This window comes from Erwinia sp. QL-Z3 (assembly GCF_004551645.1).
GTDB classification, from domain to species: Bacteria; Pseudomonadota; Gammaproteobacteria; order Enterobacterales; family Enterobacteriaceae; genus Erwinia; species Erwinia billingiae.
This window is the reverse complement of record NZ_CP037950.1, coordinates 4082746-4197432: the sequence shown is the minus strand read 5'-3', so window position 1 is coordinate 4197432 and position 114687 is coordinate 4082746. Positions and strand designations below refer to the sequence as shown.

Below are 114687 nucleotides of genomic sequence, written 5' to 3'. Positions count from 1 at the left end.
AACCGGCAATCAGGCCATCTGGATCGTGCTGGCGGCGGTGGTGATGGCCTGGCTGTTCCTGGTTTGCCAGTATGAGAGCTGGACGTTGCCCGGCAGCGTGATGCTTTCGGTGCTGTTTGCTCTCGGCGGTGCGCTGCTGTGGCTGTGGTGGGCCGGGTTTGCCAATGATGTTTATGTGCAAATTGGCCTGGTGCTGCTGATCGCCTTAGCCGCCAAAAACGCCATCCTGATTGTCGAATTTTCGCGAACGCTGCGTGAGCAGGGCGCGTCTGTTGCGGATGCCGCGCTGCAGGGTGCGACGCGGCGTTTTCGGGCGGTGATGATGACGGCAATCTCTTTTATACTCGGCGTGCTGCCGTTAATGCTGGCCTCCGGCGCGGGTGCCCAGAGTCGTCGGATCATCGGCACCACGGTATTCAGCGGCATGCTGGTGGCTACCGTGGTGGGCATTGTATTTATCCCGGCGCTGTTTGTGCTGTTCCAGCGTATGCGTGAATGGGCGCACCGGCGGGTTGGCTAAGCGGCCTGCAATTCAGTGACGATCGGGGGAGAATGAGGCGCGTGTCGCGATGCTTCATTATCCCCAGAGGGCTCAGGAAGTATGGCGGTAAAGGGCATAATCCGAGCGAAGATAACGACAGGTGGCAAAAAGGCACAAACTGTAGCCGAGCAGCTCAGAGCACTCTTCCGCCATATTCTTGACCGTATGGCTATATCCCTCAGGCATAAGCGTCCGCCAAAGATCCTGCATACCGAACAGCCGGGAGAATACCAGTACAGTGAGCAGACCCGCGCTCATCATTCCCCATGAGGGATGACGGAGGAAACTCACCAGACCGGCGAGCGTACGTTGTGGAGATCTTAAGGCAAAAGTTAGACAAATCCCCGTCACGGCGAGGGCGAACCAGACCCAACACCCATGTTTTATTTCATCAAATAAAAAGTCCATTTCCCTGATTAACATGCAGGAAAAAAATCCCCCAATCAGCATCAGTGACGGACGCGCAGAGGAGTGCTTCATTGCGCGATAAAAATACAGTAGTGCAATCACCAGCAGCATCAGCTCCTGAGTTATCTCTGTTAAAGATGACTCATGAACAGCATCATGCATCCAGTGAACATCAATAAATACCAGACCCATCATCAGACAAAGAAACAGTGCACTGGTGAAAAATAAAACCAATTTGTTGCGTATAAAGATTAAATCAGAAAGCATTTTTTATAACCATTGCTCGACAAGCGGTAGACATTAAGTACGAAAAAAAGCCGGTTACAACGGAGTGAGTCACCGGCAAGATGCTGCAGGATAGCGTTTTTTTTATAGAAAAATGGTCCTTATGTGCCCTATGTTATTGCTGGCAGGTGCTGGCCTGTTGGGCACGGTACCGCGCAGCATGCCACGAGGGCATGCTGGGAATGATCCTGGATTAAGAGGTATAGGGTTCTGACAGTGCCTGTCCTTCAACGCCGGCATAAGTAATGATCACCTCGGCCGGTTCGTCAGTGGTATAACCGCGATGAACATCATCAATTGATTCGTTAAACGCTTCACCCGCGCTAAATTTTCGACTTTCGCCCGTCTCTTTATCTTCAATCGTTAGCGACCCAGAAATAATATAGGCAACATTAGGCATCGGGTGAGTGTGCCAGGGCAAAGTGGTATTTGCGTCAAAGTGCATTTTCATTACGGTTAAATGCGGTTTGCCTTCCGGATATTTTTCGTACGCTTTACCGTTCCATGCGCTACCACTACTTACCAGCTCTTCCGATTTAACCCCGTCGGATTCAAACTCAGAGGTTTGGTCAGTTTGTTCTTTAGAATGAGTAGACATAAATCGCTCCCTGGTTGTGATGAACGTGATGACATATTACAAAACGGGACATGCCAGGCAAATCGCGACCAGGCTCCCGCTGATAAATTCTCTGCGCTGCATGATTTACGCCTGTTTCGATGATGGGGCGGGGATCCACCTCGTCGCAGTGGCCTGCGGGTCATAACTCAGGGGGGTTGGCAGAGAGATCAGCTCAATAAGCAGTCCAAAGGGCGTCATGCAAAACCAGGTCTGGTTACCTTTCCCTTGTTCCTGGCCAAAACAGTCTGACGGGCCGTCAAACATTTTTGCGCCATGTACCCGCATCCTCTCACCAGCCTCTTGAATATCGTCAACATAGAGAGAGAAATGGTTAATGCCTGACTGGGATGGATTGGCTTGATGATCCTTTGCGGCAGGTTGAGTCTGAAACAGTTCCACATTACACCCATTCGCCAGACGTAACATCGCAAGGCCAGTCACCTTCAATTCACTGGGAAAACCATTCAAGGGCGCCATATTATCCCCAGCGATACTGTCTTCCTTATCATCTGGAGAAACCAACTGATAGAGAACGGATGCGCCCAGCGCATTAATGAAAAATTGTTTAGCCTGTTCAATATCTGCAACCGTAATTCCAATGTGCTCGATACCACGAATTGTCATTTATCCTCCAGTAGTTTTGTCCATATCAAATCTGCCTTCGAGGATTAAGCCTGGCAGAAATGAGCGAGATGTCACATGGATATTGTCACTGACTGGAATCACGGTTAAGCGGGTGAACGTTCGGGATAAGTGCATTTTTGTCCATGAGGCCGCTGAATCGAACCTCTGTTAATGCACTCTATGAAGCGGTAGAGGCTTTCTCCCGCTTACAACACCCGATATACAGATTACCCGTGGCGAGGTGAAATTAACCAGGCAAGCGACGAGGGAACGAAACCGCTTCTGATGAATGCCATTCACGTTCACCACGTTCACGAAAATCAGTGATAGCATCTTCGATGACTTGCTGACTTAAATAAGGCGCATCAACAATTATTCTCAACCCTAATCCATAAGCGTAATCAGGTAAAAACTCATAACCACAGTGAATAGCAGGAGGATCGTTACTCACTATTTCAAGCTCGCGTTTTTCAACAAACTCAAAAAAGGTGAGTCCACCGAAAAAATCATATTTGCTTGCTTCACGGGGGACGAATGTATGACTGATTATCTTTCCCCGCGCATTGTAGTTGGGGACTGTGTTTATTTTAAATTCATTTTCCCGTTGTTGCTCACTTAACATTTCGCAGGCCTGGTCGAATGCACGAGAGTGATACGCATCCCTGAAGGCGACCTGTGCGGTGATAATTTCCGCATTCCAAAAGTCAGCGGGATCTAATCCGGTGAACCAGATATCGCTCCACTCCCAGATACGATCAGATTCACCGTCAACCTGAGTGAACTCACACTCATCATAAAACAGGCCACCACAGCGATGACGCTCATTATGGATAAGGTTTTTTATCTGTATCACTTTCTGTCGGCGACGACGTCGTGAAAGGGAAGAAAAAATACGGTGTTTACGATGATAAGACATAAAGGCCCTCAGCTAGCCGGGGAAAGCCCAGCCGGTCAGAATATCAAAATCAGATATTCATTCCTACCGTCTTTCGTTTTTCACGACATAGCGTTGCGTTGACAGTGCTGTTCCAGCGCATGTGTGAATGGGCGCACCGGCGGGTTGGCTAAGCGGCCTGAAGCTCAGTGACCCTCAGCGGATAACCGGCAGATCCCGGAAGCGGGTGGTGTAGCTGGGCGACAGCATCTCACGCTTCATCGACCAGTCGCGCTGGATCCCCTGACCGGCGAACCAGACGCGGCTGCCGCTCTGTTTATTGAGCGTATCCAGCACGGCCATTAACGCCTCGCTGTTGGCTTTGGGCTGAAAATCATCAAACAGATTCAGCTGTGCCACGCCCTGATTGAAGAAGTCGCCGAGCATGATGCCGCCTTTCATATAGCGATGGCCCGGCCGCCAGATTTTGTCCAGACACTGAATGGCGGCGTTAATAATATCGCGGCTGTCCTGGGTCGGCGTCAGCAGCTTAACGCTGGCGGCATTGGTGTAATAAGGATGTTTGGGATCGTGCGGGCTGGTACGGATAAAGGTGCCGATTTCGCGGCAGTACTGGCGCTCGTGGCGCAGTTTTTCCGCGCCCCGGACAGCATAGCTACAGATGGCTTCATGCATCTCCTGATACTCGGTAATGCGGTGGCCGAACGAGCGTGAGCAGAGGATATGCTGCTTGGTCGGCACCTCTTCCAGCTCCAGGCAGGCTTCCCCGCGTAACTCCCGCACCGTGCGCTCCAGCACTACGCCAAAATGCTTGCGGATCAACGCCACCGGCGTATCGGCCAGCTGCAGCGCGGTTTCAATCCCCAATCCTTCCAGCTTTTTCGACAGGCGTCGGCCTACGCCCCAGACTTCTTCTACCGGCAGCAGTCCCATCAGCTTACGCTGGCGGGCAGGCGAGGAGAGATCGAGAACGTGCCCGGTTTGGGTCCATTTTTTGGCGGCAAAATTCGCCAGCTTGGCGAGGGTTTTGGTCTGCGCAATCCCCACGCCGACTCTCAGGTGAGTATCCTGCCAGATTTTATCGCGCACCTGGCGGCCAAAGGTATCCAGCGGCAGACAGTTGCTGATGCCGCTGACATCGAGAAACGCCTCATCAATCGAGTAAATTTCAATTGCCGGCGCCAGCTCTTCCAGCGTGCTCATCACCCGCTGCGACATGTCGGCATACAGCGCATAGTTTGACGAGAACACCGCCACGTTATGTCGCTGAATTTCGTCACGCATCTTAAAGTAGGGCGCGCCCATCTTGATCTGCAGCCGCTTGGCTTCGGCGTTGCGCGCAATCACGCAGCCATCGTTATTGGAAAGAACTATCACCGGGCGGCCTGCAAGATCAGGGCGGAACACCGTCTCACAGGAGGCATAAAAGCTGTTGACGTCTACCAGGGCAAACATAGCGATTTGCCTGGTGGGTGAGGGATGAGCGACATAAAGTGGGCCTCCAAATGTACTGTGTATATGTACAGTATATTTGAATGTCTGGAACGATCAAGAAGGTTTCCAGAAGACTTTGTTCCACCTTCATGACGTCGGGGGATAGGCTCATCATCGGATCACAGGATCTGCGTAACGGATGCTACGCTAAACACCCGTGTTCAGGACAAGAGGAATAAGATGATCTGGCTGATTGTGAAGTATGCGATAACCGCTGGGATGATAGTGCTTATCTCCGAGGCGGCAAAACGAAGCGACCGGTTGGGCGGTCTGTTGGCGGCATTGCCACTGGTGACCGTTTTGGTGCTGATATGGATGAAGCTTGAGGGGCAAACCCAAGAGAAAATAGCGAATCATGCATGGTACACATTTTGGTATGTCGTCCCGACATTGCCCATGTTTCTTTGCTTTCCCTTCATTTTTCAGCGGTGGGGATTCTGGGTCGCGCTGCTGGCCTCCTGCTTTATGACCGTGCTGCTTTTTTGGGGGTATGCGCTGTTACTTCGCCGCTTTGGCATTGAGCTGATGTGAACCTCGTGTGGGGTGTTCCTGTTATTTATGTGTGATTTTACCTGCTATCGCCTCTGGCAGGCTGCTGCGCTGTCGGAACCATGCTGCAAAAAAGCCAGTGATGATGCATAACTCGGCGATATCTCCGCCATAATACATCCACAGTGCGGCCGCCTGAATTTCCTCATGAGATGCTGAGGTCCCAAGAGGGTACCCGTATCCGTACATTAATTTTCCCAGAACACCATGAGCCGCCGTGGCCAGGAAAATGACTATCAGCCTTACGGACCTCGGCGGGCGATGGGGAGCAGGATCGGGCCCTGCGACAGACCAGGTAAAAAGATACCCGGAGAGAACAAAATGCAGATGGATAAAAACAAACAGGAAAGGGCTGGTCATCGTCAGCCCAAAAAGCGGGGTGAGATAAAGAAGATACATACCGCCAATATCCAGGAAAGCAGCGGTTATCGGGTGGATTAAAAAACGTATCGGGCGCGTGCGGAGAATATTCATAATGACGCGTGTCATTTTCGCGGGAGCACAGCGCATCAAAAGCGATCCGGGCGCACCAAAAACCAGGCCCAGAGGGCCAAACATTCCCAGAAAAAGATGCTGTATCATGTGACCACGCAAATCGTGATGAGCCCAATCAGCCACAGGCGGCAATACGGATACCACGATTAACACTATGCCGGCCGTGAAGCTGGCTGTACGCCACGTGCTCCAGCGGGCGGTGCCACGTATTCTGACGGCGGCCAGAAGATAAAGGCAGAGCAGTACGGCAGGCAAAATGACCAAAAGAACGAACAACATCGGGGAGTGGGGCACACCTGCGTGGTGCATTGCTGGCTCCACGGGTTAAGTTCCCGTCTGCAGTTCAGCCGTGCGCGCCCGGCGATAGATAATGAAACCCGCCCGCAATAAAAGCAGACCAGCCGCGTTCCAGATAAGGTCGTAGAGGAGAACATTGTCCACGTAACGGATCTGATGAATCCTGAGCAGCTTGTGATCCACAATCCCGTCAAAAAGCTGAAACGCTCCCATACCCAAAAAGAAGCCTGCCCATGCGGCTGTCCGGTTAAGCTTTCTGCGGCTACGCAGATCGGCAAACATAAAAAAGCCGAGGACAAACAAAATCAGTTCAGCTGAATGCAATAACCCATCTGAAAACAGGCCAAAAGCGGGTGTTTCCCAGTCAAAAAAGTGATGCCAGGCCAGAATCTGATGAAATATCACTTCGTCTATCGCTGCCATCAACCCAATGCCAAGCGGAAGCGTGGCGGTCAATGAACGTTTCAGATCGGATTGAATTGCTGGGGTCAACGTTGGCACTACTCACTCCTGAATAAAGAAAAATTTTACTTAAGAAGCGTAGCTGAAAATGAGGGTGTTCCGATGGCTCTCCGGCACAGGCCTTTCCGACCCTGCATCTGCCCAGCAAACAATTTTTATGCTTTTCATCCGGCAGGAGACGGCATCAGCCCGGCTGACGAAGCCTGCCCCAGAGTGACATGGGGCGGGCAGCCCGCTTACAGGCGGTTACCGGCCTCGACCAGTCCGTTATAGGATTTTAAAACGCGCATCGGTGAACCTGACACCATCCAGCCCGAATTGCCACTTGCTTTCAGCAGACTCTGCTCACCCGTGCTGTAAGGTGTTTTATCGCGAATCCGACGCATGCGATCCTTGCAGTCTTTCAGGAAGGTTCCGGCATTATCCTGGAAGATGGACCAGGTTAATGGCTTGCCCGCTTCGCTGGCCGTTGCCTTTTCTGCCTCAGTCAGCAACGTGCTGTAAGCATCAATCGCTTTTGTCATCTGTGCCACGTCGGGAGCGGGGGAGGTAAACAGGGTTGCCAGCGCCTTGGCCTGCGTGACTAATGCCAGGCGGTAGTAGCGACTATGCCGGCCCTCAGACTTCTCAATTTCAACCAGTTGCGCAGCCACGACCTCATTGTTCTCTTTTTCAACTTCGGCACCGAACTGGTCACTGGATTTCATAAAGCGGTCAAACGCCTTCATGAGTGGCGGATGCATTTGCTTGCCTTTCGCGAAGCCATCATCCTTGTAATCTTCCTGACTGTAGTAAAGGTGAGCCTGCGAAACCAGCGGCTGCAATGTCGTTAAATCCGCCAGATACTGTGTTGCTGCAGCATCCAGCGCCGGTAACGCCGGTTTCGCCTTCGATGCCTGGTTGATGGCTTTAGTGCAGCTCTCCAGTTCGTAAGGCGTGACCTCGCCCAGTACGTTGACGTTGCGCTCTTTGCCGGTTGGCCCCTTTTCAGCATTCGCCATCCAGCTCACATAGCGCAGGGCACTGTCGCGAACCGATCCATCCGTAGTGTTAAAGCAACCCACATAGGCGTTTAATTTTGTGGTGAGTTGCGCAGCGGTATCCTCCGCAACAGCCTGGGGTTGACTCTGCGGGGCTGGCTTTGCATCTGCTTTGTCACTGTTGTCGCATGCTGTCAGCGGCAGCACAAGGGCAGTCACCAGCATCCCGGGTATCATGGCCCTGCTTGCTCTTTTAAACACAATCGTTCCTTTATTTATGCGGTTAGAAATACAGGTTGGGAATTGATGTCCGCATCGGCTCCCTTATCAGCTGCGATGAGGGAGACGATGACAAACGGGTTATGCGCTTTGCGTCGCTGCCGACGATTCTTCTTTCAGTATCGCCCTGACTGTCTGATGACGATGCCAGTAATAGCCGAGGGTGTTTTTAAAGGCTTCAATCTCCTTTTTCAGGCCCGGCAGACGGATCTCACTGCGTTTTTTGCCCTGCGAGTTTGGCTGCACATGTTGCACGTAGAGCTTATCCCGGCCGAAGCTACGAATAACGTTGATGTTTTTAACGTTATCCCACTCCAGCACTTCGCCGGTTTTCGGCGCCACGATGCCCTGCCAGGTGATGACGATCTGCGAGCCATCTTTCAGGGTATAAGGAACATTGGGGAAATGCTTCAGCACCAGCGCGGTTTCCATTTCACCGTCAGGCTGATACCGCCAGGCCAGGCTCTCTTCATGCACTGAGGAGAAGTCGCGTTCATATTTCTGCCACAACTGCTGTTCCATCTCGTCGGCAACCGGCATCAGATCGACCCAGCTCTGTGCCGGGAAATCGGCGGCGATCGCTGCATAGTCAGCTTCGTTAATCTCATACCCTACGTTGCGCATCCTTTCCGCCAGCGGCGGGTGTGAATCAAACGGGTGCGGCACATTCTGCTCACGGATGACGCTGATAAAGTCCGGAGAGGCGACATGTTCAGGCAGACCTGCAGCAATAGCGTTACTGATCCCCAGTTCGTTTTCGTGCAGCGTTTGGTTATTAAAGAAGTTTCGCTCAACTTCATTCCGGTAGCTGGCATACGCAGACACTTTGATCAGTGATTCGATAATCGCGGCAGGGGAGACCAGCGTTGATGCATTGCGATCCGCGACAAACTCACGTTCACGGCTGTTACGCTGCCACGCCAGCTCAAACAGCATGCGATAAAGATAGAGCGGATAGAAGACGATCAGCGTGGCCAGATTCTGACCCATCAGTTGCATATAGAGATCAAACCGGTGCAGCTTAGGTCCCAGTAATGCGCCTGAGGCGGTGTCGCCTTCATGGAGGTGAGTCAGTTCATGGACCATCACACCATCAGCCTGCGCAACGGTGAGCTGACGCAGGAGTGGAATACTGACATAGAGCTTACGGCCGGTGAGCGGATTCCCATTCACGTTCAGCGGGGCTTCGGTCACGTAGAAGTTGGTGTCGATACCCGCAACAATATGATCGGGTGGCGTGGTGCCCACTCTGGCGGCCAGCATATCAATCTGTGACCAGAGTGCCGGGGCCGCTTGGCGGGTCACGACTTCGCCTTCAATACTCTCTTCCGGTGGGAGTTTTTTGAAGATGCCTTTAATCATGTAATACATACCGGCCAGCACCAGCAGTCCTACCGCCATTACCAGTTTTGGATAGTAGGTTTGTGTGAAGAAGGCGGTGCCCCAGAATGAGAGCCATACCAGCATGCCGCCCTGCACCATAACTTCCAGCGAACAGGCCAGCATCAGGAACTTGCGGGCCAGCGCCAGACTGATTACCTGTCCCTGGCGGCTTTTAAAGGCCAGCGCACTGAACAGCAGCACCATCAGCAGGACAACGCCGCTACCGATCAGTGTCCAGAATGCCACTTTATCCATCATGTAGAACTGCCACAGTTCGGATTGCGGTGCGCAGACGGCGTTTTTGTAATCCTGCAGATTTTCATCTACCGGGCCGCAGACACTGGAAGGCGGGTTCTGCTGCAAAAACGCCTGGAGTTTGCCCGTATCCTGATGTTGTTCCCGCGCATCGTTCATGAAGATTTGCGTGTATTGCTGATCAAGTTGCGTGTTGCCATATTCAGCAAAAAACAGGGTAATGACGGGGACGAGAAACAGTGTGAATAGCAGCCAGAAAAATACCTTTAGATAACCCTTTTTCAATTCCGTTAATGTATTCAAAATAATAACTTCCTGCATGTCTGTGAAAGGGAGAAGCTGCTGCTATCAGGAAATTCCGAAAAGAATAGCCTGGCCCCGATTAAACGGTGCGGAAGCATTTATGCGAGCTTCACGATATTATAATTATTGCAGAGCGATTATAAGCCAGATTGGTGCTGATGCCATACAGGGCGTTAAAACCCTGGCCCAGACCAATATCGAGATGTTTTGGATAAGCTATAGCCATTGTCGAAAAAAAAACCTGATAGTGCAGAATAAACAACTGCCATAATTAAAATCAGTGTAATATCTCTCTTCCAGAGGCCGAGCACAAACAAATAAATCGGGCCGAAAAATAGTCGTGTAAAATAAATCCATCAAATCAGTAAGGGAAAATTGCCCTGTCCGGACATCTCCTGCGCTGGATGGCATTTATATTAGCACCAAAGAAAATATCGCCACAATGATAAAAATATGTTAATTTTCAAAAAATTATTCCTCGTTCCTCACACCTTAGAAGGATATAAAGATGATCGCATGGAGCGTAGTGGGTTTTTTCGTCGCAGTATTAATTTCTGCCGCCTATCTCCTGTGTAAATGGCTGTTAGATATTTATTACTACGACGGTTTCTTTGTCGCGCATTTATGGGCGACAGGGGCTACGCTGATAGTTTCTGCCCTTTTCTGTGCGGCCTTTGTCTGGGTGCTCCGGCAGGAAAAATGGCTGGACTCCATTGCACAGGCAACGAAAAGCCAGCCAATGATGGCCCCCGAAAAAACCCATAACTTCTTTTTTATTCCCGTTCTCTACTGGCCGATTATTCTGTTTCTGCTCGGCTCAGGGATCTGTCTCTACGATCTGACCCGATAACCCCCTTATATCACTGATACAGGCCATACTGATGCTGTATCAGCGAAATGGAAATATCATCAATACGCAGGAGTTCATCGTGAAATTAAGAAAATCATTAAATATCGTGGGTGCAATCTGCCTGGCAACTGCCATCGGCGGAACCTCCCTGATGGCATCCGCAGCTGAGACAGCACCAGCCGCAGCCACGCAGACTGAGACGCTTGCTTTGCTGGATGGAAAGCAGACGTTCAAACTGCAGGGCTATGTAAAGCAGCCTGTTCCGGGCGGCGGACCGGGAACAATGTATGTTAACAAGCCGGAAAAACGCGTGTTGATCATTGGCGAAGAAGATATCCCGGTAATTGCTCGCGGTGGCAGTGACGCTGATTTTCTCAACGGCATGAAGTCAATTAAAGACAAGCAGAAGCAGGCTTCACCTTCTTATAAGGTGATCAGTGAGAAAACTGAAAATGCCAACGGTTTGCCGGTCTACCATATCGAAGCCACTGACAATATGGGGGGTAACGATGTGCAGCAGGCGACTCTGCTGGCGGTCGCTGACAATAAATTCACCGTCATTCAGGTGGTCTCAAACCACAAAGATAAGGCTGGTCACCTGAAAGCGGTTAACAATATTCTCGGTAAATAAGGCGTGAGTAGATTAGGCTGCATCAGCCCCATCACCCAACCGTCACCGCAGCGACATAAATCCTTCATTCCTATCCGCTAGCGTACTGCCATTCAGATTCTCGGATTGCGGATGCATGAGCCACCTCTCGCTTCACCATATTCATAAAGCCTGGGGCGAAAAAATCGCCCTTAATGACATCAGTTTTGAGGCGGAACAGGGCAGTTTTGTTGCGCTGCTGGGGCCATCGGGCTGCGGAAAATCGACCTTATTGCGTACCATCGCCGGACTGGAAACCGCCGATCGCGGCGCCATCCAGTTTAATCATGCCGACATCACCCCTCTGCCACCGTCGCAGCGCAAGCTGTCGATGGTGTTTCAATCCTACGCGCTGTTTCCTCACCTTAACGTGCGCGAAAACCTGCTATTTGGCTTAAAAGCGCGGGGCGAAGAGAAACAGTCGTTTGCTCAGCGCCTGGCGGATGTCAGTAAGTTAATGGAGCTGGATACGCTGCTGGATCGCCTGCCTTCGCAGCTTTCCGGCGGCCAGCAGCAGCGCGTGGCGTTGGGCAGGGCGGTGATCGCTAACAACACGCTGTGCCTGATGGATGAGCCACTGTCGAATCTGGATGCCAAGCTGCGGCAAAGCATGCGCCGTGAAATCCGCGCGCTGCAGAAGAAACTCGGCCTGACCATGCTCTACGTCACCCACGATCAAACCGAAGCCATGAGCATGGCCGACAGCATTATTCTGCTTAACGATGGCTATATTGAGCAGCACGGCACGCCGGACGAACTTTATAACCATCCCGCCAGCGTGTTCGCCGCGCAGTTTATTGGCGCGCCGCCGATGAATATCCTGCCGCTGCAACGCAACGGTAGCCATCATTACCTCCTGCCTCTCACGCAGCCGGTGGTCGAATACCCCGAGGCCACGCTCAGTCTGGGATTACGTGCCGAAGATATCCAGCTTATCCCCGCTGCACAGGCGGCCCTGACCGCGCGCGTAGAGAGCGCCGAATATATGGGTGCCGATACCTTACTGGTGTGCAGGCTGGCGGGCCTCGACGTGTCGCTGACGGTCAAAGTTCCCGGCATGCAGCGCTTCGCCGAGGGCAGCAACGTCGGCTTGCAGTGGTCCGCCGCACGGCAATACCTCTTTCACCGCGAAAGCGGTAAGCGCTGCGAACACGCCGAACAACAGATGTTTGCCTCTCAGAAAAAATACGCCATTTAACCGTTGTCATTTGCCCAAGGGAAAATCATGTTTGCAACTCGTTACTCACGCCTGTCCTCTGTTGTCTTGCTCGCGATGGCCACCTCAGCGTTCGCTGCCGATCCGGTCAAGCTGCAAATGTATTATCCGATCGCGGTGGGTGGCAAAGTCAGCCACACCGTCGATACGCTGGTGGCGGACTTCGAAAAAACGCACCCGGATGTGAGTATTCAGCCGGTGTATACCGGTGACTATGCGACGACCGTGACCAAAGCGCTGACCGCCTTTCGCGGCGGTAACGCGCCACAGATGGCGGTGATTGGCGATATTGAGGCGTATTCACTGATTGATGCCGGGGCGATTGTCGCGGCCAGCGATCTGGCGCAGGGCGAGGAAGGCAAAAAATGGATCGACGGTTTCTATCCCGCCTTTCTGCGCCACATCGACGGTAAGGTGTGGGGCGTGCCGTTCCAGCGTTCAACCGTGGTGATGTACTGGAACAAACAGGCGTTTGAAAAAGCCGGTTTGAACGCCGATACGCCGCCCGCTAACTGGCAGCAGGTGGTGGAATTCAGTAAGAAACTGACCCTCAAAGATGCCAACGGCGTCAGCCAGTGGGGTATCGAGATCCCGTCCACGCCAAACGGTTACTGGAACTTCCAGGGCCTGTCGGCCACCAACGGCGGACGTCTGGATAACGGCAAGGGCACTGCGGTTCACTTCAATACGCCGGGCAACGTTGAAACGCTGCAATGGCTGACCGATCTGGGGCAGAAAGAACAGGTTTCTCCGAAGGGAGCGATTGCATGGGGCACGACGCCGCAGGACTTTATCAGCGGCAAAACCGCGATGATGGTGACCACCACCGGCAACCTGACCAACGTGCGTGATAATGCGAAGTTCCCGTTTGGCGTAGCGATGCTGCCTGAGAAAACCCAGCGCGGCAGCCCAACCGGCGGCGGCAATCTGTATGTCTTTAAAAACACCTCACCAGAACAGCAAAAAGCCGCAATGGAATTCATCCGCTGGGTAACGTCGCCAGAGCAGGCCGCACGCTGGAGTATCGCCACCGGTTATGTCGCCACCTCAGCAGCGGCGTGGGATACCCAGGTGATGAAGGATTACGTCAAGGCGGTCCCGCAGGCCTTAGTGGCGCGTGAACAGCTGAAGTATGCCCAGCCAGAACTGTCGACTTATAACAGCGTGCAGATTCAGGATGCGCTGAATCACGCGGTGGAAGCGGCGGTGACGCAGGCGAAAACGCCAGCCGACGCGCTGGCCGGCGCGCAGAAGCAAGCCGATCGTCTGCTGAAGTCATACCAATAACGATGAGCATCATTCTCACCGTCGCACCGGTTCACCGTCCCCGGTTATGGACGATGCAGCTGTATGGCTATCTGCTGATCTTGCCAGCACTCAGCTTTTTGCTGCTGTTTACCCATTATCCGGCGGTCGCGACCGTGTGGGAAAGCCTGTTCAGCGCGGCGCGCAACGGTCATCCGGCCCAGTTTGTCGGGCTGGATAACTACCTTGCGCTGCTGGATGACGACATCTTTATCCAGTCGCTGCGCAATAACCTGCTGTATGCGCTGATTACCATTCCGCTGGCGGTCACGCTGGCGCTGTTAATGGCGCTGGCGGTCAACCGGCAGATGCGCGCCACTGCGCTGGTTCGTACCGCCTTCTTTATTCCCTCGCTGCTGCCGATGATCGCCATCGCCAACCTGTGGCTGTTTTTCTACACGCCGCAGCTCGGCTTGCTGAATAAGCTGCTGGCGCTGTTTTCGCTACCGGCGGTTAACTGGCTCGGCGAACCGCAAAGCGCGCTCTACTGCCTGATGGCGGTTTCGGTGTGGCGCGAAGCGGGTTTCTTTATGATTTTTTATCTTGCCGCGCTGCAGCAAATCGATCCGCGACTCGGTGAAGCTGCGGCGATAGAAGGCGCCTCGCGTCGCTATTTCTTCCGTCGGGTACAGTGGCCGCTGCTGATGCCGACCACGCTGTTTGTGCTGATCAATGCCTCGATGAATGCGTTCCGCATTGTGGATCAGGTGATCGCCATGACCAACGGTGGCCCGAATAACAGCAGTAGTTTGCTGCTGTTTTACATCTATCGCACCGCCTTCAGCTTCTGGGATATGCCTGCCGCCGCCGCGATGACGGTGGTGCTGCTGGTGATCCTGGCCGCCATTGCGCTGCTGAAATTCAACCTGCTGGACAAGCGAGCCCATTACCAATGACGCCGACACTCTCATTTGGTCGTTTATGCCTGAATACGGTCATAGTCCTCGCGGCGTTGCTGTGGTTTTTACCGATTCTGGTGGCGTTTTGGGTGGCGATTCATCCGGCGTCGGAACAGGGCAGTTTCTCATTACTCTCTCCGTTGACGCTGCAGAACTTCGTGGATGCCTGGCACGCCGCGCCGTTTGCCCGCTACTTCCTCAATACCGGCCTGCTGGTGCTGATGATTGTGGTGGTGCAGCTGGTGCTGGCAACGATGGCGGCTTACGCGCTGGTGCGTTTTCGCCTGAAATTCGCCGGGGTGATCTTTGCGCTGATCCTGCTGCAGTTGATGATCAGTCCGGATGTGCTGATCCTGAATAACTATAAAACCATCGGCGCGCTGGGACTGCGTGACACGCTGACCGGCATCGCGCTGCCGTATTTCTCCTCGGCGTTCGCCATCTTTTTACTGCGACAAACCTTTAAAAGTATTCCGCTGGTGCTGGAAGAGGCGGCAATTGTTGAAGGTGCCAGCCGCTTTTATATTCTGCGGAAGATTTACATCCCGCTGGCGAGGCCGATTTATGTCGCCTTTACGCTGGTGTCGATCAGCTTCCACTGGAACGATTTCCTTTGGCCGCTGGTGATCACCGACTCGGTAAACGTGCGGCCGCTGACCGTCGGCCTGCAGCTGTTTTCCGCGCCAGAGCAGGGTGTGCAATGGGCGCTGGTCAGTGCGGCCACCCTGATGACCACCTTACCGCTGCTGGTGCTGTTCCTGATTTTTCAGCGTCAGTTTATTCAATCGTTTATGCGTGCTGGAATTCGCTAAGGAGTGCTTGTTGTGTCTTATCCGCATTCACTGAACCCGTTGCAGCGAGAGCTGTTAGGGGATGTCGCCAGGCTATATGCTTTGCCCAACGTGCGTTCAGCCCCGCTCAACAGCACCTTACGGTTTGGGTTGATTGCCGATCCGCAATATGCCGACATTGACGCCGATGTCGCCAAGAATCTGTACTATCGCCATGCGCTACAAAAGTTGCCGCAGGCGATTGAGGCACTCAACCGGCAGCCGCTGGATTTTGTCGTCACGCTGGGGGATTTGGTCGACCGTGATTGGGAAAGTTTCGCGGCGATCCTGCCGGTTTATGAACGCCTTCACCATCCGCATGCGGTGGTGTTGGGCAATCACGATGCGCAGACCCTCACCCAACACCTCAACGACGCCGCCGCGCTGCCGAAAAGCTATTACGCCTTTGGGCTGCAAGGCTGGCGTTTTATTGTTTATGACGGCAACGATATCAGCCTCTATTGCAACGCGCTGAACGGCGACGATCGCGCGCAGGCGGAGGCGATGCTTGCCGACCTCAGCGAACGGCAACAGCCGCAGGCCAAACCCTGGAATGGTGCGGTAGGGCAGCAGCAGCTCAAATGGATTGAGCAGCAGTTGCAGTATGCCCAGCGGCAAGGGGAAAACGTGGTGGTATTTGGCCACTATCCGCTGGCTCCGCACAACAGCCATAATTTGCTGAACGGAGGGGAACTGGCCGAGTTATTTGCTGCTTACCGTGTAAAAGCCTGTTTCTCCGGGCACGATCATCGCGGCGGCTATGCCCGTATTGGCGAAACCGGCTTTTACACCCTGAAAGGCATGCTGGATGGCGCCGACACGGTGCCCTTTGCGGTGGTGGAAATCGAAGGGGATACGTTGCGCGTCACCGGTTACGGCGGTGAAACCAGCCATCTGTTTCCTCCGGGCTGATGAGCAAGCTATCAGTTTTTATATCTTACGGCTTCAATAAGCTTCGAAAATGCGGCCGTATGTTGTTTTCGGCTGGGATAATACAGGTAATAGCCGCTAAAAGGTTCGCACCATTCATCCAGCAGACTTTCCAGTCGACCTTCATTAATATGATGCTGAACGGTGTCCTCCGGCACACAGGCAATGCCCATACCCGATAACGCCGCATCAATTCGTGAGGCAAGATTATTGAAAATAAGCTGTCCTTCAACTTTAACCCGGATCTCTTTTCCATCTTTGCTGAACTCCCAGCTATACAGACCGCCCAGCGTTGGAAGCCGCATATTCATGCAGTTGTGATCCTGAAGCTGATAGGGTGTTTCAGGCCGGCCATATTTCGCCAGATAGTCCGGCGAGGCAACAACCGCCATGCGCCAGTTGGGACCTATTCTTACCGCCACCATATCTTTTTCAATCGACTCGCCCAACCTGACGCCTGCATCGAAGCGGCCACTGACAATATCTGTCAGCGTGTTATCGACCGATAATTCAACTTTGACCTCGGGATACGCCTGTAAAAATGGCTTTAATAGCGGCCAGAGTGTCGATGACAGTGCATGTTCACCTGCGGTGATACGAATGTTTCCCGAGACAGAACCGACATTATCGGTGATGTGCAGTAAGGCTTTTTCAATATCCGCAATCAGCGGACCCACGCTATCGATTAATCTTTCGCCTGCTTCTGTCGCTGCCACGCTACGCGTCGTACGCGTCAGCAATCGGGTTTGCAATCGCTCTTCCAGGCCGCGAATGGAATGACTTAGCGCCGATTGAGAAACGCCTAATTTCGCGGCTGCGCGCGTAAAGCTTTTCTCTTTGGAGACCATCACTAAGTAAATGAGATCGTTGAAATTTTCTTTGAGCATAGTCAGCCTTGTGCAAGCGTGGGTGGGACCCGGTCAGTATCCTCTATTTTGTCGGGTGGTTTTTATGAATTTTACTCATAGGTGCTTTTCGATTATTGACTCTAATCGTCACGCCACAGGTTTGCTAAAGTCATTGCACGCAATACACATTGAATAAGGAACGTCGCATGTTGAAAATTATCCCTAACGGCTCAGTGCCGTCTAACAAAGGCCCGGAGCAGTATTTTACCGGCACGGTTCGCATTGATGCGCCGTTCAGTGGCACCGAATCCGCGCGCGTTGGCGGTGCAACCGTGACCTTTGAACCGGGTGCACGCACTGCCTGGCACACGCATCCACTCGGTCAAACGCTGATCGTCACCCACGGTCAGGGCTGGATCCAGTGTGAAGGGGAAGACACCGTGGTGATGAATCAGGGTGACATCATTTTCATTCCCGAAGGCGTGAAACACTGGCATGGCGCCACGCCAGATAACGCCATGACGCACATTGCGATTGCCGAATCACTGAATGGCAGCCCGGTAGAATGGCTGGAAAAAGTGACCGACGAGCAATATAAAAAATAACGATTTAAGCACAGCGCGCCGGCAGAATATTGCCGGCAGGCAGTTTGAGAAACTTATATGGATGACGCAGCTCAGCGTTTGAAGTCCTTTACCGTAAAGTCGTCCGGCATGACGTTTGTATTTATTCTTAGTGCCTTAATGGCCTTTACCTCGTTATCTACCGATATCTATCTGCCCGCCATGCCGATAATGGCAAATGAACTGCACGGCGACGCTGAACTGACCATTACCGGTTTTTTAATCGGTTTTTGTATTGCTCAGCTGATCTGGGGGCCGTTAAGCGATCATTTTGGCCGTAAAAAACCACTGTTTGTCGGTCTGGTGCTGTTTATTATTGGCTCGATCGGCTGTGCGCTCTCTACCGACATCACGCAGATCGTTTTCTGGCGCGTGTTCCAGGCGCTGGGGGCCTGCACCGGTCCGATGCTGGCTCGCGCCATGATCCGCGACCTGTTTGGTCGTACCCGTGCCGCGCAAATGCTGTCGACGCTGATGGTGATGATGGCTATCGCGCCGATTGCCGGGCCGCTGATCGGCGGGCAGATGATCAGGGTCACCTCGTGGCACAGTATTTTTTGGCTGCTGGCGGTGATTGGCTGCGTCATGCTGATAGTTATTTGCTGGCTGCCTGAAACCTTACCGGAAGATAAAAGGGTCAAAGCCTCTTTACCGGGCGCCTTCAGCAATTATTATCTGCTGCTGAAGAATACCCAACTTATGCGTTTTACCTTATGCGTGACGTTTTATTATGTCGCTGCCTATGCGTTTATTACCGGTTCTCCGTTTGTCTATATCACTTACTTCCACGTCGATCCGCAGCACTATGGCTGGCTATTTGCCGTTAACGTTGTCGGGCTAATGGGGGTAAGTATGCTTAACCGAAAGTGGGTTCACCGCTATCCGTTAGCGTTACTGCTTAAAATTGCGACCGTAATTGCTGCGTTGGCCGCTGTGCTTCTCGCCGTCTGTGCCCGCTTTGAAGTCGGCGGGATCGTGATGGTTATTCTGCCGGTGTTCGTCTTCTTTTCCATGAACGGCATTATTGCCGCCACCTCCACCGCGTCGGCGATGGATATCGTGCCCAACGTTGCCGGTTCCGCATCAGCCCTGATTGGATCGCTTCAGTATGGCAGCGGCATTATCTCGTCAATACTGCTGGCCTTACTCAGCGACGGCACGTCCTGGACCATGGGCTGGATAATTGCAGCTTTCACCCTGGCGGCGGCGGTCATGGCGCTATCCGTCAAGGCAGATAAATAGTCTGCCCATTAGCTGCGCGCAATGATTAATGCACGCAGCTAATAACCCCTTGCTGATTACGCCCTCTAATCGAATCAATCCCATCAGGTTATGCTGACTCCTGAACGCACTCAAGCAGAGCGGCATGGCGCGTGAGGGAATGGCTTGCCGGCCGCAAACTCGACGTCTAATCACACAGAATGAAACCTGAGGAGAGAGAAATGCAAAAACGTTATTTGGGCAACTCAAAACTTGACGTTTCCGCACTGGGGCTGGGCTGCATGGGCCTCAGCCATGGCTATGGTCCGGCGACCGAGTCGCGTCAGGCTGTGGAACTTATTCGCGCGGCGGTCGAGCGTGGCGTCACCTTTTTCGACACCGCCGAGGTCTATGGACCCTACCTCAATGAAGAGGTGGTTGGCGAGGCGTTAAAGCCTTATCGCGATCGGGTGGTCATCGCCACTAAATTTGGCTTTACCTTTGGCAACGATAATAAGCAGCAGATCCTCAACAGCCGCCCGGAACATATCCGCGAAGCCGTTGAAGGCTCGCTGCGCCGTCTGAAAACCGACGTCATCGATCTGCTTTATCAGCACCGTGTCGATCCCGACGTGCCGATTGAAGATGTGGCGGGAACGGTCAAGGATCTGATCGCCGAAGGTAAGATAAAACACTTTGGCCTGTCAGAGGCTGGCGCAAAAACCATCCGTCGTGCGCATGCCGTACAGCCGGTCACCGCGCTGCAAAGCGAATACTCCATGTGGTGGCGTGAGCCGGAGCAGGAAATTCTGCCGCTGCTGGAGGAGCTGGGGATTGGCTTTGTGCCGTTCAGCCCGTTAGGAAAAGGTTTCTTAACCGGCGCGATTAAACCGGGCACCACCTTTGGCGAAGATGATTTCCGCAGCAAAGTGCCGCGTTTTACTGCCGAAGCGATGGCCGCCAATGAAAAGCTGGTGACGCTGCTGGGCCATCTTGCCGCAGAGAAGGGCGTGTCCTCGGCGCAGATTGCGCTGGCATGGCTGCTGGCCCAAAAGCCGTGGATTGTGCCTATTCCGGGGACCACCAAGCTCCATCGCCTGGAGGAGAATCTGGCCGCGGCGGATATTGTTCTGTCGGGTGAGGAGATGCATAAGCTGACTCAGGCGCTGGAAACCATCAAAGTGATCGGCGAACGCTATCCCGCCGCATTACAGGCGAGAGTCGGCGGCTAATCTCAACCTACGGCACGTTTAAACGCTCACTCAGGCGGCGAGAGCAGGAGCATCGCCGCTGATATCGCCGCAAAGGTCAGCAAAGCAGGTACCACGCCGGTGCCTGCAGAGAGCAGGCCAAATAACACCGATCCCGCAACCTGACCTGCGGCCAGCGCGAAGAAAACCGCCGCCACGCCGGTGGCGGGCGCGTTGTTTGTCACCGCCACACCGCTCACCAGTAAAACGCCGGACAGCGTGACGTATCCTGCGCCGCAACAGGCCACCGCCAGGAACAGCCACCCGTGCATCTGCTGACTCACGGCCAGCAATACCAGCGGCGCGGCCATCGCCAGTTGCGAAAGACGGTAAACCTGCCTCATGCCAATGCGCTCAGCCAGCGGACCGGTTAGCGCCCCCATCACTCCCGCACCACCCCCGACCAGCCACAGCAGATTGACGGTACCGGCTTCGACATTAATATGATGACGCAACACATCCGGGCCAAAATTCCACCAGGCTGCGCTGGCTATGCCGCTGAAGAAGGCGATCAGCATCAGGTTTAGCATGGCGCGTTGCAGCAGCGTTTCACGCCAGCCGGGCGTGGTTCTGCGGGCTGTAGTTTGCCCACGCGGCACGTAGCGCAGGATCGCCGGCAGGCAAGCCAGGGCAAAAAGGGTGAAGACAAGACAGGCTGCGCGCCAGCCTCCCGGCAGAAAGTACAGTACCGGCACTGACAGGATAATCCCGGCGCTGGTGCCGGAATTAATGATGGTATTCAACTTTGGTTGCGTCTCAGGATCAACCACCTGGTCCACTGCGGCGGCCAGCGAAGGGGAGGCTAAACCCGGACTCAGACCGGCGATAAACAGCCCGGCTGCCAGCATCGCGGGAGACCCGGCAGCGGCAATCACCGCCAATCCTGACGCGGCACAGCAGGCGGCGGCCGCTGCCATCCAGCGCGGGCCAAACCGATCGTCCAGCACAGACGAAGCCACAATGGCCAGACAGTAAGCAGCAAAGCTACAGGCCGAGATAACGCCCGCCATTTGCGGGCTGAAGGGGATATCGACAATCACCTCGGGCAGTATCAGCCCCCAGGAGAAGCGCGCCATGCCGTAAGTGACGGCAATCAGCGAGGTGCCGGCGATGCCCAGCGCGATCGTTTTCATCGGCGGGTACCGCTGGCGGTAAGCAGCGCTGCCGCCTCACCGGCGCGAAAGGCGGCATCAGGCCCGGCGACCAGCGCCGCGGTAATCGCCCCTTCAAACAGCATCCAGATGGCATCCGCCAGCACCTCGCGATGCTGGCCTGGCATATTGCGCACGCAGGCCGTGATGTATTCACGCATCTCGTAGCGATAGTCCAGTGCCAGCGCCGACAGCCAGACGTCCTGTTCGGCATATTCCCCCCACGCCTTCAGGAAGAAACAGCCGGACGTGCCGTAATCCTGCATCCAGCTGCCGAGCACGCTAAACAGCTGCGCGATGGCCGCCGGATCTTCCGCTGGAAGCAGCGCCGCAGAGAAGCGATCTTTCCGGGCATTCATCACCGCCTCGGTCAGCAGCTCCCGCGAAGGAAAGTAGCGATACAGCGTGCGGGTGGAGACGCTGGCTTCGCTGCATATTCTGTCGGTGCTGGTGGCATGAAAACCGTTGCTGTAGAACAGCCGCTCAGCGGCGTTCAGGATGTCCTGTTTCTTTTTCATCCTTTAAAAGTAAACCGATCGTTTTACTTTTGCAAATCAGCCTTGGAAAAATCGGCCAGCGACCTTGAACGCTTCCCTGTTCTGAGATTTGCAAATGGGGTATGTAATTGCGGCATAGGTTACGCCTTGTTCAAAATGAAAATTAACACGTTTAAAACAGGTGCGCCTTTATATTTAAACAATGGCGAAAAAAATTTAAAATTCGAACATGTTATTTAATAAAATTCATAAGGAACAGCTTCATTAACAAGATGATCATCCCAAAGCAATAGAATCTGCACTGATAAGATCGAGCGGCAATGACCTGTTGCGTGGGAACATAAATTCATACTGTTCCCATTAACCCTAAGGATGAGGTAAATATGAGTAACAGCAAAGATCAGGGAACAATGACGGTAGATGGTCCATCATCAACTCCTGGGTCAGAAAGCCCTCGCGGGAATAACGGCGGCGCTGGCAATAGCGGTTCTAACAAGGGAAATACAAAAAACTATTCAGGAATTTCCAAAACGGCAGGCGATGCCCTTGCCCAGTTATGTGGTTTGAATCCAACGGATTTCATTAGCTATTATGTTCGTGAAGACGGCGACGTTATTGGGATTGCATCAGCCTCTGCACCTGTTAAACCTACGGTAGATGGGTATGTGGTGGGAGTAAATCTTGGCCCTTTGCCGGCCAGTATCAGTGGAGGAAACAATAAAGACGAAGGTACTGGCGCAACCGTCAGTAAGCAAATAATAAATGAGGTAATCAACTTCAACGGCGATATTTCAGATGCGCGCATCGCCGCACTAAATAAGATTATTGCCGAGAATGCATGGATGGTGAGCAGCGGCCAGGCAGGCCAAAGGATTACCCGTGCTAAACAGGCAACGCGGGCGGCACAGGCTGAGTTGGCGCTAATTAATAACGTGCGGGAAAAACAGGCTGCTGAAGCCAGAGCAAAAGCTGAAGCGGAAGCTCAACGTAAGCAGGCCGAATGGGATGCAACACATCAGGTGGAGGCTGCACAGAGAAATGCGGAGGCTGCACTAGCAAATCTGAACAAAACCCGAAATGATGTCAATAATGCTCAAAATGCAGTCAATGCAGCAAATGCTAATATTGCGCCGAAAACGGCAGAATATAATGCTGCCCGTGAGAAGTATGAAATAACAATGCAGAATGTGAAGCGATTCTCCGTCTTTGCAAACCAACCAGCTATGCCTGGTTATCGTACATTCCTGGAATTAGGTAATATTGCCTTAAGAGACAGGAATGACATGAATGCCAGAAAAGAACAGCTTGATGCAGCGAAAAGCCAACTCAATGCGGCTAATGAAAATTTAAATAATGCCAATTCAGCATTGGCAACGGCACAACACAACCAGATTCATGCCGATAATACCCTCGCCGATGCCACAGCAAGAAGAGATGCCACTGAGAGGGAAAATGCGGCCAGGCGTGCGGCAGAAGAAAAGGCCAGAAAAGAGCAGGAAGACATGGCGCGTCAGCGTGAGAAGGAGGCAGAAGAAAAATCAAGCAATGAAAAAGAAGTACTGATCAAAGCCAGTGAGCTGGTTGCGGATATGGGCGACAAGTTGGGCGAGTATCTTGGGGATAAATTCAAAGCAATAGCGAAGGAGATTGCGGATGACATCAAGAACTTCCAGGGGAAAACCCTCCGCAGTTATGATGATGCGGTGGACTCTCTCAACAAGATTACCGCCAATCCCGCGATGAAAATCAACAAAGCTGACAAGATAGCGATTGTTAATGCATGGAGGAGTCTGGATGCGCAAGATATGGCCAATAAAATCGGCAACCTGGGTAAAGCATTTAAGGTTGCCGATGTGGCAATGAAAATAGAGAAGTTCAGGGAAAAGTGTATTGAGGGATATACCACCGGAAACTGGGCGCCGCTGATGCTGGAGGTTGAATCCTGGGTACTAAGTGGGATGGCTGCTTCTGTTGCTATGGCATTGTTGGGGGGTGTCCTTAGCTTATTTTCTCCCGTTGGAGTACCAATAACGGCCGTAACTATAGTTTTAATCATGCTTATTAGTATATTAGCATCGAAAATTGATGCTGAAATGGCTGAGAGGATAAATAACCAAGTCATCAAAATGGTCAAATAGCCCGTTAAAGAGAGGCGACTATCGCCTCTCTTTGAATTTTCTATAAATACCAATACCCATCCATAAATATAAATAAGTAAGTGTGTAAATTGCAGCGTACAAACAAATATAAAAAATCAATAGGAAAAAGTTATTCATCGATGCTAGCTTAAGTAGTTTTGCGGACGTGGTGAGCTCAGTATTTGCAAACAAGAAAGTATAAATATATATGGTATAAAATATCGTGAAGCATACATATATCTTCAATGCCTTCCAAACGGACTTCTCTCGCTTAAGCCGCAAAAATTCATGGGTCATCAAAAAAATCAAAAAAGCAAAAACCGGAGCCGTTTTTACATAAACATCCATCACTTTGCTTAATAATGGGCTTTTTGCAGACATAACAGCAGGGAGGTTAATTGTACTGCTCGCGATAAAGTTCAGTATCTCTACGTGCGAGTTATTTATATAAATAACAAAAACTACGAATAAAGGTATGATCGCTAGCGATAAAAACCAAAGCATTTTTATTACTGCTTTGTTAGTTTCATCCATTTCAGGCGTGGTGTTCATATTTCATCTCAATGTTAACATAACAATTGAAAAACATTGAGGCGCCAATCCTGCTAACAGATTTATGAGGCATTTGATATTTTATTTTAATGTCATCCATAATAATTACATCTCCTTTTATTTTTAACGTCATCCAACTGTCTGTTTGAACCCGCTATTTATACCAGATTCATCTCTACCATTCATCAGTAGGGGACCGCGATTCCTGGCATTTCCCAGATGAATCGCCTTAACTTTGATCCTCTTCAAAAAAGCCAGAAAGCGGCGTTGCTGGGAAAGCATTCTCACTCAGCAGCGCCTTGCCAGATCGTTTTACTTTTGCAAATCAGCCTTGGAAAAAGCCACTCAGCTCGCGGGCAATTGCTTCGGGCTGTTCTTCCGGCAGGAAATGGCCGCAATATGGGACCACGACGCCGGTGACATCTGCTGCAAACGGGCGCAACGGAGCTGCTATATCGGGGATCGAGCCCTGCTCGGCGCTGATGGCGAGGATTGGCATGCTTAACTTGCCGTTGGCCTGTAATTCCCGGTTTTGCTGTGCGGACAGGGCGGCGGAACGGTAATAGGCGAGGCCCGCGCGTAATCCACCGCTTTTCATCAGAATGCGCAAATACTCATCCATGTCAGTTTCAGAGAAAACGTCAGGGCAGGCGGTTTTGCGCTTCAGGAACCACTCCAGGTAGACGCGTTCATTTCCTGCGATCAGCGCTTCGGGCAGGTCCGGGATAACGTGAAAGGCGAAGTGCCAGGTTTTCCAGGCGGTATCCGGCGTCACGGGCAGGGCATCCGGTAGGGTGATCCCCGGAATACCGGCATCCAGCAAGGCCAGGCGCTTAACCTCGTCGCCGTATAAGGCGGCATAAGGCCAGGCTACCCAGGCACCCACATCGTGTGCGGCCAGGTAATAGCGGGAGATAGCCAGTGAGCTGAGCAGGCCGTGCACCTTTGTCGCCAGCGATCGGGTGTCATAACCCGTTTCCGGTCGATCCGAATCGCCCTGGCCCGGCAGATCCGGCGCAATAATGCGGTAGGTCGATGCGAGCCGCGCCATCACCTGTCGCCATGCAAACCAGCTTTGCGGGAAGCCAGCCAGCAGCACCAGGGTTTCGCCCTGCGGATTGCCGCCGGTGACATAGTGCAGTCTGACCCCCTCAACGTTGGCATAGCGATGCACAAAACCGGGAAGGGTGCTGTCAGCAAAAGTCGTGGGTTCCGCCTCGGTGCGGCGGGGCAGGACGCTTTCTGTTGTTGGCTGTTTCATCGTGGACCTCTTCAGTGATTGCCTGCGGGCTGGCAGGCATGTTTATTAGAAAATGTATGCTTCCTAAATGGGTAAATTTTTTAATCGAGCAGCTTCATCGCCAGCGTGATGGTGGCTTCGCGGTCGCTGATATTTTGCATCTTACCGACGATACGCATGCCAAAAATCAGGCATAAAATCAGTTCTGCTGCGGTCTCCACCGCCAGGCTGCCGGACACCGAGCCATCCTGCTGTCCCTGGGATAACAGTGAGGTCAGCAGGCTTTTATTACGCATCACCGCCTGACGCACCAGCGCTGACAATGCCTCGTCCAGTACCTGCAATTCCGTGGCGCTGCCGACCACCAGGCAGCCGCGTCTTCCTTCAATATCCTGAGCCGATTCCAGATAGAAGCGCAGTAGCTCAGCCAGTTTCTCGCGGCCGGTGGTGAACAGCGCCAGACGCTCGCGCAGCGCGCTGTTACGCAATGAGGTGTAACGTTCAAAGACCTGCAGGAAGAGCGTGCGTTTATCCTTGAACGCCTTATAGATGCTGCCCGCGGTCAGGTTCATCGCCTCGCCCAATTCCGCAATCGAGGCGGCGTGAAAGCCTTTTTCCCGGAACACCAGCATGGCGTTATCCAGCGCCAGGCCGGTATCAAACTCGCGTGGGCGGCCGCGCTCTTTGCTGGGCTGGGGCAGAAGGGATGTATTGTTCATAGGTATCAAATAAGGGAACGATTATTTCCAAAATGCCAGAAAGCGGGGTGACTGGCAAGAGAGTTCTCGCTCAGCAGCCCATCGGGCATTATTCTGATAGGCACCTCGTCAGTCTCAGGAGAAGCTCGTGGTTATACCTATTGCGATACCGGATGATTACCAGCGGGCAACCGCTCAGCTTGATTTCCTGCACGATAATCCAGCCTTCCAGTGCCGCGCGCTGGGCGACCTGGCGGACGATCCGCATGCCAGCGAAGTGCTGGCGACGGCTCAGGCGCTGATTTTGATCCGCGAGCGTACGCAGATTGATGCTGCGTTTCTGCAAAAAACGCCAGAGCTTAAGGTAATCAGCCAGACGGGCAAAGTGGCGCGTAATATCGATCTGGCGGCCTGCCAGCGGGCTGGCGTGGCGGTGGTGGAAGGAACCGGCTCGCCGGTGGCGCCTGCAGAACTGACCTGGCTGCTGATTATGGCTTCCCGCCGTAAGCTGGTGTCCTCGGTGAATGCCATGGCCGCCGGACGCTGGCAAACGGAGATCGGCAGGGCGGTTAACCGGCAAACCCTCGGCATCCTTGGCTACGGCAAAATTGGCAAGCTGATTGCCGGTTATGCCCGTGCCTTTAGTATGCAGGTGCAGGTATGGGGTAGCGAACGCGCCCGCGAGGAAGCGCTGCGCGATGGTCACAGCGTGCCCACCGATCGCACCGCCTTGTTTGCCACCAGCGATATCCTGACAATCCACCTGCGACTGGTCGAGGCCACCGCAGCCAGCATAACCCAGGCCGATCTGCTGGCGATGAAACCGGATGCGCTGTTTGTGAATACCAGCAGGGCCGAGCTGGTCGCGCCCGGTGCGCTACTGCATGCCCTGGGTCAGGGACGTCCGGGCTTTGCCGCGCTGGATGTCTACGAGCAGGAGCCGGTGTACGATCCGGCCTCGCCGCTGTTGCAGATGCCGAACGTGCTCTGTACGCCGCACCTCGGTTACGTCGAGCAGGCCAGCTACGAGGCCTATTTCCGCGTGGCGTTCGACAACCTCACCCGTTTTTTTGCCGGCGATCGGTCACAGGTGATCAACCCCTGAGTTCACTCTCTCAGCGCGCCGCATAAATAATAAAGGTCACCACGCCGAACACGCTCAGCCCGGCTTCGTCGTCGATATCGATGGCGGCGTAGCTGGGGTTCATCGGCAGCAGCTTCACCGAAGGCGTCAGCTGCAATTTCTTCAGGGTGAATTCACCATCAATGGCGGCAATCACCCGATCGCCATGCTGTGGCTTTAACGAGCTGTCTACCACCAGCATATCGCCGTCGTTAATATTGCCCTCGATCATCGAATTTCCCGCCGCGCGGATAAAGTAGGTCGCGCTGGGATGGCTGACCAGCAGTTCATTCAGGTCTATCCGCGATTCCACGTAATCGGCCGCTGGCGAGGGAAACCCGCAGGCGACCCGTTCAACGAACAACGGGATGGTGAGAGGACGCGGAGAAACAACAAGTTGGTGCATGTGCATAATGATGACTCAATGTTACTGTGTTTATATACAGTATTATCAATCCGCGCTGGCAATCAACCTCTGAATCTGCGGAAAAACCTACGCGCTTGTTCTGCTGAGGAATTTAGTTTCTGCCTGAAAAAACGGGGCGGAATTGCGGCCTGCGTAAATGTAAAAATTAAGTAAAAGATGCGGTCCCTCGCCGCATTCACTGAAGCTTTTTCAGGCAAGGCCGATACCTGTGCTGAATGGAGGAACTGGCAAAGAGGCACAGGATGATCAGGCGAATTCAGGTACAGGCGCTGCGCGTTGGGATGTATGTGCATAAGCTGGAGGTTTTCTGGCTCAAGCATCCGCTCGTCCACAACGACATGCTGCTGACCACCGATCTGCAGATCCAGGTGATTGCAGAAAACGGCATTAAAGAAGTCTGGATCGATCTGTCTAAAGGGCGGGCGCCGGACGAAACAGAAACAGAGATTGAAGAAGACCAGGCGGACGTGCCGCGTGGTCCCATCAGCATGCATCAAGAAGTTGAGCAGGCGCAGGCGATTTGCCTGAATGCCAAAGGGCAGGTAATGGATATGTTCAGCGATGCCCGGCTGGGACGTACCATTGACACTGTCAGCACGCTGCCGCTGGTGGTTGAAATCGGCGGATCGATCAGCCGGCATCCTGCCGCGCTGCTGAGCGTGGTGCGGCTGAAAACCCATGATGATTACACCTATCTGCATTCGGTCGCCGTCTGCGCGCTGATGGTGTCGCTGGCCAGGCAGCTGCAGCTGGAAGAAGAGCAGGTGCGGCGGGCGGGAACCGCCGGGCTGCTGCATGACGTGGGAAAAGCCGGGATCTCGCTGGACATCCTTAACAAGCCCGGCAAGCTGACCGACGCCGAGTTCGACATCATGAAACAGCATCCGGTGATTGGCGAAGCGCTGCTGCGAAAAAGCGGCGGCGGCGAAGATCTGCTGGACGTGGCGTTACACCACCATGAAAAATTCGATGGCCGTGGCTATCCGCATGGCCTGGCCGGTGAAAAAATCTCGCTGCTGGCGCGGATGGCGGCGGTCTGCGACGTCTATGATGCGGTGACCTCTAACCGGCCTTATAAGGCAGGCTGGAATCCGGCCAGCGCCATGCACCAAATGGCCAGCTGGGAAGGGCACTTCGACCGCAAGGTGTTTTTCGCCTTTGTGAAGGCGGTGGGCATCTATCCGGTGGGCTCCACCGTGCGTCTCGCCTCAGGACGCATTGCGGTGGTCGCCGAGCCGGGCGGAGGCTCACTGCTGCAACCCAAAGTCTGCGTTTTTTATTCACTGGTCACCAACCAGAGGCTGTCACCGGAGATCGTCGACCTCGCCGATCGCTTCTGCTGGGACAGCATCACCGGCCCGGAAGAGTCCACGAACTGGCACGGCATCAATGTTGACGCGCTGTGGATGAAGCCGGTAGCCTGAAGGTCGAGTAAAGGCGGATCGTTCCGCCTGAACAATTACCCGTTTCACTCACAGTTTTTCCGAGTCATTCCCGCTAAACATTTCGCCTTTCTCCTATGTCTTTTTCCCCAGTAATTTGGCAGGCTGGATGCATCGATCCGGGCTCAAAGCCGCGTATTGTCTGGCAGAGTCGGGATCAGCGTCTATACTGAATGCTGATATTGCTGCGTTTTCCTCGTGCGTTGTGGGTGATCAGATACGCCATCTGACCCTCCCCCGTGAGTTGGGCCGTAACACAGCCTGATGAACGTATCGCCGTAACACACTCAATCAGGAGGAATACTTTGAACACCCAGAATGAATCCGCGCCCCCGTTATCCGCCAGCGGCCGGTATGCTTTTTTCTTCGATGTCGATGGTACTCTGGCTGCCATTCAGTCCCGTCCGGATGAAGTGTTTATCCCCGGAGAAGTGATTTCTCACCTGGACCGCCTCAGCCGCCTGACCGATGGCGCGCTGGCACTGGTTTCGGGCCGGCCGATGTCTGAGCTGGACGCGTTAGTCGCACCCTTACACCTCCCACTGGCTGGCGTTCACGGTGCTGAACGACGCGACGGCCAGGACAACATTGAACGCCTGTCCCTGCCGGATGACGTCGCCTGTTCGCTCTCTGCTTTACTGGGCGACGCGATGGCAAAAATGCCGGATACCCAACTTGAAACCAAAGGAATGGCCTTCGCGCTGCACTACCGGCGTGCGGAACACTATCAGCAGGACGTGCTGGCGCTGGCCGAGGCGATGGTCGAACGTTTCCCGGTGCTGGCTCTGCAACCGGGCAAATGTGTGGTTGAGCTGAAACCGAAAGGCGTCAGTAAAGGGGCTGCGATTGACGCGATCATGCAGCAGGCCCCGTTCGCCGGCAGAACGCCTGTGTTCATCGGCGACGATGTGACAGATGAAGCCGGATTTAAGGTTATCAATGCTATGGACGGCATCGCCATTAAAGTGGGCGAGGGACCAACGGAGGCCGGCTACCGGTTACCGGACGTCGCTGCGGTTTACCACTGGCTTGAACAAACACTATTACAACTAGATCAAGACGAAACAACGTCGGTAAGGAGTCAAGGTTATGAGTCGCTTAGTAGTCGTATCTAACCGCATCGCTGTACCTGATGGGACCAAGGCCAGCGCAGGCGGTCTGACTGTCGGGATCGTGGATGCCCTGAAAACCACCGGTGGACTGTGGTTTGGCTGGAACGGCGAAATCAATGAAATCGGTGAAGATGACGAAGATATGGACCTGTTCGAACAGGACAACGTCACCTACGCCTCTTTCGGGCTGAATCAAAACGATTACGACCTGTATTATCTGCAGTTCTCCAATGCCGTGCTGTGGCCCGCTTTCCACTACCGGCTTGACCTGGTTAACTTCCAGCGTGAAGCGTGGGAAGGCTACTGCAACGTCAACACGCTGTTGGCTAACCGCCTGCTGCCGCTGCTGAAGCCGGATGATGTGCTGTGGATCCACGATTATCACCTGCTGCCATTTGCGGCCGCGCTGCGTAAGCTGGGCGTGAATAACCGCATCGGATTCTTCCTGCATATTCCGTTCCCAACGCCGGAAATCTTCAATGCGCTGCCGCCGCACAATGAGCTGCTGGAAATGATGTGTGATTACGATCTGCTGGGCTTCCAGACAGAAAGTGACCGCACGGCGTTCCTCGAATGCCTGTCGCTGATGACGCAGTTGCAGACTGACGGTAAGCAGCATCGCGCCTTTGGCAACACCTTCGCCACTGAGGTCTACCCGATCGGCATCGAGCCAGACAGCATTAAAGAGATGGCGGAAGGGCCATTGCCGCCGAAGATGGCTGCAATGAAAAAAGATCTGGGCGATGCGAAAAACATCATTGCCTGTGAGCGTCTGGATTATTCCAAAGGGCTGCCTGAGCGTTTCCTCGCTTATGAAGCGCTGCTGGAGAACTATCCTGAGCATCACGGCAAGATCCGTTATTCGCAGATTGCCCCGACCTCGCGCGGTGACGTGCAGGCCTATCAGGACATTCGCCATCAGCTGGAAACGGAAGCCGGTCGCATTAACGGTAAATACGGCACGCTGGGCTGGACGCCGCTGTATTACCTTAATCAGCACTTCGATCGCCGTCTGCTGATGAAAATCTTCCGCCTGACCGATATTGGTCTGGTGACGCCGCTGCGTGATGGCATGAACCTGGTGGCGAAAGAATATGTCGCCGCACAGGACCCGAACGATCCGGGTGTGCTGGTGCTGTCTCGCTTTGCCGGTGCCGCCAACGAGCTCACCTCCGCACTGATTGTGAACCCTTACGATCGTGATGAAGTGGCCGCCGCGTTGAACCAGGCAGCGACCATGCCGTTGAACGAGCGTATCTCTCGTTATAACGACATGATGGCCGTGCTGCGCCGCAACGATATCAGTAACTGGCGTAAAACCTATCTGAAGGATTTGCAGGCTGTAAAGCTGCGCACACCGGAGCAGGGGGAGGCCAATAAGGTCGCCACCTTTCCGCGACTAGCATAATCTGTGCCAGTAACCAAAAGGGCGATCTCAGATCGCCCTTTTTTTCGACCAAAATCAGCACCATAAATGAGACAGGGGTCTAAGTTTTCCTCAAAAAAGAGCCATTTATAAGAAAAATAACGAAAATTGACCCTTTTCACTAAAGATTGTCTGCAGTGTGCCGATACTTACCCTGATAGCTCACAATTCCGCTAAAACATTCATATCACTAATGTAACTACCGATTACATCCCTTTACACGCCCTAAACACAAGCCGGATAAGGCTTACGAAACGCTATCGCTTACTGATAGAAACCTGCGCTATGTCACATTTCAGTCATCATACACATCCCTGACAGTCACCTTTCGTGACTATTTTGTGATCGCTACTTACCTCGCATATCCAGCATTAAATTCTGATTATTTTTGTCAACACAGATAGTTGAGCTGATATTGATCTAAATCACGCACCCGTTCCGTTTAATACTCGTAACCAGAATCGTTTTCATTTGGAAATGTTCCAAACATGTTAAAAACTGACAAAAAGGGGGTAAATTGATTAGTTAGTGAACTAATCAACAGTATCGCTGAAGGGTTATTTTAGTTAAATTACCCCAAAAGTGTGATCTGCATCACACTTTATCTAAAATTTGGCCTGGCCCTCGTTGTATGTCTAAATCAGAGGGGATAGAGTTGCCTTGTTTTCGGAATAGTCCTAAAAGGTAGTAAGAAAAGTCTGACTCTAAGGTCAGATAAAGCGGACGGAAAACAGGGAAGCAGTACTGGCAAAATGAGTTAATGACTACTTTCTGGACAGGCGCTATTTGGCACCTTACAGCTTCGCAAACGTTTGGCTTCTGCCACTAAATTATTTGCCAACTTAGCTCTACAAATCAGCAACCAAGGTAGCGGCGTAATCCGCAAACGTTTAAGTAGTGTCAGTCAGGATGGAAAAAAAAATGGGTACATCAGAATTACTCAAACATATTTACGACATCAACTTGTCTTATTTATTGCTTGCACAACGCCTCATTAACCAGGAAAAAGCCTCTGCGATGTTTCGTCTCGGTATCGATGAAGCGATGGCAGATACACTTTCTCAATTAACTCTGCCTGAAATGGTGAAGTTAGCTGAAACGAATCAGCTTGTTTGTCAGTTTCGTTTTAACGACCACAATACAATTACTCGCTTAACGCAGGAATCACGCGTGGACGATTTACAGCAAATCCACACCGGTATTCTGTTATCCAGCCGTTTATTACGCACCGTGTCGGGTAAAAGCGACGAGTTGCCTAAAAAGAGAGCGAGCTAATGAGTGAAAAAAGTATTGTCCAGGAAGCGCGCGATATTCAATTAGCGATGGAGTTGATCTCGCTGGGCGCGCGTCTGCAAATGTTAGAAAGCGAAACGCAGCTGAGTCGTGGCCGTTTAATTAAATTATATAAAGAACTGCGCGGTAGCCCACCGCCGAAAGGCATGCTGCCGTTCTCAACCGATTGGTTTATGACCTGGGAACAGAACATTCACTCTTCTATGTTCTGTAACGCCTGGCAGTTCCTTCTCAAAAGCGGGTTGAGCAAGGGTGTGGACGCGGTAATCAAAGCGTACCGACTCTATCTCGAACAGTGCCCGCAACAGGACGAAGGCCCGCTGTTGGCGCTGACCCGCGCCTGGACCTTAGTCCGGTTTGTTGAGAGCGGAATGCTCGAACTGTCCGATTGCAAAAGCTGCAACGGCAGTTTCATCAACCACGCACACCAGCCAGTTGGCAGCTTTGTCTGCAGCCTGTGCCAGCCGCCATCCCGTGCGGTAAAAAGACGTAAACTTATCGGGGAATCTGCCGATAACATTTCACAACTGCTGGAGGAAGAGATTAAACAAGCCGTTTAATTCTCCTCACAACGTGGAATGCATCCAGCAGCGGTTATTTAACCGCTGCTTTTTTTTTGCCTGCGGCGGGTAGAAACATCCTGAAGCGCTCTTCTTCAACCCACACGTCACCAGACGTAAGGATTTAGTGTGTTAATTATTATTGGGTATATCCTGGTACTCGGGTCGGTGTTGGGGGGCTACGCGATGGTCGGTGGCCACCTTGGCGCTCTCTATCAACCTTCAGAATTGTTGATCATCGGCGGCGCCGGTATTGGCGCATTTATCGTGGGGAATAATGGCAAAGCCATTAAAGCCACCATGAAGGCACTGCCATTATTAATGCGCGGCTCAAAATATAACAAAGCCGTCTATATGGATCTGATGGCCTTGCTGTACCGCATTATGGCCAAATCCCGCCAGCAGGGCATGTTATCGCTGGAAGCGGATATTGAAAGTCCGCAGGAAAGTGAAATTTTTGCTAATTACCCGCGCATCCTTGCCGATAAAAGATTAGTGGACTTCATTACCGACTATTTGCGTCTGATGGTCAGCGGCAATATGAACGCCTTTGAAATCGAAGCGCTGATGGACGAAGAGATTGAAACCTACGAACACGAATGCGAAGTGCCGGCAACGGCGCTGCAAACGGTAGGCGATTCTCTCCCGGCTTTCGGCATCGTGGCGGCGGTAATGGGGGTGGTACATACGCTGGCATCCGCCGATCGCCCGGCAGCAGAGTTAGGGGCATCGGTCGCACACGCGATGGTGGGAACCTTCCTCGGCATTTTGTTGGCCTACGGATTTATCTCTCCGTTGGCCGGGGTGTTACGCCAGAAATGTGCAGAAACCACCAAGATGATGCAGTGCATCAAAGTGACGTTGCTCTCCAGCCTGAATGGCTATGCGCCGCAAATCGCGGTTGAGTTTGGTCGTAAGACGCTGTACTCAACCGACCGACCGTCGTTTACCGAGCTGGAGGAGCATGTCCGTAACGCAAAATCACCAGCGAAACAGACTTCAGACCAGGACGCATGACGCATGAAGCATAACAATCACCCCATTATTCTGGTTAAGAAAAAGAAGCATAAAAGACATGAGGGCGGTCACGGCTCATGGAAGATTGCCTATGCCGACTTTATGACCGCGATGATGGCTTTCTTTATGGTGATGTGGCTGTTGTCGATCGCGAACCCTCAGGAATTGGTGCAGATTGCCGATTACTTTAAGACGCCGTTGAAAGTGGCACTGACCGGCGGTTCAAAAAGTAGCGAAAGCATCAGCGTGATCCCCGGCGGTGGCGAGGACCCAACCCAGAAATCGGGCGAGGTCCACAAGGTGGTGGATATGGATGCGCAGAAACGCAAGCTGGATGAAATCCGTCTTAACCGTCTGCGTGAAAAGCTCGACCAGCTGATCGAATCGGATCCACGGTTGAAGGCCCTGCGTCCCCATTTGATCATCAATATGGTGGAAGAGGGGCTGCGTATTCAGATTATCGACAGCGAGAACCGGCCGATGTTTAAAACCGGTCGCGCGGAAGTTGAGCCGTATATGCGCGATATTTTGCGGGCAATTGCACCGATCCTGAACGATATACCGAACAAAATCAGCCTTGCCGGCCATACCGATGATTTTCAGTATGCCAACGGCGACCGCGGATACAGTAACTGGGAACTATCTGCCGACCGCGCGAACGCCTCACGGCGTGAGCTGGTCACCGGCGGACTGGATAGCGGCAAGATGCTGCGCGTGGTCGGGATGGCCGACACCATGAGTTTAAAAAACCGCGGCGCGGATGATGCTGTAAACCGTCGAATCAGTCTGCTGGTGTTGAACCACGACACGGAGCTGCAGATTGAGAAAGAAAACTCGGAGAGCGACGCGACGCAAATCAGCGACAGCAATGCGGGCAGTCTTAAAGAAATCGTCGCACCGGCACTCCCTGCCGATGCCACAAAAAAACCAGACCCTCAACCCCCAGTGGCTGAGCCAGCAGGCGATCAGGTAAAACCGACAGCATCCGCTCCGGCTAACCCGGTACCGGCGGCCCAGACCGATCGCGACTCACAGCAGAGGTGATCCCGTGAGCATGGATATTAGCGATTTTTATCAAACGTTTTTCGATGAAGCCGACGAACTGTTGGCCGATATGGAACAACACCTGCTGGGGTTAGACCCACAGGAACCGGATTCGGAACAGCTTAACGCTATCTTCCGTGCGGCCCACTCGATTAAAGGCGGGGCGGGTACCTTTGGTTTCACTGTGTTACAGGAAACCACGCATATTCTGGAAAATATTCTCGACGGCGCTCGTCGCGGCGAAATGCAGCTGAGCACCGATATCATCAACCTGTTTTTGGAAACCAAAGATATTATGCAAGAACAGCTGGATGCCTATAAAACCGCCACGGAACCGAATGCCGCGACGTTTGAATACATCTGTCAGGCGCTGCGCCAGTTAGCGTTAGAAGCCAAGGGTGAAGTGATTGAACCGCCTAAAACGCTGGCAGCCGCGGCGAACGCGCCTGTGGCGGCCGCCGGTCTGAGACTGGCGCTGGTGGACCTGAAACCGGCAGAAATTCCATTAATGCTGGAAGAACTGGGGAATCTGGGCACCGTTTCTGACGTGGTGAAAGGCGAAACCTCGGTTGAAGTGACCCTTGACTCTACCGTCGATCAGGATGACATCGTTGCGGTGCTGTGCTTTGTGATTGAAGAAGCGCAGATCCAGTTCCTGACGGCGTCGTCAGCAGCAACAGCGGTTGAGCCAATCGTTGAAGCGGTGGCTGAAGAGCCGGCCGCACCGCTGGCCACGGTCACCGACATTACGCCGGCGAAACGTGAAGCACCGAAAAAAGCGGCTGCCAAAGCCAGCGAATCCACCAGTATCCGCGTTGCGGTAGAGAAAGTGGACCAGCTGATTAACCTGGTTGGCGAACTGGTTATCACCCAGTCGATGCTGGCGCAGCGTTCCGGTGAACTGGATCCGGTTGCCCACGGCGACCTGCTGAACAGCATGGGACAGTTAGAACGTAACGCCCGTGACCTGCAGGAATCGGTGATGTCCATCCGTATGATGCCGATGGAATATGTCTTCAGCCGCTTCCCACGTCTGGTGCGCGATTTGGCCAGCAAGCTGGGTAAAGAAGTGGAGCTGACCCTGCAAGGCAGCTCGACCGAGCTGGATAAGAGCCTGATCGAACGCATTATTGACCCGTTAACGCACCTGGTGCGTAACAGTCTGGATCACGGTATCGAAACCCCGGAAAAACGTCTGGCCGCCGGCAAAGACGCCATCGGTAACCTGATCCTGTCCGCGGAACATCAGGGCGGCAACATCTGCATCGAAGTGGTTGATGACGGTGCCGGTCTGAACCGTGAACGTATCCTGGCGAAAGCGCTGTCGTCTGGCCTGCCGGTCAGCGAATCGATGAGCGATGAAGAAGTGGGCATGCTGATCTTCGCCCCTGGCTTCTCCACGGCGGAGCAGGTGACTGACGTCTCGGGTCGCGGTGTCGGCATGGACGTGGTGAAACGAAATATCCAGGAGATGGGCGGTCACGTCGAAATCTCCTCGAAGCAGGGTAAAGGCACCACCATTCGTATTCTGCTGCCACTGACGCTGGCCATCCTCGACGGCATGTCCGTTCGCGTGGCTAACGAAGTGTTCATTCTGCCGCTGAACGCGGTGATGGAATCACTGCAACCGCTGGCAGACGATCTGCATCCGCTGGCCGGTGGCGAGCGCGTGCTGGAAGTGCGGGGTGAATACCTGCCGCTGGTTGAGCTGTGGAACGTGTTCGATGTGCAGGGCGCAAAAACCGAAGCAACGCAGGGCATCGTGGTGATCCTGCAAAGCGCCGGTAAACGCTATGCGATGCTGGTCGATCAGCTGATTGGCCAGCACCAGGTGGTGGTTAAAAATCTGGAAAGCAACTATCGCAAAGTGCCGGGTATCTCGGCAGCAACCATCCTCGGTGATGGCAGCGTGGCGCTGATTGTCGACGTATCGGCTCTGCAGTCTCTCAACCGTGAAAAGCGTGTGGCGGGAGCCGCAGCCTGACTTTAACCGATTAAGGGTAGAATTATGAATGGAATGGCAACTGTCTCTAAACTCACTGGCGAAACCGTAGGTCAGGAGTTCCTGGTGTTTACGCTGGGTGACGAAGAATACGGCATCGATATTTTGAAAGTGCAGGAGATCCGCGGTTACGATCAGGTTACCCGCATCGCCAACACGCCTTCCTTTATCAAAGGCGTGACCAACCTGCGCGGCGTTATCGTGCCAATCATCGACCTGCGCATTAAGTTCGCGCAGTCCGATGTCGGGTATAACGAAAACACCGTGGTGATCGTGTTGAATCTGGAACAGCGCGTGGTCGGTATCGTGGTTGACGGCGTGTCTGACGTGCTGTCACTGACCCAGGATCAGATCCGTCCTTCCCCGGAATTCGCAGTGACCATGTCTACCGAATATCTGACCGGCCTGGGTGCACTGGGCGATCGCATGTTGATTCTGGTCGATATTGAGAAGCTGCTGAACAGCGAAGAAATGGCGTTAGTCGACGTGCTGCGTAGCGCCTGATAACCGTTGTTTTTCCTGTTGAAAAAGGGCCTTGCGCAACACGCAGGGCCCTTTTTTTAGTTACAATATTATTTCGTCTTTGTTTTATATAGCAAAATAAATCCCCGCAAAATATCTCTCTCACAACATAAAGTATGGCCCTGAAAAGCCGATAGATCCGGTGTTGTTATTACTTTTACACACCAAGGGTTCTCTATGTTCACACGCATCAAAGTGGTCACCAGCCTGCTGCTGGTCCTGCTCGTTTTTGGCTCATTGCAGCTGATCTCTGGCGGCATATTTATTGGCGCGCTGACCAGCGATAAAGACAGTTTTTCCATTGCGCAAAATTCCAGTGACAACGTGGCGTCCTTCACCGACGCGTGGATTGCACTGAACCAGACCCGCATCACCCTGAACCGCGGCATGCTGCGTCTGCAGAGTGAAACGGCCAACAGCATCAACAGCGCGTCGCTGACCGCGATTTCCGATCAGGGTAAGAAACTGCTGGCTGATGCCGACAAATCTTACGCGCGCTATCAAGCCATCCCGAACACCAAGGGTGTTGACCCGAAAGTGGTTGATGACCTTGAGCAGAACTACGTCAGCTATTCCAAAGCGCTGTCGACCATGCTGGATTTGATGCAGAGCAAGCAGCTGCCTGAGATGTTCAAACTGAACATCGAGCAGAAGCAGAATGATATGCAGCAGGCCTATACCCTGTGGCGTACTGCCCTGAATGAAATCACCGTGCAGGGCGTGAAGGCCAACGAAGCGGCGTACAGCAAAATGCTGTGGGTGATTGGCACCATCATGGTACTGGTTGTCGCGCTGATCGCCCTGTGCTGGGTGGGCCTGCGCAAGATCCTGATTACGCCATTACAGAACAACATTGCCCACATCAGCCACATTGCGGGCGGCGACCTGACGCATACCATCGAAGTAGAAGGCCGTAATGAAATGGCCCAACTGGCAAACAGTTTGCTGGAGATGCAGCAGTCGCTGGTACGTACCGTTAGCGACGTGCGCGACGGTTCCGATGCGATCTATACCGGTGCCAGTGAAATTGCCGCCGGCAATAACGATCTGTCTGCCCGTACCGAGCAACAGGCTGCCTCGCTGGAAGAAACCGCGGCCAGCATGGAGCAGTTAACCGCCACCGTGAAGCAGAACGCCGAAAACGCCCGTCAGGCCTCTCAGCTGGCGCTTAGCGCGTCTGAAACCGCGCTGAAAGGCGGCAAGGTGGTGGATGGCGTGGTGAAAACCATGAGCGACATTGCCGGCAGTTCGAAGAAAATTGCTGACATTACCAGCGTGATCGACGGGATTGCTTTCCAGACCAACATCCTGGCGCTGAACGCTGCGGTGGAAGCGGCGCGTGCCGGCGAGCAGGGTCGTGGCTTCGCAGTGGTTGCCGGTGAAGTGCGTAACCTTGCCCAGCGCAGTGCGCAGGCGGCGAAAGAGATCAAAGGGCTGATTGAAGACTCCGTGGCGCGCGTTGACAGCGGCACCGTGCTGGTGGGTACCGCAGGCGAAACCATGGCGGATATCGTCAGCGCCGTGACCCGCGTGACCGACATTATGGGCGAGATTGCCTCTGCCTCTGATGAGCAGAGCAAAGGCATCGACCAGGTGGGCACCGCCGTGACCGAAATGGACCGCGTGACGCAGCAGAATGCCTCGCTGGTGGAAGAATCCGCCACGGCGGCCGCCGCGCTGGAAGATCAGGCCAGCCGTCTGACGCAGGCCGTTGCAGTATTCCGCGTGCGCAAAGAGTCCGGTTTCACACCGGCGGCGAAAGCCAGCACCGTGAAACGGGCAGCATCGCCGGTGGCGCGCAAAGCCTCCGCGCCGGTTGCCTCGGACAGCAACTGGGAAACCTTTTAATCCGCTCTCCGCAGTAAAAATGCCGTCATAAGATTATCCGCTGAGCGATCGGCGGATATCTGCATAAAGATCCCATTCCCTTTGCCGATAACAGTGCCAGTTGTTTCCCCTTCCTGAGGTAGTCATGTTCAAACGGATAAAGGTTGTTACCGGCCTGGTCAGCGTACTGGTGCTGTTTGCGTTGCTGCAGTTTGGCACCGGCGGATTGTTTTTCCATACGGTCAAGAATGACAAAGATAATTTTGCGTTTAACCAGCGTCTGCGTGTGTTACAGCAGTCAATGGGCACCTCCTGGGTCTCTCTGGTTCAGGCGCGTAATACCCTGAACCGCGCCGGGATCCGCTACCTGCAGGATGCGAATCAAATGGGTTCGGGTGCCACGGTGAAGGAACTGCTGGTGCTGGTACAGCAAGAGCTGGATATCGCTGACAAGTCGATGGCGGTATTTGACGCCAACCTGTCCGAAAAGGGCAAAATCGCTGAGAACATCAAGCAGCTGCATGCCAATTATAAGCAGCTGCACGATGCGCTGGCCGACCTGATTGTGATGATGCAGACCGGCAAGTTCACCGACTTTATCGCGCAGCCAACCCAGAGCTACCAAAATCAGTTTGAAAAAACCTATAACGACTGGCTGGAAACCAATAACCGGCTGACCGCCGAGGGCGTTGAGGCCAACAGTCGCGCTTACGAGCATACCCTGTGGCTGCTGTTAGCGGTGCTGGTGATCTCCCTGCTGGTGATCGCGCTGGCCTGGAGCGGCATCTATAAAATCCTACTGCGTCCGTTACGCACCAATATCGAACATATCCGCCATATCGCCAGCGGCGATCTGACCCAGTCAATTGAGTCAGAAGGGCGCAACGAAATGACCCAGTTGGCCGACAGCCTGCGTGAAATGCAGCAGTCGCTGGTCCGCACGGTCAGCGATGTCCGCGACGGTTCCGATGCGATTTATACCGGCGCCAGCGAAATCTCCGCCGGCAACAACGATCTCTCCTCGCGCACCGAACAGCAGGCGGCCTCGCTGGAGCAAACTGCTGCCAGTATGGAGCAGCTGACCGCCACGGTGAAACAGAACGCCGAGAACGCCCGTCAGGCCTCTCAGCTGGCGCTCAGCGCCTCAGAAACCGCGCAGAAAGGCGGCAAGGTGGTGGATGGCGTGGTGAAAACCATGAACGACATCGCCGGAAGCTCGAAGAAGATTGCTGACATTACCAGCGTCATCGACGGCATTGCCTTCCAGACCAATATCCTGGCGCTGAACGCCGCGGTGGAAGCGGCCCGTGCCGGTGAGCAGGGACGTGGCTTCGCGGTAGTGGCAGGCGAAGTACGTAACCTGGCCCAGCGCAGCGCGCAGGCGGCAAAAGAGATTAAAGGGCTGATTGAAGACTCCGTGGCCCGCGTCGATACCGGCTCGGTGCTGGTGGAAAGCGCCGGAGAGACCATGGCCGATATCGTCAGCGCGGTGACCCGCGTCACCGACATCATGGGCGAAATCGCCTCGGCGTCGGACGAGCAGAGCAAGGGCATCGACCAGGTGGGCACCGCTGTGACCGAGATGGATCGCGTCACCCAGCAGAACGCCTCGCTGGTGGAAGAGTCTGCGGCAGCCGCCGCCGCGCTGGAAGAACAGGCCAGCAGACTGACTCAGGCGGTCGCCGTATTCAGAATCCGTAAAGAAAATGTCATCCAGGCCGTTAATACCAGTAAGGCAAATAAAAACCCACTGTTAATGCCGGCAGCCGCACCGCGTAAAGCGCTGGCCGCACCGACATCCAACGATAATTGGGAAACTTTCTAACAGACTTTTTTGCCGCTCATCTTGGGCGGCAAAACCTGGAGGCTTTGATGGTGAGTCGTATACGTATTTCTAGCGCAATTTTCCTACTGTTGGGGTTGTTCTGCGTGATGCAGATTGTCGGTAACGGTTTGTCTTTTAATTCTTTCCGCCTTGATGCCCGCAACTTGCAGGACGTCGAAGTCAGCAGTAATCAGCGTGAAGCGCTGGGCGAAACCTGGGCGGCCTTACTGAGCGCTCGCGTCACGCTGAGCCGTGCCGGAACGCGTGCCGCACTGAGTTTACCGCGCGATCAGGTAACAAGTTTGATGGCAAAGGCTCAGGAAGATCTGAATGCTGCCGATAATGCTTTTAAGCGCTTCAATGCGATCCCGGAAACCACACCGGCGGGTGGCGCGCTGAAAAAGTCGATGAATGAGGCCTATGACGTTTATGCCCACGAACTTTCTCAGCTGATTGCCTATTTACAGAATTATCAGTTACAGGACTTCCTCGACTCGCCGACGCAGGGCAAGCAGGACAAATTTCAGGTTCAGTACAACCAGTGGATGAAGCACATCGATCTGCTGCGCGAACACGCTAACCAGGCCGGGAAAGGCTTTTATGCCCAGTCGAAAATTATCTTTATCGTGGCGGTGGTGCTCTGCCTGTTAGTGACCTTCAGCGGTATCTGGTGGGTGCGCCGTGCGGTTATCGCGCCACTGTCCAGAATGCGTGGCCACTTTGAACGTATCGCCTCGGGCAACCTGGGCGGCACCATCGAAACGGAAGGGCGTAATGAGCTCAGCCAGCTGTTTATCAGCCTCAACGCCATGCAGAAATCCTTGGCAGAGACGGTCAGCAGCGTACGTGATGGCACGCACGCCATGCACACCGGCATCCGTGAGATTGCGTCAGGCAACAACGATTTGTCTGCCCGTACCGAGCAGCAGGCCGCGTCACTGGCCGAAACCGCCGCCAGTATGGAGCAGCTGACCGCTACCGTGACCGGCAATGCCGAAAATGCCCGCCAGGCTTCTCAGCTGGCAAAAGAGGCCTCAACCACCGCCCATAAAGGCGGGCAGTTGACCGGCAAAGTGGTCACCACCATGAGTGAGATTGCCAGCAGCTCGAAGAAAATTGGTGATATCACCGGGGTGATTGACGGCATCGCGTTCCAGACCAACATCCTGGCGCTGAATGCCGCGGTGGAAGCGGCACGCGCCGGCGAGCAGGGCAGAGGCTTTGCGGTGGTCGCCGGCGAAGTCCGCAACCTGGCGCAACGTAGCGCGCAGGCGGCAAAAGAGATTAAAGCGCTGATTGAAGCGTCGGTGGATCGCGTCGATCAGGGCGCGGTGCTGGTGGCTTCAGCGGGCGAAACCATGGACGAGATTGTGCAGTCGGTCACGCGCGTCAACGACATCATGGGCGAAATAGCTTCAGCCTCTGATGAACAGCGTCGCGGCATTGAGCAGGTTGCACAGGCAGTCAGCCAGATGGATCAGGTAACACAACAGAACGCCGCGCTGGTAGAGGAAGCGGCAGCAGCCACAGAAGCCCTTGAAGCTCAAGCCGACCATCTGACGGGCACGGTGACCAGATTTACACTGGACGCAGATGGCCAGCCAGGTTATCCGGACGGCATACAGGGAATATAGCGGTGTTTTACCCCCTTAATCAGTACGTTGCAGGGTAGCCCTACATGAAAAAATCGACGTTGTTAGCCCCGCAGGAGAACGCCACGCTGCTGTCCCAGATGGTTCAGCGCCTGCCGTTATCGGATACGCACTTTAAGCGTATCAGTCAGTTGATCTACCAGCGTGCTGGCATCGTTCTCGCCGATCACAAGCGGGAGATGGTTTACAACCGGCTGGTCCGGCGGTTGCGGATGTTGGGTATCGACGATTTTGGTCGTTACCTTGCGCTGCTGGAGAGTGATTCCAACAGCCCGGAGTGGCAGGCGTTTATTAACTCGCTGACCACTAACCTGACGGCATTTTTCCGTGAGGCGCACCACTTCCCGATTCTGGCCGAACACGCCAAACGCCGGGCGGGCAGTTTTAACGTCTGGTGTGCGGCGGCCTCCACGGGTGAAGAGCCGTACTCCATCGCCATGACGCTGGCGGAAACGCTGGGCGCAGGGCCAGGGAAATTCCAGGTCCATGCCAGCGACATTGATACGCAGGTGCTGGAGAAGGCGCTGAGCGGTGTTTATCGCCAGGAAGAGTTACGCACGCTGTCTCCACAGCAGCTGCAACGTTTCTTCTTCCGGGGCACCGGCCCGCATTCCGGGATGGTAAGAGTCCGTCCCGAGCTGGCAAACACCATTAATTTTGCTCAGCTGAATCTGCTGGGCAGCGAGTGGGCGCTACCGGGCCCGTTCGACGCCATTTTTTGCCGTAATGTGATGATCTATTTCGATAAAGAAACACAGGAAAAGATCTTACGGCGTTTTGTCTCGATGTTGAAACCCGGCGGGATCCTGTTCGCCGGTCACTCCGAGAACTTTAGCCAGATCAGTAAAGAGTTCTATCTGCGCGGCCAGACAGTCTACGGACTGACTAAGGAAAGATAATGGGAAAAATCAGAGTGTTATGTGTTGATGACTCTGCATTGATGCGACAGCTGATGACAGAAATCATTAACAGCCATGCAGATATGGAGATGGTCGCCTCGGCACCGGATCCTTTAGTGGCAAGGGACATGATCAAAGAATTTAACCCGGACGTGCTGACGCTGGATGTGGAAATGCCACGCATGGACGGACTGGATTTTCTGGAAAAGCTGATGCGCCTGCGACCGATGCCGGTGGTGATGGTGTCGTCGCTGACCGGGAAGGGATCGGAAGTGACGCTGCGTGCGCTGGAGCTGGGTGCCGTGGACTTCGTTACCAAGCCGTCGCTGGGGATCCGTGAAGGGATGCTGGCCTACAGCCAGATGATTGCTGATAAGGTCCGCGCGGCCTCCCGAGCAAAACTGCATGCGCGTGGCGCACAGCCTGCGCCGGTGATGCTGAAAGCGGGGCCGTTGCTGAGCAGTGAAAAGCTGATCGCCATTGGCGCTTCAACCGGCGGAACCGAAGCGATTCGCCATGTGCTGCAGCCGTTACCGGCGACCAGCCCGGCACTGTTGATTACTCAGCATATGCCACCCGGCTTCACCCGTTCATTTGCCGAGCGCCTGAACAAGCTCTGTCAGATCACGGTGAAAGAAGCGGAAGATGGTGAGCGTATTCTGCCAGGCCACGCGTACATCGCGCCGGGTGCCATGCACCTTGAGCTGGTGCGCAGCGGGGCGAACTATCAGGTCAAACTGAACGAAGGACCGCCGGTCAATCGTCATAAACCGTCGGTCGACGTCTTATTTAAGTCGGTGGCGCAGTATGCCGGTCGTAACGCCGTCGGGGTGATCCTGACCGGTATGGGTAACGACGGTGCCGCCGGATTGCTGGCGATGAACAAGGCAGGTGCCTGGACCATCGCCCAGAACGAAGCAAGTTGTGTGGTATTTGGCATGCCAAGAGAGGCAATCGCCCTCGGGGGAGCCAGTGAAGTGGTGGATCTTCACCAAATCAGTCAGCACATGCTGGCCAAAATTAGCGCCGGACAGGCATTACGTATTTAACGCAGCGCCCGTCCAGCGGGCTACAAAAAAACGGGAGTGGGTATGGTTGATAAAAATATGCGGTTTCTGGTGGTCGACGACTTCAACACGATGCGTCGTATCGTCCGTAACCTGTTAAAAGAACTCGGCTTCAACAACGTTGAAGAAGCTGAAGATGGTGTGGATGCGCTGCACAAGCTGCGTGCCGGTGGATTTGATTTCGTGGTGTCTGACTGGAACATGCCCAACATGGACGGTCTGGAACTGCTGAAGACCATCCGTGCCGATGCGGCTATGGCCAAGTTACCGGTGTTGATGGTCACGGCGGAAGCCAAAAAAGAGAACATTATTGCGGCTGCTCAGGCTGGTGCCAGCGGCTACGTCGTTAAACCTTTTACAGCAGCGACCCTTGAAGAGAAGTTAGGCAAAATCTTCGAAAAGCTGGGTATGTAAGGAGCCGAGATGAGCACACTTCCGACACCAAATGTTGATGCGGCTTCTGCCAACGACATTATCTCCCGAATTGGTTCGCTGACGCGGATGTTGCGCGACAGCCTGCGTGAATTGGGACTGGATCAAGCTATTGCTGAAGCGGCGGAAGCAATTCCGGATGCCCGCGACCGCCTGGATTACGTAGTGCAAATGACCGCTCAGGCGGCAGAACGCGCGTTGAACTGCGTGGAAGCTTCACAGCCACGTCAGACGCTGATGGAAGATGGAGCGAAGGCGCTGAAAGGCCGTTGGGATGAATGGTTTGAAAATCCTATCGAACTGGCGGATGCCCGCTCTCTGGTTTCGGATACCCGTGGCTATCTGGAGTCTGTGCCTGAACACACCGCTTTCACCAACGCACAGTTGATGGAAATCATGATGGCACAGGATTTCCAGGACCTGACCGGTCAGGTGATCAAGCGCATGATGGACGTTATCCAGGAAATCGAGCGCCAGCTGTTAATGGTGCTGCTGGATAACATGCCAGAACAGGCTTCCCGTCCGAAGAAGGATGTGGACAGCTTGCTCAATGGTCCGCAGATTAACGGTACCGCGCCTGGCGTGGTAGCGAATCAGGATCAGGTGGACGATTTACTGGACAGCCTCGGGTTTTAAGCTTGTCTGTGACAGGAGCTGGCGCCCGCCAGCTCCTGCTATTTTTACCATCCCGCAAATAACCCCCATTTTACGCGTTTACTCGCGGCATTATCCCTGCGCCAATTTGGCATGCTGGCACCTGAAATTCCGTATTGAAGGTAAGCTGCCGTGGCCGGAGACAGCGAAGAGGAAAAGACCGAATCCGCAACCCCCCACCGAATAGAAAAAGCACGAGAAGAAGGGCAAATTCCGCGTTCGCGCGAGCTGACCTCCGTGCTGATGTTGGTGGCGGGACTGAGTATTTTGTGGATCACCGGGGCGACAATGGCACGAAAGATCGGCGCGCTGCTGGCCGATGGGCTCAAATTCAACCATTCCGTGGTCAGCGACACCAGCCAGATGCTGCATTTACTGGGCAACCTGGTGCAGCAGGGGATCTTCACGCTGATCCCGATGATGGCCGGTTTAGTGCTGGTGGCGATTGCCGCACCGATGCTGCTGGGCGGCGTGGTCATCAGCGGTAAAGCCATTAAGTTTGATGTTGGCAAGATGAACCCGATTAAAGGCATTGGCAAACTGTTCTCCGGCCAGACGGCTGCAGAGCTGTTGAAGTCGGTGCTGAAGGCGATTCTGGTCGGCTGCGTCACCTGGCTGTATATCCGTCATCACTGGCCCGATATGCTGCGACTGATCAGCGAATCACCGTATAACGCCTTAGCCAATTCGTTAAATATGATTGCGATGTGTAGCGTGCTGGTGGTGTTTGGACTGTCGCCGATGGTGATGTTTGACGTGTTCTGGCAGCTGTACAGTTATTTCAAGGGCCTGCGCATGACGCGCCAGGATATCCGCGATGAGTACAAGCAGCAGGAAGGTGACCCGCACGTGAAGGGCCGCATTCGTCAGCAGATGCGCGCCGCCGCCCGCCGACGCATGATGGCGGATGTGCCAAAGGCCGACGTGATCGTCACCAACCCGACGCACTATTCCGTGGCCTTACAGTACGACGAACGCAAGATGAGCGCGCCGAAAGTGGTGGCGAAAGGGGCCGGCGAGATTGCCCTGCGCATCCGTGAGTTGGGCAAAGAACACCGCATTCCGATTTTAGAAGCACCGCCGCTGGCGCGTGCCTTATACCGACACAGTGAGATTGGTCAGCATATTCCGGGAACGTTATATGCCGCCGTCGCAGAAGTGTTGGCCTGGGTTTGGCAACTCCGTCGCTGGAAGCTGGAGGGTGGCCTGGCCCCGAAAAAACCTGACAATTTAACCGTCCCGGAAGGACTGGATATTGTCATAAGAGATGAAGACTAATGGCGAATCTGGCCGCAATATTACGGTTACCGAATTTTAAAGATACCCAATGGCAGGTGATGGCCGGGCCGGTATTGATTCTGATGATCCTGTCGATGATGGTGCTGCCGCTGCCGCCCTTCATTCTGGATCTGCTGTTCACCTTTAATATTGCGCTGTCGATCATGGTGCTTCTGGTGGCGATGTTCACCCAGAAAACGCTGGAGTTCGCCGCTTTCCCCACCATTTTGCTGTTCTCAACGTTACTGCGCCTGGCGCTGAACGTTGCCTCAACCCGTATCATTTTGATGGAAGGCCACACCGGAGCTGGTGCGGCTGGACAGGTGGTTGAAGCCTTCGGTCACTTCCTGGTGGGCGGTAACTTCGCCATCGGTATCGTGGTGTTTATCATCTTGGTGATCATCAACTTTATGGTTATCACCAAGGGTGCGGGCCGTATCGCCGAAGTGGGCGCGCGTTTCGTGCTTGACGGCATGCCCGGCAAACAGATGGCCATCGACGCCGACCTTAACGCCGGCCTGATTGGCGAAGAAGAAGCGAAAAAACGCCGTTCTGATGTGACCCAGGAAGCCGACTTCTACGGTTCAATGGACGGTGCGAGTAAGTTCGTTCGTGGTGATGCCATCGCCGGTATCATGATCATGGTGATTAACGTGGTCGGCGGACTGTTAGTCGGCGTTATCCAGCACGGGATGGACGTGGGGCACGCGGCGGAAAGCTACACGCTGCTGACCATCGGTGATGGCCTGGTTGCACAGATCCCGGCGTTGGTGATCTCAACCGCAGCAGGTGTGATCGTCACCCGCGTCGGCACCGATCAGGATGTTGGCGAGCAGATGGTCACCCAGCTTTTCAAAAACCCGCGCGTCATGATGCTGAGTGCCGGCGTTCTGGGCCTGTTAGGCCTGGTGCCGGGCATGCCAAACCTGGTGTTCCTGATGTTCACCGCCGCCTTGCTGGGCCTCGCCTGGTATCTGCGCGGTAAAGAGACCAAACCGAAAGCGGCAGCCCCGGCGCCAACCAAACAGGTTGAAGCCTCTTCCAATACCGAAGCCTCCTGGGGCGATGTGCAGCTGGAAGATTCGCTGGGCATGGAAGTCGGTTACCGCCTGATCCCGATGGTCGACCATCAGCAGGATGGTGAGCTGCTGGGCCGTATCCGCAGTATCCGCAAAAAATTCGCCCAGGAGATGGGCTTCCTGCCGCCGGTGGTGCATATCCGTGACAACATGGATCTGCCGCCTGCGCGCTACCGTATCCTGATGAAAGGCGTCGAAATTGGCAGCGGTGATGCCTATCCTGGCCGCTGGATGGCGATCAACCCTGGCACCGCCGCCGGCACGCTGCCGGGCGAACCGACCGTCGATCCGGCGTTCGGTCTGGCTGCCACCTGGATTGACAGTGCGCTGAAAGAGCAGGCGCAAATCCAGGGCTTTACCGTGGTGGAAGCCAGTACCGTGGTGGCAACACACCTTAACCACCTGATTGGTCAGTACGCCAGCGAGCTGTTTGGCCGTCAGGAATCGCAGCAGCTGCTGGATCGCGTGACCCAGGAGATGCCAAAGCTGACCGAAGATTTGATCCCAGGGGTGATTTCCCTGACCACGCTGCATAAGGTGCTGCAAAACCTGCTGGCCGAGCGCGTTTCAATCCGTGATATGCGCACCATTATCGAGACGCTGGCGGAGCATGCTGCGGTACAAACCGATCCGCATGAGCTGACGTCGGTGGTTCGCGTTGCACTGGGCCGCGCCATTACCCAGCAGTGGTTCCCGGGTACCGGTGAAGTGCAGGTGATTGGGCTGGATACCACCCTTGAACGTCTGTTGCTGCAGGCGCTGCAGGGCGGTGGCGGACTCGAGCCGGGCCTGGCGGATCGTCTGATGGCGCAGGCGCAGGGCGCGCTGGATCATCAGGAATCATTAGGCGCACCGCCGGTGCTGCTGGTTAACCATCCGCTGCGTGCATTGCTGGCCCGCTTCCTGCGCCGCAATATGCCGCAGCTGATGGTGATCTCGAATCTTGAATTGAGCGATAACCGTAATATCCGCATGACGTCGACCATTGGAGGTCACTGATGAAAATGCTGCTACTGCTGCTCTGTTTCCCGGGCGTTGTCCTGGCCGCCGGCGGTGCCTGGCAGGCCAGCTCGATCGGGCCTGGCCTGCAAAATCGCGGGATGCAGGCGGCATCGCCGGCGCTGACCGCTTCTGAAGCGGTGGACGGTTCGATTACCGAAGTGGCCTGGCGCTATGTGGTTAACGGCCCGGTGCCTTCAGGCATGATGGTGCACCTGTGTGCCGAAACCCGCTGTGTGGCGCTCGACGGTGCCAGCGGCGCAACCCGCGGCCTGAGCAATCTTGCCGCTAACCAGAGCCTGCATTTTGTCTACGGCGTGCAGGGGAAAGGGCGACTAAACAAGGATCTGCGGGTGATCAGCAATCAGGTGATGGTCAACTACCACTGATTGCTGAACGGCAGGATCAAAAAAGGGGACGATTACGCATCGTCCCCTTTTTTATTGCCGCGTCGGCGGTTACATTCTTTCTACCGTATCGATACCCAGCGTATCCAGACCCTGTTTCAGGGTTTTCGCCGTTAACAGCGCCAGCTTCAGGCGGCTCTGTTTGGTGGCTTCATCGTCGGCGGTCAGAATCGGGCAGTGCTCGTAGAAGCCAGAGAACAGGCCGGCCAGATCGTACAGATACGCACACATCACGTGTGGCGTACCGTCACGGGCAACCTGGGTGATGGTTTCTTCGAACTGCAGCAAACGCACCGCCAGCGCCGCTTCACGATCTTCAACGATTTGCGCGTTGCCGGTGACGCCAGTCTCATCAATCCCCGCCTTACGGAATACCGACAGCACACGGGTATAGGCATACTGCATATACGGCGCGGTGTTGCCCTCGAAGGCCAGCATGTTGTCCCAGTCGAAGATGTAATCGGTGGTACGGCTTTTGGACAGGTCGGCATACTTGATCGCGCCGATACCGACGCTGTTCGCCAGCGCCTTCAGCTCGTCGGCAGGCATGTCCGGGTTCTTCTCGCCAACCAGCTTAGTGGCACGCTCGACCGCTTCGTCCAGCAGGTCGGACAGCTTGATGGTGCCGCCCGCGCGAGTTTTGAACGGCTTACCGTCTTTGCCCAGCATCATGCCAAAGGCATGGTGTTCTAACGGCACCGACTCAGGCACGTAACCGGCTTTACGCACGATGGTCCACGCCTGCATCAGGTGCTGATGCTGACGGGAATCGATGTAATACAGCACGCGGTCCGCCTTGAGGGTTTCATAACGGTATTTCGCACAGGCGATATCGGTGGTGGTATAGAGGTAGCCGCCATCCTTTTTCTTGATGATCACACCCATCGGGTCGCCATCTTTGTTCTTGTACTCGTCAAGGAACACCACGGTGGCGCCTTCACTTTGCACCGCCAGACCTTTGGCCGTCAGATCGGCGACGATGCCCGGCAGCATATCGTTGTACAGGCTTTCACCCATCACGTCTTTGCGGCTCAGCGTCACGTTCATGCGGTCATAAATGATCTGGTTCTGCGCCATGGTGATATCGACCAGCTTCTTCCACATGGTGCGGCAATATTCGTCGCCACCCTGCAGCTTAACCACATAGCCACGCGCGCGCTCGGCGAAGGCCGGATCTTCATCATAGGTGCGCTTCGCTTCGCGGTAGAACACTTCCAGATCCGCCAGCGCGTGCTCTTCGTGATGCTCGTTCTGCTGTTTCTCCAGGAAGGCGATCAGCATGCCGAACTGGGTGCCCCAGTCACCGACGTGGTTCGCGCGGATCACGTTGTGGCCGAGGAATTCCAGCGTACGCACCGCCGCGTCACCGATGATGGTGGAGCGGACGTGACCGACGTGCATCTCTTTCGCCACGTTTGGCGCGGAGTAGTCAATCACCACGGTTTGGGGGGCCACCGGCGCAACACCGAGGCGCGGCGCGGCGGTAACTGCATCAACCTGCACGGACAGCCACTGCTTGTCGAGGAAAAGGTTGATAAAGCCGGGTCCGGCAATTTCTACTTTGCTGGCAATGCCGGTCAAATCGAGATGCTTAAGGACTTCTTCCGCCAGTTGTCGGGGCGCCATAGCCAGCTTCTTGGCCACTGCCATGATGCCGTTCGCCTGGTAGTCACCAAACTGCACTTTGGCTGATTGTCTTACCTGCGGTTCGCAGTCGGCCGGAGCCCCTGCTGCGATCATCGCCTGACTGACTTTTTCTGAGAGAAGAGCCTGAATATTCACCGGGTTACCTTATATGCTAAAAAGCCTGCGTCGGGGCAAGCCATCATGCTGAACGACGCCAGGCCACAGAGCGATCTGTTGTACACTGGCACCGTCAAAAAAGAAGGGGAAAAGTATACTGCATTTCAGGCGGAGTTATCCAGGAACCTGATCATCGGAAGATGACGTGAGGGCGGCGGGAAACAGTGCTGTGACTGTTTCCCGCCAAAGTATTCAGGAACGGCGACGGGCTACGCGGTGAGGGCGATGCGGGCTGGCAACGGTGCTTTTATCGTTACGTACCTTCCAATGGCGGGCCAATGCAAACCCCATCATCGCAATCAGCACTGCAACTAAAATATACATAAGCATTATGCTTTTTCCTTGTGTGAGGGTGGGAACAAATCTATAAGAATCCACAATACCCTACAACGTCCCGACAGGGATTTAGGAATAGTCGCATTGTATAAATTTAACTAAACTAAAACAGAAAGTTAAAAGACATTTTCTAAATAATACGCTGGTCCTGAACCAGCTAAAACTGAGTATTTGCGTTAAATATCGTTATTAATAGGTACATTAATCCATAAAAATGCACTATTCATAACATTGGCTGGTCCGGTAATGAGACGGCGTCGCAAACCAATGATTAAGTAAACTACAGTAAGGAGGCCGAATGGCGCTGTTTTCGGGTAAAAATGCAGAAGAATTAAACGATTTGTCTAATGATTTACCCCGTTTTTTACACTCTCTTTACCAATTAGCGGATCGATTAGAACTGGATTTGGCGCAGCTTGAGGTTGACCACATTGCCGTGCGTTGTAACCAGAACACCACCGCAGCGCGCTGGAAATCTGGCTTTATGCAGCATGGCGTGCTGTTTTCGGAAAAAGAAATCAACGGACGTCCTGTGGCCCTTTTTGAACTGGAGTCGCCGCTGTCGGTTGGACCCTGGAAGATAAGCGTTATTGAACTACCGTGGCCAGGAAATCGCCTGTATCGCCATGAAGGATGGGAGCATATCGAAGTGGTGTTGCGGGGTGATCCTGACGAACTGGGGTCGCGCGCGTTGGCGCTGTGCTCTGATGCAGGGCTGATTCAGCAAGGAATTTCCATCAAAAGCAGTGCGCCAAAGGGCGAAGGGGAACGTCTTCCCAATCCCACGCTGGCAATCAGTGACGGTTCGGTCACCATCAAGTTCCATCCCTGGAGCCTGAAAGAGGTGGTCGAAAGCGAGTTATGACAGGTTAAGACGCGGCAGGGTGCGCACGGCATTTTCCATGCGTCGGAGGGCTTCGTGGATAAAGTCACGCGGGCAGCCGAAGTTCAGGCGCACGTAACCGTCGTCGCCAAAGTCACGGCCTGGTGAAAAGCCCAATCCGTGACGTTCAAAAAACAGCGCCGGACTGGCGGCCTTCAGCTGACTGGCATCAATCCACGCCAGGTAGGTGGCTTCCGGTGCCACCATCGACAGGCCGGGTATGGCATTGACGCGCCGCGTCAGCAGGTCCCGCGTCTCCCGCAGATAGGCCAGCTGCTCATCCAGCCACGGCTGTCCGTCACGCCAGGCCGCCGTCGCGGCAACATACGAAAGAATATCCCCGCCCGGCACCAGTCCCTGACGTTGTCGGGTGAAACGCTTGCGCAACTCCCTGTCCGGAATGATCGCCACTGAAGCACCCAATCCGGCAATATTGAAGGTCTTGGACGGGGAAATCAGCGTGACAGAGCGCCGTTCGGCATCCTCATTCAGCGAGGCAAAAGGAATATGCTGCACGCCGGGCTCCAGCAGCAGGTCGCAATGGATTTCATCTGAACAGACAATCAGATCGTGGCGCTGGGCAAACCGCCACTGCTCCAGCAACTCCTCGCGACGATACACCGTGCCGCCCGGATTTTGCGGGTTACACAGCATCAGCAGCTTCTCATTGCCAGTCATTTGTGGCTCTAACGCCGCCAGGTCCATCACCCAACGTTCCTCTTCCAGACGAAGCTGGGCATTGAGTTGGCTACGGCTGGCATTGGAGGCGGCTGAACGGAACGGCGGATAGATCGGGGTAGGGGCGATGGTGCCCTGATGCGCTTCAGTAAATGCACGCACCGCAAGATTTAAGCCGGTGACCACGCCGGGCAGGAACACCAACCATTCAGGTTTTATCGCCCACTGATACCTTTCAGCCATGCGGGCAATAATCACGTCAATCAGTTCGGAGGGCGGATTGCCGTAACCAAAAACGCCGTGCTCAACGCGCTGCGTCAGGGCATCAATAATACACTGCGGGGAACGGAAGTCGGTGTCGGCAACCCACAGCGGGAGGATATCCTGATCACCATATTTTTGCCATTTGAGACTATCGCTGTGACGGCGATCGATCCGTTCATTAAAATTGGATGCCATGTTAGTGATTCCCGTTAATATTAAATCGAAGTTATTGAGTCAGACTAAACACCTGCAAAGATTTTCACAACCAGCCAGCAGTCATTAACAGGAGGATGGGATGCTAAAACTGGAAGTATGCTGCTATGGAGTCGATTGTGCTTTGACTGCTGAACAAGCCGGAGCCGATCGGGTTGAATTATGTGCTGCACCGGCCGAGGGTGGGTTAACCCCGTCCGCCGGCAGCCTTAAACTGGCGCGTGAAAAGCTGACGCTGCCCGTCCACCCCATTGTTCGCCCACGCGGCGGCGATTTTTGCTTCTCAGCCAACGAATTTAATGAGATAAAATCAGACGTCGCGCTGATCCGCGAACTGGGCTTTCCGGGCGTGGTGGTCGGCGTGCTGGATGTTGATGGCCACATTGACCTGCCAAGGATGAAACAGATTATGGCGCTGTGCGATGGCATGGCGGTCACCTTCCATCGGGCCTTCGATCTGTGCCACAGCCCGCTGATGGCCCTGCAGCAACTGACCGACCTTGGTGTGGCGCGCATCCTGACCTCAGGACAGCAACAGAGTGCCGAAAGCGGATTATCGCTGCTCAAGGAACTTAACCGAATGACGCGCGGTCCAATCATTATGGCTGGGGCGGGCGTCCGTCTCGGCAATTTGCAGAAGTTCATTGATGCAGGTCTGAGCGAAATACACAGCTCGGCCAGCCAGAGAGTGGCCTCGCCGATGCGCTACCGTAAAGCCGGTGTCTCTATGAGTTCTGTGGCAGAAACCGATGAATTCAGTCGCACCTGTGTGGACAGTGATATGGTCGAAGCGATGAAAGTCGCGCTGTCGCTCAGTCCCCCGGTGAGAGTTGCCTGACCCGATTTTGCCGCGCAGCACGCCACTAAACGACGTGATGTTTGCAAGTACCAAGCCCCATCGTTTTGGTGGGGCTTTTTTTCACCCCAAACTGCCCGCAAGGCAGAAATTCCCCTTACACTTAGGCTATTCCTTTCCTCTTTGACGAGATTGTTCATGAAAATCATCATGCTGGGCGCAGGGTGTTTTATGTTGTGGGCAGGCGTCTCGGCCGCGCATGCCGCAGAGAGCTGTCCTGCGCAGGCGAAGCAGATCAATGACAGCAACAGCCTGGTGCTGCTGGGTGGCACCGCCAAAGGGCCGATCAAGCAGGTGGTGGTTGGCGAGTTTGGTAAGGACGTCAATCAGCAGAAACGTATTCTGGGCCAGTTCGATCGCTGTGGCGCGTTGCTCAGGGCGGACATCAGCTATGACAAGAGCGAAGGCAACATGATGCTGCGGATGGTGCAGAATATCGCCCGGGTTAACAGCGGCTGGCAGTCGGTGTATGACATGTCGGTGTTCATGATCAAAGACGGCCAGCCGGTGGAAGTGAATCGCAAACAGGGCACCGTGAACTATCTGATCGGCAACAAGGGTACTATCACCAGTTCAACCGATGCCTTTTTACTGAAGGGCGAGAAGGGGTTCACCGAAACCACCAACAGCTTTGATTCCCGTCTGCGGTTGATCAAAAGCGTGGCCAGAGGCTCCGACGAGCAGGCTAACGGTGTGTTTCGTTATCAGTGGAACAATAAGAACCAGTTAGTCAACTCCAGCTCCGGCAACAGCAAAATGAGCTGGTCGTATGATAAGCAGGATCGCGAGCAGCGTTTGCTGACGCTGACCCATTCCGCCAACAGCGATTTGACCTCAGTTGATGAGTGTCAGCTGTGGGACGATCGGGGGAACTGTACCTTAAGCTACGCCCATGAGAAGGAAGTGTTTCCGCAGGGCGAAATTAACCGCCATATCAGCGCCGCCTACCGGTTTGAATACTGGGAGCAGTAACAGGTAATAAAAAAGGCGGCGGGAGAATTCCGCCGCCTTGTTTCAGGGTGGGGTGACGCGACTATTTCACCGTCAGGCTAAAGGCATCCACCGCCAGAATGGCACTGGCAATATCTTCCGCACTCAGATTCGGGTTGAGGTTTTTCAGCGTATCGCCTTCGCTGTTGGCCAGCGCACCGACTTTCACCAGGTTTTCCCAGCTCTCCTTCTCCAGATGCAACTCTTTCAGCGTGGTTGGCATGTTAATCGAGCGGTAGAAGCGGATATAGCGCGCGATCTCTTCATCCGGACGCTGCTCCAGCACCATCTGCGTCAGCGTGCCGTAGGCCACTTTCTCGCCGTGCGTCAGGTGGTGAATATCGCCGTCGATGGCGGTGAAGCCATTATGGATCGCGTGCGCGCCGGCCAGACCGGCGTTTTCAAAGCCCAGTCCTGACAGCAGGGTATTGGCTTCGACCACCGCTTCCACCGCAGGCGTTACCACTTTTTTCTCCACCGCCTGATAGGCGCTGTAACCGTAGGTCAGCAGCGTTTTTTCACAGGCTTCCGCAATCGCCATACCGGCAATGGTCGGATCGCCGCCCACCATCGATTTACTGTGAGAGCGTTTCACCGCCTGCGCTTCCACAAAGGTGGCCAGGCCGTCGGCGATGCCGGAAGCAAACAGGCGCACCGGCGCGCGGGCGCACACCTGCGTATCGACCAGCACCAGGTCTGGGTTTTTGCTGTAAAAGCGATAGCTTTCGAATACGCCGGTATCGGAATAGATCACCGAAAGGGCGCTACAAGGCGCATCGGTTGAGGCGATGGTCGGGACAATCACCACCGGCTGTTTCAGTTCATCGGCCACGGCTTTGACGGTATCCAGCGTTTTGCCGCCGCCCAGACCAATCACCAGGCTTGCACCGCCTTGTTTAGCCAGTGCCGCCAGCCGGCTGATTTCGTTGCTGGACGCTTCGCCGTTAAACTGCTGATAGTGAAACTCAATATTGTGTTCGTTAAGGGAAGCCTGTGCTTCTTTACCAATCAGCCCCCAGACAATCTCATCGGCAACCACAAAGGCGTTATTGCCAAGCTCTGCGACGTACTCGCCTAGCTGGGCTAACACACCCGCACCCTGGACATATTTCCGCGGTGAAGAGAAAACGAATTTACTCATGTGGGACTCCTTTCAGTGAAATGAAACAGATGTCTGACTGCGCCAGTGTGAACCCTAAGGGGTGACAGGGTTTGTTAAAAAACGGCATAACGTAAAAAATTCACATTCTCATTTGTTGCGCCAGATGATTGATTTCCGCCCACGAAAGGATTGATTGTGGTGAGGATGTCGCTAGAATATGAATTTCCTGTTAAGGACCCTGCCATGACCGCTTCACTGCTGACCTTTCTGTTCGCCATCATCATTCTGACGCTGACACCCGGATTTGATACCGCGCTGATCCTGCGCACGTCTGCCGCCAACGGCTGGAAAAAAGCCGTCACCACCAGTATGGGTATCAATACCGGCTGTATGGCGTGGGGCGCCGCGGTGGGCCTGGGATTAGGGGCGCTACTGCTTGCCTCTGAGATGGCTTATAACATGCTTAAGCTGGTGGGTGCCGCCTATTTGCTGTGGTTAGGCGTAGGGTTACTGCTGAAGCCGCGTTCCCATTTTCATACTAATGTGGCCGTCAGCAAAAAGCAGAGCGGCTATGGTGCCGTCTATATGCGTGGTTTTCTGGGGAATATGCTGAATCCGAAGGTGGGGGTGTTTTACGTCTCTTTCCTGCCGCAGTTTATTCCCGCGGGGGGTTCCGTCGCGCTGTGGAGTATCGGCCTGGCGTTTATCCATGTGATGGTTGGCACGGTGTGGAACGCCGTGCTGATTGCCTCGACGCACTATTTTGCCGAAAAGCTGCGTCGCCCGGCGGTGATGAAGATGATGGATCGTCTGACCGGCTGCGTGTTTCTTGGCTTTGCCGCGAAGCTGGCGATGTCGCGGCGGTAACGGCGTTGCGAAGTGAGCCGCAGAGGTCAACACCGCTGCGGTGTTGACCTCTGCTGAGACCGTTGAGCGTGACGGCGGTTAAGGCTTGCGCGCCACCAGAACCGCGCGCAGCGGTGCCGGATAACCCTCAATGGTTTTCGTCGGATCGTTGGGGTCAAGGAACTCGGCCAGTGATTCGCTGGTCATCCAGTCGGTGCGGCGCTGTTCGTCGGTGCTGGTGACCGAATAGTCCGCAATCCGCACGTCTTCAAAGCCACACTTCTCCAGCCAGTTTTTTAAGGCACCGGTGGTAGGCAGGAAATAGATGTTACGCATCTGCGCATAGCGCTCGCCCGGTACCAGTACTTCCTGGTCGCCACCTTCAATCACCAGCGTTTCCAGCACCAGTTCGCCACCGCTGACCAGCTGATTTTTTAACTGGTAGAGATGATCGAGCGGCGAACGGCGGTGATAGAGCACCCCCATCGAAAACACGGTATCAAAGGCTTTCAGCTCCGGAAGTTGCTCAATCCCCAGCGGCAACAAATGGGCGCGCTGATCGTCGCCCAACAGCTTGCGCACTGCTTCAAACTGGCACAGGAACAGTTGCATCGGATCGATGCCGACCACCAGTCTGGCACCCGCACCCAGCATCCGCCACATGTGATAGCCGCTGCCGCAACCGACATCCAGCACCGTTCTGCCCGCCATCGGCGAAATATGCGGCAACACGCGGTCCCACTTCCAGTCTGAACGCCATTCGGTGTCAATGTGCACGCCGTATAACGAATACGGCCCTTTGCGCCACGGCATCAGATTTCTTAACAGCTTCTCAATACCGCCGCGCTGACGATCGGTCAGATGGCTGGCATCGGCGGTGACGCTGTGCAGTAAATCCAGCGTCTCCGGTTGCAGTGCCGGAAGATACTCAACGGCACGATCCCAGTTTTTGAAATGGCCATGCAACTGCTCGCGCTGCCAGGTGGCAATCTGCGCGGGCAGGGTTTCTAACCAGGGAGAGAGAAGCGGGTGTTTTGCTATTAACTGGTAAAAATTACCGAAATCCATCAGACCGAACCTGCTTTAAGCGCTATCAACGAGCCAAAATTAAAACACTGGAACCATAACTCAGCGTGTTCAAACCCTGCGGTGCGCAGGCGCGCTTTGTGCGTTTCCACGCTGTCCGTCAGCATCACGTTTTCCAGCATGCTGCGCTTCTGGCTGATTTCCAGCTCGCTGTAGCCATTGGCCCGCTTGAAATCGTGGTGCATGTTGAACAACAGCTCACCGACATCCGCATCCGCAAAGCTGAACTTCTCGGACAACACCAATGCGCCGCCAGGACGAAGCCCTTTCCAGACGGTATTCAGCAGCTGCTGGCGCTCGTCGGGTTCCAGAAATTGCAGCGTGAAATTCAATACCACCATCGAGGCATTCTCAATGTTGATGTCACGAATATCGGCTTCAATCACGTCTACCGGCGTGTCCGCACGGAAGGCATCAATATGACGACGGCAACGCTCAACCATCGCCGGCGAGTTATCCACCGAGATGATTTTGCAGCCTTCGGCTTTGATGTTGCGGCGCACGGAAAGCGTAGCCGCACCCAGCGAACAGCCCAGATCGTAAACCTGGGTGTGGGGCTGCACAAAACGCTCGGCCAGCATGCCGATCATCGAAATAATGTTTGAATAACCCGGCACCGAGCGCTGGATCATATCAGGGAAAACTTCTGCAACGCGCTCGTCAAACGTCCAGTCACCCAGTTTGGCAATTGGCGCGGAGAACAACGTATCGCGGTTAGGCATAGTGGTCAGTCCGGGAGAAAAACGGAAAGGCGCTATTTTGGCAGAAAGCGGCGCGGGCTGCACCCTTTCTGCCACGGTTGCCGGGCAGGAAGGTGAAAAAATTGCGGCAGAGAGATTAATGCAGGGTCAGAACCAGGTCCCACGGCAGGTAGATCAGATTCAGGATAATCATTCCCAGCAGCGAAAGCAGGGTGATGATCATGCCGTTTTTACGCCACAAAATGGTGCTGGTACGCATACCGTAGGCATGCAGCAGACGGCCAAGGAAGAAAAATAAGCCCACCAGATGCAGCATCCAGATATCGGCGCCGTTCATCTCCATCAACACCAGCAGCAGTGCCGCCAGCGGAATATATTCTACCGCGTTGCCGTGAATACGAATGGCGGTCTGAAGTTCATAAAAACCGCCGTCACCGTGAGAAACACGGTACAGGCGTCGAAGACGAACCACATCAAGCGAAAACTTGATAATGAAAAGTGCTCCTAGCACGACATACAGGGCGCTGACCATCCCGACTCCCAAAGGCACAAATATTTTAAGGCGTCATCATAGCCGTGAAAACCCGGACTGTCAGTGCGTTACCCCTACAGTTAAAGAATTATCTTACGAATTAGCTCAGAATAACTGGTCCTGCTGCGGCCAGTTGGGCGGATCGCCAACGGCAGGTATTGCTTGCTGTAGCGCGCTCCACAGATGCAAAACCAGTTCCGGTGCAAACGCGATATCCGGCGTATGGATAAACAGCCAGGGTTGGCCCTGTTCCTGCCACTGCGGCAACTTGCTGAGCCACGACTGGAACCATTTGAGATTGGCGTCCGCATCGTCAATCTCTTCAAGGGCGTTCTAAGGTGCTCTGATTGTGGATTTATCATCATTGTTTCGGGTGTCACAGCTAAACGGTCAGGTAATTACCGATGCTCGATGAGGTATGAAGGGCGCTGTAATGCTAAAGGGTTCAGCAGATTACAAACTGACCGCGCATTGGTTCAGGGGCTTGAGTACAACACTAACCGTCTTTCCCTAAATCGTGATAACGGCTCTGCTATTGGTGCTCTTCAAAGTGAGTTAGAACAGCTTCAGAAACAGCGTGATAGGCTTATTAAACTGGCTATGTTGGCAGATGATACAGAATCAATGGCAAAGGATTTGAAAGCTCTGAACAGTCAGATTAAAGACGCTGAGAAGGCTGTCTCAGAGGTTCACCAGCGAGAGCAATCAAGCCAGCTTGAGATAATCAGCCACCTTGATTTGACTGTGAAGAAAGACCGGACAGAGGCTCAAATCATCATCAAACGGATAGTGAAAGAAATCCGGCTTAACACGGCTGGAAAGAAGTGTGATGTCTTCTTACACAACGGCTTGAACCTGCTTAACTTCACACTTGATAGGGTGGTTGATGGTGCTCAGTGGATAGAGATTTTACCGCTGATTGATGGTGATGAATTCGACTTTGAAGGGTTCTCGACTAAGCCCCGTCACATAGCCTTAGAAGAGGCTCCAGAATGGGTGAAAGAGATGGAAGAGCAACCTAATCAGCCGTTGTGAAAATTTGCTTACAAAATCTTGATTCAAAGGTAAAATTGCAATCAAATAGCTTACAGAAATACCAGAGGTGGCTGTGTCCAATTCGCCAGTACTAGAGTTACAAAACCTTATATCTTCAACTGATGGAAGCATTACAGATATGCTTTTAAAAGCAAAATTGATTGCATCCAAACTTGAGTTGGAAGTTTTTGATGATTTTATAAATAAAGAGTTTCTTGGTTACAGATATGCCTTATTAGGTGAAGATAGGAAGAAATTTCCATCTCATAGACAAATACGAGCAACCATTGTTAAACGAGATGAATACTATAATCATGTTGATGTGAATATATACAACTGTGAGGACGCATCTTTGTTTAAAGCCCTGCTAGGATTAAGATGGGCTTACGTAACACTGAGTATTACTCATCTTGAATCAGAATTGTCTTCTGGTGGAACATTATATCTAAATATTCCAGAATGGCTTTTATGGGATACCCCCATTCCTACCGCAGACTATCAATATTATTTCTGGGAAATTGAATCGGTTAAAATTAAAGAAATTATAAGTGCTATAAAGTTTAATCTACTTGAATGGACATTGAGTTTAGAAAGACAGGGGATATTAGGCGAGGGGCTGTTGTTCACACAAAAAGAAATTGATGCAGCTCCCATGACAATCACCAATAACACCAATAATTTTCATGCCCCTGTAAATAATGCCGGTTCAATAGGTGCGGGTAACTCAGGTGATAATCATCAAAACAACTCTATCGTTTCTGGTGATTTTAACTTGCTCAAACAGCAACTCAAGGGATTTGGTATTCAAGATGAAGATATCGGGTTGTTGGAGAGAATAACTGAAGAATCACCAGCGCCTTTGTCATACGATAAGCTTGGTAAAGGGATAGGTGATTGGGCGGGAGCAATGATAGGCAAGGCTTATGCTGGTGAGCTTAAGATTTCTGGAGTTTCTGCTCCGGCACTTCTTATAGGTTCGATTTGCAGCTACTTTGGTATTGCATCATAATTTTAAGGATTATCGGTATGTCGTATGGAGTGTGTAATGAGTAATTCACCAGTATTAGAATTGCAGGCTCTGGCTGGAGAGCCATCCTCAGATATTGTTGCGGTTTTATTAAAAGCTAAGATGATAGCTGTTAAGCTAAACTTGAATGACCTTAGCGAATGGATTGAATATGAAATTGAAGGTTACCCGACAGGGAATGATATTCCCGAATATCGTGTAGGTCGAGGGATAGTCAAGGCGTTCAATCCCTATCATGGCTGGTTCCCTGTTGATTTCAGTAATGTACCGCCAGATTTCATTGAGACTGCTTCTGAGTTTAGGATTACCGAATCAATATCGTCAATGAAAAAAGGCGAATCAAAAGATGGTATGCTTCGTATCACAATGCCACCTAAAATGGTGAATCTCTTATTTGGCTCTGACGATATTCCTCCTGAAGTTTGTTGGTTTTTCAGTGCTAACAAGCTCAATCACATAGTGATAACCGTAAGAAACAAAATCCTCACATGGTCTCTTGAGTTAGAAAAGCAAGGTATTATGGGGGATGGTCTATTATTTACCCAAAAAGAAAAGGATGCAGCCCCGATGACAATTACTAATAATAATACTAACAATTTTCATGCACCTGTAAACAATGCTGGCGCAATAGGAGCAGGTAACAGTGGCGACATTAATCAACAAAACTCAATCTCATTTGGTGACATTGCATCCCTTGAGCGTGAGCTAAAGAGTCACGGTCTTGATGATAATGATGTTGCTGAATTGAAAAAGCTTGTTGAGCAATCACCTAAACCAGCTTCAAAAGAAGAGGTTGAAAAAGGTTTTGGCTCATGGATTGGTAAGATGACAGGCAAGGCTTTTACAGGTGCTTTAAAAATCGCTGGTGCAGCAGCTCCTGCTGTTCTTACTAATGCACTTTGCGGTTACTTCGGGATCCCTCTTTAACTCTTTTAAGGTCGCTGGGGTTATTGATTTTAATTTTATTGCTCTGAAATAAATTTCTTAAATTTACATTAACCATCAACGGATGGAAGCATGAGTGAAATTACTAAAGAGCCAGTTGAGCAGGTCAAGCAAGCGTTTAAAGACAGGATTTCAAGCCCTTTATGGGGTTATGTGTTTTTCTCATGGCTTGGTTTCAACTGGCAAAATATTGCTAAGTTATTTATGAGCAAAAGAGAGGTTGAAGTAAGGATTGCCGAAATAACCTCTCAGGAGTGGTTTTTTGTTCACTACATCGTTTTACCAGTGATTGTTGGTACTGTTCTGGCTGCTGTTTCACCTTATCTTCAGCAATGGCTGGCTGCGGCACATAAAAAGGCAGAGGATAAGAGAAAAGCTGATACTCTCACAGAAGAGTTAAGGCTTCTTGATGTTGATATGGTTAAAAAAAGGAAGTCTATTGAACTTGCAAACGTTGAAGAATTAACTAATAAAAGTGAGCAAGCTAAGGTTGATAGGCAGGATGAGAGGAATAAAAATAGGCTTGAATTTCAAAAGCTGAGGGGTGTTAAAATATCTAAGGCAATAGATGATATTGAAAAGTCATTTAATGATGCTAATGATAAACTTCAGGATAAGTTGAATGAAATAAAAGTTGCCGATGAAACATACAAGCTGAAAATGCAGACTCTTGAAAACTTAGCAGAAGGTTTGAACAAGGTCGCTGATTTATATCACACATATCGGGATGTCAATTCTAAGGAAGAATTTGCATCCTTTTTGTCTGAAATTAAGAAGGGTGATTATTTTGGCTCGGCGCAGCTTGACAAAAAGTTTGAGGCAATGGCCCAAAGGGAAATATTGTTAGAAGCTCTTAGCAGAACAAAAAATGCTAAGAGTTAACAATACACCCTGAAGATTTATTACCAGTCCTGCAAGGTCGCTATGGTTAGCCAGATTGCCTTTTCGATTTCTGAAATTTCCATAGTGACCCCTTCAATGACTTGTGAATGCCGAAGAATAGCCGTTTAGATGGTTAAATTAACAGTGAAAAACAGTCTCCACATCAAAGAGATGCAGCCTTGAAAGAGGCTATTAAACAGATGGTGAGCGGGGTTGATAATGGAAGACACAATTAATGCACCAATTAACTATTACGATTCTGAAAAGCGTTTAATTGTTGGGGCTAATCTGGTTGGTAAAATTCATCCTCAGCTAATGTATAAACTGGTCAGACGTTCAGGGGATGGCTCAAAGCATAGCCAGCAGACTCGATTCACAGAATATTTAGAAGGACTCTTAACCAATGTCTAATACAACCACGATTAACACACCTGACAGGCCATGTATTCATTGTGGCTCAACGGTTCGATACATTTCATCGGGTAGTTGTGTGGACTGTTCAAAGACACGTAGACAGCCGCCTAAGCCTAAGCCACAGATTGTACGTGTAACCGCTTCAGCAGCAAGAGCACTGTTTCACTGTGAAGGTGGAGACAATCGAAATAACATCATTGTGAAGCTCTCTGAAGCCGCTTTAGATAACCTTGACCGTGTAGGCAACAAGTTGGTTAAGAAGTACCGTTTAGCAGGTTACACACAAGAACGAATCCGAATGGTTGCCCTGTCTCACCTCATAGAAGCCGCTTAATCCCCCGCTACAAAACCCCATCTTTAGAGTGTATCAATAGAAAGGTCTCTTTAAGATCACCCGGTTAACGCCTCGCTGATGTAAACCGCGATTAAGCTCGCGCTCAGCCTCGCCTTTGGCAAAAAAATCCGCATGACGCACTTCGACGCCATAACTGAAGCTGTCCGGCAAGCCATCGAGAAAGGCCCACAGCGTGGGCAAATCGGCAGGGCTGAACGCGGCCGGAAGCTGAAGCCAGTACTGGCCGAGGCGGGCAGCCAGCGGTTCCATCAGAGCAAAAAACTCGGCCGTTAAATCGCCGCAGTTCTTCAGGGCAGCCTGGTGGCTGATGGTCGCCGGGAATTTAAAGCAAAAGCGAAACTCATCGTGGGTCATAGCCTGCCAGCGCTGCACGATTTCAGGTCGGGGCAGGGCATAAAGCGTGGTATTGCCCTCAACGCAGTTAAAGTGCTGTGCGTAGTCGGCAAGGGTGGTCATACCCAGTTTTTTCCACTGAGGATGCTGCCATTGTGGCAATCCAAGGTAAAAAGGCTTCATCGGCTGTCCCTGATTGACGGTCTGGCCTGAAATGTAGCGAGCGAAAGGAGGGAGTGCAAGGCGAAGTGCCGGAGAACCAACCCGGCAATCGCATCAGCGAGCGCCGGGCTGACAGGGTTACAGCGCGGAGATGATCTCGGCGGACTGACGAACGCGACCCAGGCGCGGGAAGATATTTTTGAAGCTACCTTCGTGTTCTTCGGTGCTGCCGGCGCTGCAGATGTCTTCTGCAACAATCAGGTTGAAGCCCAGCTCCCACGCGTTACGCGCGGTGGATTCCACACCGATATTGGTGGAGATGCCGCCCAGTACGATGGTGTCGATACCACGACGACGCAGCTGCAGCTCCAGATCGGTACCGTAGAACGCGCCCCACTGATGCTTGGTCACTTCGATATCGCTGTCTTTCTTGCCCAGCGCTGCCGGATACACCCACCAGTTCTCCGGCAGTCCGCCGCTGTGGCTGGCATCGACCGGTTGCTTTGGCGCATCGCCAAAGTCTTTTGCCCAACCAACACGCACCAGAATGACGGGTGAGTTGGCGGCACGGAACTTTTCAGCCAGCACCGCTGAACGGGCAACCACATCAGACGCTGCGTGTGGGCCGCCAGCGAAAGGCAGAATACCTTCCTGCAAATCGATCAGTACCAGTGCCGTTTTTGCAGCATTTAATTCCAACATAGTCTCTCCGGTGAAAGGGGGGAAATCATTGAGAATACAAGCAATCTGATTTTATACGCGACAACAACAATGTTCGGAAAGGGTGAAATTTGTTAGCTTTTGTGAGTAGCCGACAGATTGTGAACAAATTTGCCGCGAAACGACGCGCCTGATGCGCTCACGGCTCTTATCGTGCCGGGCTTTTTCCATTATAATGGCCGCCTTTTTTCGCGGCAGCAGACTTTATGTTGCGGCGATGCGGCGAAGTTTAAAGGATATCGTTATGCGTACTGATTATTGCGGACAGATCAACCTGTCTCACGTAGGCCAACAAGTGACACTCTGCGGTTGGGTCAATCGCCGCCGCGACCTGGGTAGCCTGATCTTCATTGATATGCGTGACCGTGAAGGCATCGTGCAGGTCTTTTTCGATCCGGACCGTCAGGAAGCCTTCAAGCTGGCCTCTGAACTGCGTAACGAATTTTGCATTCAGCTTACGGGCACCGTCCGTGCCCGTGACGACAAAAATAAAAACAGCGATATGGCCACCGGTGAAGTCGAAATTTTCGCCACCGATCTGACCATCATCAACCGCTCCGAGCCGTTGCCGCTGGATTCAAACCACGCCAACACCGAAGAAGCGCGCCTGAAATACCGCTACCTGGACCTGCGTCGTCCGGATATGGCGCAGCGCCTGAAGACCCGTGCCAAAATCAGCAGCTTTGTCCGTCGCTTTATGGATGACAACGGCTTCCTCGACATCGAAACGCCAATGCTGACCAAAGCCACGCCGGAAGGCGCGCGTGACTATCTGGTGCCGAGCCGCGTGCATAAAGGCAAATTCTATGCGCTGCCACAGTCTCCTCAGCTGTTCAAACAGCTGCTGATGATGTCCGGCTTCGATCGCTACTATCAGATCGTTAAGTGCTTCCGTGACGAAGACTTGCGTGCGGACCGTCAGCCCGAATTTACCCAGATCGACGTCGAAACCTCCTTTATGACCGCGCCTCAGGTGCGTGAAATCATGGAGCAGCTGGTGCGCGAGCTGTGGCAGGACGTGAAGGGTGTAGATTTGGGCAACTTCCCAATGATGACCTTCGCAGAAGCGATGCGTCGCTACGGTTCCGATAAGCCAGACCTGCGTAACCCAATGGAGCTGGTGGACGTTGCTGACCTGCTGAAAGACGTTGAGTTTAACGTCTTCTCCGGACCGGCGAACGATGCCAAAAGCCGTGTTGCCGCATTGCGCGTGCCGGGCGGCGAAAAGCTGACCCGTAAGCAGATCGATGAGTACACTGACTTCGTGAAAATCTACGGGGCGAAAGGCTTGGCGTGGATGAAAGTCAACGAGCGTGCGAAAGGTCTGGAAGGCGTCACCAGCCCGGTGGCTAAATTCCTCACCGCTGATATCGTTGAAGCGATTCTGGCCCGCACCAATGCCGCCGATGGCGACAGCATCTTCTTCGGCGCGGATTCCGCCAAGGTGGTGGCCGATGCGTTAGGTGCGCTGCGCCTGAAGCTGGGTCGTGACCTGGATATCACCACCGGCAATGCCTGGGCACCGCTGTGGGTTGTCGACTTCCCCATGTTTGAAGAAGACGGCGAAGGCGGCCTGAGCGCCATGCACCATCCGTTCACCGCGCCGAAAGATATGACGCCGGAAGAACTGAAGTCCATCCCGGAAACCGCCATCGCCAATGCGTACGATATGGTGATCAACGGTTATGAAGTGGGTGGCGGTTCGGTCCGTATCCACAACACGCAGATGCAGCAGACCGTGTTTGGCATCCTCGGCATTACCGAGCAGGAACAGCGCGAGAAGTTTGGCTTCCTGCTGGACGCGCTGAAGTACGGTACGCCGCCACACGCTGGCCTGGCGTTCGGTCTGGACCGTCTGGTGATGCTGTTGACCGGCACCGATAACATCCGTGATGTGATCGCGTTCCCGAAAACCACTGCCGCCGCCTGTCTGATGACGGAAGCGCCTAACTTCGCCAATCCGGCTTCACTGTCCGAGCTGGGTATTGAAGTGATGAAGAAGTACCAGACTCAGCAGCCGTCAGAGAACGAGTAATGGCGTTTAAGCATCCCGTGTCGGTACTGGTGGTGATTTACGCCCGCGATACCGGCCGGGTGCTGATGCTCCAGCGTCGGGACGATCCCGGCTTCTGGCAGTCGGTAACCGGCAGCCAGGAGCCAGGCGAAACGCTGGCAGAAACCGCGATGCGGGAAGTGAAAGAAGAACTGGGAATTGACGTCAACGCCAGGCAGCTCACAGTCGTCGACTGCCAGCGTCAGATACAATTCGAGATCTTCTCCCATTTCCGCCATCGCTATGCGCCGGACGTGACGCACAACAGTGAGCACTGGTTCAGCCTGGCGTTGCCGGAAGAGTGGGAGGTGTCCCTCAGCGAACATCTCGCCCTACAGTGGCTTCCGCCTGCAGAGGCCGCCGTGCTCACCAAGTCCTGGAGTAATCGCCAGGCAATTGAAGAATTTGTTATTTAGTCTTTTCTGGAGAATTGAATTTATGGCAGGCCACAGTAAATGGGCTAACACCAAGCACCGTAAAGCGGCGCAGGATTCCAAACGCGGTAAGATCTTTACCAAGATTATCCGTGAGCTGGTGACTGCAGCAAAACTGGGTGGCGGCGATGCCGGCTCCAACCCACGTTTGCGTGCCGCAATGGACAAAGCGCTGTCGAACAACATGACGCGTGACACCATGAACCGTGCGATTGCACGTGGCGTGGGTGGCGATGATGACAGCAACATGGAAACCATCATCTATGAAGGTTACGGCCCGGGCGGCACCGCCGTGATGGTTGAATGCCTGAGTGATAACCGCAACCGTACCGTGTCTGAAGTGCGTCATGCCTTCAGCAAAACCGGTGGCAACCTGGGAACCGACGGTTCTGTTGCTTACCTGTTCACCCGCAAAGGCGTCATCACCTTCGCACCGGGTCTGGCAGAAGATGACGTGATGGATGCGGCACTGGAAGCGGGCGCGGATGACATCGTGACCTATGACGATGGCACCATTGATGTGTTCACCGCCTGGGAAACCGTTGGTCAGGTGAAAGATACGCTGGAAGCCGCGGGCCTGAAGGCTGAATCGGCTGAAGTGACCATGATCCCGTCTACCAAAGCGGATATGGATGAAGAGACGGCACCAAAACTGCTGCGTCTGATCGATATGCTGGAAGACTGTGATGATGTGCAGGAAGTCTACCATAACGGTGAGATCTCCGACGAGGTGGCGGCAACCCTTTGATCGGGTTGTGTCTGCACAGCCCGCTGACCGGAGGTGCGTGATGACGATCATTCTTGGTATTGACCCAGGTTCACGCATCACCGGTTACGGCGTTATTCGTCAGGTTGGCCGCCAGCTGACCTACCTTGGCAGCGGCTGTATCCGCACCAACGTGGTCGATCTGCCTTCACGTCTGAAGCTGATTTACGCGGGCGTTAGCGAGATCATTACCCAGTTTCAGCCGGAGTTTTTTGCCATTGAGCAGGTTTTTATGGCTAAAAATGCCGACTCGGCACTAAAGCTGGGGCAGGCGCGCGGCGCGGCGATTGTGGCCGCAGTGAATCATGATTTGCCGGTTTTTGAATACGCGGCACGTCAGGTGAAGCAAACCGTGGTCGGCACCGGTAGCGCAGAGAAAAGCCAGGTGCAGCATATGGTGCGCACCTTGCTCAAGCTCTCGGCGAATCCTCAGGCGGATGCCGCCGATGCGCTGGCGATTGCGATCACTCACTGCCACGTGAGCCAGAACGTCAATCGACTGGGTGAAGGGCCGTTAAGCCTGGCACGGGGTCGTCTCCGTTCCTGATAAGCTGGATATCCATCCAGCTTTTTTTATGGTATAAAATCCCACTACTCTTTTGTGAAGGATGCGAATGTGATTGGTCGTCTTAGAGGCATTATTTTAGAAAAACAGCCGCCGTTAGTGCTGCTGGAAGCCAATGGCGTAGGCTACGAAGTGCATATGCCGATGACCTGTTTTTATGAGCTGCCTGAACTGAATCAAGAAGCCATCCTGTTCACCCACTTTGTGGTACGCGAAGATGCGCAACTGCTGTTTGGTTTCAACAGCAAGCAGGAACGTGCGCTGTTCCGCGAGCTGATCAAAGTGAACGGTGTCGGACCGAAGCTGGCGCTGGCCATTCTGTCCGGCATGTCGGCGCAACAGTTTGTCACCGCCGTCGAGCGCGAAGAGATTGCGGCGCTGGTTAAGCTGCCTGGCGTGGGCAAGAAAACCGCCGAGCGTCTGGTGGTCGAAATGAAGGACCGCTTTAAAGGCATGCATGGCGACCTGTTCGCCGCCGATGCGCCATTTGCGCTGACCAGCGAAGTGCAGCCTGCGGATGCCGCTAACGATGCCGAAGGTGAAGCCGTTGCTGCGCTGGTCTCGCTGGGGTATAAACCTCAGGAAGCCAGCCGGATGATCAGCAAACTGGGTCGTCCGGACGCTGATTGTGAAACGCTGATCCGCGAAGCACTCCGCGCCGCAATTTGAGGTAAGCATGATAGAAGCCGATCGCCTGGTCTCGCCGGGAACCATCACCGAAGAAGAGGTCATTGACCGCGCCATTCGTCCCAAGCTGCTGCAGGAGTATGTCGGGCAGCCGGTGGTGCGTGAACAAATGGAGATCTTTATCCAGGCGGCCAAAATGCGCGGTGATGCACTTGATCATCTCCTGATCTTCGGCCCGCCAGGCTTAGGGAAAACCACGCTGGCCAATATCGTGGCTAACGAGATGGGCGTGAACCTGCGTACCACCTCCGGCCCGGTGCTGGAGAAGGCAGGCGATCTGGCGGCGATGCTGACCAACCTCGAACCGCACGACGTGCTGTTTATCGATGAGATCCACCGTTTGTCGCCGGTGGTTGAAGAAGTGCTCTATCCGGCGATGGAAGATTATCAGCTGGATATCATGATTGGCGAAGGGCCGGCCGCGCGATCGATTAAACTCGATTTGCCGCCGTTTACCCTGATTGGTGCCACCACGCGCGCGGGCTCGTTAACCTCGCCGCTGCGCGACCGTTTTGGCATCGTTCAGCGCCTTGAGTTTTATAAGGTGGAAGATCTGCGCCACATCGTCTCACGCAGTGCGGCCTGTCTTGGGCTGCCGTTAAGCGACGAAGGTGCGCTGGAAATCGCCCGTCGTGCGCGTGGTACGCCGCGCATCGCCAACCGCTTGCTGCGACGCGTGCGTGACTTCTCCGAAGTGCGTGCTGCCGGCAGTCTGAGCGGGGATGTGGCGTCACGCGCGCTGGATATGCTCAGCGTCGACACCGAAGGCTTTGACTATATGGACCGCAAGCTGCTGCTGGCGATCATCGATAAGTTTATGGGCGGGCCGGTCGGACTGGATAACCTCGCCGCCGCCATTGGCGAAGAGCGGGAAACCATTGAGGACGTGCTGGAACCCTATCTGATCCAGCAGGGCTTTATTCAGCGCACTCCGCGCGGCCGCATGGCAACGAATCACGCGTATAAACACTTTGGCATCAAGCGGGAAGAGTAATCCGCGTGGTCCAGACGAAAAAAAACCGGGAATTCCCGGTTTTTTTTATGGCTGCGGTAAGTGGGCGGGATAAAAACGGCCCTCTGCGGCAACGTTATACCGCCGGACGTTTCATCATGCTCAGCATAAACATCAGTGACGCGCCCAGCACCACTGACGGGCCAGCGGGCGTATCGTACCAGGCAGAGAAGGTCAGGCCGGCGGTCACCGCAAGAATCCCCACCAGGATGGCAATCCCCGCCATCTGCTCCGGCGAACGGGCAAAGCGTCTGGCGGTGGCGGCAGGAATGATCAGCAGCGAAGTGATAATTAACGCACCGACAAATTTCATCGCCACACCAATAGTTAGCGCGGTCACCAGCATCAGCACCATTTTGGTCCGCTGAATGTTAACGCCATCAACCTGCGCTAACTCCGGGCTGATGGTCATCGACAGCAGCGAGCGCCAGTAAAACGCCAGCACGGCCAACACAATCGCCACGCCCGCGCCGATGGTATACAGATCGGTTGGCGTCACCGACAGCAGGTCACCGAACAGATAGGCCATCAGATCGACCCGCACGTTGGACATCAGGCTGACTACCACCAGACCCAGCGACAGCGCGCTGTGCGCGAGGATGCCAAGCAGGGTATCAATGGCCAGATGCGGCCGGCGTTCCAGCCAGACCAGCAGCAGCGACAGCAGCAGCGTGATAGCAATCACGGCATAAAACGGGCTGATATTCAGCAGCAGACCAAAGGCCACGCCCAGCAGTGAAGCATGCGCCAGCGTATCGCCAAAATAAGACATCCTGCGCCACACCACGAATGAACCCAGCGGGCCTGCGGCCAGCGCCAGTAAAAAACCGGCAAACCAGCCGGGTAACAGCAGTTCAATCACTGATTCTGTCCTCTGCGTAAAACAATACGTCCCTGTAAATCGTGACGGTGATTATGGTGGTGACGATAGATGGCTAACTGTTCGGCGCCACGGGAGCCAAACATCGAGATAAATTCGGGGTGTTTCGACACCACTTCTGGCGTGCCGGAGCAGCAGATATGCTGATTAAGACACAGCACCTCGTCGGTTTTTGCCATGACCAGATGCAGATCATGGGAAACCATCAGCACCGCGCAGTTCAGCTCGTTTCGCAACTGGTCGATCAAATCATACAAAGCAACCTGACCATTGACGTCCACGCCTTGCGTCGGCTCATCCAGCACCAGCACCTGTGGCTGATTCAGCAAAGCACGGGCCAGCAGCACGCGCTGCATCTCGCCACCGGACAGTTTCTGCAGCGGGTAATTCAGCAGCTGGGCCGCCTGCACGCGCTTTAACGCCGGCAGAATATCGCTGCGCTTGACGCCGCCGCGCAACAGCATAAAGCGCTCGACGGTGAGGGGCAGGGTGGCATCCAGATGAATTTTTTGCGGCACGTAGCCAATGCGTAACTGAGACGGGCGGAGTAATTTGCCCTGGTCCGGTTGGATCAGGCCCAGCACCACGCGCACAAGCGTCGACTTGCCTGCGCCATTCGGGCCAAGCAGGGTCAAAATTTTACCGGGTTGCAGGGTTAACGAGACGTCGGAAAGCACACGACGCACGCCAAAGCTGACAGACACTTTTTCCAGACTAATCAGTGGGGACATAATCATTACAGGTTGCCAAAGTTTTAGAATGTTATAATATCACACTCCATCGACTTATCACGATGGATGGAAATATGATGTTACATAATAAAGCCCCGCTTTTTACCCTCATTTCTGCGCTGGGTTTAGCCGCCTCGCTTGCGGCGCCTGCCCATGCTGCCGTGGTGGCTTCTGTTAAGCCTCTGGGCTTTATTGCGGCGGCGATCGCAGATGGCGTTACGCCTGTCGAGGTGCTGTTGCCAGACGGTGCCTCCGAGCATGATTATGCTCTGCGTCCATCCGATATTAAACGCTTGCAGGGCGCGGATCTGGTGGTCTGGGTAGGGCCAGAAATGGAAGCGTTTATGCCGAAAGCGGTCGCGCAATTACCGGTCCAAAAATCAATAGAATTAGCCGAATTACCGGGCGTAAAATCCCTGCTGATCAAGGGTGGAGAAGAGGATGAAGAGGCCCATGGGGAAAGCGCTCAGGGCCATGATGCGGCTGAGGATCACCATCATCACGGCGAGTATAATATGCACCTGTGGATGTCCCCAGAGATCGCAAGGCAATCGGCGGTTGCAATCCATGCAAAATTATTGGAACTTATGCCCCAAAGCAGAGACAAACTAGACGCGAACCTCAAACATTTTGAGGATGAATTGGCATCGGCCGATACGCAAATAGGAACTCAGCTTGCGCCGGTTAAAGGTAAAGGGTATTTCGTTTTTCACGATGCTTATAGCTACTTTGAAAAACACTTCGGTTTGACCCCAACAGGTCATTTTACCGTCAACCCTGAGATCCAACCGGGCGCCCAGCGATTACATCAAATTCGAACAGAGCTGGTTGAGCAGAAGGCCGTCTGCGTCTTTGCTGAACCACAGTTCAGGCCGGCCGTGATAAATGCGGTTGCCAGGGGCACCAACGTCCGTTCAGGTACGCTGGATCCACTGGGAACGGACATTACTGTAGCCAGAGACAGCTATGTGAAATTCCTCTCACAGTTGTCCAGCCAGTACACGAGCTGCCTGAAAGGAGCCTAGAGGAAATTCATAAGTGCAGCAGATTGCCCGCGCTGTCAGCATGGCGTTTAACACATTACCGCGAACCCACCGCATCATGCTGGGTTCGCTCACCGTAATGACACTGGCCGTCTCCGTCTGGCGGCCATTTGTTTATCATCAAACCGGTGAAACTAACCCTATCGTTAAGAGCATTATCCTCGACAAGAGCCAGTTGCGCACCGTGACGCCCGATGCCAGCGAACCGCTCGATCAGGACACGCCCGCGCCAGAAGATGATGTGCCAAAAGATGAGATAGATGAGGATGTGCCGAATGAAACCGGCACCCATGACTATGTCGTTTCTTCCGGCGATACCTTAAGCAGCGTCTTAAATCAGTATGGCATTGATATGAGTGATATCAACCAACTGGCTAAGGTCGATAAGGATCTGCGCAACCTCGGTGTGGGCCAACAGCTGAGCTGGACGCTGACTGATGATGGTCAGCTGCAACGTCTGACCTGGGAAGCCTCCCGCCGCGAAACCCGCACTTATGATCGTTCTGGCGACACCTTTAAATCCTCTTCTGAAGTGCAGAAGGGCGAGTGGAAAGATGCCGTTCTGTCGGGCACGGTGAACGGCAGTTTTGTTAACAGTGCAAAACAGGCTGGCCTTACCAGCGGGGAAATCAGCGCGGTAATTAAAGCGTTGCAGTGGCAGATGGATTTCCGAAAATTGCGCAATGGCGACAAATTCTCGGTATTGATGTCGCGCGAAATGCTGGAAGGCAAGAGCGAGCAAAGCCAACTTTCCGGCGTTCGTTTGCAGTCTGGCGGCAAAGACTATTACGCTATCCGCGCCAATGACGGTAAGTTCTACGACCGCACCGGTTCCGGGCTGGCGCAAGGCTTTATGCGCTTCCCGACCGTTAAACAGTATCGCGTGTCGTCCAACTTTAATCCGCGTCGCGTTAACCCGGTGACCGGCCGTATTGCGCCGCATAAAGGCGTCGATTTTGCCCTGCCGATTGGCACGCCGGTGCTGGCGGTCGGCGACGGTGAAGTGATCGTCTCCAAGCGTAGCGGGGGTGCGGGTAACTATGTGGCAATCCGCCACGGTCGTCAGTATATGACCCGCTATATGCACATGCAGAAGCTGTTGGTGAAACCCGGCGAAAAAGTGAAGCGTGGCGAGCGTATTGGTTTGTCCGGCAGCACCGGGCGTTCCACCGGGCCGCACCTGCACTTTGAAATCTGGATCAACAACCAGGCGGTTAACCCACTGACGGCGAAACTGCCGCGCATGGAAGGTCTGAGTGGCAAAGATCGCAGCGATTACCTGAAACAGGTGCGTGAGGTTATGCCGCAGTTACGCTTCAAATAAGTCAGTTCAATCGTTCATCTTTAAGCCGACGGGATCTCCCGCCGGCTTTTTCATTTTATCGACGGAATGATACGGGGATTGCAAAATTGCCCGTCAGCACTATCATTAGCCCGTTATTGTTTGAGGCGAGTGCATGGAAAACAGCAAAAAAAGTAATATAGAGTTCATTCCTACCTTTCAGAAATCCTTTCTGTTGCCGAAATATTGGGGCAACTGGCTGACCATTGGCGCCTTTGCCGGACTGGCATGGTTACCTGCAGGGATGCGCGATCCGTTGCTTGGCGCACTGGGGCGTCTGGCAGGAAAGATGGCCAAAAGTGCCAGAAGGCGCGCGCAGATTAATCTGTTGTATTGCATGCCCGAAGTGCCTGAAGCACAGCGGGAAGCGATCATTGATGAGATGTTCGCCACGGCGCCTCAGTCAATGGCGATGATGGCCGAGCTGGCGTTACGCCCGGACAAAGCGATCGGCCGCATCCACTGGCACAATCAGGAAATTATCGACGATATCCGTGAGCAGGGTGGCAACGTGATCTTCCTGGTGCCGCACGGCTGGGCTGTGGATATCCCGGCGATGGTGCTGGCTTATCAGGGCCAGAAAATGGCGGCAATGTTCCATAACCAGCGCAATCCGTTGATGGACTACGTGTGGAATGCCATCCGTCGCCGCTTTGGTGGCCGGATGCACGCGCGTAATGACGGCATCAAGCCGTTTATCAGTTCAATCCGTCAGGGTTACTGGGGCTATTATCTGCCGGACCAGGACCACGGCCCGGAGCAAAGCGAGTTTGTCGACTTCTTTGCCACCTATAAAGCCACGCTGCCCGCCGTGGGTCGCCTGATGAAGGTCTGCCGCGCGCGCGTGATCCCGTTGTTCCCGGTGTATAACAGCAAAACCCATCAGATGGATATTTATCTGCGTGAACCGATGGATGATTTGGTCAATGTCGATGACCATACGCTGGCGCGCCGGATGAACGAAGAAGTGGAAATGCTGGTGCGGCCGAATCCGGAGCAGTACACCTGGATCCTGAAACTGTTGAAGACGCGTAAAGAGGGCGATATCGAGCCGTATAAACGCAAAGATCTCTACGGTAAAAAGTAAGGTTGAGCAGCATAAAAAAAGAGCGGGGTGATGAACACTCCGCTCTTTTTGTTTATTACGTCCCGGCGCTGTATCAGTTCACCGCAGTGATGGTTGTCCGGCGCTTGCGCTCACGCAGGAAAGCACGCACCAGCAGCAACCATGCCAGCCCACACGCCAGGTTCACCACGCTGAACATAAAGCTTCCGCCACCGAAGTAGGCGCTTTTCGCCAGCTCAATCCCCAACGCAAACACCACAATACTGACCATGCCCAGCATTGCCGCCACGCTGCCTTTTCCGGCGGTGCTGGAGAACAAGGTCAGGCGATACAATCCGGCGTTGACCAGCCCGGTGCCAAAGCCATACAGGCTCAGACCGGCCGTCAGCCACAGATAGCTGTGCGGGTTGATGGAGGTGCACAGCGCAGCCAGCGCCAGACCAATCACAATCGGCCATGCGCCCAGCTTCAGCGGCTGCTCAATCGCCATGCGGCCAGAAAGCCGACCGAGCGTCAGATTTCCGGCAATCATCGCCACAAAGACCGGTAGCTGCAGCAGCGCATAATCCATGCGGGTTAACCCTTCGTCATGGATCAGGATCACCGGTGAAAGCGCCACCCAGGCCAGGCAGGGAATGGTTACCAGGCCGATGGCCAGCGATCCACTCATCACCTGACGGTCTGTCAGCAGCGCGTAATAGCCTTTGGCGAGGGATTTAAGCGAAAGTGACGTGTTCCGATCGCCCGAGGTTTCCGGCATGGTGCGCCACAGGCCGATCAACGCCACCGCCGTTACGCCACCAAACAGCCAGAACATGGTGCGCCATTCGCCCACCGACAGAAACGCCGCGCCGGCCAACGGTCCGGCCAGCGGCGCTAACAGCGCCACGTTGGCCATCAGCGCCATAATCTTCACGCTCAGCGACTCATCAAAGGCTTCCTGGATGGCGGCATAACCCACCGCGCCAATAAAGCACAGGCTTATCCCCTGTAAAAATCGCAGCAGGATAAACTGTTCGATGCTTTGCACCCAGTGGGTGGCGAAGCAGGTCAGCATAAAGAACGCCACGCCAGACAGCATCACCGGGCGGCGACCCAGCTTGTCGGAAAGCGGGCCCAGTAACCACTGCAGCACGATGCCACCGATCAGATAGGCCGTTAGCGACGCGGAAACCCATTCGGGTCCGACGTTGAATTCGCTGGTGACCAGCAACATGCCGGGTTGGATCATGTCGTGGGCGATGTAGGTAGCAAACTCAAACAGCACAAGGGAGAGAGGGAAAATCAGATGTCGGCGGGTCAGGCTCGACACCGGAATAAATGAGGCCATTCTGGCTCCTTCCAGCAAGGATAAGAAAAACAAAAGACGCGGTCACCGAAGCGACCGCGCCAACATACACCAGTTTTATGCCGGATTGATGAATTATCTCGGGCAAGGCGCAGCGTCAGGTTGCTCACCGCCTGACGCTGCCCTTGCCCGAAGCACGCAACCCTTAACGAAAAGCCGCAATCGGGTTAACCAGCGTGCCGGCAAACTTCAGGTTTTCCGCCGGATCGGACAGGTTAATCATCTGCTGATTGTTCGCCAACTGCAGGCGGTTCAGGCAGGAGCGGGTGAACTCCGGCGTGAACATATCGTACCGCTCGAACTTGCTGGCCAGCTGCGGATGCGCCTGCTGATACTCTTTCACGCAGTTAGCCACCGCCTGCCAGAATTTCTCTTCTGGCAGGGTGCCGGACTCGTCGAGGATGGCGCTGATAAAGCGGAAAATGCAGTCGAACACGTCGGTAAAGACCGACAGCAGCTTCAGCTCTTCCGGCACGTCCACCGCCAGACGCTGTACCTTTTCAGGCAATACTGCGTCCGGGTTCATCACCGCAATCTCTTCGCCAATGTCTTTCATATAGGCGCTGACCGGCACGTTATTTTCCAGCAGCAGGATCAGGTTTTCGCCGTGCGGCATAAACACCAGATCGTGCTGATAGAAGCAGTGCAGCAGCGGGCTGAGGTAGCAGGTCAGATAGCGGGCAATCCACTGGTCCGCTGGCAAGCCAGAATCCGCAATCAGGGCCGGCAGCAGGGCTTTCTGATGCTGGTCGACATGCAGGAAGGACGCCATGGTCATCAAACGCTGATTGGCCTGAAGCTGGGCAACCGGGTTGTCACGCCACAGTGCGGCAAACATCTTTTTATACGCCGAGTCGCCGGTGATGGCTTTTTCATAATAACGGTTGTGATAACCGACCGCAGCCACCTCGCGCAGAATACGGAAGTCACAGCGTTGCAGCCATTCATCCTTCGCCACCAGACCGTCCAGCCATTCGTTAATCGCCGGCGTCGTAGCCATGTAATACGGCGAAAGGCCGCGCATAAAGCCCATATTCAGCACCGACAGCGCGGTTTTCACATAGCGCTTGTTCGGCTGGCTGCGGTTGAAGAAGGTGCGGATCGACTGCTGGGCCTGATAGTGATCGTCGCCGGTACCGAGGTAAACGATGTCGTTATTGGCGATATCCGGCGCGAAGACGGTCAGCAGTTTGTTCTGCCACTGCCATGGGTGCACCGGCATAAACAGATAGTCATCGGTCGCCAGGCCTTGTTCGGTCAGCTGGCGGTTAAAGCCGTTAATCACCGAATCACCCAGCTCATCACGCATCAGCTGCTCATACTCCAGATCGCTCAGGCTGGAAAAATGCGCATTGCGCAGATGAACCGCCACCCACACCAGATTAATCGGTGTCGCCGCTTCGGGAGCAAAGGCCAGATAATCGCGCGCATCAAAACCGATACGGCCGTTATTCGCCACGAAGCACGGATGGCCTTCGGTCATTGAGGCTTCAACCGTCTGGAAATCCGCACTGACCAGCGCGGCGCTGTCAGGATTGTTCTTCTGCAGCTTGAACACGCTGCTGCAAAGCGTGCTGGTGATCTCTTCCATATAGGTGGCCAGCATCGCCGGAGGAATGCCAATCTGCTGATTGAACTCGACGATAAATTGCAGCGCATCCAGCGTCAGCGGATGTCCGTTCTCCTGCTTGAGCAGGGAATCGGCGGCGATTTCCCAATGATCTAACGCCAGTCGACGTGCCGTAAACTGATAGTCAGCTTCGCCACCCGGAACGGCCAGACTGAAGCGACCGTTGCCCAGATCGGTTGGCGCGATGATTTTCTCATGGGCGAACTCGGCAATGGCTTTGCGGATCAGCATACGGTTTGCCAGCGACCAGTTGTCACCGGAAAGATGCGATCCTGAGAGAAGCGGGTTGTCATTGGTCATAGTCAGGGTTTCCTGCAATAAAGCGTGTTGATAATCATCGCGCTGGCAGAAAGCCAGCCAGGCGGTTTTGTGGCCCATATCGATGGTGTGCTGGTAGCGGAAGCCGGCACGCTTGTTCAGCGGATGGATTTTGTCATTGCGCACATCAGGCTCGACCACCACGCGCTGCACTTCCGGCTGGCTGAACATGTAGTCCATCACCACGCTGAACACCTGCCAGCTGAACTGACGCACCGGACGATTAGCCGGCGCGATCAGGATATGCATGCCGTAGTCGCCCGGTTGCGCCGGATAGAACTTACCGACCTCATCTTCACCCGCCTGATAGAACTCCATCAGGAACACCGGCTTGTCATCACAGCAGCCGATCAACGCCGCACGCGGATTGTTGGCGGTCAGGTTGCGATAGAAGGTGGCGACCTGCTCCAGGCTGTCGCTCTGCATTCCCCAGAAGCGCGCATAATCACGCGTGACCCAGCTGTGGATTAAGGACGCATCGTCAGCCTGCATCGGACGAAGGGTGAACTGGCCCGCCGGACGGGCTTTGCTAAACAGTATTTGAGACATATCAACGTTCCGATTTGGCCGGGAAGGTCTGGAAAGCGATTTGGCGTTCAACCGGGTAGACTTCCCGGCCAGCCAGTTCGCGCAGTAAAACGGAGTTGCGGTAGCACGCCATGCCGAGGTCTGGTGTGACAAATCCGTGGGTATGCAGCTCGGCGTTCTGCACAAAGACCTGATTGTTGTGGTCGATGCTGTAGTTGCGCTGCACGTCGTAGCGGCCTTTTTCATCCCAGCGTAAGCGGCTGGAAATGCCTTCAATAAACATCGGCGGACGGTAGTGATACCCGGTCGCCATCACCAGACCTTCCGTCCGGCGGGTAAACGGCCGGTCCTGCTCCTGCTGATGCAAGGAAAGCTCAAACTCACCGCCCGGCAGCCAGCGCATATCCTTCAGTTCGGAATGGGTGAACAGGTTGACGTTCAGCTCACCATCCAGCTGCTTCACATACATCAGGTCATAGATGTCATTGATCAGGCTGCTGTTGATGCCTTTATAGAGGTTTTTATGGCGTGCATTTAGCGCGTCACGTTTCTCTGGCGGCAGATCGTGGAAGTAGTCGATCCACTCTGGCGAGGTCATCTCCAGCGTCAGCTTGGTGTACTCCAGCGGGTAAAAGCGCGGGGCGCGCGTCACCCAGTTCAGCTGGTAGCCGTGGCTGTCGATATCCGTCAGCAGGTCGTAATAGATCTCTGCCGCGCTCTGGCCGCTGCCCAAGACGGTAATTGAGCTCTTCTTCTGCAACTCCGCTTTGTTCACCAGGTATTCACTGGAGTGCGTAAAGCGTTCGCGATACGGGCGGCTGCAGTCTGGCATCCACGCCGCAGGACCGGTGCCCAGTACCAGATGGCGTGCCAGCCACTCCTTCGGCTCTCCGCTTTGCGAATCCACCGAACGGATGCGATAGCACTGCTGGCTGTCGTCATAACTGACGTATTCCACACGGGTGTTCCAGCGCAGGTTGCTCAGCTGCGAACAGGCCCACTGGCAATACTGGTTGTACTCTTTGCGCATCAGGAAAAAGTCTTCCCGGATATAAAAAGAGTACAGCTTGCCTTTCTGCTTCATGTAATTCAGCAGGCTGTAACGGCTGGTCGGATCGGCCAGCGTCACCAGATCGGCCATAAACGGCGTTTGCAGATGGGCGCTTTCCAGCATCATGCCGGTGTGCCAGTCAAAGCCAGGATTCTGGTCGAGGAACACCCCGTTCAGGCCTTCAACCGGTTCGCTCAGGCAGGCCAGACCAAGGTTAAAGGGGCCGATGCCGATACCAACAAAATCATAAATCGTAGTCATAGTAGGGATCTCACTGATTAGCCGCGTTCAGCGCAGAATGGCGAACCTGTTCGCGACCGTAATGAACGATCAGCGCGATAACATCTTCCAGGTCTGCGGCTGTGGTGGTCGGGTTCAACAGGGTAAATTTCAGGTACTGGCGGCCGTCGACTTTGGTGCCAGCAATCACCGCATTACCGGAGCGGAACAGCGCTTTACGGATATTGGCGTTGATCTCATCGACGGTGGCCTCGCTCATGCCGGGACGTGGCACATAGCGGAAGATTTGGGTGGTCAGTTCCGGCGCATGCAGCACTTCAATGGCCGGATGAGCGCTCAGCAAAGTGTGCGCGGTTCGCGTCAGATCGATGATCGAATCGAACGCTTCACCCAGGGCGGCAGGGCCCATAATGCGCAGCGTCATCCACATCTTCAGCGCATCGAAACGACGGGTGGTCTGGATACTTTTGTTCACCAGGTTAGGCGTGCCTTCCTGCTGCGCGCTGAGCGGATTGAGGTAGTCTGCGTGGTGAGTGACATGGCTCAGGTGCTGCTTGTCGCGAACGAAGAAGGCACCACAGCTGACGGTCTGGAAGAACGATTTGTGGTAATCCACCGTCACTGAATCGGCTTTCTCAATGCCGTTCAGCCGCTGGCGATGCTGCTCAGAGACCAGTAAGCCACAGCCGTAGGCCGCATCCACATGCATCCACAGGCCGTAATGTTTGCAAAGATGCGAGATGGTTTGCAGCGGATCGATGCTGCCAAAGTCGGTGGTGCCGCTGGTGGCAACCACGGCAATCGGGATCAGGCCTTCCTGATGGCAGCGCTGAATTTCCTGCTCCAGCTTCATCGCGTCCATGCGGTAGTGATTGTCGTAATCCACCGGGATCACCGCGTCGTAGCCCAGGCCCAGGATCGCCATCGATTTCTGAATGCTGAAGTGGCTCAGTTTCGAGGTAAATACGCGCCATTTGCTGGCATCGTGCGGCAGCCCCTGATGTTTGATCAAATGACCCGGATGATGTTCAGCACACCAGCTGTCTCGCGCCAGCAGCATCGCCATCAGGTTGGACTGCGTGCCGCCACTGGTGAAGATGCCGTCAGAATGATGCGGTAAGCCGATGCGGCTAAGGGTCCAGTCAATCACCTTCTGTTCGATCAACGTGCCGCCAGCGCTCTGATCCCAGGTATCTACCGAGCTGTTAACCGCCGCCATAATCTGTTCGGCCAGCAGGGAAGGGAGCACCACCGGGCAGTTCAGATGGGCAACGTATTTTGGATGGTGGAACCAGACGGCATCACGCAGGTAGAGCTCCTTCAGCTCTTCCAGCGCCGCTTCGTTGCTGCCCAGCGGGGAGTTCAGATCGACAGCGTTAAATTTTGGCGCCAGTTCGTGAGGAAGAATGCCGCTGAACGGTTTTTCCACGTTGGCAATGGTATTCGTCAGCAACGTCAGTACGTCCTGTGTTTGCTGATCCCACGAGTCCAGTTGCCGATCGTTGAAAATGTACTCCTGGACTCCAGCAGTTTCTGACGACAGGTGCAGACGAGGCACCGGCTGAGTTTGTGAACGTAAGACCATAGCAATTCCTTAAAAAAAGACGTAGTGAGCCCTGCCATCCCAAAAAAAGGACGACGTTATGCGCCTGACGGCACGGCGTCAGTTCAGATTTATTAACGGTTTTCCAGGGTGGTAAAAACCCTAATGGCACATCAATCCAGTGGTTTTAGCTTAACTTAACTAAAATAACTCCTGTTTGTGTGGTTTTGTGGCGTTAAAGTACCGTTTGTTATTGAGGATGAGATTATAAATAGTAATCATTATCATTCAATAGGATTATTGTGACAGGAGTGTTATAAGCATTGTTAATGTTAAAAGTGTGATTCAGATCACAAAAGAGCCGTTAAGGGCTGCAAAAGGCCAGTCAAAGGACTATGGGGAGTGCGGCGGGGGGATAAGAAAAAGTTATTGAGCCTTGCAGCTCAATAACTTGGGGGAAGGTTATTCTACGCGAAGCACGCGGCTGGTGTTGGTCGTACCCGTGGTACTCATCACGTCACCCTGAGTCACGATCACCAGATCGCCGGACATCAGGAAGCCTTTATCACGCAGCAGGTTGGTGGCGTCGTGCGCTGCCGCCACACCGTCGTTGTTGCTATCAAAGAACACCGGCGTCACGCCACGATACAGCGCGGTGAGGTTCAGCGTACGCTCATGACGCGACATGGCGAAGATGGGCAGGCCAGATGTAATACGCGAGGTCATCAGCGCGGTGCGACCGGATTCGGTCATGGTGATAATCGCGGTCACGCCCTGCAGGTGGTTAGCGGCATACATCGCTGACATCGCAATGGCTTCTTCGATGTTATCGAACTGCACGTCAAGACGGTGCTTAGAGACGTTGATGCTTGGGATTTTCTCTGCGCCCAGGCACACTTTTGCCATCGCGGTGACGGTCTCCGCTGGATACTGTCCGGCGGCGGTTTCAGCGGAAAGCATTACCGCATCGGTGCCATCCAGCACGGCGTTAGCCACGTCCATCACTTCGGCGCGGGTTGGCATTGGATTGGTGATCATCGACTCCATCATCTGGGTCGCGGTGATCACCGAACGGTTCAGCTGACGGGCACGGCGGATCAACGCTTTCTGGATACCGACCAGCTCCGGATCACCGATTTCAACGCCCAGATCGCCCCTTGCCACCATCACCACGTCGGAGGCCAGGATGATGTCATCCATCGCTTCCTGTGAAGCGACGGCTTCTGCACGTTCCACTTTCGAGACGATTTTTGCATCGCAGCCAGCGTCACGAGCCAGGCGGCGGGCGTAATTCAGGTCTTCACCACAGCGCGGGAAGGAAACGGCGAGGTAATCACAATTGATTTTCGCGGCGATCAGAATGTCCGCTTTGTCTTTCTCGGTCAGTGCTTCAGCCGACAGGCCACCGCCAAGTTTGTTAATGCCTTTGTTGTTGGACAGCGGGCCGCCGACGGTGACTTCGGTAAACACTTTCATGCCCTGAACTTCCAGTACCTTCAACTGCACACGGCCATCATCCAGCAGCAGCAGGTCGCCAGGCACCACATCGGCCGGCAGGCCTTTATAATCGATGCCGACTTTTTCTTTATCGCCTTCGCCTTTACCCAGGCTGGCATCGAGCAGGAAACGATCGCCTACGCTTAAGAAGACCTTGCCTTCTTTAAAGGTGGAAACACGGATTTTCGGACCCTGCAAATCGCCGAGGATTGCCACGTGGCGGCCCAGTTTCGCGGCAATTTCGCGGACTTTGTTTGCACGCAGAATATGATCTTCTGCGGTGCCATGTGAGAAGTTCAGGCGAACGACGTTGGCACCCGCAGCGATGATTTTTTCGAGGTTATTATCACGGTCGGTAGCGGGGCCTAAGGTCGTTACGATTTTGGTTCTTCTGAGACGTCTGGACATGTATGACTCCGTTGACTTTGAAAGGGAGGTTGCCTGAGCAATCCCTGAAAAGGTTCACTCTATTTTATAGGATCAGGCCGGGTACAGCGACCTGTTGCGGACCGGCTAACGGCGTGAGAGGGCCACTAACGGGTCTTCTTTATCAAATCTCGATTCTTTCAGTGCCGCCTTGACCCGCTTCAGATTGTCGCGGAACTTTGCGCCACGTCGCAGGGTAAAACCGGTGGCGAGCACATCTATTAATGTCAGTTGCGCCAGCCGGGAGACCATCGGCATATAAATATCCGTGTCTTCCGGGACATCCAGCGTCAGCGCCAGCGTGGCCTCACGGGCCAGCGGTGAATCCGCCGAAGTGATAGCCAGCACGGTAGCATCATTTTCCCGCGCAAGCTGAGCCAGTTCGACTACGTTTTTAGTGCGGCCGGTGTGGGAGATTAACACCACCACATCGCCTTCCGTGCTGTTGATGCAACACATTCGCTGCATCACAATATCATCGGAATAGATGACAGGCACATTGAAGCGAAAAAATTTATTCATCGCATCGTGCGCCACGGCGGCAGACGCGCCGAGGCCGAAGAAGGCAATTTTTTTCGACTGAGTCAGCAGGTCCACCGCACGGTTAATGGCGGTAGCATCCAGGCCGTTGCGAACGCGATCCAGCCCGGCCATCGCGGACTCGAAAATCTTGGCGGAGTAGGCTTCCACGCTGTCATGCTCTTCCACATTGCGGCTGACATACGGCGTGCCGTTGGCCAGGCTTTGCGCCAGCTGCAGTTTGAAGTCGGGGAAACCTTTGGTTTGCAGGCGATGACAAAAGCGGTTCACCGTCGGTTCACTGACTTCTGCTTCTCTGGCCAGAAGCGCGATGCTGGCATGGATGGCCGAGCCCGGCGAGGCAAGAATTACCTCCGCCACTTTGCGCTCGGATTTGCTAAGGTGTTCCAGGTGAGCCTGGATTTTTTCCAGCATATTCATAACGGCGTCCACTCATACATTCTGACGATTTCAATCACAGGAGAAATCGATGTCAATTTGTAGAGAATATACAGCGCGCCGATCGGCTTCGGGCAGGGGCATTGCACGTCAGGCCTGCCTTTTTTATCAGACTTTGAACTGTGTCTAACTTTCACAGTTGTAAATGCAGTAACAAAAAAGTTTAAAAATTACGCACAAACTGCCCGTTCACTGCGCGGGAAAGTTCAGACAATTGCATACTCTGTGCTGGAGGCGTGCTGCCAGGTTTACGTGGACCCGGCAAAAGCAGTACATTGTATTGAAAGAAAATTACAATAAGAGCCTGACTGCTTACGGATTATACGGGTCAGGCTTATCCTGCAACGAGGAGAATATAATGGCGGTTACACAAACGGCCCAGGCATGCGATCTGGTCATTTTCGGTGCCAAAGGCGACCTTGCGCGCCGGAAACTGTTGCCTTCCCTGTATCAACTGGAAAAAGCCGGTCAGATCCACGAAGAATCCCGCATCATCGGGGTGGGTCGTGCAGACTGGGACAAAGCAGCCTACACCAAGGTAGTGCGTGAAGCGCTGGAAACCTTTATGAAGGAGAAGATCGATGAAGCGCTGTGGGACAAGCTCAGCAGCCGACTCGATTTCTGTAATCTTGATGTGAACGACGCCGCGCACTTTGCCAAACTGGGCAAAATGCTAGACCAGAAAAAACGCGTCACCATCAACTACTTCGCAATGCCGCCAGGTACCTTTGGTGCGATCTGTAAAGGTCTGGGCACCGCCAAGCTCAATGCACAGCCTGCCCGTGTGGTGATGGAGAAGCCGTTAGGCACCTCTCTGGCAACCTCTCAGGAGATCAACGATCAGGTCGGTGAATACTTCGAAGAGAACCAGGTGTTCCGTATTGACCACTATCTGGGCAAAGAAACGGTCCTCAACCTGCTGGCACTGCGCTTTGCTAACTCCCTGTTTGCTTCAAACTGGGATAACCGCACTATCGATCACGTGCAGATTACCGTGTCGGAAGAAGTCGGTATCGAAGGCCGTTGGGGTTACTTCGACAAAGCCGGCCAGATGCGCGACATGATCCAGAACCACCTGCTGCAGGTTCTGACCATGATTGCCATGTCACCGCCTGCGGATCTCTCTGCAGACCGTATCCGCGATGAGAAAGTGAAAGTCCTGCGTTCACTGCGTCGCATCGACCATACCAACGTGCGCGATAAAACCGTGCGTGGTCAGTACACCTCTGGTTTTGTGCAGGGCAAAAAAGTGCCTGGCTATCTGGAAGAAGAAGATGCCAACAAATCCAGCAGCACCGAAACCTTCGTTTCTATCCGCGTGGATATCGACGACTGGCGCTGGGCGGGCGTTCCGTTCTACCTGCGTACCGGTAAGCGCCTGCCGGTGAAATGTTCTGAAGTGGTGGTGTACTTTAAGAACCCGGCACTGAACCTGTTCAAAGATTCCTGGCAGGAGCTGCCGCAGAATAAACTGACCATTCGTCTGCAGCCGGATGAAGGTGTGGATATTCAGATTCTGAACAAAGTCCCGGGTCTGGATCACAAACACAACCTGCAAACCACCAAGCTGGATCTGAGCTTCTCTGAGACCTTCAACCAGTCTCACCTGGCAGATGCTTACGAGCGCCTGTTGCTGGAGACCATGCGCGGTATTCAGGCGCTGTTTGTCCGCCGTGATGAAGTTGAAGAAGCCTGGAAGTGGGTCGACTCCATCATGGAAGCCTGGGCTGGCGATAACGAAGCGCCTAAGCCTTATCAGGCAGGGACCTGGGGACCGGTTGCCTCTGTGGCGATGATCACCCGCGATGGCCGTTCCTGGAACGATATCGGCTAATCGCCCATCACCGCCGGCTCTCAAGCCCCGTCTCTGCTACGGGGCTTTTTTTTGCGCAGGTGAGAGCAAAAACCGTCGTAAAGAAAAATGAACCGTAGTTTTAAAAATCCGCATTAGCGCATGGACGCAGGGAAGGGCAATCCTGTATGGTAGAGGCTGTATTCCTGTCCTGACGCCGCGCGCGTCGCTTTGGAGAAGCAGAAAGATGACTAACTGGAAGACCAGCGCCGAGCAAATCCTCACCACTGGCCCTGTGGTGCCGGTAATTGTGGTAAACAAACTTGAGCACGCGGTGCCGATGGCGAAAGCGCTGGTGGCGGGCGGAGTGAAAGTATTAGAAGTCACGCTGAGAACACCCTGCGCGATGGATGCCCTGAAAGCGATGATCCGCGAAGTGCCGGAAGCCATTGTGGGTGCGGGCACGGTACTTAACGTCCAGCAGCTGAAAGAAGTGACCGGTGCCGGTGCGCAGTTTGTTATCAGTCCTGGCGTGACCGAATCGCTGTTACGCGCAGCGGTTGATGGCCCGGTGCCGTTGATTCCTGGCATCAGCACGGTGTCGGAACTGATGACCGGTCTGGATTATGGCCTGCGTGAATTCAAATTCTTCCCGGCTGAAGCCAACGGTGGCGTGAAGGCGCTGCAGGCGATTGGCGGCCCGTTCCCTCAGGTGCGTTTCTGCCCGACGGGCGGCATTTCGCCGGCCAACTACCGGGACTATCTGGCGCTGAAAAGCGTGCTCTGTATTGGTGGTTCCTGGCTGGTTCCGGCTGATGCGCTGGATGCAGGGGATTACGATCGCATCACCCAGCTGGCCAGAGAAGCGGTAGCGGGCGCGCGATAAGACGTCGGAGCAGGCAAAAAACAAAAGGGATGGCACAGGCCATCCCTTTTTTGTTGGCACGAAAGCGCGTTTATCCGCTGACTTTCACACCGGCTGCACAGGTAATCGCGCGCTGTACCGCATCATCGATGTTCTCGCCCGTGGCCAGCGCCACGCCCAGACGGCGCTTGCCCCGAACTTCCGGTTTGCCGAACAGACGCACCTGCAGACCGGCGCCCAGCACGCCGCCCAAATTGGCAAACTGTACGTTATCGCTGTCCAGTTCTGGCAGGATCACCGCAGATGCGGCGGCGCCGTACTGACGAATGCCGCCAATCGGCAGACCGAGGAAGGCACGCACGTGCAGGGCAAATTCGGACAGGTCCTGAGAGATAAGCGTTACCATGCCGGTGTCATGTGGGCGAGGGGAAACTTCGCTGAATACCACCTCATCACCACAGACAAACAGCTCAACACCAAACAGGCCGTGGCCGCCCAGCGCCTTAACCACTTCTTCGGCAATCTGCTCAGCACGTTGCAGCGCGAGGGCGCTCATCTGCTGCGGCTGCCAGGATTCACGGTAGTCGCCATCTTCCTGACGGTGGCCAATCGGCGCACAGAAGTGAATGCCGTCTACCGCGCTGATGGTCAGCAGGGTGATTTCGAAATCAAACTTCACCACACCTTCAACGATTACCCGGCCAGCACCGGCACGTCCGCCTTGCTGCGCGTATTCCCAGGCGGCATCCAACTGTGACGCTTCGCGGATAAAGCTCTGGCCTTTGCCTGACGAGCTCATCACCGGCTTCACAATGCACGGGAAGCCGATTTCGTCAGCCGCCTGATTAAACGCCTGCTGGCTGTCGGCAAAGCGGTAGGTGGAGGTGGGCAACGCCAACTCTTCTGCCGCCAGGCGACGGATACCTTCGCGGTTCATGGTCAGGCGGGCAGCGCGGGCGGTTGGCACCACGTGTTGACCCTGTTTTTCCAGCTCAATCAGCATATCGGTGGCGATGGCTTCAATTTCTGGCACGATGTAATCCGGGCGCTCGAGCGCAACCAGCGCTTTCAACGCTTCACCATCCAGCATGTTGATGACATGGCTGCGGTGCGCCACGTGCATAGCGGGTGCATCGGCATAACGATCGACGGCGATCACTTCAACGCCAAGACGCTGGCATTCCAGCGCCACTTCTTTGCCCAGTTCACCTGAACCTAACAGCATTACGCGGGTTGCGGCAGGGCGCAGCGCGGTACCAAGAGTGGTCATAATCTCTACCTGATTGGAGGGAAAAAACGCGCGCAGTATAAACGAAAACGATTGCGCGTACATCCGCTTTCCAGGGTTGAGCAAAAAAGACCCGTCTGTTATACTGTATAAAAATACAGTTAACTGAGGTGTGGACTATGGCTGTTGAAATCAAATATGTTGTCGTCAGAAAAGGTGAGGAAAAGATGACATTCGCCAGTAAGAAAGAAGCCGACGCGTACGATAAAATGCTCGATATGGCAGAAGCCTTTTCTGACTGGTTGAGCGTGGCACCTCTGGACATGGAAGAACCACAGCGTGAAGCGTTGGGCATGTTCCTGGCGGAGAATAAAGACGCCGTGCAGCATATTCTGCGCACCAGCAAGATGCCTGAGACGAGCGAGTCCGCCGCCGCGGGTAATGATGCTGAACCGACTGTTGAACTAGACAGCGCTGAAGCTGCAGCAGATGAACCGACTGAAGAGTCCGGTGCGGAAGAGCCGGAAGCCTCAACGGGCAAAGCGGCCAAAGCAAAACCGGCTGCACGAACCGTTAAAGCGGCCTGATTCTTTTTACTTCATCACAGTATGTGGCGCGCAGGGTATTTTTCCCTGGCGCGCCAGAAACTTCGCCTTAATTCTTCCCTGTTAGTGACTTCCTCCACCGGCTACCGTTAACGATCGTCGCCGGATAACACCTTTTTCAACGACTGCAGCGCTTTGCTGGCCACCTCTGCCGGCGGCAGTTGATGATAACGATCGCTGAACACTTCCAGTCCTATCGGGCCTGAATAGCCTTGCTGATGAAGATAGTCAGCCAGAGATGAAAGCGGGAAATTCCCTTCGGCTGGCAATAAACGCTGATGGCGTGCCACATCCACCAGATGATCGTGGCTGGGAAGGGTAACCAGGTCGGACAGCTGGACCAGGAAGATCTTATCCATCGGAATCCCCGCCAGATCGTCCACCGTACGGTTCAGCACGAAAATGTGAAAAGCATCCACCACCAATCCCAGATTGGGTTCATTGACCTTTTGCACCAGCTGCCACGCCGCCGCCGTGTTGTTGATATGCGTGCTCCAGGCCATGGCCTCAAAGGCCACGCGCAGGCCACGTTTGCCTGCCTGACGGGCCAGCCAGCGGATATCTTCCTCTTCCCGATCTGCAATGCAGCCCTGATGGGTTGATGCAGGCGTCAGCAAGGTTGTTGCGCCCAGTTCAACGGCGGTATCCAGCATCTGCAGGGCTTCCTGGCGTTTACTCTCTCGCTGATCGTCTGGCGCGCCGTCAAAATCCAGCAGCACCTGGTAATCCGTCAGGGCCAGGCGGTGGTTATCCAGTAATCTGGCCACATCACTGGCATCGCCGCTGGCTGCCTCCACGTCCTGACGCCAGAGCTCAACCTGATCAAACCCGGCCTGGCTGGCAGCCTTCAACTTCTCTTCTGTGCTGCCGCCAAGCAGAACCGTATTGATAAACAGCGGATTATTATTGAATCTCATGATGATTTTTCCCTTACGCCAGTGCTTTAAAAAAACAAATCCAGTCGGTTCAGCCGCCGCTTTTGGCGAAGCATTATGAACCAGAAGGTTCGACTGGTGGGCTAAGTATAGCTGACGGCTTAGCATCAACTGGCCGTGAAGGTTTTCCAGGCTTTTCCTGCTTTGACGCTTCTTGACGCAAGTCGCTCTATGCTGGTTGTTTTCCGCTGAAGAAGGAAAGGCAATGAGTAACTGGCTGCAACAGATTCAAACGGTACTGGGAGGCAGTAAAGACGGCAAAGGCGGCGGTGAAGGCCTGAGTAAAATGCTGGCACCGGGCGCGCTTGGCGGACTGGCCGGTTTGCTGATTGCCAGCAAATCCTCCCGTAATCTGCTGACCAAGTATGGCAAAAATGCGCTGATTATCGGCGGTAGCGCCGCAGCAGGTGCCGTACTGTGGAAAAAGTATAAGGATCGGGTGAGCGAAACCCATCAGGATCAGCCGCAATTCGGTCAGCAGCAGTCACCCGTCGATCGCCGGGCAGAGCGTCTGGTGCAGGCGCTGGTCTTCGCCGCGAAAAGCGACGGGCATATTGATACCCAGGAACGACAGGCCATTAACGAGCATATCCATCAGTCCGGGCTTGGCGCAGATGGCGAGCGGCTGATACAGCAGGCGATTGATATGCCGCTTGACCCACAAAAACTGGCCGTGGACGTGAAAAACGAAGAAGAGGCGCTGGAGGTCTATTTCCTCAGCAACCTGGTGATCGACGTCGACCACTTTATGGAGCGCAGCTACCTTCAGGCGCTGGGTGATGAACTGAAAATCCCTCAGGACGTGCGCGACAGCATGGCAGAAGATATTAAAGCCGAAAAGCTGAAGCTTACCGCCTGATCCTGCTTTCGGGGTGACGCTTGCGTCACCCCGTCACACTATTTTTCCAATCTCCTGCCATTGCGCTTGGCAATCTTGATAACAACTGCCACCCTTAGCCTATGTGATTGATCCAACGGGGCTGAACCATGCATAAACCACCAATTGCCAAAAAAATTCCTTTCGATATGACGCTCCACGGAGAAACCCGCACCGATAATTATTACTGGCTGCGCGATGACAAGCGGGAAGATCCTGCGGTCCTCGACTACCTGAAGGCCGAAAATGCCTATGGTAAAGAGATCATGCAGTCGCAGCAGGCGCTGCAGGAGACGGTGCTGAAGGAGATTATTGACCGCATTCCCCAGCGCGATCACTCGGTCCCTTACGTCAGAAAGGGTTACCGCTATCAAAGCCGTTATGAAGAGGGCAATGAATACGCCATCTATACGCGCCAGCCTGAAGAGACCACTACGCCTGATCAGTGGGACGTGTTGCTGGACGGCAACCTGCGTGCGAAGGACAGCGATTTTTATACCCTCGGCGGCGTCGGCATCACCGGCGATAATAAAATCATGGCGGTGGCAGAGGATTTCCTCTCACGTCGTCAGTACGGCATCCGCTTCTGCAATCTGGAAACCGGAGACTGGTACGAAGATGTGCTGGAAAATGTCTCATCCAGCCTGACCTGGGCCAGCGACAACCGTACGCTGTATTACGTGAAGAAAGATGAGCAGACGCTGCTGCCTTATCAGGTCTGGCGCCATACGCTGGGTACGCCTGTGCAGGATGACCAGCTGGTGTATGAAGAGCTGGACGATACCTTCTACGTCGGCGTGCACAAAACCACCTCGGAAGACTATATCCTCATCTCCCTGAGCAGCAGCACCACCAGCGAAGTTCTGCTACTGGATGCCGCTGACCCGAATGCCGAACCGCAACTGTTCTGCCAGCGCCGAAAGGATCACGAATATGGCGTTGATCATTACCAGCATCAGTTCTATGTGCGTTCGAATCGTGAAGGCAAAAATTTCGGTCTGTACCGGACCGCTGCTTTCGCGGAAGACAAGTGGCAGACACTGATCCCGCCACGGCCTGACGTAGTGCTGGAAGATTTCAGCCTGTTCCGTGACTGGCTGGTGGTCGAAGAACGTGAAGGTGGGCTGACCAGCCTGCGCCAGTTCCACTGGCTGACCGGCAAGGAGTCAGGCATCGCCTTTGACGATCCGGCCTATGTCACCTGGCTTTCCTACAATCCCAGCCCGGAGACCAGCAAAATCCGTTATGGCTACTCGTCAATGACCACACCGGACACGTTGTTTGAGCTGGATTTGGACAGTGGCGAGCGCAAGGTGCTGAAACAGGCTGAGGTTAAGGGCTTTGATGGCAGCAACTATCGCAGTGAACGTCACTGGATCACCGCCCGTGATGGCGTTGAAGTGCCGGTTTCCCTGGTCTATCACCGCGACCACTATCAGCCGGGCAAAAATCCGCTGCTGGTGTACGGCTATGGCTCTTATGGCAGCAGCATGGATGCCGATTTCAGCGCCAGCCGCCTGAGCCTTCTGGATCGCGGATTCGTCTTTGCCCTGACGCATATTCGCGGTGGCGGAGAATTAGGGCAACAGTGGTATGACGATGGCCGCCTGTTAAACAAGATGAATACCTTCAACGACTTCATCGATCTGACCGATGCGCTGGTGGCACAGGGATATGGTCATCCTGATAAGCTTTATGCGATGGGCGGCAGCGCCGGTGGCCTGCTGATGGGTGCGGTGATCAATATGGCGCCTGACCGGTTCCATGGCGTTGTGGCGCAGGTGCCGTTTGTCGACGTTGTTACCACCATGCTCGATGAATCCATTCCGCTTACCACCGGGGAATATGACGAGTGGGGCAATCCGGCGGAAGAGCAGTATTACCGCTACATTCGTCAATACAGCCCGTATGATTGCGTTACTGCTCAGGCCTATCCGCATTTGTTGATCACCACCGGTCTGCACGATTCCCAGGTACAGTACTGGGAACCGGCAAAATGGGTGGCGAAGCTGAGAGAGCTGAAAACGGACCATAACCTGCTGATGATCTGCACCGATATGGACTCAGGACACGGCGGTAAATCAGGACGCTTCAAGGCTTACGAAGGGGTGGCGCTGGAATACACCTTCTTGATCGCGCTGGCGCAGGAAACGCTCAGCGCGGGCAACGCAAACTAATCCTCAGCTGACAACGCGCGTTCCATCGCGCTGCGCAGATCGGGCTTAAGATCCGGGATATTTTTCAGCATCCATTTGAGGTATCCCGGATCGCGTTTCGCCACATCATCAATTTTACTGCCACGGTATTTGCCAAACGGGAAGGTGGTGCTTGAGCCTTTCACCAGCATTCTGCGGATCATCTCGGCAGCATCCCAGCCGGAATAATCCATAATGCGGATCAGCAGGGCGGCAGTGACATAGCAGTCGTACAGCGCCCGGTGCGCGTGAAGATCGGCCGGAGGGGTAACCTCCAGCTTCAGCGTTTCGCGCAGTGCCTGGTTGCTGTATTTGATGCCTGGCCATAATCCGCGTGCCAGGGTCATGGTACAAATCCACTCTCCGTGCATTTCGGTCAGCATCCGCCGGTCGAAGCTGGCGTTGTGGGCGACGTAATAGGGACTGCCGTGATAACGACCGATGGCGTGCTCGATAGGCGGCTTATCCGCGACCATCGCTTCGGTGATGCGATGAATCGCCATTGCATGTGGGCTGATTGGCCGGTCAGGGCAGATCAAATCACTCATCGGATTGACAATCTTGCCATCAATCACATCGACCGACGCCACTTCCACAATTCCACCCTGCAGACCGCAGGTTTCGGTATCTATCACGCGTAACATTATGCGTCCCTTTTAAAAAACTGGCGGGTAGCGTAACGAATGCACCTCTCCTTGCCAATCATTACCCGTTCTTCTGGCAATGACTAACTGTTCACCTTCGCCGCCGGCGACCACCTGTCTGCCGCTTTCATCCCACAGCGCACTCTTGCCCGCGCTTTGATAACCGCCGGTGGGCAGGGCATGGTTGGCCATCAGCACGGCCATTTTGTAGTCGCGTGACCAGCGCGCCAGGTATTCACAATCATTGTGATAGCCCTTTTCCGAAACCAGTACGCCAGTGGCATACAGGTTGGCGCCACGTCTTGCCGCGTCGCGGGCATACTCTTCCACGCTGATATCCGCGCAGATCGCCATGGCGACATGATGACGCTGATAACCAAACAGCGGCACGCCTTCACCCGCGGTAAAGAACAGCTTCTCATCACCAAACAGATTGCGTTTGCCGTAGGCCACCTTGGTGCCATCCGGCAGGAAAGCCACGGCGCTGAGCAGAATATCCTCGCCGTTAACCAGCGGCAGGCCGATGACAATCGACATTTGATGGGCAGTTGCGGCATCGGCAAACACCTGCAAACGCGGATCGTCCAGGGTCATGGCCAGAGTGGGCACCAGGGAGAGTTCATAGCCGGTGAGGGAAAGTTCAGGGAAGATCAGTAAATCGATGTGATGGGATGCAGCCTGAAGAATGAATTCAAGGTGGCGGGAAATGTTCCAGGTGATGTCACCCGGTCGCGAACCTGATTGAGCAGCAGCGATACTCCAGACAGACATAAGCTCTCCAGCAAGGCCTCATTGAGGCCATCATCACAACCGAAGCGGTGAATAAAGACAAGAGATATTAAGTCAAATTGACGGCTATTTTAGTTTTGGTTCGTAAGGTAAGCGCGAGAGGCTCAGTGAAGCCTGGCGATATTGCGTCAGACGCTGACGGAACCAGTCACGTAATGCTTCCGGCTGCTCGCGCTCAACCATTTCGGCAATTACCGGCATGTTATAGCGTTCTTTAAACGCCACACCTGCAGCGGCCAGGTCAACGTTAACCTTATCTTTTTCTTCCTGCGGCCAGTTGGCCAGATTTTGAGTCATCAGCTTTCTCCTGTTACGGCGGCAAAAATATAGCAGTTAGTGCACTTTCGCAAGCCTGGGTCTGCTTAGCGCCGTTATCGGCTCGACACATTATTTTAAGCGGGGTATCCTTTCGGCCTCATCGCAGCTATCGGGCTGCCAAGGACAGGATGATACGACTATTATGCGTAAGTTCTCTATGGTTTTTGCTCTGGCGTTGACCGCTGCCGCCTTCTCTCAGCAAGCTTCTGCACATGCTCATTTGAAGAGCCAGTATCCCGCCGCGAATGCGAATGTTGAAGCCTCTCCTCAGGCGTTAACGCTGACGTTCTCTGAAGATATCGAACCTGCTTTCAGCGGCGTGGTGATCCTCGACGGCAATCAGAAAGCGATCCCAACCGCGAAAGCTGAGCGCGCACCAAAACAGCATAACCAGCTGATTGCGCCCTTACAGAAGCCGTTGCCCTCGGGTCATTACCTGGTGAACTGGCATGTGCTTTCGGTAGACGGACATAAAACCAACGGGAACTACAGCTTTAGCGTGAAGTAAGATGTCCCTCAGCACCTTTTATATACTCTGCCGCTGGCTGCACTTTGCCGCGCTGATGTCGCTGGCAAGCGGCAGCCTGTATACCGCATTGATGGCGCCGGCCCGTTTTCGATCCTATCTGGCGGGACGTTTTCGCCTGTTATTGAGTTGCAGCGCGATAACGGCGTTGATTACCGCCGTTATGCTGCTCGCCGCCCAAACCGGGCTGATGGGCGATGGCTGGCAGGACTTGGGCAATACGGACGTCTGGCTGGCGGTATTGCAGACCCGTTTTGGTCAGGCCTGGCAATGGCAGCTGATCGCCGCCTTGTTGGGCGTGGCGGCATTGCTGCTTCAGGGCCGTATTCGTCAGCAGCTGTTATTGCTGAGTGGAGTAGGGCAGCTGGTGGGCCTGGCCTTTGTCGGACATGCCGCGATGCTGGATGGCGCGATGGGCATGCTGCAACGCACCAATCAGGCCGTGCATTTGCTCTCGGCGGCCTTCTGGGCCGGTGGATTGCTGCCGGTGGCACTGCTGATGAAAGACGCGCGACAGATGGCGACACGCTATGACGCGATCCGCACCCTGATGCGCTTTTCACGCTACGGGCATCTGGCGGTGGCGCTGGTGGTGATCAGTGGCGTGATCAACGCGCTATTGCTGCTGGGCTGGCCACCGGCCAGCTTTCAGCTCTACAGCCAGCTGCTACTGATTAAGACGCTGCTGGTGGCGTTGATGTGTGCGGTCGCCCTGTTTAACCGTTACTGGCTGGTGCCACGATTTCAGCGTAGCGGTGAGAATGCCCAACATAAATTCCTGCTGACCACGCTGGCTGAGCTGTTGCTCTCGGCGTTGGTTTTGCTGCTGGTCAGCGTGTTTGCCACGCTTGAACCGGCCTGATACTGATTATTTCTACCGCCTGCACACGGCAGGCGTTATCCAGAGAGGGTTTGCACCACCATGAAAAAATTGGCCAGTCTGATGATTGCACTGAGTTTTTGTTCCAGCGCCATGGCGGCGGAGATTATCACCGTAAGTCGTTTTGAAATGGGCAAGGATACCTGGCCTTTCGACCGCGAAGAAGTGATGTTGACCTGTGCCAAAGGCAATGCGCTGTTTGTTATCAATCCAAGCACGCTGGCGCAGTACCCAATCAACGACGTCGCCAGCGCTCTGGTGAAGAGCGGGCAGGCGAAAGGGCAGAACATCAGCATTATCCAGAGCGACGACCGACAGCATCCGGGCCAGAAAAAGAGCCTGACGCCGATTATCGAGCGCACTCAAAAGCTGTGTAACTAAGCCGAAAAAGTCACGCCAGAGATTCACTTCATTACGCTGTCTTGCCGCCTGGCAAGGCAGTTCGCCTGTTTCTGCCGCCATGATCACAGAGCCAACAAGTTTATAGCAAGCCGTTTACAACTGGCTGGAAAATCCCCACGCCTGTACTACCTTTTAAAGGGCAAGGCGACATAGCCTGCATAAATGCCAACTTTTAGCGCACGGCTCCCACAAGGAGCCATTTCCCTGGACCGAAGATAGGAATCGTCTTCGGTCTTTTTTTTGGTTGGTATTTGGAACAGCGACAACACGGCACCTGATGCGCCTGGTAAATTGGGTGCGATTAGATAGTCGGGTTGGGTGAGACCCTGCATCCGATTGTCGTTTACTGGTAGAAAAACAGGCAAAGCATATCGCCCTTATGTCAGTTATTCGAATAGCCAGCATCCCGCATTTGCAGACTCAATAAACATTTCCAGGGTAAGTGGCTTTTTGCCCTGATTCTCCGGCTTGCGCGAAAAACACGAAGGAGTTTTCCAGGGAAAATACGAGTTAAGCGTAAAACCTTTGGATTGCACGTTAAATTCCCTGAAGAATTTCTCAGACATTTCAGCGATATCGTCGGCTTCATAGAGTTCTTGTAAGATATCACCATCTTTGATGTCGATTTTATTGAGAAGGAACGTCGTCACTATTGGTAGCTCACGCCGTACGAACTCCCTTACTGAAGCAGCTGTATCATACATATCACTCACCAGATTTTATCCTGAGGGCGCACAAGAAGATTATAACGATGCACAGTACGAAAGCTGATTTGTGCAATATCCTTGCCCAGAATGACCCATCCCAACACTGGCACGGTACGGCCTACAAACGCGCCCAGATTCGCTATTTTTTATGGATCTTTCCCCACAAATAGTGTCTTTTAACAGCCAAGAAAATCGTCTTTCAGGGAGCACGTGATGATCACCGTTTTAGCGCTATTGGGTTTGATTTTGGGCGCATGGTCTGTTCGCAGTATCTGCATCAAGCAGCAAAGCAACATCAAGAAGCTGGTTAAATCCTTCGTTGCCGCATTCTACTTCCTGGCATTTGGTGGGCTCAGCAGTGAGGATATCAATAAAATGCCTGTCGCTATCGTCATGCTGTTACTCGGTGCGGCAATACAGTGGTATGCAAATCGCCGCGATAAAACCCCTGAAGAATAATGCATCCGGCAGGGGCTCAATAACTTAGCGAGTAGGCTGATACTCCATCAGCATTTCATGGGTAACCGACGCCCCGCCGCAGACAATCACCAACACGTTATCTTCAGGGTTGAAGCCGATCCGGTTTTTATACATCAACGATAAAGACGCGCCACACGCAGGTTCAACCAATACCCGATGATCGTTAAGGAACAGTTTGCAGGCTTCGACCGTTTCGTCGTCGGACACCAGCAAACTCTTCACATCAAACTGCTGACTAACGTTAAATGCATTTTCGCAAACCTGACTCGCCGCCAGCGTGGTGGCAATGCCGCTGACCTGTTCAAGCCTGACCAATTTATTCGCCTCCATCGACGCATTCAGCGAGGCCGTACCAAAGGTTTCCGCAGCATATATCGGGATGTTTTTAAGCTGATGTTTTTCCAGCCCCAGCGCGATACCCGATAGCAAACTGCCGCCGCCCACCGAAAGCACTACGGCATCCGGTGTCACGCCAGCGTCAATCACTTCATCGATCAGGGTGCTGATGCCTTGCCACAACAGCGGGTTATCAAATGGATGCACATAGACGTTGGTATCGGAAGTTAATGACAAGGCATGATCGTTTGCTTCACTCCAGTTGCGACCATGCACAATCAGCTGGGCGCCTTCCTGCAGGATCAGCTGCCGTGCGCGGGACGAGGTCGTCTCGGGTACTACCACCGTCACCGGGATATTTAGCTGTCGGCCACTGTGGGCTACCGCGATGCCGGCATTACCGCCTGACGAACTAACAAACCCTTTGGCACCTTTGGCCGCATAAAACTGGCAGGCGTGGCTGGCGCTGCGCAGTTTGAATGAGCCGCTCGGTTGAGCCGACTCCATCTTTAGCCAGACGTTACACTGGTTTAACTGACTCAGCGGGAGGGAAGAAATCAGGGGCGTGTGCAGCGAAATAGTCATCGTGTGAGGTGTGCCTTATATGCGACTTTCCAACAGGTTAGCCTCAAACAATAGCTTTTCACCGTTGGAAAGTCATCAGGCGAATACCTTTGAGGTTATCGTCGACTGCATCCTGCTGAACGGTTGGCGCTAACGATTGCTGACAGCGCCGAAGGCAAGCTAAACGCAGAACGCGCTACACAAAGGTCCAGATAAAGCGGTCGTTGTCTTTGGTAATGCGTCCGGCCGATGTGCGATCGAAATGGCTGGTAAAGACCGTCGCGTTTTCAGTTGCGGCAAACTCCAGCAGCCAGCGGCGAGACTCGGCGGCCAGTGGACCGTTGCCGCAGAACATGGAGTTCCACTGCGGATGGGCCACCTGAATGGCTGAGTGCATCACGTCGCCCAAAAAGATCGCCGTTTCTCCTTCGGTGACGAAGGCAATGCTCATATGTCCCGGGCTGTGCCCCGGCGTTGGATAGAAGACGATACCGGGCAGATATTCGGTGATTTCATCGGGCAGGGTAACCAGACGGCGCGCATCAATGATCGGCTGCACGCTGTCATCAAATACCACTCTGCGTGCCGCTGCGGCTGGAGAGGTCATAAAGGTGACTTCTGCCTGCGGGCAAACCCAGGTAGCGTTGGGGAAGGTGGGGATCCAGCTATCGCCATTCGGCACCGTATTCCAGCCAACATGATCGGTATGCAGATGCGTGTGCAGCACATAATCCACGTCTGCCGGATCGATCCCGGCGGCAGTCAGATTCTCCATCCACGGGGAATTCAGCTGGTGGAACAGCGGACTGAAAGGCCGATCTTTGCCATTACCGGTGGCGGTATCGATCAGCATGATGCGGTTAGGGGTTTCGACCAGCCAGCTGTGAACGCTCATGTTCACTGGCATATCGGCTTGCTCAGCAGGCGACTCATCACCCGACGTGGGGAACAGTTTCCCCTGCGGCACGCTGAACATCTGTTCAGTCAGGCGGGTGATTTTCAGTTTGCCGATAGTGTAAGACGCCTGCTCAGTCATTAATTTACTCCGTTATGGTAAAGCCCCCGGATGGCCCGGGTGATGACGCTGAAATATCCTGCAGGGTCAGACAGCGTAAATGCGCCTGGATTCCCCGTAAGCGTAAATAATGATATTTAACGTTTGATGACGGCGCACAGGTCGAAAGTCTCGTCTGCAGGGGACCTAAACACCCTGTTGAGCTCACAATCCAGCCAAAGCCACAGGTTTTTACCCTTTATCTTGTTTATCCCGCGCCAACACTCTACCCTCAGTGGGCAACAACGATACGCGAGTGACGCGTCCACCGTTCGGCCTGGAGCCAACTTGATGAAAAGCGACAAAGAGATTTCGATAGACCAGTTTACCGATGCAGAGAAGGAGCTGGTGGCGGCAAAGGTTAAGACCCTGACGTTAAAGATGAGCCATGTGCCAAGTAAGAAAGAAGAAAAGGAAATTCAGAAAGAGGCCAAGCGTCTGGTGATGAAGGATCGTGTGGTAAAAGAGACCACCAAAGCCGTGATAGCGAAGAAACCGCGCAAGGCGTCTTCGGCTAAAGAGAGTGAAGTTAAAGAGTTCAACTGGTCAGCTTCACTAAGCAAAAACCCGCGCGCATTAAAAGCCAAATAGTGCCGCCCGCTACAGCGTCAGCCGGGTGCCAGCCCCGAGCGTCTGACGCTGTCAGCATTACCCCACAATAATTAAATGCACCAGCCGGGCTAATACCTCAATAATCAACAGGCTCCCAGCCGTAATTAACGACAGCGTGATATAAAACTGTTTGCGATTGCTCATGAGTGTGAGAAGTCCCAATCCCCGAATAGCCTATACTGTAGTCGTTATTTCCTAAACGGACTGTCAATGTTTCCAGTAAATGTGCTCAGGGTGGATCATGCTGTACCAATATCTTAACGGTGAAAACTGGCGTCATATTTATCTGGTAGGTGATTTGCATGGCTGCAGAACCTTGCTGGATGAACAACTGCTAGCCCGTCAATTTGATACAGAGAAAGATTTACTGATTTCCGTCGGTGACTTAATCGATCGCGGCCCGGACAGTCCGGCTTGTCTGGCACTATTACAGGAACCCTGGTTTCGCAGCGTGCGCGGCAATCATGAAGAGATGGCACTCAGCGCGCTGACCAGTGGATTGCATAAGCAGTGGGTGTTTAACGGCGGTGACTGGTTCTATAAGTTGAAAGGCGTCGACATGATTGCAGCTAAGCATGCGATCAATCACTGCCGGACGCTGCCGCTGATTATGCATGTGCAGCTGGACCAACGCATCGTGGTGGTTGCGCATGCCGATTATCCGGCAAATCATTATGCATTTGGCGCCGAAGTCGACGGCAATGAGGTTGTCTGGAGCCGCCAGCGCATTGAGCAATTACAGAACGGAAAAGGGCAGGCCATTTCCGGAGCCGATGCGTTCTATTTTGGTCACACGCCGGTCCAGAGACAGCTCGATGCCTACAATCAACACTACATTGATACCGGCGCCGTTTATGGCAACCGGTTAACGCTGGTGCAGATCCAGTAATCAGGCGAACAGCTTGCCATCACGCACCAGTTCGCGCGGATAGTTGTTTTTAATCCGGCTGCCGACTTTCTTCGCCAGACCAATCTGCTGCTGCTGACAGGTGAGGATCAACTCATCCGCAGGCAGATCCCGTTCCGGATAAATATCCCGCCCGCGATACCACTCTTCTGCTTCCGCTAACGTCAGCTCAAAACGGTTTTTAGCGTCAGGCTCAGCCAGCGCAATCACCGCTTCGTGCTGCCAGCGATAGCCTTTAGTGAACGTCTCAGCCAGCTTCAGACCAATGCGTGAGAAGCGCACTCTGACCAGCAGCGGCTCAATGGCTAACGGGAACAGCCAGATCTCTTTGTCACGCTCCCATAATGTATGCGTTTTGCTGTCCCAGCTGAGGCCGGATTTGGCGGCGGCGGCGATAATTTCCTGCTGCTCTTTGCGTTTTACCGGGAAGAACGGGAATTTACCCAATTTGTAATTGGGTGTCGGTAATGCCGGCACGCTTTCCAGCTTACGCAGGCGGGCTACGAAGAAGCCTTCGCTGTCAAAGATCTGAGGGAAGACGTGCAGGAATCCTTCTGGCGTCACGGCCTGCTCTGCGCCGGGGAACAGCTCGTTCAGCGGTTCAATCTCTACCGCACCCGGATATTGCTGCTGCAGCCAGGCGATCACCTGCTGATTTTCAGCGCGATTAAGCGTACAGGTGGAATAAATCAGCGTGCCGCCGGGCTTCAGGGCATGAAAGGCACTGTCGATCAAGTCATGCTGCGTGGCAGCAATCTCTGCGGTGCTTTCAACGGACCAGTTACGTAGCGCATCGGCATCTTTGCGGATCACCCCTTCGCCCGAGCACGGGGCGTCCAGCAGAATGGCATCAAAAATTTCCGGCAGTGCGGCACCAAACACCCGACCATCGAAATGGGTCATTGCCGTGTTGCTGACGCCACAGCGGCTGAGATTGGCATGCAGCACCTTCACCCGGCTGGCAGAGTATTCGTTGGCAAGAATGGCACCCTGGTTGCCCATCTTAGCTGCGATCTGCGTGGTTTTAGAGCCTGGCGCGGCGGCGACATCCATCACCGTTTCAGGCGTCGGACAGCCGGAAAATAAGGCGCTGACCGGCAGCATTGAGCTGGCTTCCTGAATATAGAACAGGCCAGAGAGATGCTCAGCGGTGCTGCCCAGCGGCAGCGTGTCGGCATCGTCACGGGAAATCCAGAACCCTTCTTCACACCATGGGATCGGCGTCAGTTGCCACTGATATGGGGCAACCAATGCCAGAAAATCCGCGACGCTGATTTTGAGCGTGTTTACCCGCAGGCTGCGGCGTAAGGGCTGATGACTGATAGCGATAAAACGCTCGAATTCTGCGACATCTGGCAGCAATTCGCGCATCTGGTTTAAGAAAGAGTCGGGGAAGTACACGCGTGAGGAAGAGGACACTGAAAAATTCCGCTGGAAATAAGTGGGGGCGAGTTTATCACATCCTGCCAGCTGAAAAAAAACGGGCAGCTCAAGGCTGCCCGTTCAGGTTATTTCGCAGGGAGCGCGGTCCCCCATTTACGCCAGTCTTTTGGCTCTTCGTCTTCCAGCAGATAGTGCTTGCCGGAAGTGGCCTGCGGCGCTAACGGAATGGTTGGCGGCGTGGCAAAGGCAATCCCGCCCTGAATAAACTGCTGGAAGGTGCCGGTTTTCACTACGCCACCAATCAGACCGAATTTCAGGTTATAGCCGGAAGCCAGCCAGAACACCGAGTTGTTACGCACCAGATGCTGGTACTTCTTGCTGATGCGCAGGGTGATCTGGACGCGGTCAGCCATGGCGCCCAACGACGTGCCGGTGACAGTACCGACCTCAATGCCACGGAACAGCACCGGCGTACCGACGGAAACGGAACCGCCTTCAGGCGCATCCATCACCACGTTCAGGCCATCCAAATAGCGCGCGTCAGTAATGGTCGATTCCTGCAGTTCGAAACTGCGTTGAGCGCGGCCTTTGCCCGGATCGACGTTGATGTAAGGCTGCAACAGGGTTTCCAGATGATTGACACCCGCCGCCGATATTTCCGGCGAAACGACCGAGAAGCGGCTGCCAATGCGGGCAAAGTCATCCACATACTGCGGATACAGCACGCCTTTGGCGACAACCTCATTTTTTTCCTGATTCAACGCAAGGTCTTCGATCTGACCGATGGTAATGCCCAGATAGCGGATCGGCATGCCGGCAGAAAGTTTGGTGGCATCGTAAGTGTGCAGGGTGATCTGGCTACCTACCGCACGTGCGGCGGTTTCAGAGTTATACAGCACGCGCTTATCTTTGCTGGTCAACCCGGCGCCGGCACCGGTCAGGTTATCAAAGCTGATCGCACCTTTTAACACGCGGTTAAGCGGGGAAGCCTGAACCGTTAAGCCGCTGCCGTTCAGCTGCACGCGGGCACCGCCTTCTGACCAGAACACGCTGTTTTCAGTCAGCAGCTTGCGGTATTCCTGTTTGATATGCACCCGAACGTCAAACTCATTGGCTTTCGGGATCACCTCAACAATCTCGCCGACCTGGAACTTGCGATACAACACAATCGAACCGGCCTGTACATCCGGCAGGCTTTTCGCGGTCAGCGTCAGAGTCGTAGGCAGCTGGTTTGAGGTGATGCCTTCTGCCGCTTTCTCAGCATTGGCATAGAGCGGGTAATTCTGCTTCACCGCACCCTTGCTGCCGGGATCGAGACGAATACCGCCATCAACCCACTCACTGGCGCTGGCACCCAGCACTTCCATGCCATCAATACCCAGCTTCACATCCAGCCGGCTGTTGATAATGAATTTACTGTCACCGTGGACCAGCTCGCGGTAGTTGCCCGCGATGGCGATAACGAAGTTCACGCCTTGCTCGTTCAGCGAGCGGTTAACCACCTGACCAATCTGCATGCCATGCAGCATGATCGGCTGGCCCGCATCGATGCCGTAGCTCTCCGGGGCGGTCAGCTTCAACTCCAGCGAGTTAGGCTGTTGCAGCAGTGCTTCGTTGCTTTCCAATACCTGATAATGATCCTGCGGCGCGCCTTCTCCTGGCACCAGCTCCAGGGTATTGCCGGTCAGTAAGCTGCTTAAGCTGGTGTCATTCAGGCTGATTTTCGGGCTGCGCATTTCAATGCGGGTGCCGGTGCGCATCAGGCCGGTGACAGAAGGATCGATGGTCAATTCCCCGGTTACCTTACCGCCTGGCTGTAAGGTCATCGCGGTCAGGGTGCCCACTTCAAGGCCCTGATACATTAGCGGGGTGCTGTTGGCCTTAAGATTCTTGCCGCTCGGCAGGTCCAGGCTGATGATCACGCCGCGATGGCTGTGCGCTAAATCAGGATAGAGATCGAAATTGTCTTCCGACTTCGCCTGTTCCGACTGGGCCGGCGAATCGAAGGCGATAGCGCCGTTCACCAACGCCGCCACGCTTTCCAACTGTACCTTCACGCCGTTCAGTCCGACATCGGCCTTAACGCCTGATACGTTCCAGAAGCGGCTGTCTTTTTTCAGCAAATTGGTGAAGCGACGGTCAATCAGCACATCCACCGTCACGCCTTTATTACCGGGATTGATGCTGTAGTCGTAAACACGGCCAACAGGAATTTTACGGTAATACACCAGCGAGCCGGTATTCAACGAGCCAAGATCCGGCGTATGCAGATGGATCAGCATCTCGCCGGTATTGACGCGATATTTCGGCTGGGTATCCAGCGCGACAAAGTTTTCTTTCGGCTGACCTTTACCCGGCATCATGCCGATGTAGTTACCGCCGACCAGCGCATCAAGGCCTGAAACCCCCGCCAGCGAGGCTTTCGGCGTCACCAGCCAGAACTGGGTCTGGTCGCGTAACGCGTCTTTCATATCGCTTTTGATGCTGGCCTTGATTTTGATGGTGCGCAGATCGTCCGTCATGCTGATGCCCTGCACCAGACCGACTTCAACACCCTGATAACGGACCGGCGTTCTGCCCGGTACAATGCCGTCCGCCGTGGCGAAATCAATAGTGACGGTGGTCCCGCGCTCCTGGTAATTTGACCAGATAAGCCAGCCCGCAATCAGCAGCGCAATCAGCGGCAATAACCAGAAGGGCGAAATTTTCCGCCGGCTGGTAATGCGCGCGTTAGTCGGTGTAGTCGGCGTTTCCTGTTGCATGTGCATCCCATAATAAACGGCTATCCAGCCACTCAACGGCAAGAATAGTGAGTATGACTGACGAGCCAAAATAGAAAGCTGCCGGTCCCATGTTGAAAGAGAGAAGCTGGTCGCGATTGACCAACGACATGGTTAACGAAATAACAAACAGATCCAGCATAGACCAGCGGCCTACCCAGGTAACCACCCGCAGCAGGCGGACGCGGGTTTTCAGTCCCTGTTCACACTTGAAGTGAATACTGAGAAGTAGCGTCAGTAGCACAATAATTTTGGTAAACGGCACCAGAATACTGGCCACAAATACCACGATGGCCACCGGAATATTGCCGGAACCCAGCGACATAATCCCGGAAAGGATGGTGTCTTCCTGGCGGGAACCGGTGAGATAAATGATGGAAATTGGCAGCAAATTGGCCGGGATCAGCAGCACAATAGAGGCAATCAAAGCGGCCCAGGATTTCTGCAAGCTGAAGTGACGACGGAAATAGAGCGGCGTGTGACAGCGTGGGCAACGGCCCCGGGCATCGGCAACACCGGTGTGGTGGCAGCTCAGACAAACCTGTAACTTTTCCCGTGCAACGTTAGGGTGAGGCTGCGGATAAAAGCGGTGCCAGAGCTGCTCGACGTTCAAATGAATCAAGGTCACCAGGCTCAACAGCGTCAGCGAAATAAACGCAATCAGGCCGGTGCCAGGCGTAATCGCCGCATAGTCCTGCACTTTAATTGACGCAACCGCAATCCCCACCAGATAGATATCCAGCATCACCCACTCTTTCAGGCGATCGAGCATCAATAATACCGGACGAAGGTTCATGCCCAATTTATGGCCAAAATAGAGATAGGCAATAGACCCAACCAGCGTCGCGGGGGCACCAATGGTGCAAAAGGCCACCATCGAGGCGGTAATGACATTGCCTTGCTGCGCCATCTGAGTGATGCCTTCCAGCAGACTGGCATAAATGTTGGTGCCCAGCAGGCGGATGCTCATCAGCGATTCAGTGTAGGCGAAGGGCATCAACAGCAGCATGGTGACGGCCATCGCACACAGCCGGGTCATCGACCAGTCACGGCCATTCATAATGCGAGCATTGCAGCGAGGGCAGTGCGCAGACTGGTTGGATTTAACATCTGGTAAGGAAAAAAGGGTATCGCATTGGGGGCAACGCTGATAACGTGCCTGAGGCAGAGCATGGCTAATGGCGTGTATTTTCATAATCCTGATCGTCTCAGGCCCAAGCAGCGCAGGTGCAGGGCAGGGTTAAGTTTTTTCGCCATAAAACGATAATGACACGTCAAGGTCATGCTTAAGGCTTCGGACTGACTAAGGGTATATTAACTAACGGAATGATTCACCTTGTCCGTCTGGGCATTTAATGCTTATTTTAGCAAGGGGTCATCATGGGCCTCATGACACGTTTTCACAATGGTTAAAAAATGACAAAAGCTGAGTTTTATTCGGACCTGAACCGTGATTTGCGCGCGCTTATCGCTGGAGAAACAAGTTTCCTGGCGGCAATGAGCAACTGCAGCGCGCTGTTATATGAGCGCCTTGACGGTGTTAACTGGGCAGGTTTCTATCTGTTGACCGAAGCCGATACGCTGGTTCTGGGACCTTTCCAGGGAAAAATCGCCTGTGTGCGTATTCCGGTAGGTCGCGGCGTGTGCGGTACGGCTGTGGCCGAAAGTCAGGTTCAGCGCGTGGATGATGTCCATGCTTTCCCGGGTCACATCGCGTGTGACGCGGCCAGTAATGCTGAGATCGTGCTGCCATTGGTGGTGAACGGCCAGACAATTGGCGTGCTGGACATCGATAGTATCGAATATAAACGCTTCGACAGCGAAGACGAAGCGGGGTTAAAAACCCTCACTGACGGGCTGTGTGAGGTGCTTGCCGGGTCTGATGTGGAAAAATTTATTCACATGAAACGCAGCTAAAGCGCTGGATCACGTAGCAATTGCCGATGGGGTCATTATAATGACGCCTGTTCATGCCTGCGCTGGTTGGCAAACCCGTTGTAATCAGGAAATTTCATGGAAAATCAACCCAAGTTGAATAGTAGTAAAGAAGTCATTGCCTTTTTGGCCGAGCGTTTCCCGAAATGCTTTAGCGCCGAAGGCGAAGCACGACCACTTAAGGTCGGCATCTTTCAGGATTTAGTCGATCGTGTTCAGGGCGAAATGAGCCTGAGTAAAACTCAGCTCCGCTCCGCACTCCGTCTTTATACTTCCAGCTGGCGCTACCTGTACGGCATCAAAGCCGGTGCAGTTCGCGTTGATCTGGATGGTAACGACTGTGGCGTCCTCGACGAGCAGCATGTTGAACATGCCCGTAAGCAACTCGAAGAAGCAAAAGCGCGTGTTCAGGCACAGCGTGAGCAGCAGCAGGCGAAGAAACGCGAAGCTGGAGAAGAGGGGGCACCACGCCGTCCTCGTAAACCCGCGCGTAAACCTTCTGCCGAAGGTGAGCAGCCACGCCAGGTTCGCAGCAAACCTCAGCGTAGCACCGAGCGCGCACCTTCCGCAGAGCGTCAGCCAGCAGCAGCTCCAGCTCCCACTAAACCCGTTACCGATACCGCAGCACTGCAAGTCGGCCAGAATATCAAAGTCACCGCGGGCAAAAGTGCGATGGACGCAACCATTCTTGAAATTACCAAAGATGGCGTCCGGGTACAGTTGGCTTCCGGCCTGGCAATGATAGTACGCGCAGAACACTTGCAGTTCTGATACGGAGGCCAATCAGGGCATGAACAATTTTTTCAGAACTACTGTGATCGCAGGACTGCTGCTGGCAGGGAACGTTTTCGCCGCCGATAACATTACGCGTGCCGATCAAATTCCTCAGCTGCATCAGGAACCTCAGCATGCGACAGTCAGTGAACGTGTTACCTCACGTTTTACCCGCTCGCATTATCGCCAGTTCGATCTTAATCAGGATTTTTCCGTTAAGATTTTCGAACGCTATCTGAATCTGCTGGACTACAGCCACAACCTGCTGCTGACCTCGGATATCGAACAATACGCCAGCAAAAAAACCACCTTAAGCGATGAGCTGAAGAGCGGTAAGCTGGATGTATTTTACGACCTGTATAATCTGGCGCAGAAACGCCGCTTTGAGCGCTATCAGTACGCATTGTCCGTGCTGAATAAGCCCATGAATTTCACCGGTACCGATACCATTGATATCGACCGGAGCAAGTCGCCGTGGCCAAAAACCACGGCGGAGCTGAATCAGCTGTGGGACGCGAAAGTCAAATATGACGAGCTGAGCCTGAAGCTGACCGGCAAAGATGAAAAAGAGATCCGCGAAGTCCTGACCAAGCGCTATCAGTTTGCTATCCGCCGTCTGGCGCAGAGCAACAGCGAGGACGTCTTCCAGCTGGCGATGACCGCGTTCGCGCACGAAATCGATCCGCATACCAACTATCTCTCTCCACGTAACACCGAGCAGTTTAATACCGAAATGAGCCTCTCTCTGGAAGGTATTGGTGCGGTGTTGCAAATGGATGACGATTATACGGTGATTAACTCGATGGTCGCCGGTGGTCCGGCAGCCAAGAGCAAATCGATCACCGTTGGCGATCGTATCGTGGGTGTCGCTCAGCCGGGCAAACCGATGGTGGATGTGATTGGCTGGCGTCTTGATGACGTGGTCGCGCAGATCAAAGGACCGAAGGGCAGCAAAGTGCGCCTGGAAGTGTTACCGGCCGGGAAGGGCACCAAAACCCGCATCGTCTCCCTGACGCGTGAGAAAATCCGTCTGGAAGACCGCGCGGTCAAAATGACCGTGCAGAATGTCGGCAATAAGAAAGTGGGCGTGCTGGATATCCCTGGTTTCTATGTTGGCCTGACTGACGATGTGAAAGTGCAGCTGCAGAAATTGCAGAAGCTGAACGTGGACAGCGTGGTGATTGACCTGCGTACCAACGGCGGTGGCGCACTGACCGAAGCGGTTTCCCTGTCTGGTCTGTTTATTCCAAGCGGGCCGGTTGTTCAGGTTCGTGACAACAACGGCAAGGTTCGTGAAGACAGTGATAACGATGGCATCGTTTATTACAAAGGTCCGCTGGTGGTGTTGGTTGACCGCTTCAGTGCATCGGCTTCAGAGATCTTTGCGGCTGCGATGCAGGACTACGGACGTGCGCTGATTGTCGGTGAGCCGACCTTCGGTAAAGGCACCGTGCAGCAGTACCGTTCACTGAACCGGATCTACGATCAGATGCTGCGTCCAGAATGGCCGGCGCTGGGCTCTGTCCAGTACACCATCCAGAAGTTCTACCGTATCAACGGCGGCAGTACTCAGCGTAAAGGCGTGACGCCTGACCTGCTGATGCCAACCGGCGTGGAAGCGGTTGAGACCGGCGAGAAGTTCGAAGATAACGCCCTGCCATGGGACAGCATCAATGCGGCCAGCTACACCAAGTCAGGTGACTTAACCTCACTTGAGCCGAAGTTGATTCAGGACCATCAGGATCGCATCGCCAAGGATCGTGAGTTCCAGTACATCATCAAAGATATCGCGCGCTTCAATGCAATGAAGGACAAGCGCAATATCATCTCTCTGAACCTCGCCGAGCGTGAGAAAGAGAACCACGAGGATGATGCACTGCGTCTGGAGAGGATTAACGCCCGTCTGCAGCAGGAAGGCAAAAAGCCACTGGCTAAGCTGGACGATCTGCCGAAAGACTATAAAGAACCGGATCCGTACCTCGACGAAACGGTCAACATTGCTAACGACCTGGCGCAGCTTGAAAAAGCACAAACGCCGCCAGCGGCAGCAAAATAAACCCGAAGGGCACAGCTTAGTCTGTGCCCTTTTTTTATCCCGCACCTCTCGCCCGTCGCTGATTTACGCCTGCTGGCAAAGCCATTTCACTTAACTCTTCCTGTTGATGCATCCCAAGATGCTTCAAAGTGTAAAGTTATGTCTTTTTAGACACTTAAAGATTAAGGGTGCTTGAAATGTTTTGCTTTGCCCATAGGATAGTTATCCGCTATAAGCGAATTTGTTAACTGAGGAAGATGAAATTCTATGATGCGTATTGCGCTTTTCCTGCTGACCAACCTGGGCGTTATGTTGGTCTTTGGGCTGATCCTCAGCCTGACAGGGATCCAGTCAAGCAGTGTACAGGGCCTGATGATCATGGCGGGTCTGTTTGGCTTCGGCGGTGCGTTTGTCTCACTGCTGATGTCGAAGTGGATGGCGTTGCGATCCGTCGGTGGTGAGGTTATTGAGCAACCGCGCAATGAGACCGAGCGCTGGTTGATGCAGACCATTGCTCAGCAGGCACAGCAGGCGGGTATCGCCATGCCGCAGGTGGCTATCTATCATGCGCCGGATATCAACGCCTTTGCGACCGGTGCCCGTCGTGATGCGTCACTGGTGGCGGTCTCTACCGGCCTGTTGCAGAACATGAGCCGTGACGAAGCCGAAGCGGTGCTGGCTCACGAGATCAGCCACATCGCTAACGGTGATATGGTCACCATGACGCTGATTCAGGGTGTCGTGAACACCTTCGTGATCTTTATCTCGCGCATTCTGGCGCAGGTTGCCGCAGGCTTCCTGTCCGGCAACCGTGATGAAGGTGAAGGCAATAACGGCAACCCAATGGTCTACTTCGCCGTGTCGATGGTGCTGGAGCTGGTCTTCGGTATCGTGGCCAGCATCATCACCATGTGGTTCTCGCGTCACCGTGAGTACCATGCCGATGCCGGCTCTGCGCGACTGGTTGGTCGTGAGAAGATGATTGCAGCCTTGCAACGTCTGAAAACCAGCTATGAGCCGCAGGAAGCCAGCACCATGATGGCCTTCTGCATCAACGGTAAGTCGAAGTCACTGAGTGAGCTGTTTATGTCTCACCCACCGCTGGATAAGCGCATTGAAGCGCTGCGCAGCGGTCAGTATCTGAAGTAACCGACAGCTGTAATGAAAAAACCGGGCATTGCCCGGTTTTTTTATGCCTGAAAAGCACTCAGCTACGGGTGCCGGGCTGCGTCATTCGCATCGCACTTACTACGGTAGCCAGCGTTGCGAAGCTGCCTGCCAGTAATAAAGAGGCATGGGTACCGTGGCCACCAAACAGGTTGAACATCAGCGCGACCAGCGCGGCACCACTGGTCTGGCCGAGCAAGCGCGCGGTGCCCAACATGCCGCTGGCACCACCGCTGCGGTTGCGCGGGGCGGAAGTGATAATGGTGTGGTTGTTCGGTGACTGGAACAGGCCAAAACCCGCACCGCACAGCGCCATGCGCCAGATGATATTCAGATCTGACGGAGAATCAGGCAGCAGCGCCAGCGAGAACAGACCGCTGGCGAACATCGCCAGTCCAATCGCTCCCAGCAGACCGGCGTGATAGCGCTCAATCAGTCGGCCGGCAATGGGCGCCATCACCATAGTAGCCAGTGGCCAGGGAGTCAGTAACAGTCCGGTGGCCACTTCGCCACGGTGTAACACGGTTTGCATAAAGAAGGGCAGTGAGACCATCGCCAGCATCTGGGCGCAGAAAGAACAGACCGAGGTGCCCAACGACAACGAGAAGATGGGAATGCGCAGCAAATCCACCGGCAACAGTGGGAAGGGCATTTTCAACTGACGGCGAATAAAGACGAAGCCGACGATGACCAGCGCCACCAGCTCGGCCAGCACCAGCTTGCCACTTTGTCCCTGCGCGAAGCCGCTTAAAGCCGAAATCAAC

111 protein-coding genes and 3 pseudogenes (2 of these 114 cut by a window edge) are annotated in these 114687 nt (G+C 54.1%); 66 read left to right on the top strand and 48 right to left on the bottom strand.

What is annotated here, in order from left to right; all coding sequences use genetic code 11:
* A protein-coding gene (locus E2F51_RS20085) for an efflux RND transporter permease subunit (RefSeq protein ID WP_134824355.1) crosses the window boundary here: on the top strand, positions 1-520 show its 3' end. Its footprint begins 2576 nt before the window's first position; the window shows 520 of its 3096 coding nt (coding positions 2577-3096); its start codon lies beyond the left edge, outside the window; the stop codon is at positions 518-520.
* A 72-nt stretch (positions 521-592) separates the two neighbouring features.
* Here the strand turns inward: E2F51_RS20085 and E2F51_RS20080 are convergent, their stop codons facing one another.
* From E2F51_RS20080 to umuC, 5 genes are all read right to left on the bottom strand, one after another.
* Positions 593-1216, bottom strand: coding sequence for a hypothetical protein (locus E2F51_RS20080; RefSeq protein ID WP_134824354.1), 624 nt, complete (start codon positions 1214-1216; stop codon positions 593-595).
* A 211-nt stretch (positions 1217-1427) separates the two neighbouring features.
* On the bottom strand, positions 1428-1832 hold the full coding sequence (locus E2F51_RS20075; RefSeq protein ID WP_134824353.1) for a cupin domain-containing protein: 405 nt from the start codon (positions 1830-1832) through the stop codon (positions 1428-1430).
* Positions 1833-1937: 105 nt separating this feature from the next.
* Positions 1938-2477, bottom strand: coding sequence for a VOC family protein (locus E2F51_RS20070; RefSeq protein ID WP_134824352.1), 540 nt, complete (start codon positions 2475-2477; stop codon positions 1938-1940).
* A 247-nt stretch (positions 2478-2724) separates the two neighbouring features.
* Complete coding sequence (locus E2F51_RS20065; protein ID WP_134824351.1) at positions 2725-3393, bottom strand: hypothetical protein; 669 nt, start codon at positions 3391-3393, stop codon at positions 2725-2727.
* Positions 3394-3567: 174 nt separating this feature from the next.
* Positions 3568-4827 (bottom strand): translesion error-prone DNA polymerase V subunit UmuC, encoded by a 1260-nt coding sequence (gene umuC / locus E2F51_RS20060; protein ID WP_013202612.1) that lies wholly within the window; start codon positions 4825-4827, stop codon positions 3568-3570.
* Positions 4828-5046: 219 nt separating this feature from the next.
* On the opposite strand from umuC, the gene E2F51_RS20055 reads away from it, so the two are divergent.
* Positions 5047-5397, top strand: coding sequence for a DUF3147 family protein (locus E2F51_RS20055; protein ID WP_134824350.1), 351 nt, complete (start codon positions 5047-5049; stop codon positions 5395-5397).
* Between the two features lie 21 nt (positions 5398-5418).
* Here the strand turns inward: E2F51_RS20055 and E2F51_RS20050 are convergent, their stop codons facing one another.
* The 5 genes from E2F51_RS20050 to E2F51_RS24135 all read right to left on the bottom strand — a co-directional run bounded on the left by E2F51_RS20050 (position 5419) and on the right by E2F51_RS24135 (position 10180).
* Complete coding sequence (locus tag E2F51_RS20050; RefSeq protein WP_134824349.1) at positions 5419-6219, bottom strand: cytochrome c oxidase assembly protein; 801 nt, start codon at positions 6217-6219, stop codon at positions 5419-5421.
* A gap of 15 nt (positions 6220-6234) precedes the next feature.
* A complete protein-coding gene (locus tag E2F51_RS20045; protein WP_209215453.1) occupies positions 6235-6708 on the bottom strand; it encodes a DUF2243 domain-containing protein in 474 nt (157 codons plus the stop codon).
* Positions 6709-6905: 197 nt separating this feature from the next.
* On the bottom strand, positions 6906-7874 hold the full coding sequence (locus E2F51_RS20040) for a YiiG family protein (RefSeq protein WP_031594462.1): 969 nt from the start codon (positions 7872-7874) through the stop codon (positions 6906-6908).
* A gap of 135 nt (positions 7875-8009) precedes the next feature.
* A complete protein-coding gene (locus E2F51_RS20035) occupies positions 8010-9887 on the bottom strand; it encodes a M48 family metallopeptidase (protein WP_134824348.1) in 1878 nt (625 codons plus the stop codon).
* Between the two features lie 155 nt (positions 9888-10042).
* Positions 10043-10180: a hypothetical protein gene (locus tag E2F51_RS24135; protein ID WP_245174136.1), complete on the bottom strand. Its 138-nt coding sequence runs from the start codon at positions 10178-10180 to the stop codon at positions 10043-10045.
* 197 nt (positions 10181-10377) lie between these two features.
* Here E2F51_RS24135 and E2F51_RS20025 point away from each other — a divergent pair, with 197 nt between their 5' ends.
* The 7 genes from E2F51_RS20025 to E2F51_RS19995 all read left to right on the top strand — a co-directional run bounded on the left by E2F51_RS20025 (position 10378) and on the right by E2F51_RS19995 (position 16530).
* Positions 10378-10719, top strand: a complete 342-nt coding sequence (locus E2F51_RS20025) for a hypothetical protein (RefSeq protein WP_134824347.1) — start codon at positions 10378-10380, stop codon at positions 10717-10719.
* Between the two features lie 31 nt (positions 10720-10750).
* On the top strand, positions 10751-11350 hold the full coding sequence (locus tag E2F51_RS20020) for a hypothetical protein (RefSeq protein ID WP_134824346.1): 600 nt from the start codon (positions 10751-10753) through the stop codon (positions 11348-11350).
* A gap of 115 nt (positions 11351-11465) precedes the next feature.
* Positions 11466-12566, top strand: a complete 1101-nt coding sequence (locus E2F51_RS20015) for an ABC transporter ATP-binding protein (RefSeq protein WP_134824345.1) — start codon at positions 11466-11468, stop codon at positions 12564-12566.
* 27 nt (positions 12567-12593) lie between these two features.
* Positions 12594-13871 (top strand): ABC transporter substrate-binding protein, encoded by a 1278-nt coding sequence (locus E2F51_RS20010; RefSeq protein ID WP_134824344.1) that lies wholly within the window; start codon positions 12594-12596, stop codon positions 13869-13871.
* 2 nt (positions 13872-13873) lie between these two features.
* Positions 13874-14785: a carbohydrate ABC transporter permease gene (locus E2F51_RS20005; protein WP_105759835.1), complete on the top strand. Its 912-nt coding sequence runs from the start codon at positions 13874-13876 to the stop codon at positions 14783-14785.
* Positions 14782-15600 carry a carbohydrate ABC transporter permease gene (locus E2F51_RS20000; protein ID WP_134824343.1) on the top strand — a complete coding sequence of 273 codons (819 nt, stop codon included), beginning with the start codon at positions 14782-14784 and terminating at the stop codon, positions 15598-15600. The genes E2F51_RS20005 and E2F51_RS20000 overlap by 4 nt, the downstream gene beginning before the upstream one ends.
* Before the next feature lie 12 nt (positions 15601-15612).
* The gene (locus tag E2F51_RS19995; protein WP_134824342.1) at positions 15613-16530 is read left to right on the top strand and encodes a metallophosphoesterase; all 918 of its coding nucleotides are present in this window, start codon (positions 15613-15615) and stop codon (positions 16528-16530) included.
* Between the two features lie 11 nt (positions 16531-16541).
* Here E2F51_RS19995 and E2F51_RS19990 read toward each other — a convergent pair whose 3' ends face one another.
* On the bottom strand, positions 16542-17435 hold the full coding sequence (locus tag E2F51_RS19990; protein WP_134824341.1) for a LysR family transcriptional regulator: 894 nt from the start codon (positions 17433-17435) through the stop codon (positions 16542-16544).
* Between the two features lie 167 nt (positions 17436-17602).
* Here E2F51_RS19990 and E2F51_RS19985 point away from each other — a divergent pair, with 167 nt between their 5' ends.
* The 3 genes from E2F51_RS19985 (at position 17603) to E2F51_RS19975 (ending at position 20451) form a co-directional block, all read left to right on the top strand.
* Positions 17603-18001: a cupin domain-containing protein gene (locus tag E2F51_RS19985; protein ID WP_013202585.1), complete on the top strand. Its 399-nt coding sequence runs from the start codon at positions 17603-17605 to the stop codon at positions 17999-18001.
* A 57-nt stretch (positions 18002-18058) separates the two neighbouring features.
* Positions 18059-19261 carry a multidrug effflux MFS transporter gene (locus E2F51_RS19980; protein ID WP_134824340.1) on the top strand — a complete coding sequence of 401 codons (1203 nt, stop codon included), beginning with the start codon at positions 18059-18061 and terminating at the stop codon, positions 19259-19261.
* 200 nt (positions 19262-19461) lie between these two features.
* On the top strand, positions 19462-20451 hold the full coding sequence (locus tag E2F51_RS19975) for an aldo/keto reductase (RefSeq protein WP_134824339.1): 990 nt from the start codon (positions 19462-19464) through the stop codon (positions 20449-20451).
* A gap of 26 nt (positions 20452-20477) precedes the next feature.
* On the opposite strand, the gene E2F51_RS19970 is transcribed toward E2F51_RS19975, so the two are convergent.
* Together E2F51_RS19970 and E2F51_RS19965 are read right to left on the bottom strand one after the other, a co-directional pair.
* Positions 20478-21602, bottom strand: coding sequence for an MFS transporter (locus E2F51_RS19970; RefSeq protein ID WP_134824338.1), 1125 nt, complete (start codon positions 21600-21602; stop codon positions 20478-20480).
* Positions 21599-22138 carry a TetR/AcrR family transcriptional regulator gene (locus E2F51_RS19965; RefSeq protein ID WP_013202568.1) on the bottom strand — a complete coding sequence of 180 codons (540 nt, stop codon included), beginning with the start codon at positions 22136-22138 and terminating at the stop codon, positions 21599-21601. Before E2F51_RS19965 ends, E2F51_RS19970 begins: the two co-directional genes overlap by 4 nt.
* A 362-nt stretch (positions 22139-22500) precedes the next feature.
* Here E2F51_RS19965 and E2F51_RS24240 point away from each other — a divergent pair, with 362 nt between their 5' ends.
* Entirely contained in the window at positions 22501-24255 is a 1755-nt protein-coding gene (locus tag E2F51_RS24240) for a colicin-like pore-forming protein (RefSeq protein ID WP_305765435.1), read from the top strand.
* A gap of 18 nt (positions 24256-24273) precedes the next feature.
* Here E2F51_RS24240 and cui read toward each other — a convergent pair whose 3' ends face one another.
* From cui to E2F51_RS19945, 3 genes are all read right to left on the bottom strand, one after another.
* Positions 24274-24759, bottom strand: a complete 486-nt coding sequence (cui, locus tag E2F51_RS19955; protein WP_256372259.1) for a colicin immunity protein Cui — start codon at positions 24757-24759, stop codon at positions 24274-24276.
* Positions 24760-25132: 373 nt separating this feature from the next.
* Positions 25133-26068 carry an alpha/beta fold hydrolase gene (locus tag E2F51_RS19950; RefSeq protein ID WP_134824336.1) on the bottom strand — a complete coding sequence of 312 codons (936 nt, stop codon included), beginning with the start codon at positions 26066-26068 and terminating at the stop codon, positions 25133-25135.
* An 80-nt stretch (positions 26069-26148) separates the two neighbouring features.
* Entirely contained in the window at positions 26149-26766 is a 618-nt protein-coding gene (locus E2F51_RS19945; protein WP_134824335.1) for a TetR/AcrR family transcriptional regulator, read from the bottom strand.
* Positions 26767-26893: 127 nt separating this feature from the next.
* Between E2F51_RS19945 and E2F51_RS19940 the strand changes: the two genes are divergently transcribed.
* Positions 26894-27850, top strand: a complete 957-nt coding sequence (locus tag E2F51_RS19940) for a D-2-hydroxyacid dehydrogenase family protein (RefSeq protein ID WP_134824334.1) — start codon at positions 26894-26896, stop codon at positions 27848-27850.
* A gap of 10 nt (positions 27851-27860) precedes the next feature.
* Here E2F51_RS19940 and umuD read toward each other — a convergent pair whose 3' ends face one another.
* Positions 27861-28280: a translesion error-prone DNA polymerase V autoproteolytic subunit gene (gene umuD, locus E2F51_RS19935; protein WP_013202564.1), complete on the bottom strand. Its 420-nt coding sequence runs from the start codon at positions 28278-28280 to the stop codon at positions 27861-27863.
* Between the two features lie 257 nt (positions 28281-28537).
* Here umuD and E2F51_RS19930 point away from each other — a divergent pair, with 257 nt between their 5' ends.
* From E2F51_RS19930 to E2F51_RS19840, 19 genes are all read left to right on the top strand, one after another.
* Entirely contained in the window at positions 28538-29719 is a 1182-nt protein-coding gene (locus E2F51_RS19930; protein WP_134824333.1) for an HD-GYP domain-containing protein, read from the top strand.
* Between the two features lie 323 nt (positions 29720-30042).
* On the top strand, positions 30043-30852 hold the full coding sequence (otsB, locus tag E2F51_RS19925) for a trehalose-phosphatase (RefSeq protein WP_134824332.1): 810 nt from the start codon (positions 30043-30045) through the stop codon (positions 30850-30852).
* A complete protein-coding gene (gene otsA, locus E2F51_RS19920; protein ID WP_041692029.1) occupies positions 30827-32257 on the top strand; it encodes an alpha,alpha-trehalose-phosphate synthase in 1431 nt (476 codons plus the stop codon). The genes otsB and otsA overlap by 26 nt, the downstream gene beginning before the upstream one ends.
* A gap of 939 nt (positions 32258-33196) precedes the next feature.
* Complete coding sequence (gene flhD, locus E2F51_RS19915; RefSeq protein WP_041692028.1) at positions 33197-33550, top strand: flagellar transcriptional regulator FlhD; 354 nt, start codon at positions 33197-33199, stop codon at positions 33548-33550.
* Complete coding sequence (flhC, locus tag E2F51_RS19910) at positions 33550-34128, top strand: flagellar transcriptional regulator FlhC (protein ID WP_013202558.1); 579 nt, start codon at positions 33550-33552, stop codon at positions 34126-34128. Before flhD ends, flhC begins: the two co-directional genes overlap by 1 nt.
* Before the next feature lie 129 nt (positions 34129-34257).
* Positions 34258-35145, top strand: a complete 888-nt coding sequence (motA, locus tag E2F51_RS19905; protein ID WP_013202557.1) for a flagellar motor stator protein MotA — start codon at positions 34258-34260, stop codon at positions 35143-35145.
* A gap of 3 nt (positions 35146-35148) precedes the next feature.
* On the top strand, positions 35149-36189 hold the full coding sequence (motB, locus tag E2F51_RS19900) for a flagellar motor protein MotB (protein WP_013202556.1): 1041 nt from the start codon (positions 35149-35151) through the stop codon (positions 36187-36189).
* 10 nt (positions 36190-36199) lie between these two features.
* Complete coding sequence (gene cheA, locus E2F51_RS19895; RefSeq protein ID WP_209215572.1) at positions 36200-38173, top strand: chemotaxis protein CheA; 1974 nt, start codon at positions 36200-36202, stop codon at positions 38171-38173.
* Between the two features lie 24 nt (positions 38174-38197).
* Entirely contained in the window at positions 38198-38695 is a 498-nt protein-coding gene (gene cheW / locus E2F51_RS19890) for a chemotaxis protein CheW (RefSeq protein WP_013202554.1), read from the top strand.
* A 195-nt stretch (positions 38696-38890) separates the two neighbouring features.
* Positions 38891-40561, top strand: a complete 1671-nt coding sequence (locus E2F51_RS19885) for a methyl-accepting chemotaxis protein (RefSeq protein ID WP_134824330.1) — start codon at positions 38891-38893, stop codon at positions 40559-40561.
* A 124-nt stretch (positions 40562-40685) separates the two neighbouring features.
* A complete protein-coding gene (locus E2F51_RS19880; protein ID WP_134824329.1) occupies positions 40686-42365 on the top strand; it encodes a methyl-accepting chemotaxis protein in 1680 nt (559 codons plus the stop codon).
* A gap of 47 nt (positions 42366-42412) precedes the next feature.
* The gene (locus E2F51_RS19875) at positions 42413-43999 is read left to right on the top strand and encodes a methyl-accepting chemotaxis protein (RefSeq protein ID WP_134824328.1); all 1587 of its coding nucleotides are present in this window, start codon (positions 42413-42415) and stop codon (positions 43997-43999) included.
* A 44-nt stretch (positions 44000-44043) separates the two neighbouring features.
* A complete protein-coding gene (cheR, locus tag E2F51_RS19870) occupies positions 44044-44916 on the top strand; it encodes a protein-glutamate O-methyltransferase CheR (RefSeq protein ID WP_134824327.1) in 873 nt (290 codons plus the stop codon).
* Positions 44916-45965, top strand: coding sequence for a chemotaxis response regulator protein-glutamate methylesterase (locus tag E2F51_RS19865; protein ID WP_013202549.1), 1050 nt, complete (start codon positions 44916-44918; stop codon positions 45963-45965). Before cheR ends, E2F51_RS19865 begins: the two co-directional genes overlap by 1 nt.
* 42 nt (positions 45966-46007) lie before the next feature.
* On the top strand, positions 46008-46397 hold the full coding sequence (gene cheY / locus E2F51_RS19860; RefSeq protein ID WP_013202548.1) for a chemotaxis response regulator CheY: 390 nt from the start codon (positions 46008-46010) through the stop codon (positions 46395-46397).
* Between the two features lie 9 nt (positions 46398-46406).
* Positions 46407-47051 carry a protein phosphatase CheZ gene (gene cheZ, locus E2F51_RS19855; protein WP_134824326.1) on the top strand — a complete coding sequence of 215 codons (645 nt, stop codon included), beginning with the start codon at positions 46407-46409 and terminating at the stop codon, positions 47049-47051.
* A gap of 150 nt (positions 47052-47201) precedes the next feature.
* Entirely contained in the window at positions 47202-48347 is a 1146-nt protein-coding gene (gene flhB, locus E2F51_RS19850; protein WP_013202546.1) for a flagellar biosynthesis protein FlhB, read from the top strand.
* Positions 48347-50425 (top strand): flagellar biosynthesis protein FlhA, encoded by a 2079-nt coding sequence (flhA, locus tag E2F51_RS19845; RefSeq protein ID WP_134824325.1) that lies wholly within the window; start codon positions 48347-48349, stop codon positions 50423-50425. The genes flhB and flhA overlap by 1 nt, the downstream gene beginning before the upstream one ends.
* Positions 50425-50814, top strand: coding sequence for a flagellar protein FlhE (locus E2F51_RS19840; protein WP_013202544.1), 390 nt, complete (start codon positions 50425-50427; stop codon positions 50812-50814). Before flhA ends, E2F51_RS19840 begins: the two co-directional genes overlap by 1 nt.
* A 69-nt stretch (positions 50815-50883) precedes the next feature.
* Here the strand turns inward: E2F51_RS19840 and argS are convergent, their stop codons facing one another.
* Entirely contained in the window at positions 50884-52614 is a 1731-nt protein-coding gene (argS, locus tag E2F51_RS19835; RefSeq protein ID WP_134824324.1) for an arginine--tRNA ligase, read from the bottom strand.
* Positions 52615-52827: 213 nt separating this feature from the next.
* Complete coding sequence (locus E2F51_RS23900) at positions 52828-52965, bottom strand: hypothetical protein (RefSeq protein WP_013202542.1); 138 nt, start codon at positions 52963-52965, stop codon at positions 52828-52830.
* Positions 52966-53269: 304 nt separating this feature from the next.
* Here E2F51_RS23900 and E2F51_RS19830 point away from each other — a divergent pair, with 304 nt between their 5' ends.
* The gene (locus E2F51_RS19830) at positions 53270-53836 is read left to right on the top strand and encodes a VOC family protein (RefSeq protein WP_013202541.1); all 567 of its coding nucleotides are present in this window, start codon (positions 53270-53272) and stop codon (positions 53834-53836) included.
* On the opposite strand, the gene E2F51_RS19825 is transcribed toward E2F51_RS19830, so the two are convergent.
* A complete protein-coding gene (locus tag E2F51_RS19825; protein WP_134824323.1) occupies positions 53831-54991 on the bottom strand; it encodes a MalY/PatB family protein in 1161 nt (386 codons plus the stop codon). The two genes, E2F51_RS19830 and E2F51_RS19825, sit on opposite strands and share 6 nt — an antisense overlap.
* Positions 54992-55091: 100 nt before the next feature.
* On the opposite strand from E2F51_RS19825, the gene cutC reads away from it, so the two are divergent.
* Positions 55092-55847, top strand: coding sequence for a copper homeostasis protein CutC (gene cutC / locus E2F51_RS19820; RefSeq protein ID WP_053142666.1), 756 nt, complete (start codon positions 55092-55094; stop codon positions 55845-55847).
* A 156-nt stretch (positions 55848-56003) separates the two neighbouring features.
* Entirely contained in the window at positions 56004-56837 is an 834-nt protein-coding gene (locus E2F51_RS19815) for a hypothetical protein (RefSeq protein ID WP_134824322.1), read from the top strand.
* Positions 56838-56898: 61 nt separating this feature from the next.
* Here E2F51_RS19815 and E2F51_RS19810 read toward each other — a convergent pair whose 3' ends face one another.
* A complete protein-coding gene (locus E2F51_RS19810; protein WP_134824321.1) occupies positions 56899-57996 on the bottom strand; it encodes a glycerol dehydrogenase in 1098 nt (365 codons plus the stop codon).
* A 204-nt stretch (positions 57997-58200) separates the two neighbouring features.
* Here E2F51_RS19810 and E2F51_RS19805 point away from each other — a divergent pair, with 204 nt between their 5' ends.
* Positions 58201-58824 (top strand): LysE family translocator, encoded by a 624-nt coding sequence (locus E2F51_RS19805; RefSeq protein WP_134824320.1) that lies wholly within the window; start codon positions 58201-58203, stop codon positions 58822-58824.
* A gap of 78 nt (positions 58825-58902) precedes the next feature.
* Here E2F51_RS19805 and cmoB read toward each other — a convergent pair whose 3' ends face one another.
* The 4 genes and pseudogenes from cmoB to E2F51_RS24125 all read right to left on the bottom strand — a co-directional run.
* Positions 58903-59871, bottom strand: coding sequence for a tRNA 5-methoxyuridine(34)/uridine 5-oxyacetic acid(34) synthase CmoB (gene cmoB / locus E2F51_RS19800; protein ID WP_181151405.1), 969 nt, complete (start codon positions 59869-59871; stop codon positions 58903-58905).
* Entirely contained in the window at positions 59871-60611 is a 741-nt protein-coding gene (gene cmoA, locus E2F51_RS19795; RefSeq protein ID WP_041692025.1) for a carboxy-S-adenosyl-L-methionine synthase CmoA, read from the bottom strand. Before cmoA ends, cmoB begins: the two co-directional genes overlap by 1 nt.
* A gap of 115 nt (positions 60612-60726) precedes the next feature.
* Positions 60727-61122: an MAPEG family protein gene (locus tag E2F51_RS19790; RefSeq protein WP_013202533.1), complete on the bottom strand. Its 396-nt coding sequence runs from the start codon at positions 61120-61122 to the stop codon at positions 60727-60729.
* A 105-nt stretch (positions 61123-61227) separates the two neighbouring features.
* A pseudogene (locus E2F51_RS24125) lies at positions 61228-61437 on the bottom strand (hypothetical protein); the annotation flags it as partial.
* Between E2F51_RS24125 and E2F51_RS19780 the strand changes: the two are divergent.
* The 5 genes from E2F51_RS19780 (at position 61345) to E2F51_RS19760 (ending at position 65422) form a co-directional block, all read left to right on the top strand.
* The gene (locus tag E2F51_RS19780; RefSeq protein ID WP_245174134.1) at positions 61345-62157 is read left to right on the top strand and encodes a recombinase zinc beta ribbon domain-containing protein; all 813 of its coding nucleotides are present in this window, start codon (positions 61345-61347) and stop codon (positions 62155-62157) included. The pseudogene E2F51_RS24125 and the gene E2F51_RS19780 overlap by 93 nt on opposite strands.
* Positions 62158-62230: 73 nt before the next feature.
* Positions 62231-63166: an abortive phage resistance protein gene (locus tag E2F51_RS19775; RefSeq protein ID WP_134824319.1), complete on the top strand. Its 936-nt coding sequence runs from the start codon at positions 62231-62233 to the stop codon at positions 63164-63166.
* 36 nt (positions 63167-63202) lie between these two features.
* Positions 63203-64111 carry an abortive phage resistance protein gene (locus tag E2F51_RS19770; protein ID WP_134824318.1) on the top strand — a complete coding sequence of 303 codons (909 nt, stop codon included), beginning with the start codon at positions 63203-63205 and terminating at the stop codon, positions 64109-64111.
* A gap of 90 nt (positions 64112-64201) precedes the next feature.
* On the top strand, positions 64202-65011 hold the full coding sequence (locus E2F51_RS19765) for a hypothetical protein (RefSeq protein ID WP_134824317.1): 810 nt from the start codon (positions 64202-64204) through the stop codon (positions 65009-65011).
* 219 nt (positions 65012-65230) lie between these two features.
* Positions 65231-65422: a hypothetical protein gene (locus E2F51_RS19760; RefSeq protein ID WP_134824316.1), complete on the top strand. Its 192-nt coding sequence runs from the start codon at positions 65231-65233 to the stop codon at positions 65420-65422.
* Between the two features lie 388 nt (positions 65423-65810).
* Here E2F51_RS19760 and E2F51_RS19755 read toward each other — a convergent pair.
* Positions 65811-66296: pseudogene (locus E2F51_RS19755) on the bottom strand (DUF72 domain-containing protein); the annotation flags it as partial.
* A gap of 117 nt (positions 66297-66413) precedes the next feature.
* Positions 66414-66977 (bottom strand): hydrolase, encoded by a 564-nt coding sequence (locus E2F51_RS19750; protein WP_053142683.1) that lies wholly within the window; start codon positions 66975-66977, stop codon positions 66414-66416.
* A 262-nt stretch (positions 66978-67239) separates the two neighbouring features.
* Here E2F51_RS19750 and aspS point away from each other — a divergent pair, with 262 nt between their 5' ends.
* From aspS to ruvB, 6 genes are all read left to right on the top strand, one after another.
* Positions 67240-69030: an aspartate--tRNA ligase gene (gene aspS, locus E2F51_RS19745; protein WP_013202530.1), complete on the top strand. Its 1791-nt coding sequence runs from the start codon at positions 67240-67242 to the stop codon at positions 69028-69030.
* Positions 69030-69464: a dihydroneopterin triphosphate diphosphatase gene (gene nudB / locus E2F51_RS19740; RefSeq protein WP_134824315.1), complete on the top strand. Its 435-nt coding sequence runs from the start codon at positions 69030-69032 to the stop codon at positions 69462-69464. The genes aspS and nudB overlap by 1 nt, the downstream gene beginning before the upstream one ends.
* Positions 69465-69486: 22 nt before the next feature.
* Entirely contained in the window at positions 69487-70230 is a 744-nt protein-coding gene (locus E2F51_RS19735) for a YebC/PmpR family DNA-binding transcriptional regulator (protein WP_013202528.1), read from the top strand.
* 40 nt (positions 70231-70270) lie between these two features.
* Complete coding sequence (gene ruvC / locus E2F51_RS19730; RefSeq protein WP_013202527.1) at positions 70271-70795, top strand: crossover junction endodeoxyribonuclease RuvC; 525 nt, start codon at positions 70271-70273, stop codon at positions 70793-70795.
* A 69-nt stretch (positions 70796-70864) separates the two neighbouring features.
* Positions 70865-71482 (top strand): Holliday junction branch migration protein RuvA, encoded by a 618-nt coding sequence (gene ruvA / locus E2F51_RS19725; RefSeq protein ID WP_013202526.1) that lies wholly within the window; start codon positions 70865-70867, stop codon positions 71480-71482.
* Positions 71483-71489: 7 nt separating this feature from the next.
* Positions 71490-72494, top strand: a complete 1005-nt coding sequence (ruvB, locus tag E2F51_RS19720) for a Holliday junction branch migration DNA helicase RuvB (protein ID WP_013202525.1) — start codon at positions 71490-71492, stop codon at positions 72492-72494.
* 94 nt (positions 72495-72588) lie between these two features.
* On the opposite strand, the gene znuB is transcribed toward ruvB, so the two are convergent.
* On the bottom strand, positions 72589-73374 hold the full coding sequence (gene znuB / locus E2F51_RS19715) for a zinc ABC transporter permease subunit ZnuB (RefSeq protein ID WP_013202524.1): 786 nt from the start codon (positions 73372-73374) through the stop codon (positions 72589-72591).
* The gene (gene znuC, locus E2F51_RS19710) at positions 73371-74123 is read right to left on the bottom strand and encodes a zinc ABC transporter ATP-binding protein ZnuC (RefSeq protein ID WP_134824314.1); all 753 of its coding nucleotides are present in this window, start codon (positions 74121-74123) and stop codon (positions 73371-73373) included. The genes znuB and znuC overlap by 4 nt, the downstream gene beginning before the upstream one ends.
* A gap of 77 nt (positions 74124-74200) precedes the next feature.
* On the opposite strand from znuC, the gene znuA reads away from it, so the two are divergent.
* The 3 genes from znuA to lpxM all read left to right on the top strand — a co-directional run bounded on the left by znuA (position 74201) and on the right by lpxM (position 77595).
* Positions 74201-75148: a zinc ABC transporter substrate-binding protein ZnuA gene (gene znuA / locus E2F51_RS19705; protein ID WP_134824920.1), complete on the top strand. Its 948-nt coding sequence runs from the start codon at positions 74201-74203 to the stop codon at positions 75146-75148.
* Between the two features lie 13 nt (positions 75149-75161).
* The gene (mepM, locus tag E2F51_RS19700; RefSeq protein ID WP_134824313.1) at positions 75162-76490 is read left to right on the top strand and encodes a murein DD-endopeptidase MepM; all 1329 of its coding nucleotides are present in this window, start codon (positions 75162-75164) and stop codon (positions 76488-76490) included.
* A gap of 133 nt (positions 76491-76623) precedes the next feature.
* Positions 76624-77595 (top strand): lauroyl-Kdo(2)-lipid IV(A) myristoyltransferase, encoded by a 972-nt coding sequence (gene lpxM / locus E2F51_RS19695; RefSeq protein WP_134824312.1) that lies wholly within the window; start codon positions 76624-76626, stop codon positions 77593-77595.
* 73 nt (positions 77596-77668) lie between these two features.
* Here the strand turns inward: lpxM and E2F51_RS19690 are convergent, their stop codons facing one another.
* The 6 genes from E2F51_RS19690 to E2F51_RS19665 form a co-directional block, all read right to left on the bottom strand.
* Complete coding sequence (locus tag E2F51_RS19690; RefSeq protein WP_053142703.1) at positions 77669-78904, bottom strand: MFS transporter; 1236 nt, start codon at positions 78902-78904, stop codon at positions 77669-77671.
* Positions 78905-79067: 163 nt separating this feature from the next.
* The gene (locus tag E2F51_RS19685; protein ID WP_134824311.1) at positions 79068-81419 is read right to left on the bottom strand and encodes a GNAT family N-acetyltransferase; all 2352 of its coding nucleotides are present in this window, start codon (positions 81417-81419) and stop codon (positions 79068-79070) included.
* Position 81420: 1 nt separating this feature from the next.
* Positions 81421-82710, bottom strand: a complete 1290-nt coding sequence (locus E2F51_RS19680) for a lysine N(6)-hydroxylase/L-ornithine N(5)-oxygenase family protein (RefSeq protein WP_013202517.1) — start codon at positions 82708-82710, stop codon at positions 81421-81423.
* A gap of 10 nt (positions 82711-82720) precedes the next feature.
* Positions 82721-84274, bottom strand: coding sequence for an aspartate aminotransferase family protein (locus E2F51_RS19675; protein ID WP_134824310.1), 1554 nt, complete (start codon positions 84272-84274; stop codon positions 82721-82723).
* Positions 84275-84694: 420 nt separating this feature from the next.
* Positions 84695-86137: a pyruvate kinase gene (pyk, locus tag E2F51_RS19670; RefSeq protein WP_013202515.1), complete on the bottom strand. Its 1443-nt coding sequence runs from the start codon at positions 86135-86137 to the stop codon at positions 84695-84697.
* Between the two features lie 105 nt (positions 86138-86242).
* Positions 86243-87115: a MurR/RpiR family transcriptional regulator gene (locus E2F51_RS19665; protein ID WP_134824309.1), complete on the bottom strand. Its 873-nt coding sequence runs from the start codon at positions 87113-87115 to the stop codon at positions 86243-86245.
* A gap of 376 nt (positions 87116-87491) precedes the next feature.
* On the opposite strand from E2F51_RS19665, the gene zwf reads away from it, so the two are divergent.
* Both zwf and E2F51_RS19655 read left to right on the top strand, forming a co-directional pair.
* On the top strand, positions 87492-88967 hold the full coding sequence (gene zwf, locus E2F51_RS19660) for a glucose-6-phosphate dehydrogenase (protein WP_053142710.1): 1476 nt from the start codon (positions 87492-87494) through the stop codon (positions 88965-88967).
* 205 nt (positions 88968-89172) lie between these two features.
* On the top strand, positions 89173-89811 hold the full coding sequence (locus E2F51_RS19655; RefSeq protein WP_134824308.1) for a bifunctional 4-hydroxy-2-oxoglutarate aldolase/2-dehydro-3-deoxy-phosphogluconate aldolase: 639 nt from the start codon (positions 89173-89175) through the stop codon (positions 89809-89811).
* Positions 89812-89881: 70 nt separating this feature from the next.
* Here the strand turns inward: E2F51_RS19655 and purT are convergent, their stop codons facing one another.
* Positions 89882-91060, bottom strand: a complete 1179-nt coding sequence (gene purT, locus E2F51_RS19650) for a formate-dependent phosphoribosylglycinamide formyltransferase (protein WP_134824307.1) — start codon at positions 91058-91060, stop codon at positions 89882-89884.
* Between the two features lie 137 nt (positions 91061-91197).
* On the opposite strand from purT, the gene E2F51_RS19645 reads away from it, so the two are divergent.
* Positions 91198-91605 carry a YebG family protein gene (locus tag E2F51_RS19645; protein WP_134824306.1) on the top strand — a complete coding sequence of 136 codons (408 nt, stop codon included), beginning with the start codon at positions 91198-91200 and terminating at the stop codon, positions 91603-91605.
* Between the two features lie 107 nt (positions 91606-91712).
* Here E2F51_RS19645 and E2F51_RS19640 read toward each other — a convergent pair whose 3' ends face one another.
* Positions 91713-92540, bottom strand: a complete 828-nt coding sequence (locus E2F51_RS19640; protein ID WP_134824305.1) for a sugar phosphate isomerase/epimerase — start codon at positions 92538-92540, stop codon at positions 91713-91715.
* A gap of 223 nt (positions 92541-92763) precedes the next feature.
* Here E2F51_RS19640 and E2F51_RS19635 point away from each other — a divergent pair, with 223 nt between their 5' ends.
* Both E2F51_RS19635 and E2F51_RS19630 read left to right on the top strand, forming a co-directional pair.
* Positions 92764-93417, top strand: a complete 654-nt coding sequence (locus E2F51_RS19635; protein ID WP_105759789.1) for a tellurite resistance TerB family protein — start codon at positions 92764-92766, stop codon at positions 93415-93417.
* Between the two features lie 128 nt (positions 93418-93545).
* Positions 93546-95612, top strand: a complete 2067-nt coding sequence (locus tag E2F51_RS19630; protein ID WP_134824304.1) for a prolyl oligopeptidase family serine peptidase — start codon at positions 93546-93548, stop codon at positions 95610-95612.
* Here E2F51_RS19630 and exoX read toward each other — a convergent pair.
* From exoX to E2F51_RS19615, 3 genes are all read right to left on the bottom strand, one after another.
* Positions 95609-96274: an exodeoxyribonuclease X gene (exoX, locus tag E2F51_RS19625; RefSeq protein ID WP_134824303.1), complete on the bottom strand. Its 666-nt coding sequence runs from the start codon at positions 96272-96274 to the stop codon at positions 95609-95611. The two genes, E2F51_RS19630 and exoX, sit on opposite strands and share 4 nt — an antisense overlap.
* A gap of 12 nt (positions 96275-96286) precedes the next feature.
* A complete protein-coding gene (locus E2F51_RS19620) occupies positions 96287-97045 on the bottom strand; it encodes a carbon-nitrogen hydrolase family protein (protein WP_013202505.1) in 759 nt (252 codons plus the stop codon).
* An 84-nt stretch (positions 97046-97129) separates the two neighbouring features.
* Positions 97130-97360: a DNA polymerase III subunit theta gene (locus E2F51_RS19615; protein WP_013202504.1), complete on the bottom strand. Its 231-nt coding sequence runs from the start codon at positions 97358-97360 to the stop codon at positions 97130-97132.
* Between the two features lie 163 nt (positions 97361-97523).
* On the opposite strand from E2F51_RS19615, the gene yobA reads away from it, so the two are divergent.
* Genes yobA through E2F51_RS19600 form a run of 3 tightly spaced genes read left to right on the top strand, consistent with a single transcriptional unit; the run spans position 97524 to position 99168 of the window.
* A complete protein-coding gene (gene yobA, locus E2F51_RS19610) occupies positions 97524-97889 on the top strand; it encodes a CopC domain-containing protein YobA (RefSeq protein ID WP_134824302.1) in 366 nt (121 codons plus the stop codon).
* 1 nt (position 97890) lies between these two features.
* Entirely contained in the window at positions 97891-98769 is an 879-nt protein-coding gene (gene copD, locus E2F51_RS19605) for a copper homeostasis membrane protein CopD (RefSeq protein WP_134824301.1), read from the top strand.
* A 60-nt stretch (positions 98770-98829) separates the two neighbouring features.
* Positions 98830-99168 (top strand): YebY family protein, encoded by a 339-nt coding sequence (locus tag E2F51_RS19600; protein ID WP_134824300.1) that lies wholly within the window; start codon positions 98830-98832, stop codon positions 99166-99168.
* A gap of 407 nt (positions 99169-99575) precedes the next feature.
* On the opposite strand, the gene E2F51_RS19595 is transcribed toward E2F51_RS19600, so the two are convergent.
* Entirely contained in the window at positions 99576-99893 is a 318-nt protein-coding gene (locus E2F51_RS19595; RefSeq protein WP_371732193.1) for a DUF1493 family protein, read from the bottom strand.
* Positions 99894-99898: 5 nt separating this feature from the next.
* Positions 99899-100039: pseudogene (locus tag E2F51_RS24335) on the bottom strand (STM2901 family protein); the annotation flags it as partial.
* Positions 100040-100109: 70 nt separating this feature from the next.
* Here E2F51_RS24335 and E2F51_RS19590 point away from each other — a divergent pair.
* Positions 100110-100355: a hypothetical protein gene (locus E2F51_RS19590; RefSeq protein WP_134824298.1), complete on the top strand. Its 246-nt coding sequence runs from the start codon at positions 100110-100112 to the stop codon at positions 100353-100355.
* A gap of 24 nt (positions 100356-100379) precedes the next feature.
* Here E2F51_RS19590 and E2F51_RS19585 read toward each other — a convergent pair whose 3' ends face one another.
* Positions 100380-101297, bottom strand: a complete 918-nt coding sequence (locus tag E2F51_RS19585; protein ID WP_134824297.1) for a pyridoxal-phosphate dependent enzyme — start codon at positions 101295-101297, stop codon at positions 100380-100382.
* Between the two features lie 175 nt (positions 101298-101472).
* Positions 101473-102312: an MBL fold metallo-hydrolase gene (locus E2F51_RS19580; RefSeq protein ID WP_134824296.1), complete on the bottom strand. Its 840-nt coding sequence runs from the start codon at positions 102310-102312 to the stop codon at positions 101473-101475.
* Between the two features lie 309 nt (positions 102313-102621).
* On the opposite strand from E2F51_RS19580, the gene E2F51_RS19575 reads away from it, so the two are divergent.
* Together E2F51_RS19575 and E2F51_RS19570 are read left to right on the top strand one after the other, a co-directional pair.
* Entirely contained in the window at positions 102622-102921 is a 300-nt protein-coding gene (locus tag E2F51_RS19575; protein ID WP_013202496.1) for a hypothetical protein, read from the top strand.
* A gap of 262 nt (positions 102922-103183) precedes the next feature.
* Positions 103184-103831 (top strand): metallophosphoesterase, encoded by a 648-nt coding sequence (locus E2F51_RS19570; protein WP_134824295.1) that lies wholly within the window; start codon positions 103184-103186, stop codon positions 103829-103831.
* Here the strand turns inward: E2F51_RS19570 and rsmF are convergent, their stop codons facing one another.
* From rsmF to yebS, 3 genes are all read right to left on the bottom strand, one after another.
* Positions 103832-105268, bottom strand: coding sequence for a 16S rRNA (cytosine(1407)-C(5))-methyltransferase RsmF (gene rsmF / locus E2F51_RS19565; protein ID WP_134824294.1), 1437 nt, complete (start codon positions 105266-105268; stop codon positions 103832-103834).
* A gap of 89 nt (positions 105269-105357) precedes the next feature.
* Positions 105358-107994 (bottom strand): PqiB family protein, encoded by a 2637-nt coding sequence (locus tag E2F51_RS19560; RefSeq protein WP_134824293.1) that lies wholly within the window; start codon positions 107992-107994, stop codon positions 105358-105360.
* Positions 107963-109207 carry a membrane integrity lipid transport subunit YebS gene (gene yebS / locus E2F51_RS19555; RefSeq protein WP_013202491.1) on the bottom strand — a complete coding sequence of 415 codons (1245 nt, stop codon included), beginning with the start codon at positions 109205-109207 and terminating at the stop codon, positions 107963-107965. Before yebS ends, E2F51_RS19560 begins: the two co-directional genes overlap by 32 nt.
* Before the next feature lie 221 nt (positions 109208-109428).
* Here yebS and E2F51_RS19550 point away from each other — a divergent pair, with 221 nt between their 5' ends.
* The 4 genes from E2F51_RS19550 (at position 109429) to htpX (ending at position 113905) form a co-directional block, all read left to right on the top strand.
* On the top strand, positions 109429-109929 hold the full coding sequence (locus tag E2F51_RS19550; RefSeq protein ID WP_013202490.1) for a GAF domain-containing protein: 501 nt from the start codon (positions 109429-109431) through the stop codon (positions 109927-109929).
* Positions 109930-110025: 96 nt separating this feature from the next.
* Positions 110026-110718, top strand: coding sequence for an RNA chaperone ProQ (proQ, locus tag E2F51_RS19545; protein ID WP_013202489.1), 693 nt, complete (start codon positions 110026-110028; stop codon positions 110716-110718).
* A 19-nt stretch (positions 110719-110737) separates the two neighbouring features.
* On the top strand, positions 110738-112777 hold the full coding sequence (gene prc, locus E2F51_RS19540; protein WP_013202488.1) for a carboxy terminal-processing peptidase: 2040 nt from the start codon (positions 110738-110740) through the stop codon (positions 112775-112777).
* Between the two features lie 246 nt (positions 112778-113023).
* The gene (gene htpX / locus E2F51_RS19535) at positions 113024-113905 is read left to right on the top strand and encodes a protease HtpX (protein WP_013202487.1); all 882 of its coding nucleotides are present in this window, start codon (positions 113024-113026) and stop codon (positions 113903-113905) included.
* Positions 113906-113963: 58 nt separating this feature from the next.
* Here htpX and E2F51_RS19530 read toward each other — a convergent pair whose 3' ends face one another.
* Positions 113964-114687: the 3' portion of an MFS transporter gene (locus E2F51_RS19530; RefSeq protein WP_013202486.1), read on the bottom strand. The gene runs 653 nt beyond the window's last position; only the last 724 of its 1377 coding nucleotides appear in the window; the start codon falls outside the window, past its right edge; its stop codon occupies positions 113964-113966.

Bases quoted from the DNA above. Each gene is read 5' to 3' on its own strand.
- E2F51_RS19585 (WP_134824297.1), bottom strand. From the start codon at position 101,297: ATGACTATTTCGCTGCACACGCCCCTGATTTCTTCCCTCCCGCTGAGT.
- E2F51_RS19560 (WP_134824293.1), bottom strand. From the start codon at position 107,994: ATGCAACAGGAAACGCCGACTACACCGACTAACGCGCGCATTACCAGC.
- E2F51_RS19590 (WP_134824298.1), top strand. From the start codon at position 100,110: ATGATCACCGTTTTAGCGCTATTGGGTTTGATTTTGGGCGCATGGTCT.
- E2F51_RS19885 (WP_134824330.1), top strand. From the start codon at position 38,891: ATGTTCACACGCATCAAAGTGGTCACCAGCCTGCTGCTGGTCCTGCTC.
- cutC (WP_053142666.1), top strand. From the start codon at position 55,092: ATGCTAAAACTGGAAGTATGCTGCTATGGAGTCGATTGTGCTTTGACT.
- flhC (WP_013202558.1), top strand. From the start codon at position 33,550: ATGAGTGAAAAAAGTATTGTCCAGGAAGCGCGCGATATTCAATTAGCG.
- E2F51_RS19840 (WP_013202544.1), top strand. From the start codon at position 50,425: ATGAAAATGCTGCTACTGCTGCTCTGTTTCCCGGGCGTTGTCCTGGCC.
- E2F51_RS24240 (WP_305765435.1), top strand. From the start codon at position 22,501: ATGAGTAACAGCAAAGATCAGGGAACAATGACGGTAGATGGTCCATCA.
- E2F51_RS19815 (WP_134824322.1), top strand. From the start codon at position 56,004: ATGAAAATCATCATGCTGGGCGCAGGGTGTTTTATGTTGTGGGCAGGC.
- nudB (WP_134824315.1), top strand. From the start codon at position 69,030: ATGGCGTTTAAGCATCCCGTGTCGGTACTGGTGGTGATTTACGCCCGC.
- zwf (WP_053142710.1), top strand. From the start codon at position 87,492: ATGGCGGTTACACAAACGGCCCAGGCATGCGATCTGGTCATTTTCGGT.
- E2F51_RS19750 (WP_053142683.1), bottom strand. From the start codon at position 66,977: ATGTTGGAATTAAATGCTGCAAAAACGGCACTGGTACTGATCGATTTG.
- E2F51_RS19570 (WP_134824295.1), top strand. From the start codon at position 103,184: ATGCTGTACCAATATCTTAACGGTGAAAACTGGCGTCATATTTATCTG.
- E2F51_RS19930 (WP_134824333.1), top strand. From the start codon at position 28,538: ATGATCAGGCGAATTCAGGTACAGGCGCTGCGCGTTGGGATGTATGTG.
- E2F51_RS19595 (WP_371732193.1), bottom strand. From the start codon at position 99,893: ATGTATGATACAGCTGCTTCAGTAAGGGAGTTCGTACGGCGTGAGCTA.
- E2F51_RS19580 (WP_134824296.1), bottom strand. From the start codon at position 102,312: ATGACTGAGCAGGCGTCTTACACTATCGGCAAACTGAAAATCACCCGC.
- lpxM (WP_134824312.1), top strand. From the start codon at position 76,624: ATGGAAAACAGCAAAAAAAGTAATATAGAGTTCATTCCTACCTTTCAG.
- motB (WP_013202556.1), top strand. From the start codon at position 35,149: ATGAAGCATAACAATCACCCCATTATTCTGGTTAAGAAAAAGAAGCAT.
- E2F51_RS19965 (WP_013202568.1), bottom strand. From the start codon at position 22,138: ATGAAAAAGAAACAGGACATCCTGAACGCCGCTGAGCGGCTGTTCTAC.
- umuC (WP_013202612.1), bottom strand. From the start codon at position 4,827: ATGTTTGCCCTGGTAGACGTCAACAGCTTTTATGCCTCCTGTGAGACG.
- flhA (WP_134824325.1), top strand. From the start codon at position 48,347: ATGGCGAATCTGGCCGCAATATTACGGTTACCGAATTTTAAAGATACC.
- otsA (WP_041692029.1), top strand. From the start codon at position 30,827: ATGAGTCGCTTAGTAGTCGTATCTAACCGCATCGCTGTACCTGATGGG.
- cheW (WP_013202554.1), top strand. From the start codon at position 38,198: ATGAATGGAATGGCAACTGTCTCTAAACTCACTGGCGAAACCGTAGGT.
- aspS (WP_013202530.1), top strand. From the start codon at position 67,240: ATGCGTACTGATTATTGCGGACAGATCAACCTGTCTCACGTAGGCCAA.
- E2F51_RS20040 (WP_031594462.1), bottom strand. From the start codon at position 7,874: ATGCTGGTGACTGCCCTTGTGCTGCCGCTGACAGCATGCGACAACAGT.
- E2F51_RS19880 (WP_134824329.1), top strand. From the start codon at position 40,686: ATGTTCAAACGGATAAAGGTTGTTACCGGCCTGGTCAGCGTACTGGTG.
- E2F51_RS19690 (WP_053142703.1), bottom strand. From the start codon at position 78,904: ATGGCCTCATTTATTCCGGTGTCGAGCCTGACCCGCCGACATCTGATT.
- E2F51_RS19830 (WP_013202541.1), top strand. From the start codon at position 53,270: ATGGCGCTGTTTTCGGGTAAAAATGCAGAAGAATTAAACGATTTGTCT.
- exoX (WP_134824303.1), bottom strand. From the start codon at position 96,274: ATGTTACGCGTGATAGATACCGAAACCTGCGGTCTGCAGGGTGGAATT.
- E2F51_RS20005 (WP_105759835.1), top strand. From the start codon at position 13,874: ATGAGCATCATTCTCACCGTCGCACCGGTTCACCGTCCCCGGTTATGG.
- E2F51_RS19645 (WP_134824306.1), top strand. From the start codon at position 91,198: ATGGCTGTTGAAATCAAATATGTTGTCGTCAGAAAAGGTGAGGAAAAG.
- htpX (WP_013202487.1), top strand. From the start codon at position 113,024: ATGATGCGTATTGCGCTTTTCCTGCTGACCAACCTGGGCGTTATGTTG.
- E2F51_RS20025 (WP_134824347.1), top strand. From the start codon at position 10,378: ATGATCGCATGGAGCGTAGTGGGTTTTTTCGTCGCAGTATTAATTTCT.
- cheR (WP_134824327.1), top strand. From the start codon at position 44,044: ATGAAAAAATCGACGTTGTTAGCCCCGCAGGAGAACGCCACGCTGCTG.
- E2F51_RS19550 (WP_013202490.1), top strand. From the start codon at position 109,429: ATGACAAAAGCTGAGTTTTATTCGGACCTGAACCGTGATTTGCGCGCG.
- E2F51_RS19980 (WP_134824340.1), top strand. From the start codon at position 18,059: ATGGATGACGCAGCTCAGCGTTTGAAGTCCTTTACCGTAAAGTCGTCC.
- E2F51_RS19805 (WP_134824320.1), top strand. From the start codon at position 58,201: ATGACCGCTTCACTGCTGACCTTTCTGTTCGCCATCATCATTCTGACG.
- E2F51_RS19770 (WP_134824318.1), top strand. From the start codon at position 63,203: ATGAGTAATTCACCAGTATTAGAATTGCAGGCTCTGGCTGGAGAGCCA.
- E2F51_RS19680 (WP_013202517.1), bottom strand. From the start codon at position 82,710: ATGACTACGATTTATGATTTTGTTGGTATCGGCATCGGCCCCTTTAAC.
- E2F51_RS20080 (WP_134824354.1), bottom strand. From the start codon at position 1,216: ATGCTTTCTGATTTAATCTTTATACGCAACAAATTGGTTTTATTTTTC.
- E2F51_RS19735 (WP_013202528.1), top strand. From the start codon at position 69,487: ATGGCAGGCCACAGTAAATGGGCTAACACCAAGCACCGTAAAGCGGCG.
- E2F51_RS19685 (WP_134824311.1), bottom strand. From the start codon at position 81,419: ATGTCTCAAATACTGTTTAGCAAAGCCCGTCCGGCGGGCCAGTTCACC.
- E2F51_RS19990 (WP_134824341.1), bottom strand. From the start codon at position 17,435: ATGCTCAAAGAAAATTTCAACGATCTCATTTACTTAGTGATGGTCTCC.
- E2F51_RS20010 (WP_134824344.1), top strand. From the start codon at position 12,594: ATGTTTGCAACTCGTTACTCACGCCTGTCCTCTGTTGTCTTGCTCGCG.
- cmoA (WP_041692025.1), bottom strand. From the start codon at position 60,611: ATGCCTAACCGCGATACGTTGTTCTCCGCGCCAATTGCCAAACTGGGT.
- proQ (WP_013202489.1), top strand. From the start codon at position 110,026: ATGGAAAATCAACCCAAGTTGAATAGTAGTAAAGAAGTCATTGCCTTT.
- pyk (WP_013202515.1), bottom strand. From the start codon at position 86,137: ATGTCCAGACGTCTCAGAAGAACCAAAATCGTAACGACCTTAGGCCCC.
- znuA (WP_134824920.1), top strand. From the start codon at position 74,201: ATGTTACATAATAAAGCCCCGCTTTTTACCCTCATTTCTGCGCTGGGT.
- E2F51_RS19975 (WP_134824339.1), top strand. From the start codon at position 19,462: ATGCAAAAACGTTATTTGGGCAACTCAAAACTTGACGTTTCCGCACTG.
- E2F51_RS19630 (WP_134824304.1), top strand. From the start codon at position 93,546: ATGCATAAACCACCAATTGCCAAAAAAATTCCTTTCGATATGACGCTC.
- znuC (WP_134824314.1), bottom strand. From the start codon at position 74,123: ATGTCCCCACTGATTAGTCTGGAAAAAGTGTCTGTCAGCTTTGGCGTG.
- E2F51_RS19760 (WP_134824316.1), top strand. From the start codon at position 65,231: ATGGAAGACACAATTAATGCACCAATTAACTATTACGATTCTGAAAAG.
- E2F51_RS20050 (WP_134824349.1), bottom strand. From the start codon at position 6,219: ATGCACCACGCAGGTGTGCCCCACTCCCCGATGTTGTTCGTTCTTTTG.
- E2F51_RS19615 (WP_013202504.1), bottom strand. From the start codon at position 97,360: ATGACTCAAAATCTGGCCAACTGGCCGCAGGAAGAAAAAGATAAGGTT.
- E2F51_RS19970 (WP_134824338.1), bottom strand. From the start codon at position 21,602: ATGAAAACGATCGCGCTGGGCATCGCCGGCACCTCGCTGATTGCCGTC.
- copD (WP_134824301.1), top strand. From the start codon at position 97,891: ATGTCCCTCAGCACCTTTTATATACTCTGCCGCTGGCTGCACTTTGCC.
- ruvC (WP_013202527.1), top strand. From the start codon at position 70,271: ATGACGATCATTCTTGGTATTGACCCAGGTTCACGCATCACCGGTTAC.
- E2F51_RS19865 (WP_013202549.1), top strand. From the start codon at position 44,916: ATGGGAAAAATCAGAGTGTTATGTGTTGATGACTCTGCATTGATGCGA.
- flhD (WP_041692028.1), top strand. From the start codon at position 33,197: ATGGGTACATCAGAATTACTCAAACATATTTACGACATCAACTTGTCT.
- cmoB (WP_181151405.1), bottom strand. From the start codon at position 59,871: ATGGATTTCGGTAATTTTTACCAGTTAATAGCAAAACACCCGCTTCTC.
- E2F51_RS20070 (WP_134824352.1), bottom strand. From the start codon at position 2,477: ATGACAATTCGTGGTATCGAGCACATTGGAATTACGGTTGCAGATATT.
- E2F51_RS19675 (WP_134824310.1), bottom strand. From the start codon at position 84,274: ATGGTCTTACGTTCACAAACTCAGCCGGTGCCTCGTCTGCACCTGTCG.
- cheA (WP_209215572.1), top strand. From the start codon at position 36,200: ATGGATATTAGCGATTTTTATCAAACGTTTTTCGATGAAGCCGACGAA.
- cheY (WP_013202548.1), top strand. From the start codon at position 46,008: ATGGTTGATAAAAATATGCGGTTTCTGGTGGTCGACGACTTCAACACG.
- prc (WP_013202488.1), top strand. From the start codon at position 110,738: ATGAACAATTTTTTCAGAACTACTGTGATCGCAGGACTGCTGCTGGCA.
- E2F51_RS19600 (WP_134824300.1), top strand. From the start codon at position 98,830: ATGAAAAAATTGGCCAGTCTGATGATTGCACTGAGTTTTTGTTCCAGC.
- E2F51_RS20015 (WP_134824345.1), top strand. From the start codon at position 11,466: ATGAGCCACCTCTCGCTTCACCATATTCATAAAGCCTGGGGCGAAAAA.
- E2F51_RS19640 (WP_134824305.1), bottom strand. From the start codon at position 92,540: ATGAGATTCAATAATAATCCGCTGTTTATCAATACGGTTCTGCTTGGC.
- yobA (WP_134824302.1), top strand. From the start codon at position 97,524: ATGCGTAAGTTCTCTATGGTTTTTGCTCTGGCGTTGACCGCTGCCGCC.
- E2F51_RS20065 (WP_134824351.1), bottom strand. From the start codon at position 3,393: ATGTCTTATCATCGTAAACACCGTATTTTTTCTTCCCTTTCACGACGT.
- purT (WP_134824307.1), bottom strand. From the start codon at position 91,060: ATGACCACTCTTGGTACCGCGCTGCGCCCTGCCGCAACCCGCGTAATG.
- E2F51_RS19765 (WP_134824317.1), top strand. From the start codon at position 64,202: ATGAGTGAAATTACTAAAGAGCCAGTTGAGCAGGTCAAGCAAGCGTTT.
- E2F51_RS19620 (WP_013202505.1), bottom strand. From the start codon at position 97,045: ATGTCTGTCTGGAGTATCGCTGCTGCTCAATCAGGTTCGCGACCGGGT.
- umuD (WP_013202564.1), bottom strand. From the start codon at position 28,280: ATGCACATGCACCAACTTGTTGTTTCTCCGCGTCCTCTCACCATCCCG.
- E2F51_RS19790 (WP_013202533.1), bottom strand. From the start codon at position 61,122: ATGGTCAGCGCCCTGTATGTCGTGCTAGGAGCACTTTTCATTATCAAG.
- cheZ (WP_134824326.1), top strand. From the start codon at position 46,407: ATGAGCACACTTCCGACACCAAATGTTGATGCGGCTTCTGCCAACGAC.
- cui (WP_256372259.1), bottom strand. From the start codon at position 24,759: ATGCTTTGGTTTTTATCGCTAGCGATCATACCTTTATTCGTAGTTTTT.
- ruvB (WP_013202525.1), top strand. From the start codon at position 71,490: ATGATAGAAGCCGATCGCCTGGTCTCGCCGGGAACCATCACCGAAGAA.
- E2F51_RS19950 (WP_134824336.1), bottom strand. From the start codon at position 26,068: ATGAAACAGCCAACAACAGAAAGCGTCCTGCCCCGCCGCACCGAGGCG.
- E2F51_RS23900 (WP_013202542.1), bottom strand. From the start codon at position 52,965: ATGCTTATGTATATTTTAGTTGCAGTGCTGATTGCGATGATGGGGTTT.
- E2F51_RS19665 (WP_134824309.1), bottom strand. From the start codon at position 87,115: ATGAATATGCTGGAAAAAATCCAGGCTCACCTGGAACACCTTAGCAAA.
- E2F51_RS19810 (WP_134824321.1), bottom strand. From the start codon at position 57,996: ATGAGTAAATTCGTTTTCTCTTCACCGCGGAAATATGTCCAGGGTGCG.
- E2F51_RS19635 (WP_105759789.1), top strand. From the start codon at position 92,764: ATGAGTAACTGGCTGCAACAGATTCAAACGGTACTGGGAGGCAGTAAA.
- E2F51_RS20035 (WP_134824348.1), bottom strand. From the start codon at position 9,887: ATGCAGGAAGTTATTATTTTGAATACATTAACGGAATTGAAAAAGGGT.
- E2F51_RS19985 (WP_013202585.1), top strand. From the start codon at position 17,603: ATGTTGAAAATTATCCCTAACGGCTCAGTGCCGTCTAACAAAGGCCCG.
- E2F51_RS19575 (WP_013202496.1), top strand. From the start codon at position 102,622: ATGAAAAGCGACAAAGAGATTTCGATAGACCAGTTTACCGATGCAGAG.
- E2F51_RS19875 (WP_134824328.1), top strand. From the start codon at position 42,413: ATGGTGAGTCGTATACGTATTTCTAGCGCAATTTTCCTACTGTTGGGG.
- E2F51_RS20055 (WP_134824350.1), top strand. From the start codon at position 5,047: ATGATCTGGCTGATTGTGAAGTATGCGATAACCGCTGGGATGATAGTG.
- E2F51_RS20000 (WP_134824343.1), top strand. From the start codon at position 14,782: ATGACGCCGACACTCTCATTTGGTCGTTTATGCCTGAATACGGTCATA.
- E2F51_RS19780 (WP_245174134.1), top strand. From the start codon at position 61,345: ATGGATAAACAGCCAGGGTTGGCCCTGTTCCTGCCACTGCGGCAACTT.
- E2F51_RS19945 (WP_134824335.1), bottom strand. From the start codon at position 26,766: ATGAACAATACATCCCTTCTGCCCCAGCCCAGCAAAGAGCGCGGCCGC.
- E2F51_RS20020 (WP_134824346.1), top strand. From the start codon at position 10,751: ATGCTGTATCAGCGAAATGGAAATATCATCAATACGCAGGAGTTCATC.
- E2F51_RS19655 (WP_134824308.1), top strand. From the start codon at position 89,173: ATGACTAACTGGAAGACCAGCGCCGAGCAAATCCTCACCACTGGCCCT.
- E2F51_RS20075 (WP_134824353.1), bottom strand. From the start codon at position 1,832: ATGTCTACTCATTCTAAAGAACAAACTGACCAAACCTCTGAGTTTGAA.
- E2F51_RS19825 (WP_134824323.1), bottom strand. From the start codon at position 54,991: ATGGCATCCAATTTTAATGAACGGATCGATCGCCGTCACAGCGATAGT.
- yebS (WP_013202491.1), bottom strand. From the start codon at position 109,207: ATGAAAATACACGCCATTAGCCATGCTCTGCCTCAGGCACGTTATCAG.